At 70.7% G+C, this 115088-nt stretch carries 108 protein-coding genes and 1 riboswitch (2 of these 109 running past the window's edge); of the genes, 49 read left to right on the forward strand and 59 right to left on the reverse strand.

What is annotated here, in order from left to right; genetic code table 11:
• Positions 1-289, reverse strand: the beginning of a protein-coding gene (gene hypF, locus HKK74_RS19425) for a carbamoyltransferase HypF (protein ID WP_312881615.1). 2069 nt of this gene lie to the left of the window's left edge; only the first 289 of its 2358 coding nucleotides appear in the window; it begins with the start codon at positions 287-289; the stop codon falls past the left edge of the window.
• A 167-nt stretch (positions 290-456) separates the two neighbouring features.
• Positions 457-1986 carry an MFS transporter gene (locus HKK74_RS19430; RefSeq protein WP_187244666.1) on the reverse strand — a complete coding sequence of 510 codons (1530 nt, stop codon included), beginning with the start codon at positions 1984-1986 and terminating at the stop codon, positions 457-459.
• A gap of 84 nt (positions 1987-2070) precedes the next feature.
• Here HKK74_RS19430 and HKK74_RS19435 point away from each other — a divergent pair, with 84 nt between their 5' ends.
• A complete protein-coding gene (locus HKK74_RS19435) occupies positions 2071-2466 on the forward strand; it encodes a MarR family winged helix-turn-helix transcriptional regulator (protein ID WP_187244667.1) in 396 nt (131 codons plus the stop codon).
• Positions 2467-2585: 119 nt separating this feature from the next.
• Here HKK74_RS19435 and HKK74_RS19440 read toward each other — a convergent pair whose 3' ends face one another.
• From HKK74_RS19440 to HKK74_RS19450, 3 genes are all read right to left on the reverse strand, one after another.
• A complete protein-coding gene (locus HKK74_RS19440) occupies positions 2586-3440 on the reverse strand; it encodes a hypothetical protein (RefSeq protein ID WP_187244668.1) in 855 nt (284 codons plus the stop codon).
• 148 nt (positions 3441-3588) lie between these two features.
• Positions 3589-4113, reverse strand: a complete 525-nt coding sequence (locus HKK74_RS19445; RefSeq protein WP_187244669.1) for a GNAT family N-acetyltransferase — start codon at positions 4111-4113, stop codon at positions 3589-3591.
• Positions 4114-4125: 12 nt separating this feature from the next.
• A complete protein-coding gene (locus HKK74_RS19450) occupies positions 4126-5376 on the reverse strand; it encodes a helix-turn-helix domain-containing protein (protein ID WP_187244670.1) in 1251 nt (416 codons plus the stop codon).
• A gap of 256 nt (positions 5377-5632) precedes the next feature.
• Here HKK74_RS19450 and HKK74_RS19455 point away from each other — a divergent pair, with 256 nt between their 5' ends.
• Genes HKK74_RS19455 through HKK74_RS19465 form a run of 3 tightly spaced genes read left to right on the forward strand, consistent with a single transcriptional unit; the run spans position 5633 to position 7780 of the window.
• On the forward strand, positions 5633-6067 hold the full coding sequence (locus HKK74_RS19455; protein WP_187244671.1) for a hypothetical protein: 435 nt from the start codon (positions 5633-5635) through the stop codon (positions 6065-6067).
• Complete coding sequence (locus tag HKK74_RS19460) at positions 6064-7149, forward strand: D-alanine--D-alanine ligase family protein (RefSeq protein ID WP_222722479.1); 1086 nt, start codon at positions 6064-6066, stop codon at positions 7147-7149. The genes HKK74_RS19455 and HKK74_RS19460 overlap by 4 nt, the downstream gene beginning before the upstream one ends.
• A 16-nt stretch (positions 7150-7165) precedes the next feature.
• A complete protein-coding gene (locus tag HKK74_RS19465) occupies positions 7166-7780 on the forward strand; it encodes a cysteine peptidase family C39 domain-containing protein (RefSeq protein ID WP_222722480.1) in 615 nt (204 codons plus the stop codon).
• A gap of 126 nt (positions 7781-7906) precedes the next feature.
• On the opposite strand, the gene HKK74_RS19470 is transcribed toward HKK74_RS19465, so the two are convergent.
• Positions 7907-9100 carry an RtcB family protein gene (locus HKK74_RS19470; RefSeq protein ID WP_187244672.1) on the reverse strand — a complete coding sequence of 398 codons (1194 nt, stop codon included), beginning with the start codon at positions 9098-9100 and terminating at the stop codon, positions 7907-7909.
• A 201-nt stretch (positions 9101-9301) separates the two neighbouring features.
• Between HKK74_RS19470 and HKK74_RS19475 the strand changes: the two genes are divergently transcribed.
• On the forward strand, positions 9302-10777 hold the full coding sequence (locus HKK74_RS19475) for an MFS transporter (RefSeq protein ID WP_187244673.1): 1476 nt from the start codon (positions 9302-9304) through the stop codon (positions 10775-10777).
• Between the two features lie 77 nt (positions 10778-10854).
• Positions 10855-12753 (forward strand): propionyl-CoA synthetase, encoded by a 1899-nt coding sequence (locus HKK74_RS19480; protein WP_187244674.1) that lies wholly within the window; start codon positions 10855-10857, stop codon positions 12751-12753.
• 24 nt (positions 12754-12777) lie between these two features.
• Here the strand turns inward: HKK74_RS19480 and HKK74_RS19485 are convergent, their stop codons facing one another.
• Together HKK74_RS19485 and yczE are read right to left on the reverse strand one after the other, a co-directional pair.
• Positions 12778-14283, reverse strand: coding sequence for a peptide MFS transporter (locus tag HKK74_RS19485; protein WP_312881616.1), 1506 nt, complete (start codon positions 14281-14283; stop codon positions 12778-12780).
• A gap of 158 nt (positions 14284-14441) precedes the next feature.
• Positions 14442-15146: a membrane protein YczE gene (yczE, locus tag HKK74_RS19490; RefSeq protein ID WP_312881617.1), complete on the reverse strand. Its 705-nt coding sequence runs from the start codon at positions 15144-15146 to the stop codon at positions 14442-14444.
• Between the two features lie 158 nt (positions 15147-15304).
• Between yczE and yczR the strand changes: the two genes are divergently transcribed.
• Positions 15305-16813: a MocR-like transcription factor YczR gene (gene yczR / locus HKK74_RS19495; RefSeq protein ID WP_187244675.1), complete on the forward strand. Its 1509-nt coding sequence runs from the start codon at positions 15305-15307 to the stop codon at positions 16811-16813.
• Here yczR and HKK74_RS19500 read toward each other — a convergent pair.
• From HKK74_RS19500 to HKK74_RS19510, 3 genes are all read right to left on the reverse strand, one after another.
• Positions 16804-17241 carry a CBS domain-containing protein gene (locus tag HKK74_RS19500; RefSeq protein ID WP_187244676.1) on the reverse strand — a complete coding sequence of 146 codons (438 nt, stop codon included), beginning with the start codon at positions 17239-17241 and terminating at the stop codon, positions 16804-16806. The two genes, yczR and HKK74_RS19500, sit on opposite strands and share 10 nt — an antisense overlap.
• A gap of 177 nt (positions 17242-17418) precedes the next feature.
• Positions 17419-18285, reverse strand: a complete 867-nt coding sequence (locus tag HKK74_RS19505) for a DUF1444 domain-containing protein (RefSeq protein WP_187244677.1) — start codon at positions 18283-18285, stop codon at positions 17419-17421.
• Positions 18282-19172, reverse strand: a complete 891-nt coding sequence (locus HKK74_RS19510) for a S66 peptidase family protein (RefSeq protein ID WP_312881618.1) — start codon at positions 19170-19172, stop codon at positions 18282-18284. Before HKK74_RS19510 ends, HKK74_RS19505 begins: the two co-directional genes overlap by 4 nt.
• A 559-nt stretch (positions 19173-19731) precedes the next feature.
• Between HKK74_RS19510 and HKK74_RS19515 the strand changes: the two genes are divergently transcribed.
• Positions 19732-20664, forward strand: a complete 933-nt coding sequence (locus HKK74_RS19515; protein ID WP_187244679.1) for a sulfotransferase family protein — start codon at positions 19732-19734, stop codon at positions 20662-20664.
• Here the strand turns inward: HKK74_RS19515 and HKK74_RS19520 are convergent.
• The 6 genes from HKK74_RS19520 to HKK74_RS19545 all read right to left on the reverse strand — a co-directional run bounded on the left by HKK74_RS19520 (position 20652) and on the right by HKK74_RS19545 (position 26658).
• Complete coding sequence (locus tag HKK74_RS19520) at positions 20652-20876, reverse strand: hypothetical protein (RefSeq protein WP_187244680.1); 225 nt, start codon at positions 20874-20876, stop codon at positions 20652-20654. The genes HKK74_RS19515 and HKK74_RS19520 overlap by 13 nt on opposite strands.
• A 142-nt stretch (positions 20877-21018) precedes the next feature.
• Positions 21019-21525, reverse strand: coding sequence for a hypothetical protein (locus HKK74_RS19525; protein ID WP_187244681.1), 507 nt, complete (start codon positions 21523-21525; stop codon positions 21019-21021).
• Positions 21526-21615: 90 nt separating this feature from the next.
• On the reverse strand, positions 21616-23544 hold the full coding sequence (locus tag HKK74_RS19530) for an ABC transporter ATP-binding protein (protein WP_376771542.1): 1929 nt from the start codon (positions 23542-23544) through the stop codon (positions 21616-21618).
• A gap of 162 nt (positions 23545-23706) precedes the next feature.
• Positions 23707-24522 carry an enoyl-CoA hydratase/isomerase family protein gene (locus HKK74_RS19535; RefSeq protein WP_187244682.1) on the reverse strand — a complete coding sequence of 272 codons (816 nt, stop codon included), beginning with the start codon at positions 24520-24522 and terminating at the stop codon, positions 23707-23709.
• 209 nt (positions 24523-24731) lie between these two features.
• A complete protein-coding gene (locus HKK74_RS40070) occupies positions 24732-24944 on the reverse strand; it encodes a helix-turn-helix domain-containing protein (protein ID WP_012852589.1) in 213 nt (70 codons plus the stop codon).
• Positions 24945-25059: 115 nt separating this feature from the next.
• Positions 25060-26658 carry an ABC-F family ATP-binding cassette domain-containing protein gene (locus tag HKK74_RS19545; protein WP_187244683.1) on the reverse strand — a complete coding sequence of 533 codons (1599 nt, stop codon included), beginning with the start codon at positions 26656-26658 and terminating at the stop codon, positions 25060-25062.
• Between the two features lie 164 nt (positions 26659-26822).
• Between HKK74_RS19545 and HKK74_RS19550 the strand changes: the two genes are divergently transcribed.
• Entirely contained in the window at positions 26823-27902 is a 1080-nt protein-coding gene (locus HKK74_RS19550) for a DUF2330 domain-containing protein (protein WP_187244684.1), read from the forward strand.
• A gap of 112 nt (positions 27903-28014) precedes the next feature.
• Here the strand turns inward: HKK74_RS19550 and HKK74_RS19555 are convergent, their stop codons facing one another.
• Genes HKK74_RS19555 through HKK74_RS19565 form a run of 3 tightly spaced genes read right to left on the reverse strand, consistent with a single transcriptional unit; the run spans position 28015 to position 30059 of the window.
• Entirely contained in the window at positions 28015-28767 is a 753-nt protein-coding gene (locus tag HKK74_RS19555; protein ID WP_187244685.1) for an AIM24 family protein, read from the reverse strand.
• Positions 28768-28770: 3 nt separating this feature from the next.
• The gene (locus HKK74_RS19560) at positions 28771-29421 is read right to left on the reverse strand and encodes an AIM24 family protein (RefSeq protein ID WP_187244686.1); all 651 of its coding nucleotides are present in this window, start codon (positions 29419-29421) and stop codon (positions 28771-28773) included.
• On the reverse strand, positions 29421-30059 hold the full coding sequence (locus tag HKK74_RS19565) for an AIM24 family protein (protein ID WP_187244687.1): 639 nt from the start codon (positions 30057-30059) through the stop codon (positions 29421-29423). The genes HKK74_RS19560 and HKK74_RS19565 overlap by 1 nt, the downstream gene beginning before the upstream one ends.
• Positions 30060-30398: 339 nt before the next feature.
• Here HKK74_RS19565 and HKK74_RS19570 point away from each other — a divergent pair, with 339 nt between their 5' ends.
• Entirely contained in the window at positions 30399-30767 is a 369-nt protein-coding gene (locus HKK74_RS19570; protein ID WP_246491761.1) for an ABC transporter permease, read from the forward strand.
• Between the two features lie 226 nt (positions 30768-30993).
• Positions 30994-32094, forward strand: coding sequence for an EAL domain-containing protein (locus tag HKK74_RS19575; RefSeq protein ID WP_312881619.1), 1101 nt, complete (start codon positions 30994-30996; stop codon positions 32092-32094).
• Between the two features lie 93 nt (positions 32095-32187).
• On the opposite strand, the gene HKK74_RS19580 is transcribed toward HKK74_RS19575, so the two are convergent.
• Positions 32188-33684 carry a carboxyl transferase domain-containing protein gene (locus tag HKK74_RS19580; protein WP_187244689.1) on the reverse strand — a complete coding sequence of 499 codons (1497 nt, stop codon included), beginning with the start codon at positions 33682-33684 and terminating at the stop codon, positions 32188-32190.
• Between the two features lie 112 nt (positions 33685-33796).
• On the opposite strand from HKK74_RS19580, the gene HKK74_RS19585 reads away from it, so the two are divergent.
• Positions 33797-34507: a FadR/GntR family transcriptional regulator gene (locus HKK74_RS19585; protein ID WP_187244690.1), complete on the forward strand. Its 711-nt coding sequence runs from the start codon at positions 33797-33799 to the stop codon at positions 34505-34507.
• A gap of 77 nt (positions 34508-34584) precedes the next feature.
• Here the strand turns inward: HKK74_RS19585 and HKK74_RS19590 are convergent, their stop codons facing one another.
• A complete protein-coding gene (locus HKK74_RS19590; protein ID WP_187244691.1) occupies positions 34585-35748 on the reverse strand; it encodes a CaiB/BaiF CoA transferase family protein in 1164 nt (387 codons plus the stop codon).
• 221 nt (positions 35749-35969) lie between these two features.
• Here HKK74_RS19590 and HKK74_RS19595 point away from each other — a divergent pair, with 221 nt between their 5' ends.
• On the forward strand, positions 35970-37130 hold the full coding sequence (locus HKK74_RS19595) for a methyltransferase (RefSeq protein WP_187244692.1): 1161 nt from the start codon (positions 35970-35972) through the stop codon (positions 37128-37130).
• Positions 37131-37337: 207 nt separating this feature from the next.
• Positions 37338-37913, forward strand: a complete 576-nt coding sequence (locus HKK74_RS19600; RefSeq protein ID WP_187244693.1) for a hypothetical protein — start codon at positions 37338-37340, stop codon at positions 37911-37913.
• Between the two features lie 78 nt (positions 37914-37991).
• Here HKK74_RS19600 and HKK74_RS19605 read toward each other — a convergent pair whose 3' ends face one another.
• Genes HKK74_RS19605 through HKK74_RS19640 form a run of 8 tightly spaced genes read right to left on the reverse strand, consistent with a single transcriptional unit; the run spans position 37992 to position 44745 of the window.
• Complete coding sequence (locus tag HKK74_RS19605) at positions 37992-38363, reverse strand: metal-sulfur cluster assembly factor (protein WP_187244694.1); 372 nt, start codon at positions 38361-38363, stop codon at positions 37992-37994.
• Positions 38364-38407: 44 nt separating this feature from the next.
• Complete coding sequence (gene sufU / locus HKK74_RS19610; RefSeq protein WP_187244695.1) at positions 38408-38872, reverse strand: Fe-S cluster assembly sulfur transfer protein SufU; 465 nt, start codon at positions 38870-38872, stop codon at positions 38408-38410.
• Positions 38873-38919: 47 nt separating this feature from the next.
• Complete coding sequence (locus HKK74_RS19615; RefSeq protein WP_187244696.1) at positions 38920-40239, reverse strand: cysteine desulfurase; 1320 nt, start codon at positions 40237-40239, stop codon at positions 38920-38922.
• 46 nt (positions 40240-40285) lie between these two features.
• A complete protein-coding gene (gene sufC, locus HKK74_RS19620) occupies positions 40286-41053 on the reverse strand; it encodes a Fe-S cluster assembly ATPase SufC (protein WP_187244697.1) in 768 nt (255 codons plus the stop codon).
• Between the two features lie 20 nt (positions 41054-41073).
• The gene (locus HKK74_RS19625; RefSeq protein WP_187244698.1) at positions 41074-41415 is read right to left on the reverse strand and encodes a non-heme iron oxygenase ferredoxin subunit; all 342 of its coding nucleotides are present in this window, start codon (positions 41413-41415) and stop codon (positions 41074-41076) included.
• A complete protein-coding gene (sufD, locus tag HKK74_RS19630) occupies positions 41412-42536 on the reverse strand; it encodes a Fe-S cluster assembly protein SufD (RefSeq protein ID WP_187244699.1) in 1125 nt (374 codons plus the stop codon). Before sufD ends, HKK74_RS19625 begins: the two co-directional genes overlap by 4 nt.
• Positions 42536-43948 (reverse strand): Fe-S cluster assembly protein SufB, encoded by a 1413-nt coding sequence (sufB, locus tag HKK74_RS19635; RefSeq protein ID WP_187244700.1) that lies wholly within the window; start codon positions 43946-43948, stop codon positions 42536-42538. The genes sufD and sufB overlap by 1 nt, the downstream gene beginning before the upstream one ends.
• Entirely contained in the window at positions 43945-44745 is an 801-nt protein-coding gene (locus HKK74_RS19640; RefSeq protein WP_376771539.1) for a helix-turn-helix transcriptional regulator, read from the reverse strand. Before HKK74_RS19640 ends, sufB begins: the two co-directional genes overlap by 4 nt.
• Before the next feature lie 343 nt (positions 44746-45088).
• Between HKK74_RS19640 and HKK74_RS19645 the strand changes: the two genes are divergently transcribed.
• The 5 genes from HKK74_RS19645 to HKK74_RS19665 all read left to right on the forward strand — a co-directional run bounded on the left by HKK74_RS19645 (position 45089) and on the right by HKK74_RS19665 (position 50845).
• Positions 45089-46000 (forward strand): ABC transporter ATP-binding protein, encoded by a 912-nt coding sequence (locus tag HKK74_RS19645; RefSeq protein WP_187244701.1) that lies wholly within the window; start codon positions 45089-45091, stop codon positions 45998-46000.
• Positions 45997-46758, forward strand: coding sequence for an ABC transporter permease (locus tag HKK74_RS19650; protein ID WP_187244702.1), 762 nt, complete (start codon positions 45997-45999; stop codon positions 46756-46758). Before HKK74_RS19645 ends, HKK74_RS19650 begins: the two co-directional genes overlap by 4 nt.
• A 5-nt stretch (positions 46759-46763) precedes the next feature.
• Positions 46764-47699 carry an EamA family transporter gene (locus HKK74_RS19655; protein WP_187244703.1) on the forward strand — a complete coding sequence of 312 codons (936 nt, stop codon included), beginning with the start codon at positions 46764-46766 and terminating at the stop codon, positions 47697-47699.
• Between the two features lie 130 nt (positions 47700-47829).
• Positions 47830-48663, forward strand: a complete 834-nt coding sequence (gene prcB / locus HKK74_RS19660) for a proteasome subunit beta (protein WP_187244704.1) — start codon at positions 47830-47832, stop codon at positions 48661-48663.
• 265 nt (positions 48664-48928) lie between these two features.
• Entirely contained in the window at positions 48929-50845 is a 1917-nt protein-coding gene (locus tag HKK74_RS19665) for an HNH endonuclease signature motif containing protein (RefSeq protein WP_187244705.1), read from the forward strand.
• Positions 50846-50929: 84 nt separating this feature from the next.
• Here the strand turns inward: HKK74_RS19665 and HKK74_RS19670 are convergent, their stop codons facing one another.
• The 3 genes from HKK74_RS19670 to HKK74_RS19680 all read right to left on the reverse strand — a co-directional run bounded on the left by HKK74_RS19670 (position 50930) and on the right by HKK74_RS19680 (position 54789).
• Entirely contained in the window at positions 50930-51667 is a 738-nt protein-coding gene (locus HKK74_RS19670) for a rhomboid family intramembrane serine protease (RefSeq protein WP_187244706.1), read from the reverse strand.
• A 121-nt stretch (positions 51668-51788) separates the two neighbouring features.
• Positions 51789-53666 carry a hypothetical protein gene (locus tag HKK74_RS19675; RefSeq protein ID WP_187244707.1) on the reverse strand — a complete coding sequence of 626 codons (1878 nt, stop codon included), beginning with the start codon at positions 53664-53666 and terminating at the stop codon, positions 51789-51791.
• 76 nt (positions 53667-53742) lie between these two features.
• Entirely contained in the window at positions 53743-54789 is a 1047-nt protein-coding gene (locus HKK74_RS19680) for a hypothetical protein (RefSeq protein WP_187244708.1), read from the reverse strand.
• 245 nt (positions 54790-55034) lie between these two features.
• Here HKK74_RS19680 and polX point away from each other — a divergent pair, with 245 nt between their 5' ends.
• Positions 55035-56756 carry a DNA polymerase/3'-5' exonuclease PolX gene (gene polX, locus HKK74_RS19685; RefSeq protein WP_187244709.1) on the forward strand — a complete coding sequence of 574 codons (1722 nt, stop codon included), beginning with the start codon at positions 55035-55037 and terminating at the stop codon, positions 56754-56756.
• 59 nt (positions 56757-56815) lie between these two features.
• Here the strand turns inward: polX and HKK74_RS19690 are convergent, their stop codons facing one another.
• The 3 genes from HKK74_RS19690 to HKK74_RS19700 form a co-directional block, all read right to left on the reverse strand.
• A complete protein-coding gene (locus tag HKK74_RS19690; RefSeq protein ID WP_312881620.1) occupies positions 56816-57859 on the reverse strand; it encodes a COX15/CtaA family protein in 1044 nt (347 codons plus the stop codon).
• 122 nt (positions 57860-57981) lie between these two features.
• Positions 57982-59175, reverse strand: a complete 1194-nt coding sequence (locus HKK74_RS19695; protein ID WP_187244711.1) for a PrsW family intramembrane metalloprotease — start codon at positions 59173-59175, stop codon at positions 57982-57984.
• A gap of 240 nt (positions 59176-59415) precedes the next feature.
• Positions 59416-60411 (reverse strand): heme o synthase, encoded by a 996-nt coding sequence (locus HKK74_RS19700; RefSeq protein ID WP_312881621.1) that lies wholly within the window; start codon positions 60409-60411, stop codon positions 59416-59418.
• Positions 60412-61008: 597 nt separating this feature from the next.
• On the opposite strand from HKK74_RS19700, the gene tkt reads away from it, so the two are divergent.
• The 8 genes from tkt (at position 61009) to pgl (ending at position 72964) form a co-directional block, all read left to right on the forward strand.
• The gene (gene tkt, locus HKK74_RS19705; protein WP_246491774.1) at positions 61009-63051 is read left to right on the forward strand and encodes a transketolase; all 2043 of its coding nucleotides are present in this window, start codon (positions 61009-61011) and stop codon (positions 63049-63051) included.
• Between the two features lie 118 nt (positions 63052-63169).
• Positions 63170-64279 carry a transaldolase gene (tal, locus tag HKK74_RS19710; RefSeq protein ID WP_187244712.1) on the forward strand — a complete coding sequence of 370 codons (1110 nt, stop codon included), beginning with the start codon at positions 63170-63172 and terminating at the stop codon, positions 64277-64279.
• Between the two features lie 70 nt (positions 64280-64349).
• On the forward strand, positions 64350-66014 hold the full coding sequence (locus tag HKK74_RS19715) for a phosphoglucose isomerase-related protein (protein WP_187244713.1): 1665 nt from the start codon (positions 64350-64352) through the stop codon (positions 66012-66014).
• 156 nt (positions 66015-66170) lie between these two features.
• Positions 66171-67802 (forward strand): phosphoheptose isomerase, encoded by a 1632-nt coding sequence (locus HKK74_RS19720; protein WP_187244714.1) that lies wholly within the window; start codon positions 66171-66173, stop codon positions 67800-67802.
• Positions 67799-69631, forward strand: coding sequence for a hypothetical protein (locus HKK74_RS19725; RefSeq protein WP_187244715.1), 1833 nt, complete (start codon positions 67799-67801; stop codon positions 69629-69631). Before HKK74_RS19720 ends, HKK74_RS19725 begins: the two co-directional genes overlap by 4 nt.
• A complete protein-coding gene (gene zwf / locus HKK74_RS19730; RefSeq protein WP_187244716.1) occupies positions 69628-71184 on the forward strand; it encodes a glucose-6-phosphate dehydrogenase in 1557 nt (518 codons plus the stop codon). Before HKK74_RS19725 ends, zwf begins: the two co-directional genes overlap by 4 nt.
• 2 nt (positions 71185-71186) lie before the next feature.
• Entirely contained in the window at positions 71187-72188 is a 1002-nt protein-coding gene (locus HKK74_RS19735; protein ID WP_187244717.1) for a glucose-6-phosphate dehydrogenase assembly protein OpcA, read from the forward strand.
• A complete protein-coding gene (gene pgl, locus HKK74_RS19740; protein ID WP_187244718.1) occupies positions 72185-72964 on the forward strand; it encodes a 6-phosphogluconolactonase in 780 nt (259 codons plus the stop codon). The genes HKK74_RS19735 and pgl overlap by 4 nt, the downstream gene beginning before the upstream one ends.
• 34 nt (positions 72965-72998) lie before the next feature.
• On the opposite strand, the gene HKK74_RS19745 is transcribed toward pgl, so the two are convergent.
• On the reverse strand, positions 72999-73652 hold the full coding sequence (locus HKK74_RS19745) for a carboxymuconolactone decarboxylase family protein (RefSeq protein ID WP_187244719.1): 654 nt from the start codon (positions 73650-73652) through the stop codon (positions 72999-73001).
• A gap of 274 nt (positions 73653-73926) precedes the next feature.
• On the opposite strand from HKK74_RS19745, the gene HKK74_RS19750 reads away from it, so the two are divergent.
• Both HKK74_RS19750 and HKK74_RS19755 read left to right on the forward strand, forming a co-directional pair.
• The gene (locus HKK74_RS19750) at positions 73927-75069 is read left to right on the forward strand and encodes a GNAT family N-acetyltransferase (RefSeq protein ID WP_187244720.1); all 1143 of its coding nucleotides are present in this window, start codon (positions 73927-73929) and stop codon (positions 75067-75069) included.
• 28 nt (positions 75070-75097) lie between these two features.
• Positions 75098-75886 carry a class I SAM-dependent methyltransferase gene (locus tag HKK74_RS19755; protein WP_187244721.1) on the forward strand — a complete coding sequence of 263 codons (789 nt, stop codon included), beginning with the start codon at positions 75098-75100 and terminating at the stop codon, positions 75884-75886.
• A gap of 121 nt (positions 75887-76007) precedes the next feature.
• Here the strand turns inward: HKK74_RS19755 and glyA are convergent, their stop codons facing one another.
• Positions 76008-77288: a serine hydroxymethyltransferase gene (gene glyA / locus HKK74_RS19760; protein WP_187244722.1), complete on the reverse strand. Its 1281-nt coding sequence runs from the start codon at positions 77286-77288 to the stop codon at positions 76008-76010.
• A 22-nt stretch (positions 77289-77310) separates the two neighbouring features.
• Positions 77311-77397, reverse strand: a riboswitch (ZMP/ZTP riboswitch).
• Positions 77398-77495: 98 nt separating this feature from the next.
• Here glyA and HKK74_RS19765 point away from each other — a divergent pair.
• Both HKK74_RS19765 and HKK74_RS19770 read left to right on the forward strand, forming a co-directional pair.
• The gene (locus tag HKK74_RS19765; RefSeq protein ID WP_187244723.1) at positions 77496-78020 is read left to right on the forward strand and encodes an ArsR/SmtB family transcription factor; all 525 of its coding nucleotides are present in this window, start codon (positions 77496-77498) and stop codon (positions 78018-78020) included.
• Between the two features lie 66 nt (positions 78021-78086).
• A complete protein-coding gene (locus HKK74_RS19770; protein WP_187244724.1) occupies positions 78087-78929 on the forward strand; it encodes a M23 family metallopeptidase in 843 nt (280 codons plus the stop codon).
• Between the two features lie 127 nt (positions 78930-79056).
• On the opposite strand, the gene HKK74_RS19775 is transcribed toward HKK74_RS19770, so the two are convergent.
• The 12 genes from HKK74_RS19775 to uvrC all read right to left on the reverse strand — a co-directional run bounded on the left by HKK74_RS19775 (position 79057) and on the right by uvrC (position 91587).
• Entirely contained in the window at positions 79057-79677 is a 621-nt protein-coding gene (locus HKK74_RS19775; RefSeq protein ID WP_187244725.1) for a class I SAM-dependent methyltransferase, read from the reverse strand.
• Between the two features lie 174 nt (positions 79678-79851).
• Positions 79852-80226 (reverse strand): RNA polymerase-binding protein RbpA, encoded by a 375-nt coding sequence (locus tag HKK74_RS19780; protein ID WP_187244726.1) that lies wholly within the window; start codon positions 80224-80226, stop codon positions 79852-79854.
• An 82-nt stretch (positions 80227-80308) separates the two neighbouring features.
• Positions 80309-80536, reverse strand: coding sequence for a preprotein translocase subunit SecG (secG, locus tag HKK74_RS19785; protein ID WP_222722481.1), 228 nt, complete (start codon positions 80534-80536; stop codon positions 80309-80311).
• A gap of 151 nt (positions 80537-80687) precedes the next feature.
• On the reverse strand, positions 80688-81506 hold the full coding sequence (gene tpiA / locus HKK74_RS19790; RefSeq protein WP_187244728.1) for a triose-phosphate isomerase: 819 nt from the start codon (positions 81504-81506) through the stop codon (positions 80688-80690).
• A 2-nt stretch (positions 81507-81508) separates the two neighbouring features.
• Positions 81509-82696: a phosphoglycerate kinase gene (locus tag HKK74_RS19795; protein ID WP_187244729.1), complete on the reverse strand. Its 1188-nt coding sequence runs from the start codon at positions 82694-82696 to the stop codon at positions 81509-81511.
• An 80-nt stretch (positions 82697-82776) separates the two neighbouring features.
• Positions 82777-83781, reverse strand: coding sequence for a type I glyceraldehyde-3-phosphate dehydrogenase (gene gap, locus HKK74_RS19800; RefSeq protein ID WP_187244730.1), 1005 nt, complete (start codon positions 83779-83781; stop codon positions 82777-82779).
• 310 nt (positions 83782-84091) lie between these two features.
• Positions 84092-85912 (reverse strand): asparagine synthase-related protein, encoded by a 1821-nt coding sequence (locus tag HKK74_RS19805; protein ID WP_187244731.1) that lies wholly within the window; start codon positions 85910-85912, stop codon positions 84092-84094.
• Between the two features lie 239 nt (positions 85913-86151).
• Positions 86152-86463: a hypothetical protein gene (locus HKK74_RS19810; RefSeq protein WP_187244732.1), complete on the reverse strand. Its 312-nt coding sequence runs from the start codon at positions 86461-86463 to the stop codon at positions 86152-86154.
• 93 nt (positions 86464-86556) lie between these two features.
• Positions 86557-87537 (reverse strand): DNA-binding protein WhiA, encoded by a 981-nt coding sequence (gene whiA / locus HKK74_RS19815; RefSeq protein ID WP_187244733.1) that lies wholly within the window; start codon positions 87535-87537, stop codon positions 86557-86559.
• Positions 87538-87570: 33 nt separating this feature from the next.
• On the reverse strand, positions 87571-88623 hold the full coding sequence (locus HKK74_RS19820) for a gluconeogenesis factor YvcK family protein (protein ID WP_187244807.1): 1053 nt from the start codon (positions 88621-88623) through the stop codon (positions 87571-87573).
• Positions 88624-88636: 13 nt separating this feature from the next.
• Positions 88637-89515, reverse strand: a complete 879-nt coding sequence (gene rapZ / locus HKK74_RS19825; RefSeq protein ID WP_187244734.1) for an RNase adapter RapZ — start codon at positions 89513-89515, stop codon at positions 88637-88639.
• Complete coding sequence (gene uvrC / locus HKK74_RS19830; RefSeq protein ID WP_187244735.1) at positions 89512-91587, reverse strand: excinuclease ABC subunit UvrC; 2076 nt, start codon at positions 91585-91587, stop codon at positions 89512-89514. Before uvrC ends, rapZ begins: the two co-directional genes overlap by 4 nt.
• 162 nt (positions 91588-91749) lie before the next feature.
• On the opposite strand from uvrC, the gene HKK74_RS19835 reads away from it, so the two are divergent.
• Positions 91750-92793, forward strand: a complete 1044-nt coding sequence (locus HKK74_RS19835; RefSeq protein WP_187244736.1) for a mechanosensitive ion channel family protein — start codon at positions 91750-91752, stop codon at positions 92791-92793.
• A gap of 103 nt (positions 92794-92896) precedes the next feature.
• Here HKK74_RS19835 and HKK74_RS19840 read toward each other — a convergent pair whose 3' ends face one another.
• Positions 92897-93436 carry a Rieske (2Fe-2S) protein gene (locus tag HKK74_RS19840; protein WP_222722482.1) on the reverse strand — a complete coding sequence of 180 codons (540 nt, stop codon included), beginning with the start codon at positions 93434-93436 and terminating at the stop codon, positions 92897-92899.
• Positions 93437-93729: 293 nt separating this feature from the next.
• Entirely contained in the window at positions 93730-96570 is a 2841-nt protein-coding gene (gene uvrA, locus HKK74_RS19845) for an excinuclease ABC subunit UvrA (RefSeq protein WP_187244737.1), read from the reverse strand.
• A gap of 258 nt (positions 96571-96828) precedes the next feature.
• Here uvrA and HKK74_RS19850 point away from each other — a divergent pair, with 258 nt between their 5' ends.
• The 3 genes from HKK74_RS19850 (at position 96829) to HKK74_RS19860 (ending at position 98722) form a co-directional block, all read left to right on the forward strand.
• Positions 96829-96966, forward strand: a complete 138-nt coding sequence (locus tag HKK74_RS19850; protein ID WP_187244738.1) for a hypothetical protein — start codon at positions 96829-96831, stop codon at positions 96964-96966.
• Positions 96963-97628, forward strand: a complete 666-nt coding sequence (locus HKK74_RS19855) for an MBL fold metallo-hydrolase (protein WP_187244739.1) — start codon at positions 96963-96965, stop codon at positions 97626-97628. Before HKK74_RS19850 ends, HKK74_RS19855 begins: the two co-directional genes overlap by 4 nt.
• A 404-nt stretch (positions 97629-98032) precedes the next feature.
• On the forward strand, positions 98033-98722 hold the full coding sequence (locus HKK74_RS19860; protein WP_187244740.1) for a slipin family protein: 690 nt from the start codon (positions 98033-98035) through the stop codon (positions 98720-98722).
• 32 nt (positions 98723-98754) lie between these two features.
• Here the strand turns inward: HKK74_RS19860 and HKK74_RS19865 are convergent, their stop codons facing one another.
• Complete coding sequence (locus HKK74_RS19865) at positions 98755-99636, reverse strand: UbiA family prenyltransferase (RefSeq protein ID WP_187244741.1); 882 nt, start codon at positions 99634-99636, stop codon at positions 98755-98757.
• Positions 99637-99792: 156 nt separating this feature from the next.
• Here HKK74_RS19865 and HKK74_RS19870 point away from each other — a divergent pair, with 156 nt between their 5' ends.
• Genes HKK74_RS19870 through HKK74_RS19880 form a run of 3 tightly spaced genes read left to right on the forward strand, consistent with a single transcriptional unit; the run spans position 99793 to position 102471 of the window.
• Complete coding sequence (locus tag HKK74_RS19870; protein WP_187244742.1) at positions 99793-100875, forward strand: type III polyketide synthase; 1083 nt, start codon at positions 99793-99795, stop codon at positions 100873-100875.
• A gap of 7 nt (positions 100876-100882) precedes the next feature.
• Positions 100883-101461 (forward strand): isoprenylcysteine carboxyl methyltransferase family protein, encoded by a 579-nt coding sequence (locus tag HKK74_RS19875; RefSeq protein WP_187244743.1) that lies wholly within the window; start codon positions 100883-100885, stop codon positions 101459-101461.
• Positions 101458-102471, forward strand: coding sequence for an NAD(P)/FAD-dependent oxidoreductase (locus tag HKK74_RS19880; RefSeq protein WP_187244744.1), 1014 nt, complete (start codon positions 101458-101460; stop codon positions 102469-102471). The genes HKK74_RS19875 and HKK74_RS19880 overlap by 4 nt, the downstream gene beginning before the upstream one ends.
• A 30-nt stretch (positions 102472-102501) precedes the next feature.
• Here HKK74_RS19880 and HKK74_RS40075 read toward each other — a convergent pair whose 3' ends face one another.
• Positions 102502-102867, reverse strand: coding sequence for a rhodanese-like domain-containing protein (locus tag HKK74_RS40075; RefSeq protein ID WP_312881623.1), 366 nt, complete (start codon positions 102865-102867; stop codon positions 102502-102504).
• Between HKK74_RS40075 and HKK74_RS41490 the strand changes: the two genes are divergently transcribed.
• From HKK74_RS41490 to HKK74_RS19895, 3 genes are all read left to right on the forward strand, one after another.
• Complete coding sequence (locus HKK74_RS41490; RefSeq protein WP_312881624.1) at positions 102862-103452, forward strand: helix-turn-helix domain-containing protein; 591 nt, start codon at positions 102862-102864, stop codon at positions 103450-103452. The genes HKK74_RS40075 and HKK74_RS41490 overlap by 6 nt on opposite strands.
• Before the next feature lie 188 nt (positions 103453-103640).
• Positions 103641-104522: a helix-turn-helix domain-containing protein gene (locus tag HKK74_RS19890; protein ID WP_187244746.1), complete on the forward strand. Its 882-nt coding sequence runs from the start codon at positions 103641-103643 to the stop codon at positions 104520-104522.
• Positions 104519-104728 (forward strand): DUF397 domain-containing protein, encoded by a 210-nt coding sequence (locus HKK74_RS19895; protein WP_312881625.1) that lies wholly within the window; start codon positions 104519-104521, stop codon positions 104726-104728. The genes HKK74_RS19890 and HKK74_RS19895 overlap by 4 nt, the downstream gene beginning before the upstream one ends.
• Before the next feature lie 75 nt (positions 104729-104803).
• Here the strand turns inward: HKK74_RS19895 and HKK74_RS19900 are convergent, their stop codons facing one another.
• A complete protein-coding gene (locus HKK74_RS19900) occupies positions 104804-105388 on the reverse strand; it encodes a YceI family protein (protein ID WP_187244747.1) in 585 nt (194 codons plus the stop codon).
• A 140-nt stretch (positions 105389-105528) separates the two neighbouring features.
• On the opposite strand from HKK74_RS19900, the gene HKK74_RS19905 reads away from it, so the two are divergent.
• Positions 105529-105918, forward strand: coding sequence for a winged helix-turn-helix transcriptional regulator (locus HKK74_RS19905; RefSeq protein WP_187244748.1), 390 nt, complete (start codon positions 105529-105531; stop codon positions 105916-105918).
• Positions 105919-106245: 327 nt separating this feature from the next.
• Positions 106246-106530, forward strand: a complete 285-nt coding sequence (locus HKK74_RS19910) for a hypothetical protein (RefSeq protein ID WP_187244749.1) — start codon at positions 106246-106248, stop codon at positions 106528-106530.
• A 41-nt stretch (positions 106531-106571) separates the two neighbouring features.
• Here HKK74_RS19910 and HKK74_RS19915 read toward each other — a convergent pair whose 3' ends face one another.
• The gene (locus HKK74_RS19915; protein WP_246491762.1) at positions 106572-107114 is read right to left on the reverse strand and encodes a TetR/AcrR family transcriptional regulator; all 543 of its coding nucleotides are present in this window, start codon (positions 107112-107114) and stop codon (positions 106572-106574) included.
• A 165-nt stretch (positions 107115-107279) separates the two neighbouring features.
• Between HKK74_RS19915 and HKK74_RS19920 the strand changes: the two genes are divergently transcribed.
• Positions 107280-108698 (forward strand): MFS transporter, encoded by a 1419-nt coding sequence (locus HKK74_RS19920; RefSeq protein ID WP_187244751.1) that lies wholly within the window; start codon positions 107280-107282, stop codon positions 108696-108698.
• A 269-nt stretch (positions 108699-108967) separates the two neighbouring features.
• Here HKK74_RS19920 and HKK74_RS19925 read toward each other — a convergent pair whose 3' ends face one another.
• The gene (locus HKK74_RS19925) at positions 108968-109618 is read right to left on the reverse strand and encodes a TetR/AcrR family transcriptional regulator (protein WP_187244752.1); all 651 of its coding nucleotides are present in this window, start codon (positions 109616-109618) and stop codon (positions 108968-108970) included.
• Positions 109619-109720: 102 nt separating this feature from the next.
• Here HKK74_RS19925 and HKK74_RS19930 point away from each other — a divergent pair, with 102 nt between their 5' ends.
• On the forward strand, positions 109721-110446 hold the full coding sequence (locus HKK74_RS19930) for a DUF5701 family protein (protein WP_222722483.1): 726 nt from the start codon (positions 109721-109723) through the stop codon (positions 110444-110446).
• A 293-nt stretch (positions 110447-110739) separates the two neighbouring features.
• Here HKK74_RS19930 and HKK74_RS19935 read toward each other — a convergent pair whose 3' ends face one another.
• A complete protein-coding gene (locus tag HKK74_RS19935; RefSeq protein ID WP_187244753.1) occupies positions 110740-111561 on the reverse strand; it encodes a class I SAM-dependent methyltransferase in 822 nt (273 codons plus the stop codon).
• Positions 111562-111719: 158 nt separating this feature from the next.
• Between HKK74_RS19935 and ligD the strand changes: the two genes are divergently transcribed.
• The 3 genes from ligD (at position 111720) to HKK74_RS19950 (ending at position 114433) form a co-directional block, all read left to right on the forward strand.
• Positions 111720-112691: a non-homologous end-joining DNA ligase gene (gene ligD, locus HKK74_RS19940; protein ID WP_187244754.1), complete on the forward strand. Its 972-nt coding sequence runs from the start codon at positions 111720-111722 to the stop codon at positions 112689-112691.
• Positions 112688-113650: a HEAT repeat domain-containing protein gene (locus HKK74_RS19945; RefSeq protein WP_187244755.1), complete on the forward strand. Its 963-nt coding sequence runs from the start codon at positions 112688-112690 to the stop codon at positions 113648-113650. The genes ligD and HKK74_RS19945 overlap by 4 nt, the downstream gene beginning before the upstream one ends.
• 525 nt (positions 113651-114175) lie before the next feature.
• The gene (locus tag HKK74_RS19950) at positions 114176-114433 is read left to right on the forward strand and encodes a hypothetical protein (protein ID WP_187244756.1); all 258 of its coding nucleotides are present in this window, start codon (positions 114176-114178) and stop codon (positions 114431-114433) included.
• 117 nt (positions 114434-114550) lie between these two features.
• Here HKK74_RS19950 and HKK74_RS19955 read toward each other — a convergent pair whose 3' ends face one another.
• A protein-coding gene (locus tag HKK74_RS19955) for an SUKH-4 family immunity protein (protein WP_187244757.1) crosses the window boundary here: on the reverse strand, positions 114551-115088 show its 3' portion. 80 nt of this gene lie beyond the right edge of the window; the window shows 538 of its 618 coding nt (coding positions 81-618); the start codon falls outside the window, past its right edge — the gene reads right to left on this strand; it ends in the stop codon at positions 114551-114553.

A 115088-nucleotide genomic window follows, 5' to 3' on the forward strand; every position in this document is an offset into this window, starting at 1 on the left:
GGAAGCCGTCGGCGCCGTCGGCCGGGGCGATCGGGTCGGCCCGTACGCCGGTGATGCCCGCGAGCGGGGGCGCGTCGGTCCGCAGCCGGCGCAAGAACGCCTCGACGGTCGCCGCCGGGCCCTGGACCTCGATGAAGACCGACCCGGAGTCGTTGCCGACGAACCCGGCCACGCCGAGCTCGGTGGCGAGCCGGTGCACGAACGGCCGGAACCCGACACCCTGCACGACGCCCTCGACCGTCACCCTGCGTCGCCGCGCCGCGCCCGGGTCATCGACCGCCCGCGTCACCAGAACGCTCCCCCTCCGGCCGTTCCGCTGGTTCCGCCAGTGTGCCGGATCCGGGTGCCGCGGACGCGGCTCACGCGCCGGGAGTTCGCGGGTGCCCGAGGGCGGCCGGGAGGGCACGGCGAACGGCCGTGCCCTCCCGCGCCGGAGTACCGGAGGACCGCCCCCGGTCAGCCCGCCTCGCCCTTCACCTCGTCCGCGGCGGCGGCCCGCACCGGCCCGGCCGGGCGAGCACCGGCGGGGCGAGCACCGGCCCGGTGGGCTCCGGCCCGGCGGCGCAGCAGCGGCGCGAGCGTCATGCCCAGCCCGGCGAGTGCCACGAACGTGACGAAGATCAGACCGGGGCGGTACTCGGCCAGCATGTCGGCCTGGGAGCCGCCGGCCGCCGGGCCGTCACCGGAGATGATCCCGGTGGTGACGGCCAGGACCATGGCGGCACCGACCTGACCGGCCGTCTGCACGATCCCGGCGGCCAGTCCCTGCTCGTCGTCGTCGACCCCGGCGGTGGCCTGCACGTTGATCGATGGGAAGCCGAGGGCGAAGCCGACGCCGAGCAGGATCACGCTCGGCAGGATCGCGGTGACGTAGACGGGGTCGGTGCCGATGGGCAGGAACAGCACGTAACCGACCGTCAGCGCGGCCATCCCGGCGACGATGAACCGCGGCGTGCCGAAGCGGTCGATCATCGTCCCGGCGTACGGGGCGCTCAACGCGACGAGCAGTCCCGTCGGCAACAGCGCCAGAGCCATCGTCAGCGGCTCCCAGCCCAGCACGTCCTGCAGATAGAGCGTGACGATGAACTGGAAGGACAGGTACGAGCCGAACAGCGCGACGATCGCGAGGTTGGCGCGGACGAGAGTGCCCTTGCGCAGGATGCCCAGCCGGATCAGCGGGTGCGCCACCCGCCGTTCGACCGCGACGAACGCGGCGAGCAGGGCGATCGCGAGGACGAAGAGGCCCAGCGTCGCCGGGGTGGCCCATCCCCGGTCGGGGGCGGTCACGAGGCCGTAGACCAGTAGCAGCATCGCGCCGGTCGAGGTGAGCGCGCCGAGGATGTCGTGGCCGCCCTCGGCGGCCGGGTGGTTGCGCGGGAGCAGGAAGTACCCGGCGACGAGGGCGAGGATCGCGATCGGCACCGGCATCAGGAAGGTCCACCGCCAGCCGATCCCGGTCGTCAGCCCGCCGAAGATCAGGCCGGACGAGTAGCCGCTGGCACCGAAGACCGTGTAGATCGACAGGGCCTTGTTCCGCGCCTTTCCCTCGGCGAAGGTCGTGGTGATGATCGACAGCCCGGTGGGGGCGGTGAAGGCGGCGCTGACGCCCTTGATGAAACGGGTGGCGATCAGCAGCGGGCCGGAGTCGACCAGGCCGCCGAGCAGCGAGGCGACGGCGAACACCGCCAGCGCGATCAGGAAGACCCGGCGGCGGCCGAGCAGGTCGGCGGTGCGACCGCCGAGCAGCAGCAGTCCGCCGTAGCCGAGGACGTAGCCACTGACGATCCACTGGAGGCTCGAGGTGGTCAGCCCCAGTTCGGAGCCGATCGACGGGAGCGCGACACCGACCATCGAGACGTCGAGCCCATCGAGGAACAGCACGAGCGAGAGCACGGCGAGGATGCCCCACAGCCGCGCCGACCAGCCCTGCGGCTCCTGGGAGCTCCGGTCGGCGTGGACGGATTCGGGGGTTGCAGTCAAAGTCACTGAAGCAAGTTACATGCGCCTGCATCAAATGTCTAAGCATTAAATGCGTTTGCATCAAATGTGGAGGGGTGCTATGGTCCGCGCATGAGCGAGACGGGCGAAGATCAACTCGTGCGGCGCTGGCGCGCCCTGCTCGCCTGCCACAGCACCGTGTCCTGCGCCTTGGACCGGGCGCTTCAGGACGCCCACGGCATCGGCATGAGCGAGTTCGAGGCTCTCGACCGGCTCGTCGACGCGACGTGCGAGAAGCGGCGGATGAACGAGTTGTCCGGCGACATGTACCTCAGCCAGAGCGCGCTCTCACGCACGGTGGCCCGGCTGGAGCGCGAGGGACTCGTCGTCCGCAGCATGTGCCCCGACGATCGGCGGGCGATCTTCGTGACGCTCACGGACGCCGGACGCGAGCGCCACGCGCGGGCGCGGGCGACCCAGCGCGCCGTGCTGGGCGAGCATTTCACGCCCGAGCACGCGAACGCCTGACCGCGCAGACGGCGTCAATGGCGGGCGGCCTCCGCTGAACCGCACTCAGTGGCGGGGGACGCACCACCGTCCGGCCCGGACGTCGTGCGTCCGCCGACACCGAACGCGGTTCGCCGCCCTCAGCGGCCGGCCTCGACGCGGCGCTTGCGGGCCCGCCGCTCCGCGGCCGCGATGTCGCCGCCGCGGTCCCAGATCCGCATCCGGAGCAGCTCAGGATCGGCCCGGTCAGCCGCCTCGGCGGGGTCACGGGGTCGCGCGAGCACCTCGGCCCGGGCGCGCCGGGCGACGCCCACGTTCGACCGGAAGTGCCGGAAGATCTGGACCTCGCCGGGATAGCCGCCGTCCCAGCGCCCGAGGTACTGGTAGTCCATGTCGTAGCGGCCGATGTCCAGTACCCCCACCGCGACCGCCCATGAGCGGAGCTCGGCCGGCGAGCCGGGCCGCAGCACCACCATGCCGCCGGTGCGCGTCACCGTTCCCCGCTCCTGATCCAGGACCCGCAGCGGCTCCTCGCGCTCACGCCAAGCGCGCACGTCGGCGAGCGCCCTGTCGAGGCCGTGCGTGCGCCACCGGACGGTGCCGTCCGGCGGCCGGGTGAGCGGGAGCGTCGCCCTGAGCGCCCGCGCCGCGCTCGCCTTGAAGGGCGTCCGGAGGGGCGGCAGCAAGGCGATGGGATCGGCGGGGTCGGCGTCGAACGGGGTGGGCGTGAGGAACGGCCGGTCGATCAGCACCATGGTGCCGGGCCTGGCCTGGTAGGCCAGTCCCCACAGCAGCCGTGCCAGCAACCGCGCACCCCGCTGGTCGGACAGCACGTGCCAGGTGTCGTGGAAGCGGTTGGTGCTGAACCGGGCCCGGGCGCCCGGCCGCAGCCCGATCACGGTGTGGTCCCGTCCGTCGAGCCGCACCACGCGGCGGTGCAGCTTCATGCCGTCGACAGCGACCCGCGCCGTGGCCGGCCGCTGCCTCTTGGTCATTTCGTTCAGCCCTTCACGCAGATTTACTAACACCCCGTCTCCGAGCTGACCGTATAGGAATGATCCCTCATAAGACCACCGGTTTTACCCCCGGCCGCCCCCGACGAAGACCGGCCGCAATGTGCCCTCGATGTGCCCTGAAGGAATGTCATTGCGACAGGGCAAGGACCAAGGCCTCTGCGTATGGCGGTTCGCTGGCGATCCGGCCGGCCGGCTGCCACCCCCAGCGCAGGTAATGGCTGTATGCGGAGGCCTCGGGCACGGCGGCGAGCGTGGCGTAAGGCTCGTCGCGGTCGCGGAGTAGCTCGTCGTAGAGGGTGCGTCCGATCCCATGGCCTCGGTAGGGGGCCAGTACGAGCAGCTCGATCACCGCGAACTTGGCCGCGTTCGAGATGCTGGGAGAGGGGACGGGCGCACACGCCCACCAGCCGCCCGGAGGCATGGTGAAGCCGAAGGCATAGCCGACGAGCGTCCGGCCGTCCCGAGCGGTGACCAATGTGAAGCCGGGTGATTTGGCCTGCTCGGTGGTGCGCAGTATGAATTGGTGGCGTCCATACTTGGGCGCGTTGTTATAGGGCGCTTCCGCGTACACCTGTTGGTGAATCTCAGTCAGTTCGTCGAGCTGCGCCAATGCGCCGTCACCATCTCTGCGAGCGAAGGCGATGTCCGACATGGCTACCTCCAACTAGGCGCTGCCGGGCGCGGACAAGGATAGAAGCTCGCGATACTCCACCACTGCCGGCCGCTCGGTCTCGGACTCCGGAACCAGAGCGAGGACATCGCGTGCGTTCTGCTCGACTCCCATGGTCCGGTGCCCAGCAGGGAGGGCTTCGACCACCCGGCCGGCGTGCTCGACACCGTCACCGATGTGGCCACCTCGGATGAGGGAGACAGCGCGGAGCAGGTTGATCTGCGCGGCTTGCCGGCACATCTGCGGCGGGTACAGCGCGAGCGCTGCTTCTTGAGCGTCGTCCGCAGCCGGGCTGCCGGTGTGCGCGTACACCCAGCTCTGGGTGTGCCGTAGCGCGGTCTCGGGCCAGATGCGAGCCGACAATCGATCGTGGGGAGAGCCACTCGGCTGCTTCTCCCAAACGGTCTCCATCGATCGCATGGTGGCCTCGGCCTCACGCGGCTGACCAAGCGCCGCCAATGCTTGGGCGCGAGCAGCCATCGCCTCCAGGACCGCCGGGCACCGCGAGTCCCCGGCGATCGAGATCGCTTCCTCCGCGCGGCTGATGACCACTTGGAGAGGGCGGCGTTCGTACAGACTGGACATCGCCTCATACCCGCGGACCCAGACCCTGAGGGTGAGGTCCTCAGACGCGTCAGCGGCGTGCCGGGCGATCTGCCACCAGTGCCTGGCCTCCCGCTTTTCGCGAAGGCAACCAAGTGTGAGCGCCATCAGCGCCGCCAGTTGCCCCGCCGGCCGGTACAACTCGCCGCTCGCGCGTTCATCGGAATTCCGGATCACCTGCTGGAGGGCAACGGCGTCCGCGGCGATGTCAGAAAGCAGCTCCGCCGCAGGGGTCGTGAGGAACGCGTGCCCGTGGTCGGCTGTGATCTCCTCCCAGTCCGCGATGACGTACCGGCGGTCGTCGGGCAGAACGGAGACGAAGGCGTGCCGGATCTGTTCGAGAGCGGTAGCCGAGGCTGAAGACGCCCCGAGAGCAGCGAGGCTCTGCAAGATCCGGCGGCGACTTTGATCCATCTGCACCTCATAGGAGCCGTCGGTCGACTGTTCTCCACGGAACTGACGGGCGCGCAGGTCGTCCAGCTCCGTCACGGCCGCGTATAGGGCGACCAGGTGACTGCCGGCCTCAAGGGCATCGTCGAGTCGGCTGATCGCATCGGCAGGGACCGACCGGACGCCGCGCTCCCATTTGGCCAATTGTGAGAAGTCCACGAACGCCTGAGCGGCGAGCTCACGTAGATCCATTCCCCGCACATCGCAGCGCCAATGCCGTAGGGCAGCGCCCAGTAAGTGCCGCGGAGACTCGTGCGGATCAACTGGCTGCGGAGCTCTTGGCATGCCACCTCCAGATTGTGGACGTTGTGGGCGTCTCAACTGCCCACGTCAAATCACTGTTCAGCGAGTTGTCCTCTTGGCTCAATGAAAGCGCCATACGCGCCCGTCGTACAAGCAAACGGCGTGACGAACAGAAGCCGAGATTCGACAAGGAGACCTGGTAACGGTGTACGCACAACGACGACCTTGGGAACCACCACGGCTCTACTCCTGGTCGATCGTCGGAGGAGCCGGAGTCGGCGCCTGCGGCGTGACCGATGACTACGAGGTCGCCCTGAACGAGGTCGTGGACGCGCTCGCGCGCATTCCGGCCGGACCGCGTGGTCTCGTGCACCGGGTCGCCCTGAGCTTCATCCGCACCGCGTACGTCTACGAGAGGCTGATCGCGCGCTGCCGGATCGACCCAGTGGGCGACCTCGCGTGGGATGACCTGCCCGCACCGTCTGCGTGGACCAGGCTGCGCCCGATGTTCACCGATCCCGGTCAGGTCCTCGGCGACGCCATCCCACCCGAGGCCATCACCACCGGGCTTCTCGACATTCAGGCCCACAAAGAGCGACTCGAGCGGTCCATCGCCTCCAGCACCAGGGACCGGCGGTGACCCGTCGGCATCTCGTGGGTCTTCAGACGTGGACGTGCCTGCGCGCGGCCGGACGTCCGCCCTACCGCCGGCACGAGCTGCCTGACACCGGACCCGAACTCGACAACCCCCTGAGGGAGGTATCCCGGATGAACAACCTTGGCTCTTGCCGGATCGGCGTCCTACACGGGGGCGACTCCCCCGAGCGGTCGGGGTCGCTGATCTCCGGTCGCGCAGCAGCGGACGCACTCACGTCACACGGCTACAGCGTGGAGCTGGTCGACACCTCTGTGGTCACGGTCGCGGAACTGGTCGGGCGGATCGACGTCGCGTTGATCGCGCTGCATGGTCCTGGCGGTGAGGATGGCAAGATGCAGGGCGCGCTGGACACAATCGGAATCCCTTACGCCGGGTCAGGGGTGCTGGCCAGCGCGACGGCCATGTACAAGCCCCGCTTCAAGAAGCTCGTCGAGATGGCGCGGCTCGACACTGCGGCGTACACCGCCGTGTGCGACTGCGCGACCCTTCGTGAGGCCGACCGCATCGTTGAGCGGCTCGGACTGCCCGTCGTGCTCAAGCCGACGTCCGGCGGCGGCAGCCTGGAGACGACGGTGATCCGCACGTGCGAGGACCTGTGCCACTGGCTCGAGGACCGCCCCGTCGAACTGTACGGCGAGTTCATGGCCGAGGAGTTCCTGCCCGGGGCCTCCATCACGGTCGGGCTCCTGGAGGTCGGCGGCGAGCTGAGGACGCTGCCGCCGCTGGAGACCGAGACCGACCGGGACTTCTACGACTACGTGGCCAAGCACGACCCTGCGCAGCGGCGCTACCACTGCCCGGCGCGGTTGCCGGCCAACGAACTGCTCCGGGCCCAGCAGCTCGCGATGCGCGTGCACCGCCTGGTCGGCGCGCACGGCGTGTCGCGGGTCGACTTCATCGCTACCCCGAACGGCAGGCTCAGCGTCCTGGAGATCAACACGCTGCCCGGCCTGTCACCGCAGGGGAACCTCGCCACGATGGCCGCGGCCGACGGAATCGAGTACGGGAAACTGATCGATCTCGTGACCGCCACCGCGTTCACCAAGCCCGCCTACCTGCCCTGATATAACCTGCCCCTTCGTGCAGACCACCCGTCACGCCGTGCCGTACTACAGCCAGTGGGAGTCCGCCGATCTCGTGGAGCAGATCGTGACGGGCTCCCTTCCGGCGTCCCAGGACCCGCGCTGGGCCGACTCCGGTGCGGCCACCGCGGCCGAGTACGAGTTCTGGTCATGGCGGATCTGCGGCATGGCATGCCTGCGGATGATCCTCGCTCACCGGGGCGACCCGGTGCCGCCGAGCGTCCCGCTCGCCGAGGAGTGCACGCTCGCCGGCGGATACATCCGGCACCCCGACCGCGTCGACGGGCTGATCTACGCACCGTTCGCAAGCTGGATCACCGACCGGTGTGGCATCAAGGCCACCGTTCGCGGGCAATTGCCGCACGCCGACATCGCCGAGACGGTCCACGCCGGAGGCCTCGCGATCATCTCGGTGCACCCGTGGATCCGCTGGCCCGAACGAACACCGCCCAAGCGCGGCGGGCACCTCGTACTCGTCACCGGCACCGGCCCGCAGCACCTCCTGGTACACAACCCGTCCGGCCTGCCCGGCCGAAGCCAGGAGCACGCGCGCGTAGACCTGGGCACGTTCGACCGGTTCTACGCCGGCCGCGGCGTACTGATCCACCTGTAGGCGCCGAGCAGCGGACACGACGAGCGGCCCCGCCCCCCGAGGGGAGCGAGGCCGTCTCTTCATCGCCGCCCCGCACGTGCCCTCACAGGAGTGAAGACGCACAGCACCGGAGGTCGGCGCGGGCGTTCAGCCCTTCACGCAGATCAGCTGGCGCAGGTGCGCGACGACCTCGACCAGATCCGACTGCGCCTCCATCACCGACTCGAGGTCCTTGTAGGCCCCCGGGATCTCGTCGATGACGCCCGCGTCCTTGCGGCACTCGACGCCCCGCGTCTGTGCCACGAGGTCGTCCACGGTGAAGGTGCGCTTGGCCTGGTTGCGGCTCATCCGCCGGCCGGCCCCGTGCGATGCCGAGTTGTAGGCGTCAGTGTTGCCGAGCCCCCGGACGATGTAGGTACCGGTGGCCATCGAGCCCGGGATGATGCCGAGGTCGCCCTCGCCCGCCCGGATCGCGCCCTTGCGGGTGACCAGCAGCTCGACGTCGTCGTACACCTCTTCGGCCACGTAGTTGTGATGGCACGAGATCAGCTCGTCCCACTTCACGCGGCGGCCGGTGAAGTAGCGCGTCACGACGTTCTGGACGAGCGCGAGCATGACCGCGCGGTTGCGGCGCGCGTACTCCTGCGCCCAGAACAGATCGCGGCGGTACGCCGCCATCTTGGGCGTCCCGGCGACGAAGACGGCGAGGTCCCGGTCCGGCAGGTCCTGGTTGTGCGGCAGCCGCTGCGCGATCTCGACGTGGTGCTCGGCCAGCTCCTTGCCGATGTTGCGCGAGCCGGAGTGCAGCACGATCCACACCGCGCCGTCGACGTCCGCGCAGACCTCGAGGAAGTGGTTGCCCGAACCGAGCGAGCCCATCTGCGAGCGCGCCCGGCCGAGGCGCCCGCGCACGGCAGGGGTCAGTTCCTCGAAGCCCTGCCAGAAGTCGTACCAGCCGCGCTCCTTGAGTCCGTGCACCGCCGACGGGTCGACGGGGTCCTTGTGCGAGCCACGGCCGACCGGCACCGCCTTCTCGATCTTGGCGCGCAGGCGGCCGAGGTCGTCCGGCATGTCCTCGACGGTCAGGCTCGACTTCACCGCGGTCATCCCGCAGCCGATGTCGACGCCGACCGCGGCGGGCGACACGGCGTCGCGCATGGCGATCACAGAGCCGACCGTCGCGCCCTTGCCGTAGTGCACGTCGGGCATCACCGCGAGGCCCTGCACCCAGGGCAGGCCCGAGACGTTGCGCAGCTGGTTCAGCGCGCCCGCCTCTACCGTCGCCGGGTCGGCCCACATGCGGATCGGGGCCCGCGCGCCCTCCAGCGTCTGGTACGGCATCACCTGCTCCTCTCCATCGGTGTGAGCTCCAAACCGTGATCTATGACGCCAGACAGACCTCTTTTGTTTCAACTGATTTATCAGGACCAATAACCAGTTGATTGCCTAAGACAACTAACTTGTATGCTCGCCCAGGCGCACCATCGGCCCAGCACAGCGCAGCACAGCACCGGCATCAGAGAACGACGAGAGGCCCCCTTCATGCCAGAGAGCGCCGTCAATACTGTTCCCGACGAGGTGGGGGAACCGGCGCCGTCGATCCGGCCGTCCCACATCAGGCTCACGTTGCTGGCCCTCGCGGTGGCCGGGATGGTGGTCTCGGTGCAGCAGACGCTCGTGATCCCGCTCCTGCCCCGCCTCATGGCCTCCTTCGACGTATCGGTCACCTCGGTGACCTGGGTGTTCACGGCCTCACTGCTCGCCGGCGCGGTGGCGACGCCACTGCTGTCGCGCTTCGGTGACATGTACGGCAAGAAGCGGATGATCCTCACCGCGATGGGACTGCTGCTCGCCGGATCGATCATCTGCGCCGTCGCCGACTCGCTCAGCGTGCTGATCGCCGGCCGCGCCCTTCAGGGCACCTCGTCGGCGATGATCCCGCTCGCCATCGGCATGATCCGCGACACCTTCCCCCGTGAGAAGGTCACGACCGCCATCGGAGTGGTGAGCGCCACCATGGGCGTCGGCGGCACGCTCGGCATGATCGTCACCGGGCTCATCGCGGACCGCACGCAGAGCCACCACCCCGTGTTCTGGATCGCCGCCTCGCTCGCCGCCATCGGGCTGGTCCTGGTCGGCAAGACCGCCCGCGACGTCGGCGGACGCTCGGGCGGGCGCCCCGACCTGCTCGGCGCGCTGGCGCTCGCCGGCTGGCTGGTCTGCCTGCTCCTCGCCATCAGCGAGGGCAACGGCTGGGGATGGACGTCCGGCGCCACTCTCGGGCTGTTCGCGGCCGCCGCGATCCTGTGCGCGGCGTGGGTGGTCATCGAGCTGAACGTGCGGTACCCGCTCGTGCGGCTGGAACTGCTCGTCGGCGCGAAGTCGCTGTCGGCGAACGTCATCTCGATGCTGCTGGGCTTCTCCATGTTCGCCGCGTTCACGCTGATCTCGACCTTCGTCCAGACGCCTCCGGAGGTCGGCTACGGCCTCGGCGGCTCCGTTCTCGACGTCGGCCTGTACACGCTCCCGAGTACTGTCACGATGCTCGCCTGCTCGTTCTTCGCCGGCCGGATCGCCGCCGCCATCGGCGCCGCCTTCACGCTCGCGATCGGCTCACTGTTCGCCGGGATCAGTTACCTGTGGCTCGCGGTGTCCAACGAGCACGTGTTCGATGTCCTGGCCTTCGGCGCGATCCAGGGCGTCGGTTTCGGCATCGCCTACGCCGCGCTCGGCACGCTCGCCGTACAGCACGTCCCCATGGACCAGAGCGGCATCGCGAGCGGCATCAACTCGCTCGTCCGCACGACCGGCGGAAGCGTCGCCGGGGCGGTCACCGCCGCCGTGCTGACCGGCAGCACGATCGCCCACACCTCGACCCCCTCGCTGCACGCCTACGTCGTCTGCTTCGTCGTGGTGTCCCTCGGCGCCCTGGTGGCCGCGGTGGTCGCCGCGGTACACGGCGTCCGGCACCGCGACCGGCCGCTGACGCGGCCGGGCGACGCGCGGGCGACCGCCTGACGGTCCTTGACGAATCGGCCGAAAGATCGCCCCATAGGAGGGCGACCTGTTTCCGGGGTCGCCATCGAGGAGGGCAGATGGGCGCGTACACGGCCGCGTACGAACGGAGCATCAGCGATCCCACCCGGTTCTGGGGGGTGGCAGCCCGTGACATCCGCTGGCGCACGCCCCCGGACCGGGTGCTCGACGACGGAGCACCGCCCTTCTACCGCTGGTTCACCGGCGGTGAGCTGAACACCTGCGAGAACGCCCTGGACCGCCACGTCGAGGACGGTCACGGCGGCCGGCTCGCGTTGATCTACGACAGCCCGGTGACCGGCACGCGGCGCTCCTACACCTACCGCGAGCTCACCGGCGAGGTGGCGCTGTTCGCGGGCGCGCTGCGCGCCCTCGGCGTCGACCGCGGCGACCGGGTGGTCCTCTACCTGCCGATGGTGCCGCAGGCGGTCATCGCCATGCTGGCGTGCGCGCGGCTCGGTGCCGTGCACTCGACCGTGTTCGGCGGCTTCGCGCCGAAGGAGCTGGCGGTACGGATCGACGACGCGCGCCCGAAGGTCGTCGTCTCGGCGTCCTGCGGCATCGAGGGATCGCGGGTCGTCCCGTACAAGCCGATGCTCGACGCGGCGCTGGAGCTGTCCGCGCACCAGGTCAACCACTGCGTGATCCTCCAGCGGCCCGAGGCGCCCGCGCCGGGCGGCCACGCGGAGCTGACCCGCCCGCGCGACCTCGACTGGGACGAGGCGGTCACGGGCGCCGCGCCGGCGGAATGCGTTCCGGTGGCGGCCACCGATCCGCTGTACATCCTCTACACGTCCGGCACCACCGGCCGTCCGAAGGGCGTCGTCCGCGACAACGGCGGCCACGCGGTCGCCCTGCGCTGGTCCATGGAGAACGTCTACGGTGTCGGGCCCGGCGACGTCTTCTGGGCCGCGTCCGATGTCGGCTGGGTCGTCGGGCACTCCTACATCGTGTACGCGCCGCTGCTCACCGGCTGCACGACCGTGTTGTACGAGGGCAAGCCGGTCGGCACGCCGGACGCCGGCGCCTTCTGGCGGGTCGCCTCCGAGCACGGGGTCAAGGCGATGTTCACCGCGCCCACCGCCATCCGGGCCGTCAAGAAGGAGGACCCGCAGGCCGAGCTCCTCGGGGCCTACGACCTCTCGGCGCTGGAGACGCTGTTCCTCGCCGGGGAGCGGCTCGATCCCGACACCTACCAGTGGGCGTCGCGGGCACTCGACCGGCCGGTCATCGACCATTGGTGGCAGACCGAGACGGGCTGGCCGATCGTCGCGAACCCGCGCGGGCTCGAGCCCATGGCGGTGAAGCCGGGTTCCCCGAGCGTGCCGGTGCCCGGTTACGACGTACGGGTGCTCGCGCCGGACGGGCGCGAGGCCGAGCCCGGCGCGGACGGCGACATCGTGATCCGCCTGCCCCTTCCACCGGGCACGCTGCCCACGCTGTGGCAGGACGACGAGCGGTTCGTCCAGTCGTACCTGACCCGGTATCCCGGCCACTACCTCACCGGAGACGGCGGGCGGATCGACGAGGACGGCTACGTGTGGGTCATGGGCCGCACCGACGATGTGATCAACGTGGCCGGGCACCGGCTCTCCACCGGGGTGATGGAGGAGGTGATCGCCGCTCACCCCGCGGTCGCCGAGTGCGCCGTCATCGGCGTGGGCGACGAGCTGAAGGGCCAGGTGCCGCGAGGGTTCGTCGTGCTCAAGAGCGACGCCGCGATCGATGCGGCACAGCTGCGCTCGGAGCTCGTCGGCGCGGTGCGGCGCCAGGTCGGCCCGGTCGCGTCGTTCAAGGAGGTCGCGATCGTACCGGCGCTGCCGAAGACGCGCTCGGGCAAGATCCTGCGTGGCACCATGCGCGGCCTGGCCGACGGCCGGGAGGTCCCGGTGCCCTCGACCATCGAGGACGCCTCGGTGCTGGACGCGCTGCGGCCGATCCTGCGGCCGACGACGTGACCGTCCACCGGCCGTGCCGGTCGGTCACCCGGAGGCGGCCATCACCGGTTCCGGCCGCTCGGACATCAGCCGCCGCAGCGGCCTGGTGAACATCGCGAGCACCATCGCGGCGGCGATCGCGAGCAGGCCGAGGCACATGAAGTACAGGGGCTGCGAGAGCACGGTGCCGGAGAGCCGGGTCACCTGGCCGCCGACCGCGTCGCCGACCGCGGTCGCCAGGAACCACAGGCCCATCATCTGGCCGGCGAAGGCGGCCGGCGCCAGCTTGACCGTCACCGACAGGCCGACCGGGTACAGGGACAGCTCGCCGACCGTCTGGATGACGTAGGTGCCGAGCAGCCACAGGGCCGACACCCGGGTGCCGTCCGACGCGGCGGTGGCCGCGGCCGCCATGAGCAGGAAGGACGCGCCGGCGAGCGCCAGGCCGATCGCGAACTTCACGGCGGTGCTCACCCGGTCGCCGAGCCGTATCCACAGCCCGGCGAGGACCGGGGCCAGGAGCAGGACCATGATCGGGTTGGCCGACTGCAGCCAGCTCGACGGCATGTTCCAACCGCCGAAGGACAGGTCGGTCTTGTCGTGGGCGAACGCCGTCAGCTCCGTCGCGGCCTGGTCATAGATCATCTGGAAGATCGCGGCGGCGACGAACAGCCAGGCGTAGGCCTTGAGCCGGACCCGCTCCTCTGGAGTGATCCCGTGGCTCCCGTAGAACATGAACGCGAAGTATCCGGCCGCGACGAGGATAGTGATGACGGTGAGCGCCCAGGTCACGCCGTCGAGCGTGAACGCCCCGGTGACGGCGGCGAGGGCGACCACGACCACCACCACCGCGACGCCCCGCACGGCGTACCGTGTGAAGCGCCGGCGCTCCTCGGGGGTCAGCCGGTGCGGCGGCGCATCGTCGCCGGGCGGCCGCCGGCCGAACGCGTACTGTGCCAGGCCGAACGCCATGCCCACGGCCGCGGCGCCGAAGCCCACATGCCAGCCGACCTTCTGGCCGAGCGTGCCGGCGATCGCCGGGCCGAGCAGCGCGCCGATGTTGACGCCCATGTAGAACAGCGAGAACCCGGCGTCACGGCGCGCGTCCTCGTCGCCCTTGTAGAGATGCCCGACGATCGCGGTGACGTTGGGCTTGAGCAGGCCGGTGCCCACGACGATCAGGGCGAGGCCGGCGAAGGCGAAGCCGGCACCGGCCGGGACGGCCAGCGAGATGTGCCCCAGCATGATGATGACCCCGCCGAGCAGGACGCACCGGCGGGTGCCGAGGATGCGGTCGGAGATCCACCCGCCCGGGAGCGCGACGAGATAGACCGACGCCATGTAGACGCCGACGAGGGCCTTCGCCGTCCCCCCGTTCAGCCCGAGGCCGCCCTCCAGGACCGAGGCGGACAGGAAGAGCACGAGGATCGCACGCATGCCGTAGTAGCTGAACCGCTCCCACATCTCCGTCATGAAGAGCGTGGCGAGCGCGCGCGGGTGGCCGAAGAACGTGCGGTCCGGCGGCCGCCCGGCGACGGAGCTCGTGGTCACGGACGAGTCCTCTCACAAGCGGGCAAGGGGGCGCGAGCGCCTGGATCCCACCGGACTCGCCGGATCGTCCGCACTCGCCGACCGGTTCCGGATGGCCCGGAACCCTAAAGTACGGTTGACCATATCCGGCAGCTATTCAACAGTGTGTAATGAACCGGTCAACGTTCGGTAATGAGCACCGGATCATGCGGTGCCAGATCATGCGGTGCCAGATCATGCGGTGCCGGATCATGCGAGGACGGCTCCGCCCGCGGGCCCTCGGGCCGCTCCCCGGCCGCCGGCCGGGGCTTGATCGCCAACGCCGGGACGAACACGTGCGCGAGAGGACCGATGGCCACCGCGTACACAAGGGTACCGAGGCCCACGGTGCCGCCCAGCAGCCAGCCTGCCGCGAGCACGGTCAGCTCGATGCCGGTGCGCACCTTGCGGATGGAATGCCCGCGCCGGGCGAGACCGGTCATGAGGCCGTCACGCGGCCCAGGTCCCAAGCCGGCACCGATGTAGCAGCCGGTGGCGAATCCGCCGATGAGAACGGCCGCGACGAGATAGGCCCACCGTGGCGCGAGGCCGTCCGGACGCGGCAGCACGTGCAGGAAGAGATCGGCGAACACGCCCACGAGAAGCGCGTTGCTCACGGTGCCGATCCCCGGCCGCTGCCGGAGCGGGATCCAGAGCAGCAGCACCAGCAGGCCCACGATGTTGATCCAGGCGCCTATCGACAGGCCCAGGCGCAGCGACAGCCCTTGGTGGAGGACGTCCCACGGGTCGTTGCCGAGGGTCGAGGCCACCTGAAGCGCGATGCCCAGCCCGTACAGGGCCAGTCCCACGTAAAGCTGCACCAGACGACGTATCAACAAGGCCACTATCTTGATCCACTTCCCTGAAAGAGCACAATTGGCACTAGTAAGCCATACAGTGGCGTGGTACTAAATAGCCAATCAACGAAAGTGGACTGGACAATCGACGCGATCTGGACGATCTACGCGATCCACGTGATCCGAGCACGAGAGGAGCGGGCCACATGACCCGTCGGTATGCGGAGCGGGCGGCGGGCCCGTCCGGCCCGGCCACGACCGCACGGCACGTGAGCGGCGCGCAGCTCGCCCGGCTGCTGACCGACGTCCCGGCGGAACGTCCCTACTACGCCGCGCTCGCCCGAGCGGTCCGCGGCCTCGTGCTGGACGGCCGGCTGTCCCCGCGGGTCCGCCTGCCCGCCGAGCGGGACCTCGCCACCGCGCTCGGCGTCAGCAGGACCACGGTCACCGCGGCCTACGACGCCCTGCGCGCGGAGGGCTTCCTGGAGAGCCGGCAGGGCGCCGGGAGCTGGACCGTGCTGCCCGCGGGCGGTCTGCCGCCGCCCGGTACGCCGCTCATCGGTTCCTTCGGCGCCGCACACGCCTGGCCCCAGCCGGACGCCATCGACCTCGGGTGCGCGGCCCCCGGGGCGCCCGCCGTCTTCGGCGCGGCGGTCACCGCGGCGGTCGCCGAGCTCCCGCGCTACGTCGCCGGGCCCGGATACGAGGTGGCCGGGCTGATGCCCCTCCGGGAGACGATCGCCGAGTACTACGCCGACCGGGGCCTGCCGACCCGGCCGGACCAGATCGTGGTCACCTCGGGAGCACAGCAGGGCCTCGCGCTGCTGCTCCAGACGCTCGTCGAGGCCGGCGACGCCGTGCTCGTCGAGCGGCCCACCTATCCGCATGCGCTCGACGCGATCCGCCGCCGCGGGGCCCGGCTCGTCCCCGTCGGCGTCAACGAGGGCTGGGACGTCGAGCTGATCGCCAGCAGTCTCCGCCAGGCCGCCGTGCGGCTGGCCTACACCATCCCGGACTTCCAGAACCCGACCGGCCGGCTCATGGGCGACGCCGAGCGCACGGCCCTGGTCGCCGCCGCCCGGCGGGCCGACACCTTCCTCGTCACCGACGAGACCTTCAGCGAAGTCGCTCTCGACGGCCGTCCGCACACTCAGGGCATCCTGCCGCTCGCCGCCTATGACAGCGGCGGCCGGGTGATCAGCATCGGCTCGGCGGCCAAGCTGATGTGGGGCGGTCTGCGCATCGGGTGGGTCAGGACGACCGTGCCTCTGGCGCGCAAGCTCGTACTGGCCCGGGCCTCGGTCGACATCGCGAGCCCGGTGCTCGACCAGCTGATCGTCCGGGAGCTGCTCCTGCACGCCGACGAGGTGCGCGCCGAACGAGCCCGCGACCTCGGTGAGCGCAGGGACGCCCTCGCGGGCGCGCTGGCCGAGCTCATGCCCGACTGGGAGTTCACCCTCCCGGCGGGCGGGATGTCGCTGTGGGTACGGCTTCCCGCGCCGATCGCCACGTCACTCGCCGAGGCGGCGGCGCGGCAGGGCGTGCGCATCGTTCCCGGCCCGGCCTTCGGCGTCGACGGCGTGCTCGAGGACTACGTGCGGCTACCGTACGTCCTGCCGCCGGCCGTGCTACGCGAAGCCGTCGAGCGGCTCGCGGTGGCCTACCGCGCGGTCGAGGCCGCGCCGCCGCCGCGCCCGCTGCCGGCCTACGTCTGAGCGGTCTGGATGTAACCGACCAGATGCTGGCGCTCGGTCTCGAGCTCCTCGATGGCGCTCTTGACCACGTCGCCGATGCTGACGATGCCGCTCAGCACGCCGTCCTCGACCACGGGCAGGTGCCGGATGCGGTGCTCGGTCATGATGGCACGCAGCCCGTCGACCTTGTCGTCGGGCCCGCAGGTGCGGACGTCGCCGGTCATGATCTCTGAGACCGGCACGTCCAGCAGGGCCGCGCCCCGCACCGACATGCGCCGCACGACATCGCGCTCGGAGACGATCCCGATGATTGTCCGGCCGTCCGTCGAGACCACGACCGCGCCGATATTGTGCTCGGCGAGCATTGCCAGCAGTTCCCGCACCGTGGCGTCCGGCCGGACGGTCGCCACCGCGGTTCCCTTGTTCCGCAGAATGTCGCGTATTCGCATGGACCACGCTCCAGGGGGCCTAGGCACTGGCTTCCTCTCGCAAAGCTCGCACGCCCGGACGCTCCGCGGAAGGGGGACGGTCAAGGCTTTGCCATCCGTGCGGTGGGGAGGTCCACCACCAGGAAGGCTCCCGGCACGGCGCGGACCGGCGCCCGGCCGAGGCGCACCGGCTACGGATCAGGGTTCGGCGGTCAGCGTGGACAGCACGGAGAGGAACTCCGCGGGAAGGACCAGCGACTCGCCGTCATAGCGGGTCTCCAGGAGTGTGAGCGTGCCCGCTCGCCGCCAGAACAGGTGCGGGCTGAGCGACCCCGGCCCCTCCTCGTAGGCCTGGTATGCCTGAGCCTGCAGCTCGGTCGCGGCGGTCACCACCGAGCCGTAGCCACGGCCGGCGCCCACATGGATCGGATGGGCGACGATCAGGCTCCGGTTCGGCGCGACCACGAGCGCGCCGTACGGGCCGATGTCGACGTACTCCTCCAGCCAGGCCAGGTGCGTCGCGGCATAGAAGGTCCAGCCCTGCAGGACCGTCACCCGTGCGGCGCCGAGCTCCTGCTCCTCGACCTGCAGCGATCCGTCCGCCCGGACGTTGGACCGGCCGAGCATGAACAGCGCATCGCCCGACACCGGCCAGCCGTCCATCTCGTCGATGGTCACCGTGCGCACCGTGGTCGGGGTGTCGACCACCACGGCCTCGATGAGCCCCGGGGCGAACGCCCTGGCGGCCAGGATGCCGTTGTCGGCCTCGGCCGGATAGATCCGGGTCCGCAGCAGATGCTGGGCCAGCTCGAAGTCGCTGAGGTCCAGCGGCTCCTCGATGGCGGTCACGATCGTGGAGACGTGATCGGCCACCAGCGCGGGCCAGTCGTCACGGGGCACCAGCCGCGCGAGCTGACGCAGGTTGCGCATGCTGACATGCAGCCGGTTGGCGCCCTCGAGCAGCATGACGTCGCCGGGCACCCGGCGGCAGTTGTACCCGAGGTTCTCGGCCACGAGCACCACGAAGGAGTCGAGCGCGGTGTCGTCGTACTCGCGGCGGATCATCGGTCACCGCCGGGGGTGAGGACGCCGCCGTCGGCGTCGAGGTCGACCATGCCGCCGAGCTCGACGGTCAGCTGAGTGGGACCGTGCCCGACGGGGAGCCCCGCGAGCACCGGTACGCCGATCCGGCCGAGCCGGGACGCGAGGACGCCGTCGAGTTCGGCCGGGTCGCCGCAGCCGGTCCAGGTGCCGAGCGCGATCCCGGCGACGTCGTCGAACCATCCCGCCTGCAGCAGCTGGGTGAGCATCCGGTCGACACGGTACGGCGCCTCGGCCACGTCCTCGAGGAACGCGATGGCCCCGGCCGCGGGGGGCGGCGCGTGCGGCGTGCCGAGCAGCGCAGTGAGCAGGGACAGATTTCCACCGGTGAGGACGCCCCGCGCCCGCCCCCGGGCGATCGCGTGCGTGCCGCGCACGGGTGCGCCGCCTCCCGACAGCGCGGCTTTCAGATGGACCATCGAACGCGTCTCTCCCCCGGCGACCAGGCCGGCCACCATGGGGCCGAACGAGGTCGTGATGCCGAGCCGCCGGCCGAAGGCCACGTGCAGGGCGGTGATGTCGCTGGAGCCGTGCAGGATCTTCGGATCGGCGGCGGCGAGCGCCGTCCAGTCGAGCCGCCCGAGGATCCGGGTCGCGCCGTAGCCGCCGCGGGCGCACAGCACCGCGCGCACGTCGGGGTCGCACCACGCGTCGCACAGGTCGGCGGCCCGGTCCGCGTCCGATCCCGCCAGCCGTTGCCATGCGGGCGGGCCGTCGGCCGAGCCGGCAAGGGTCACGCGGTCGAGGGAGCGCTTGCCGACGGCGACCTCGAAACCGAGCCCGCGTAGCCGGTCGCAGCCGGCCTCGAGGCGCAACTGGTCGACCGGTCCGCTGGGGGCCACGATCGCCACCCGGTCACCTGGCCGCAGCCGCCGCGGACGCACCCGGGGACATCCGGATTCCTCCCCAGCGCCATCCCGAGCGCCGCCGCTCATCGACTCCTCCTTGCTCCGCGACGGATAGAGCCTCTCAGGAGAAGCCTCTGTACGGAAGACCCCGCCCTCCGACCACGGCGCCGAGGGGTTCCCGGCTCCGGTGATCCCCATCGTAGAGGGTCGCCGCGCTTCGCTGATCACCAGCCGGGGTCCCGTCGTCACCGGGCGGCCCGCCGCCGCGGCCCCTCGCCGCCCGGCCTCCCCGCGGCCGCCATCGGGCGGAGCCCGGCGGGGCGATCGGCCACGGCCCGCATCGGCTCCGTGACCGGCGGCGTCTGCGCGCCACGGTGATCGATCACATCGACCGCGAGAACGGCTCAGGAGCCCGCTGAGCGGCGCCGGAGCCCGGTCTGGAAACACGCCTCGGGTACGGCCGTCAGCGTTCCTGCGGCCGACCCGAGGGCCGTACGATCCAGTAGATGAACGCGGCGGACGCGGGTGCGGAGCTCATGGGGGTGCGAGACTGGTGGCGGCTATGAGCTCAGCACCGCACATTCTGGTGATCAACGGCACCAAGGTCAGGCAGCCGGTGTTCATCCTCGGCTCACCGCACTCCGGTACCGATCTGCTCGCGCGGGCGATCAAACGGTCCACCGGCTTCCACCTGACCGTGGGCCGGCCGAGTCTGCTCCGGGTGACCTACGCCTTCGCCCGGCGGCCCTCCATCGCGTCCGCGAGCGAGCGCGGCGCCGCGCGCGTGCTGCGGGACGCCTATGCCGAGGCCTGGCGGATCAGCCCGCAGGGCTGTGCCGAGTGCGCGCCCGAGTGCCGGGCGCTCGGCGGCGCGGCCGCGGCCTTCACCGAGGCGGCCGGCGAAGCCGCTCCATGCGTGACGCCGCGCGGGGTCGACCGCTTCGCCGACGCCGCCCCCGAACTGATCTACAGCGCCGACGTGCTGCTCGACGCCTTCCCCGACGCCCAGTTGCTGCAGGTGATCAGAGACGGCCGCGACGTGGTGGCGGACATGCTCGAAGACGAGAGCTGCCTCACCTGGTTCCAGCCGGGGTTCGCCAACCTCGACGAGGTGTTCCCCAACCCTTTCTTCGGGGTCGAGGACGAGGTCGAGCGGGCGCGCTGGCCCAAGGCCGGCCCGGCCGTGAAGTGCGCGCTCCGCTGGCGCGGCTCGGTGCGGCTGAGCGCCAGGCTGCGCGCGCAGACGCCGGACGACCAGCTCCTCACCGTGCGCTACGAGGACCTGGTCGACCGGCCCCGCAAGATCGCCGGTGATCTGTCCGCCTATCTCGGCAGCCCGATCTCCAAGAGCGTCCTGTCCGGGCTGGCGCGCACCGGCGACCGCCGCGGGCCCGCGCCCGTGGGCGGATGGCGCGATCGCCTCACGCCGAAGCAGGTGACCCAGGTCGTGCGGATCGCCGGCCGCGAGCTGGGCCGTCTCGGCTACGACCTCTGACGGGGTCCCGTCTCCTGGATCGACCAGGAGCTCGGCCGGACCCGACCCCGCAGGCGGCGAACGTCCAGCGAGACGGAACGGGCCCGCCGGAGCACGGGCGCGGGCAGATCGTGGCAGAGCCAGCCGATGGCCACCCCGGCCGCACCGAGCCCGACGATGAGAACGCTGTAGCGCGCCACTCCGCGCTTGACGGCCCGACGCACCATGCTCACCTCTCCGCGATGGCCACTTCTGCCAACTTCACGACCTTGAACGGGGGGAGACCGACCATGGATGAGACGCCGGATGAAGGGGAGCGGTCCGGATGGTGACCCCGGGACCGGCGCGGGGCGGGGGCGGGATCGGCCCGGCGGATCAGGGACTGAAGATGTGCTGCATCCGGATCAGCCGGCCCTGCGCGTCCAGGGTCACGTGGAACATGCGGGCCCGGTTGGGCAGCGGGCCGTACCTCGCCTCGGCGCGGCGCACCATCGACGCGAACTGCTCCGGCGACACGAGCGCACCGCTGATCCAGTCGCTCAGATCGCCCTCGTAGTACGGCGCGGTGATCCTGATCATGACGCCCGGGGCGAGGCGCACGGGTTTGTAGGGCTGGATCTTGACGGGGACGAGGGTCTCGGGCCCGCCCGGCTGGCGCTCGGTGGCGCGCGCGACGAGGACCTCGCCGGGCGTCGCGCCCGGCCGGACCAGCGCGAAGATCTGGGACGCCGGCGCCGTGACGCGCACCGCGACCTCGCTCACGGGCACCGTGGACGTCGACTGCCGGCCACAGGCGGCGGGCAGTACGACGGCGGCCGCGATCAGCAGCGTCAGCGAGCACACCCGCAACCAGAAACGTATGAGAACACCTCGAACGGACACACCCATCACCCCCGGTGATGCGTTCCTACCCACATTCGCGGATCATGCCTCACCCGGCGTGACGGGTTGTCCCCGGAGCGCGCTCGGCGATCAGCCGAGGGCCTTGGAGAAGTCCTCGGCGATCTCTTCCCCGTCGCTCCCCTGCCTGGCGAACTGCGTCCGGTAGAGCTCGGCGTACAGGCCGCCCTCGACGAGGAGCTCCTCATGTGTGCCGCGCTCCACGACCCGGCCGTCGTCCACCACCAGGATCAGGTCGGCCTCCCGGATGGTGGAGAGCCGGTGCGCGATGACCAGCGACGTACGACCGTCGAGCGCGGTGCGCAGTGCGCGCTGCACGGCCGCCTCGGATTCGGAGTCCAGATGGGCGGTGGCCTCGTCGAGGACGACGATCGACGGTTCCTTGAGCAGCAACCGCGCGATGGCGAGCCGCTGCTTCTCCCCTCCGGACAGCCGGTAACCGCGGTCTCCGACGATCGTGTCGAGCCCGTCGGGCATCGCCTCGACGAGCTCGGAGATCTGCGCGGATCGGAGTGCCTCGAAGATCTGGTCGTCCGTGGCCTCCGGGCGGGCGTAGCGCAGGTTGTCGCGGATCGAGTCGTGGAAGAGGTGCGCGTCCTGCGTCACGACGCCGATGGCCGTCCGCAGGGACGACAACCCGGTCTCGCGGACGTCCTGGCCGGCGATGCGCACAGTGCCGCCGGTCACGTCGTAGAGCCGCGAGACGAGATGCGTGATCGTGCTCTTGCCGGCTCCGGACGGCCCGACGAGCGCGACCATCCGCCCCGGCTCGGCGGTGAACGAGACCCCGTGCAACACCTCGTGCCCGGGGGCGGTGTCCGTGCGAGCGATCGACTCGAGCGACGCGAGCGACACCTCGTCGGCCGCCGGATAGCGGAACGTCACGTGGTCGAACTCGATCCTCGGCGCCGTCCCGTCCGCCGGGGCCGGCAGCGGCCGCGCGCCCGGCTTCTCGTCGACCATCGGCTCGAGGTCGAGGACCTCGAAGACGCGGTCGAAGCTGACCAGTGCCGTCATCACGTCGACCTGCACGTTAGACAGCGCGGTCAGCGGGCCGTACAGCCGGCTGAGCAGGGCGGCGAGCGCGACCAGCGTGCCGAGCTGGAAGTGCCCGTTGACGACGAGCGCGCCGCCGACGCCGTAGACCATCGCGGTGGCGAGTGCCGCGACCAGGGTGAGCGCGGTGAAGAAGACCCGTCCGTACATCGAGGCGACGATCCCGATGTCGCGCACCCGCGCGGCACGGCGGGAGAACATCGCAGACTCGTCCTCCGGCCGGCCGTACAGCTTGGCCAGCATCGCGCCGGCCACGTTGAAGCGCTCGGTCATGAGCGAGCTCATCTCGGCGTCCAGCTGCATCTGTTCCCGCGTGACCTGCTGGAGCCGGCGGCCCACCAGCTTGGCCGGGATGATGAAGATCGGCAGCAGTACGAGGGCGATGAGCGTGACCTGCCAGGACAGCCACAGCATCGCGACCGTCACCAGCACCAGGCTGATCACGTTGGAGACGACCGAGGACAGCGTGGTCGTGAGCGCCCGCTGCGCGCCGATGACGTCGGTGTTGAGCCGGCTGACCAGCGATCCGGTCTGCGCCCGCATGAAGAACGCCACCGGCATCCGCTGCACGTGGTCGAAGACCTGGGTGCGCAGATCGAAGATGAGGCCCTCTCCGATGCGGGCCGAGAACCACCGCTGGGCCAGTGAGAGCACCGCCTCGAGCAGCGCGAGCGCGGCGACCCCGGCCGCCAGCCAGGTGACGACGCTCACGTCACCGGGGACGATGCCCCGGTCGATGATCGCCTTGAACAGCAGCGGGCCGGTGACGACCGTGGCGGCGGCGATGGCGTTGAGCATCAGGAACAGGGTCAGCTCACGGCGGTACGGCCGGGCATAGCCGATGATCCGCTTGACCGTGCCGGGCTTCAGCTTCTGCCGCGTGACCGAACTGTCGCGGCGGAACGACGCCATCACCGAAAAGCCATTCCCCGGCATTCCGGGCATCGCCACAACGGCCTCCAGGTGTCGATCAGAAGATGTCAACAACCTGTAATCATGTAAGCGGCCGAAATATTCCGGAGTCGGCGCTCACCGCGGTTCGGGTTCAGGTTCCGAGGTTCGGGGTCGGGTTCCGCGGTTCAGGTTCCGCGATTCAGGTTCCGCGATTCAGGCGGCTCCGCCGGAGCCGAAGAGCTCCTTGAGCCGGCCGACCTGCTCACGCCGCTCGGCCGCCGCCTGCTGTTCCAGGGTGTTGTGCGGAGCCTGCCGCAGCAGCCGCTTGGTGGCGACCGCGGCTCCGGGGTGGACGGCGAGCAGCGCCGCCGCGAGATCGCGCACGGCGCCGTCCAGCTCGGCCGCGGGGACCACGAGCTCGGCGAGCCCCAGGCGCGCGGCCTCGTCGGCGTGAACGGTGCGCGCGGTCAGGCACAGCTCGATGGCGCGCGGGAGCCCGACGATGTCGACGAGCGGCTTGGTACCGGTCAGGTCGGGGACCAGCCCGAGCGCGGCCTCCTTCATGCAGAACCTGGCGTCGTCGGCTATCACGCGCAGGTCGCACGCGAGCGCGAGCTGGAAGCCACCGCCGATGGCGTGACCTTGCACGGCCGCGATCGACACGATCTCAGGACGCCGCAGCCAGGTGTAGCCGGCCTGCAGCTCGGCGATGCGCCGCTCGGCGTCCGCGGGGTCGTCGCCCGCCGCGCCGGCGAACGAGTCCCCGCCCTCCGCTCCGCCGCGCTCGAACATGCTCAGGTCGATGCCGGCTGAGAAGGACGGCCCGGCGCCCCGCACGACGACCACGCGCACCGGCTCGGGCAGCGACTCCCCGATCCGGGCCAGCCCGCGCCACATCGCGAACGTCATGGCGTTGCGCCGTTCGGGACGGTTCAGCGTGACCGTCGCGACCGGACCGTCGACGTCCAGCCGCAGGCCGGCGTCGGCGAGTTCGCCGGCCTCCGGCCGGCTAGCTGTCGGGTCCGCCATGGGTGGGGCTCCTTCCACAACGCCGTGGCGAGCCCCCGACGCGGTCTCGCCACGGCGGCGGGCACCCGCCCACCGCCGCGCCCGACCCTACCGGGCACGGTGACGGCGACTCCGGACCGGCCCGACCGGCCCGACCTCCCCGCCACCGCGGCCGTACGGGCCGGCCACGGTGGCGGATCGGGTGTTGTGCGTTCGTGCGGGGGTGAGTGTCAGGACTTCTTACCGCGTGTAGCTCCACCGCGCCCACGCAGATTCACGCCGGACTCCGTGAGGATGCGGTGAATGAATCCGTACGAGCGGCCGGTGGCGGCAGCCAGAGCGCGAATGCTCTCGCCGGAGTCGTACCTCTTTTTGAGTTCCGCCGCCAGCTTGTCGCGCTCGGCACCGGTCACGCGGGTGCCCTTCTTAAGGGTCTCGGCCACGAGTACCTCCCGTAGTGATGTGGTGACCGCTGCGTTATCCCCCGCCATGATCAGTCATTCCGGCCGGATCGGCTACCCACTACGCCAGAAAAGATCGAAGGAGATCCCGCGCAGGTCAGGCGAGTGCCACCAGATCACCAAAATCGTCACTCCAGATGTCCTCAACACCATCTGGTAGCAAAATCACTCTTTCCGGTTGCAGCGCCGCGACTGCGCCTTCATCGTGGGTCACCAAAACGATCGCTCCGGCGAAGGTCCGGAGGGCGGAGAGGATCTCTTCACGGCTTGCCGGATCGAGGTTGTTGGTGGGCTCGTCGAGCAGCAGCACGTTGGCGCTCGACACCACCAGCGTGGCCAGTGCCAGGCGGGTCTTCTCCCCGCCGGACAGCACTCCAGCGGGCTTCTCCACGTCGTCGCCGGTGAACAGGAAAGACCCGAGGATCTTGCGTACCTCGACTTCGGGCAGGTCAGGGGCGGCCGACCGCATGTTCTCCAGGACAGACCGGGACAGATCGAGGGTCTCGTGCTCCTGGGCGTAGTACCCGAGACGCAGGCCGTGCCCCGCGATCACCTTGCCCATGTCGGGGTCGTCGATTCCCGCGAGAAGCCTGAGCAGCGTGGTCTTTCCGGCGCCGTTGAGACCGAGGATCACCACCCGGCTGCCCCGGTCCACCGCGAGATCGACGTCGGTGAAAATCTCCAAAGATCCGTACGATTTCGACAAACCCTCAGCGGTGAGCGGAGTTCGGCCACATGCGGCCGGATCCGGAAAGCGGATTTTGGCAACTTTGTCCGCGCGGCGTTCGTCTTCGACGCCGGAAAGCAGGCGCTGGGCCCGGCGCTCCATTTGCTGTGCCGCCTTGGCCTTGGTGGCCTTGGCCCGCATGCGATCCGCCTGCGTTTGCAGAGTGGCCGCCTGCCGCTGGGCATTCGCACGTTCGCGCTTGCGCCGCCGTTCGTCCGTCTCGCGCTGTTCCAGGTAGGTCTTCCAGCCGACGTTGTAGATGTCGATGACGCAGCGGTTGGCGTCGAGATGGAACACCCTGTTCACGACGGTGTCGAGCAGCCCGACATCGTGGCTGATGACCACCAGCCCGCCCTGATGAGAGCGCAGGAAGTCGCGCAGCCATGTGATCGAGTCGGCGTCGAGGTGGTTGGTCGGCTCGTCGAGCAGCAGCGTGTCGGCGCCGGAGAACAGGATCCTGGACAGCTCGACCCGCCGTCGCTGCCCACCGGACAGCGTCCGCAGCGGCTGCGTCAGGATCCGGTCGGGCAGCCCCAGGCTCGAGGCGATGGAGGCGGCCTCCGCCTCGGCCGCGTAACCGCCGAGCACGTGCAGGCGATCCTCCAGCCGCCCGTAGCGCCGCACCGCTCGGTCCCGCTCGTGGCCGGTTGTGGTCGCCATGAGCTCCTCGGCCGCCCGAAGGTCTCGGATGACCTCGTCGAGCCCCCGCGCGGACAGGATCCGGTCGCGGGCCAGCACCTCGAGATCGCCGGTGCGCGGGTCCTGCGGGAGATACCCGACCGTGCCCGAATGGCTCACGGCGCCGCCCGCCGGCATCCCCTCGCCCGCGAGCACCCGGGTGAGGGTCGTCTTGCCGGCCCCGTTACGGCCCACGAAGCCCACCCGGTCACCCGGGTTGACGCGGAAGGTGGCGCCTTCGATGAGCAGCCGGGACCCGGCGCGCAACTCGACATCGGTCGCGATGATCACAGTGGTGACGCTCCGCTTTGAGGGGAATAGGGTTGGCAGGCCGACGGCACAACAGAGCGCGTCCGGGTCATGTCACCGCGACGCGCTCAAGACCTGTCAGTCCGGGAGCATCTGATCAGTGTACGTGACGCCGAGTGCACCACATCCACGCACGGGAGTGATCAATGCGGATTCTGGGACGCCTCGCCGCGGTCGCCGGACTGCTGTCGGCCTGGACCGGGGCGGCGCTCGTACAGCCCTCCTGGGCGTGCGGCTGCGGCGCGTTCGTCGGCCCCGCGGGCAGATCCGGAGTCGACGTCGCCGACGAGACCTCGATCGTGCGGTTCGACGAGAAGGCGGGCACCCAGCAGATCGTGATGCGGCTCTCCGTCGAGTCCCGCACCCGGCACGCCGGATGGCTGTTCCCGACCCCGTCCCCGGCACAGGTCCGGCTCGGCGACCGCGTATGGTTCCGCGAACTGGACAAGCTGACCGACCCGCGGGTGGTGCGGCGGCGTTCCTGGTTCGGGTCGTTCGGCTTCGGCGGCGCCGACAGCGCCGGGGCGCCGGCGAGCCCCGGCGGCGGGGTCTCCGTGCTGGGCGAGAAGCGCCTCGGGCCCTTCACGGTCGCGACGCTCGCCGCGAACGACCCGGCGGCGCTCTCGGGCTGGCTGAAGGACAACGGCTACCGCCTCAGCCCCGGCCTGGACGAGGCGCTCGCTCCCTATGTCGCGATGGGCTGGAAGTACGTCGCGGTGAAACTCGATCCCGGCCCCGGCCAGACCCTCTCGGGAGAGCTGGACCCGCTGCAGATCTCCTTCCGCACCCGTGAGCTCGTCTACCCGATGCGGCTGTCCCAGCGGGCCACGTCGGCGCAGTCGGTGCACCTCTACGTCCTGGCGCCGCACCGGGTCGAGCGCGTGGCGTCGCGGGCCCCGCGGGACGAGATCGCCTTCGCGGGCTGGATCGACCCCGCCCAGGTGGCCTCACCCGAACTCAAGCGCTTCCTCGGTGGCCGGGTGTTCCTGACGGAGGCGCTCAACCGGCATCTGCCGCCGCGGCTCATCACCGACGACTTCCACTACCGCTACACGGCGGCCGACACGCCCTACCGCGAGACCGTCTACGAGACCGAGGTCGTGCGCCTGCTCGGTGTCCCGGCCGGGCTGGTCCTGCTGCCCGCCGGGGCGGTCGTCGTGGTGGGCGCGCTCGCCACCTCGATCGCGGTGTTCGCACGGGTGCGCCGGCGGCGCCCGGCGCGGTGATCGCGAGGTCGGTGCCCGCTCGGCCAGGTCAGTGTCGCCGGTCGGTTCGCCGCTGTGTCGGTCGCCGCTGTGTCGCTGCCCGGTCGCCGGCCGGTCGCCGCTCAGTGGGGGGTCAGTGCTGCTGCTCGGCGGCGAGCCGCTGGGCGATGGTCCCGTGCAGCTGCCGCAGCCCCGGAACGCCGAGCATGCCGATCTGCCCCTCCAGCTCGCGCAGCATCGCGTCGGAGCTCGTGACGTGCTCTGAGGACTGTATGAGCACCGTGCCCTCGCCGGTGAAGTCGAACTGGTGCTCCTCGCCCGAGGTACCGCCGACGCCGAACATCATCCGGGCCGCGCCGAGCACACCGCGCACATAACCGTGGTCGTAGTGATGGCAGGGCGACGGGCAGTCGGCCCAGCCCAGCAGCGCCTGCGGGTCGACGCGGATGGGCGGCTCGACGAAGTGCACGGGTCCGTTGGAAGCGGCCACGAACCGGCCGGTGCCGATCAGGGTGAGGAAGCCCGGGATGATCGACTGCTTGAGCTCCAGCCCCGGCTCGAAGGCCAGCAGGTTGGCGGCCCGGATCGTCAGGTTGCCCTTGTCCAGGTCGTAGGAGTTGATGTCGAAGCCCCGGTCGGCGAGCAGCAGCTTGCCCTGCCCCTCGGCGACGATCCAGTCATGGGCGTAGAGCGGTGAGTGGAAGCTCTCGGCGACGAGCATGTCGAGCGGGCCGGCCGACAGCGCCTGGAACCGGATCTGCCCGTAGTAGGCGATCATCTTGCCCTTCTGGGTGAACCACTGGCCGTTCAGGTCCACCGAGAAGGCGTACGGGTTGACGTTGTCGTTGGCGGGCAGCGTCGCCGCGTTGAACGTGGTGCTGGTCAAGGCTCAGACCTTCCTCTCGCTGGCCTGGACATAGACGGTGCCGGTGCCGGTCAGCCGGAGCTGGAAGCCCTCGCCAGAGCCACGGCCGATCATGTCCCGAAGCCCCATGGCCGTGGTGAGCGTGTTGTCCACCTGGCCCCGGTGGGCGACGTAGGCCTGCGGGTCGACGTGGATGGGGCGCTGCGGGGTGATGGGCAGCTCGATGACACCGCCGTGCGAGATCACCGCGCACGAGCCCCGGCCGACCAGGGTCGTGGTGAACAGGCCCTGACCGCTGACCGCGCCCCTGATGACCCCGCGCGCGCCGCCCTGCTCGCCCAGGAACATCGTCCCCTTCTGCAGGGTGGCGTCGTACAGGAGCAGCCGGTCGGCCTCGATGTAGAGCGTGTCGCCGGTCAGCTCGATGACGTGCACGTACAGCCCGGCGTGGCCGAACATCGCGGTGCCCTGGCCGGTCACGTGCATCATCGGCACGGATTCGCCGGCCATGCGGCGGCCGATCGCGCCGCCGATCCCCTGGCCGTCGGTCACGGTGGGGGCGAAGTCGACGTTGCCCACGTAGGCGAGCATCGACCCGCGCCTGCTGTAGACGTCCTGACCATGGCCGATGGGCACCTGCACCATCTTCGCGTTGATCGAGGTGTATCCCGGCATCAGATCTCCAAAATCCCGCCGCGCTCGGCCGGCTGAACGTAGACCAGCCCGTGCCCCTGGTACCGGAACTGCACGCTCTCACCGGAGCCCTGCCCGAGCACCGTGCGCCAGTTGACGTCGGTCACGACGTCCTGTTGCAGCTGCCCTCGGTGTGCCACGTAGGCGTGCGGATCGACGCACAGCGGCGTCCCCGGGGCGACCTCGAGCGCGATCGCGGGGCCGTCGGACAGGATCGCCACGGTCCCCTGGCCTTCCACCTTGGTGGTCGCGAGTCCCTGCCCGGTGCCCATCCCCCGCAGCCCGATGAACTGCACACCCGTCTGCAGCCGGCCGTCGAGGGCGAGAAGGCTGTCGGATTCGACCAGCAGGGTGTCGCCCGCGAGTTCGACCAGGGTGACCTCCGTCGCCTCGCTGGCGAAGTACACCGTGCCCTGGCCGGTGACCTCCATCAAGGTCATGCTCTCGCCCGCGACCCTGCGGCGCAGCGCCCCGCGCAGCCCTTCGCCGCCGGTCATCCCCTGGCGTTTGAAGGTCATTTCCCCGTCGTAGGCGACCATCGAGCCGTTCATGGCCCGGACCGTCTCCCCCGCCATGTCGACGGCGAGCATCTTCGAGCCGTGCAACCGAAATCTAGCCACGAGGCCACAACATACAGACAGCGTGGGCTGGGAGTCGATCAAACGACGGCGAATCGGCCGGATCCGGCATGGCGTGCCGGTCAGGGCGGCCGGCGGGGATCGGTGACGTGCGGACGCCCCTGACGCAAGCCACCTCGACCCGGGGGGCGCCGGCGGCGCGTCACGCCCGGCGCACGCCCGCGACGCGACCTCGTCACCGCACCCGTCACGACCCCGGCGTTCCGGGCGAAACGGCCCGATGAATGCAACGTTTCCCGCCACGCCGCACGGCGATCTCCCCAGGTCGGACGCTGATTGGGCAAGATGGCCACCATGTGGATTGCCCCTGAAGGTCGGCGCATGAAGCGCTGGTTAGTGCCCGGGCTCACCGCCGGCGTCGGCCTCGGCGTGGCGACCGCCCTGCTTCTCGACGGCCGTTCCCGCAGCGCGTGGACCGCCCTCGCCGTACTGCTGGGCTACGCGCTCCTCCTCGCCATCCGGCGGCACGAACCGGCGTTGTCGCTCAGCGAGGCGTTCGGATCGGGCCACCGCGCTCGCAGCCACCTGAGAGCGGCCGCGATGACGGGGGACGTCCTCACCATGGGCGTCGTCGCCGGCCTCGTCGTGCAGGCGCTCCGCGATGGCACGGTCGGGCCGTACGCGTGGCTGGCGGCACTCGCGGGCGCGACCTACGCGTTCTCGCTTCTCGTCGCCGGTCGCGCCCAGTGAGCCCCGATAGGCCGGGGTCCACCGGGGTCCACCGGGGTCCACCGGAATCCGCCCTGGTCGGCCCTGGTCCGCCCTGGTCGACCTGCCCTGGTCCGCCACGCCGTGCCCACCTGGGCGAATTCTGGATGAACACCACCTCACGCCTGCAGAGAAATCCGTTTTCGGGTGGCACGATTCATAGGTGTCTGTCCGAAATGTCATAAACTCGCCGCTCCCGGCGAGTGTGGTGTTTCAACCGATCGTCGACCTCGACACGGGCACGGTCATCGCCGTCGAGACGCATCCGACGCCGACCGCCGACAACGCGCCGACCCGTTTCGACCCGGCGGACGAGGACGTGCGCCGTGCGGTACTCGGTGCCCGTCTGGCCGCCGAGGCGGGAACGCGGCTGCCTCTGCAGATCACCGTCAAGATGGAGACCCTGGCCAGGGGACGCGATGCGCTCGTGGGCCTGCACCGGGGACTGCTCGACACCGGCCGGCGGCCGAACGAGATCCTGATCTGCGTGACCGGGGGGTTCGCTCCCGCACAGCGCGCACAGGTCTCCACCTCGCTGCGCGACCTGCGCAAAGCCGGTTACCTGATCGGGCTCACCGGCCTCGGCGCCGCGCACACGCCCCTCGACCTGCTCGTCGACGACACGCCGTACCTCGTGAAGCTCGATCCGGACCTGGCCCGCCGGGCATCGTCGGAGGACCGGCGCTCCGCCCTCGCCGAGGCCCTCGTCAGGCTGTCGCGCCGGATGGGGACGCATGTGCTCGCGCCCGGCATGGCCACCGAGAAACAGCTGATCCATCTGCGCGGGCTCGGCGTGCGGCTGGTGCAGGGGCCTCTGCTCGCCCCTCCTGACTGGCATCCGGGCATGGGCGTGACAGTGCCGGTCCTGCCCAGCGAGTCCGACTCCGCGCCCGAACCGCACAACGACACCGGCCTCGGCGCGCGGGTCTCGGAGTTCACCCTGCCGGCCGTCACGATGGCCGACACCGCGACCGCGGACGACGTGCTCACCGCGCTCAACGCCGAGCGGGGCACGACCAGCGTGGTGCTCGTCGACGCCCACCAGCGGCCCCGGTACACCGTCGACCGCACCAGATTCCTCCTCTCGATCTCCGGACCGTACGGCCACGCGCTGCACGCGCAGCGGCCCGCCGCCCGGCTGGCCGATCCGCCGCGGCTGGTGCCACGGACGGTCCCGGCCATCGCCGCGCTCCGCGCGGCGGGCAAGGAGAACGACCGCGTCTACGACGACCTCGTCGTCATCGACGAGGTGGGACGCTGCCTCGGAATCGTCCGGGTCGGCGACCTCATCCGCAGCCTCGCGCCCTGATCGGGCCCCGACCGGCCTGACACCCGGCACTGGGGCGGCCCGACCTCCGCCGCACGCCGCCCGGCGCCTCCCGCCGGCCGGGCCCGGCTCCGCTCAGCCGGCTCCGAGCCTGCGATAGCGGCGGCGGCGCTCGGCCATCCGCGCGTCGGCGTCACGCTGGAGCAGTTCCGCCAGTTCGGCCTCGAGCACCGCGCCCACCCGGGCGAGGAACGGCTCGGGTTCGTCGGCGGCGTCCGGTCGTTCGGCGACGATCCGGTCGACGATCCCGTTGGCGAGCAGGTCGGCGGACCGCACGCCCTGGCGCTGAGCGATCTCGGCCGCCCGCTCGGTGGTGCGGTAGAGGATCGCGGACGCCCCCTCGGGCGGAAGCGGCGAAAGCCACGCGTGCTGGGCCGCGATGACACGATCCGCCGGCAGCATCGCCAGGGCCCCACCGCCGGCGCCCTCCCCCAGCAGCAGGCAGACGGTCGGCGCCGGCAGCGTGACCAGCTCGGCCAGGCAACGTGCGATCTCCCCGGCGAGCCCGCCCTCCTCGGCCTCACGGGACAGCTCCGCGCCCCCCGTGTCGATCACGGACACCAGCGGCAGGCCCAGGTCCGCGGCCAGCCGCATGCCGCGCCTGGCCTCCCGCAGGCCTGCCGGGCCGAGTGGCTGGTGCTTGCGCTGCGCCTGGCGATCCTGCCCGAGCAGCACGCACGGGGCCGCGCCGAAGCGGGCGAGGGCGAGCAGGAGACCGGGGTCGCGTTCACCGGCCGCCGTACCGCTCAGTGGCGTCACGTCCTGGGCCGCCCTTTCGAGTAGCGCCTGTACCCCCGGGCGGTCGGATCGCCGCGACCGGCGGATCGACTCGGCCGCGGGCACGTCGTCGAGAGGTTCGTCCGGCGGCGCCGCAGCGCGGACGATCGTCCGTGGCGCGCACAGGACGTCGAGGACCCGCGCCGCGACCCTCGCGATGTCCTCGGGCGCGAGCACCGCGTCGACCAGGCCACGGGCACGGAGGTTCTCGGCGACCTGGACACCCTCGGGGAACGGCTCCCCGTACAACGCCTCGTGCACGCGCGGGCCGAGGAAGCCGATGAGCGCGCCGGGCTCGGCCGCGGACACGTGGCCGAGCGATCCCCAAGAGGCGAGCACGCCTCCGGTCGTGGGATCGCGCAGGTAGACGAGGTAGGGCAGCCCGGCCGCGCGGTGATCGGCGATCGCCGCCGCGACCTTGACCATCTGGAGGAACGCGATCGTTCCCTCCTGCATCCGGGTACCGCCGGAGGCGGGCGAGGCCAGCAAAGGCAGCTGCTCCCTGGTGGCGCGCTCGACCGCGAGCACGAGCCGTTCGCCCGCGTCGACCCCGATGGACCCGGCGAGGAATCCGAACTCGCACGCGATGATCGCCACTCGCCGTCCGTGGAGGCGGCCCGCACCGGTGATGACGGCCTCGTCCAGACCCGTACGCTCGCGGGCGCGCGCCAGGTCGGCCCGGTAGTGCGGGTCGGCGGGAACCGAAGTGATCGGTTCGTCCCAGCTCCGCCAGGACCCCTCGTCCACCACCGCCTCGATCAGGGCCAGAGCACGCGGCCCTTCCCTGAGCGCCATCACGACCACCCCGTCACGACGAGCACGACCAGACATCAAGTGGCACAGTGATCAGGTGACCTAGCCTCCTGCACAGTTATCGTGACTGTCAATCTCTGCCCCCGGAGGCCCCATGCCAACGCGCCCGTCGTCTCCGCCCGCGAGGTCGTTGCGCCGCATCGAGCGCCCGCGTCTCTATGAGCAGCTCGCCCGCACCCTGTGCGAGTACATCAGCGACACGGGCCTGCAGCCGGGCGACCGGCTGCCGCCCGAGCGCGAGCTCGCCTCCCGGCTCGGCGTGAGCCGGGTGTCCATCAGCCAGGCGCTCGTCGCCCTCGAGGTGCAGGGGATCGTCGATGTCCGGCATGGCGAGGGTGCCGTCCTGGTGGACTCCCACGCGGGGCTCGTCAGCGCGGTCCAGGCGCGGCGTCGCCGGCTGGCCGAGGTGCTGGAGGCCCGCGAGGCACTGGAGGTCAAGCTCGCCGAGCTGGCCGCTCGGCGCCGCACCGAGGCCGATCTGCTCCTCATCGACGAGGCCCTCGCCCAGATGGAACGCGAACTGCGCGAGGGAGGGCTGGGGGAGGGCGGCGACGAGCGGTTCCACGCGGCCGTGACCGCCACGGCCCGCTCCAACCTTCTCGCCGACCTGATGGGCGAGATCGCCATCGCCGTACGGGAGTCGAGGATCGAATCACTGTCGCAGCCGGGCCGTCCGGAGCACTCGCTGCGCAGCCACCGCCGTATCGCCGACGCGATCCGCGCCGGTGATCCGGTACGGGCCGCCGAGGCGATGCGCGAGCACATCCGGCTGGTGTCCGACGTCGCGCTGCTACGCGATCAGTGATCCACTCGCGCCGTACTCACCCAAGCCGAACTCACCCAAGCCGTACTCACCGAAGCCGTACTCGCTCAAGCCGAAACTCACTCGTCGAGCCAGGCCAGGATCTCCTCGGTGTGCTGCCCCAGGGTCGGCGGCGCCGTGTGCTTCTCGCGGCCACCCGCGTACGGGGCGTCGTCGAGCCGCAGCGGAGGCCCGGGCAGAGTGACACGGCCCAGGGTCGCGTGATCGACGTCCAGCAGCAGCCCCTGCGATCGGGTCTGTTCCCACTCGTAGACGTCGTCGAGCGTACGCACCTTGCCGGCGGGGACTCCCGCCTGGGCCAGCCGCTCCAGCCAGACCTCGGCCGGCTCGGTGCCGAAGACCTCCTCGATCAGGCCGACCAGTTCCTGGCGGCGGGCGACGCGGTCACCGTTGCCGGCGAACCGTGGATCATCGGGGTCGAGTCCCACGATCGGCGCGAAGGCGCGCCAGAGCCCCTCACTGCCGACCGCCACCTGGACGGGGGCGTCCGCGGTCCGGAACAAGCCGTACGGGCAGATGGACGGATGATGGTTGCCGCCGGCCTGCGGCACCTCGCCGGCCACGGTCCAGCGCGTTCCCTGGAAGGCGTGCACCCCGACGATCGCGGCGAGGAGGCTGGTCCGCACCACCCGGCCCCGCCCCGTCCGTGCGCGCTCGTGCAGCGCCGTGACCACGCCGTACGCGCCGTACATGCCGGCGAGCAGATCGCCGATCGGAACGCCGACGCGGGTCGGATCCTGCGGTGACGGTCCGGTCAGCGACATCAGCCCCGCCTCGCCCTGGGCGATCTGGTCGTACCCGGCACGCTGCCCCTCGGGCCCGTCGTGCCCGAAGCCGCTGATGGACAGGACGACCAGACCGGGATTGAGCTCGTGCAGCCGCTCGACCGAGAACCCCAGCCGGTCCAGCACGCCGGGCCGGAAGTTCTCCACCAGCACGTCGGACCGGCCCACGAGCCGGCCGAGCACTTCACGGCCCTCGTCGGACTTGAGGTCGAGCGTGATCGACTCCTTGTTGCGGTTGCACGACAGGAAGTAGGTCGACTCCCGCCGCTCCTCGGGCCCGGCGAACGGCGGTCCCCACCCTCGCGCGTCGTCTCCCCCGGCCGGATGCTCCACCTTGATGACGCGCGCCCCCATGTCCCCGAGCATCATCGCCGCGTGAGGACCGGCGAGGGCCCGGGACAGATCGAGGACGATGACATCGGACAGCGGGCCGGTCATGGACACCTCCACAGAAGTCAGGCGACAGAGACTAGTCCACTAGGCCGCCGCGCGGCGTCCGCCGTAATGCGACGGTGGGCGGACCGGCCGGACCCGTCGACGACGGCGGATCCGCCACACCGGACCCGGGACACCGGGTCCGCGTGAGCGCGATGCCCCCGCTCTGCGGCCGGGATCGATCGCGCGAGGTTGGGCGATCGGCGAGGTGAGACGATGGGCGGATGAGACTTCTCGTCCGGTGCGTGCGCGGGCTGGAGTGGGTGGCCGCCGACGAGATCGCGTCCACGGTCGGCCCCGCTCAGCTGCGGATGCGGCGACGCGAGATCCGTTTCGCCCTGCCGGAGCCGGATCCCGCCCTCTTCGCCCTGCGGACCGCCGACGACGTGTTCGCCGAGCTGGGCCGCCTCGACGATGTGGGACACACCAAGGACGTCCCTCCCAAGCTCGCCGAGCGGGTCGCCGGCCTCGACTGGCGGCAGGCCGTCGACCACGTGCGCACACTGCGCCCCCTGCCCGCGACACCCCGTTTCGACGTGGTCGTCAGCCTCGAGGGCCGCCGCAACTTCAACCGGTTCACCCTCGAGGACGCGGTCGGCGCGGTGCTGGCGACCCGGCTGGGCGGCCGGTTCGTCTCTCGTACCGCGGACGGTGGCCGGGCGGCCGGGACCGACCTGACGGTCCGGCTCCTGCTGCGGGGCGACGGCGCCACGGTGGCCCTCCGGCTGGCCTCCCATCCCCTGCACCGCCGGTCGTACAAGCTGGACGCGGGACCGGGATCGCTCCATCCGCCACTGGCCGCCGCGCTGGCCAGGATCGCCGCGCCCGATGCCCACCCGGGCGCGGAAGGGCCCGGTACGGTCGCCGACCCCTTCTGCGGCGACGGCACGATCCCGATCGAGACTCTGCTCGCCTACCCCGGGACGAGGGCGCTGGCCTCTGATCTCGATCCGGGACGGCTAGCCAACGCCCACGCGAACGCCCACCGGGCGAAGGTCGACATCGGCTTCGCCCGCGCGGACGCCGGCCGGCTGCCCTGGAAGGAGGGCGGGATCGATCTGGTCATCACCAACCCGCCGTGGAACGTGGCCGTGGACGCGGGCGGCCGGCTGACGGGCTCGCTCGAGCGCTTCTGGGCCGATCTGGCGGCCCTGACCGGCCGGAACGCCTGCGTGATCGCCGATTCCGGGCTGGAGGCGCCGGAGCGGTTGCGCGCGGCGGGCTTCTCCCTGCTCCCGCACGTCCAGCGGATCCGCATCGCCGGCCGGATCTCCGACATCGTGCTCGCCGCGCAGGGGCCGACGCCGCCGTCCCTGCCGCCCGGCCTGGCCGGCTGGCTCGACCGTGCCCTCGGAACCGGTGTCATCGGCGAGGACTCGTTCTGACCGGCCGCCCCGGCTGCTCGGACTCCGGCCGAACCACCCGGATCCGCGACCGCATCGATCCGCCGGCCCGATTCCGCCTTGACGACGACCTCCCCGTACTTCCACAGGAGGACAACGGTTCATCACCGCCGACGAGGCTTCGCCGGTCCCGGCCGCCGATCATTTGGGAAGTAGTGTCGCCGCCCGGGTGACATGGCAGGGAGAACCATGCTCTTCGGCATCATCGCGGCCTGTGAGATCGGGTTCTGGGTCGTGCTGCTCGCCGGCCTGACCGCGCGTTACGCGTTGCGGATGCGCAGGCTGAGCACCGTCCTGCTGGTGTGCGTCCCACTGGTGGACGTGGTGCTGCTGGTGGCGACCGTGATAGACCTCCGCGGCGGAGCCGTCGCCGGGATCACCCACGGTCTGGCGGCGGCCTACATCGGATTCTCGGTCGCCTTCGGTCACAGCACGATCCGCTGGGCGGACCAGCGCTTCGCCCACCGCTTCGCCGGCGGCCCCGAGCCGTGGAGGCCCCCGAAGCACGGCATGGCCCGCGCACGGCACGAGTGGAAGGAGTTCGGAAAGGCGGTCATCGCCTGGGCCATCGCCTGCGTCCTGCTCCTGGCCGCCATCGCGATGGTCGGTGACAGTGACCGTACCGCCGCCCTCACCGGCTGGATCGCCCGGCTCACGGGCGTGCTGGCCATCTGGTCGCTGTGGCCGATCACCTACACGATCTGGCCCGCGAAACCCAAGCAGACAGAGGCCGACCCGGTCGGTGAGGGCACGCCGCAGCGCTGATCCATCACGAAAACGGCCGGACCCGGCAGCACAGGGCCCGGTCCGGCCGTCATCGGGACGTGTGGTGCGGCGAGCGGCTCAGACGTTGAAGCCGAGCGCGCGAAGCTGTTCACGCCCCTCATCGGTGATCTTGTCCGGGCCCCACGGCGGCAGCCAGACCCAGTTGATCTTGACGTCGGAGACGAGCCCGTCCAGGGCGCTGTGCGCCTGATCCTCGATCACGTCGGTGAGCGGACAGGCGGCGCTGGTCAGCGTCATGTCGAGCGTCGCCACGTTGTCGCCGGACAGGTTGATCCCGTAGATCAGGCCGAGGTCGACCACGTTGATGCCGAGCTCGGGATCGACGACGTCCTTCAGCGCCTCGAGGATCTCCTCCTCGGGAACCGTGCCCACACCGGCCTCGGACGTCGCGGTGTCGGAGGCGGGGCTCTCTGGCGCGGTCTCACTCATGATGATGTCTCTCCTGTTCGCTCAGGGCCCACCCTGAGCCCCGGTCACGGGTTCAGAGCTCGGGCGGTCGCGTCCTTCCACGCCATCCAGGCGAGAAGGGCGCACTTAATGCGGGCCGGGTACTTCGACACACCGGCGAAGGCGACGGCGTCCTCGAGGACGTCTTCGTTGAGCGAACCCTCCTCCGGCGACGCGGCGCCGCGCGACTGCATGAGGGCGAGGAACTCGTCACCGACGGTCATGGCGTCCTTGACCGTCTTGCCGATGATCAGATCACTCATCACCGAGGCGCTGGCCTGGCTGATGGAACAGCCCATCGCGTCGTAGGACACGTCGGCCACCCGCGCCTCACCGTTGGCGCCCTCCAGGTGCACCCGAAGCGTCACCTCGTCGCCACACGTCGGGTTGACATGGTGCACCTCGGCGTCGTAGGGCTCCCGCAGACCCTTGTGATGCGGGTTGCGGTAGTGATCCAGGATGATCTCCTGGTACATCGACTCGAGCTGCATGAGGTCCTTCCTCGCGTACCGGACGCCTTGTGTAACTGTGAGCCCGCTCAGGCTGTTCCGAAGAACTTCTGTGCCTGCCGTACCCCGTCGGCGAGCGCGTCCACGTCGGCGAGGTCGTTGTAGACGTAGAAGGAGGCCCTGGTGGTGGCCGGGATGCCGAAGCGGCGGACGATCGGCCACGCGCAGTGGTGGCCGACGCGGACCGCGACACCGAGCTCGTCGAGCACCTGGCCGACGTCGTGCGGGTGAATGTCCTCGACGACGAACGAGACGGTGCCGCCCCGCGCCTCAGTGGTCGCCGGCCCGATGATCTGCACGCCCTCGATCTCGCCGAGCCGCTCCAGCGCGTAGGCGGTGAGCGCCTCCTCGTGCGCGTGGACCCGGTCCATGCCGATCTCGGACAGGTAGTCGCACGCGCGGCCGAGCCCCACCGCCTGCGCGGCCATCGGCACGCCGGCCTCGAACCGCTGGGGCGGCGGCATGAAGGTCGATCCCTCCATCCGCACCACCTCGATCATCGATCCGCCGGTGATGAACGGCGGCATCGCGGCGAGTAGCTCGCGGCGTCCCCAGAGCACGCCGATGCCGGATGGGCCCAGCATCTTGTGCCCGGAGAAGGCGATGAAGTCCACGCCGAGCTCCTCGACGTCGACCGGCTGGTGCGGCACCGACTGCGCCGCGTCGAGCAGGACGAGGGCGCCGACCTCGCGGGCCCGCCGGACGACCTCGGCCACCGGCGGCACCGTGCCCAGCACGTTCGACTGGTGCGTCAACGCGACGATCTTCGTACGCTCGTTGAGCAGGGTGTCGATCTCGGACAGGTCGAGCCGGCCCTCGTCGGTGATCCCGAACCAGCGGAGCGTCGCCCCCGTACGCGCGCACAGCTGCTGCCAGGGCACCAAATTGGCGTGGTGCTCCATCTCGGTGACGAGCACCTCGTCGCCCGGTCCCACGGCGAACCGCGCCGCCTCGGGACCCGAGGTGGCGGCGTTGCTCATCGCATAGGCGACGAGGTTGATCGCCTCGGTGGCGTTCTTGGTGAATACGACCTCGCCCGGCACCCCGCCGATGAACCGCGCGATGATGGCGCGCGCGCCCTCGTAGGCGTCGGTGGCCTCTTCGGCGAGCAGGTGCGCGCCACGGTGCACGGCCGCGTTGTGCCGCTCGTAGAACTCCCGTTCCGCGTCGAGCACCTGCCGGGGCTTCTGCGACGTCGCCCCGGAGTCGAGGTAGACCAGGGGGCGTCCGCCGCGGACCGTGCGCGACAGGATCGGGAAGTCCCGCCTCAGCCGCTCGGTGTCGAGCAGTGCCGAGAACGGCCTCTCCGCGCTCGCGCCGATCCCCGGACTGACCTCCGCGGTGCTCATGGTCGGACTCCCCTCTCCATCGGTGCCGTCACCGTCGTGCCCACCGTCATGCTGACGCGCCGGCCTTCACGAACTTCTCGTATCCCTCGGCCTCGAGCAGCTCGGCCAGCTCGGGGCCGCCCTCCTCGACGATCCTGCCGCCGGCGAAGACGTGCACGAAGTCCGGCTTCACGTACCGCAGGATCCGGGTGTAGTGCGTGATGAGCAGTACGCCGGTCTCGCCGCCGCCGCGGAACCGGTTGACACCCTCGGACACGACCTTGAGCGCGTCGATGTCCAGGCCGGAGTCGGTCTCATCGAGCACGGCGACCTTGGGCTTGAGCAGCTCCATCTGGAGGATCTCGTGGCGCTTCTTCTCGCCACCGGAGAAGCCCTCGTTGAGGTTGCGCTGTGCGAACGCCGGGTCGATCTGCAGGTTCTCCATGGCGTCGCGCATCTCCTTGGCGAACTCGCGCAGCTTGGGCGCCTCACCCCGGACGGCGGTGATGGCGGTGCGCAGGAAGTTGGAGACGGAGACGCCGGGGACCTCGACGGGGTACTGCATGGCGAGGAACACTCCGGCCCTGCTGCGCTCGTCGACGGTCATGTCGAGGACGTCCTCGCCGTCGAGCGTCACGGTTCCGGAGGTCACGGCGTATTTGGGGTGTCCCGCGATGGCGTAGGCGAGGGTGGACTTGCCGGAGCCGTTCGGCCCCATGATCGCGTGAGTCTCACCCGCCTTGACGGTCAGGTTGACGCCCCGGAGGATCTCCTTGGGCTCGGGCGAGCCGTCATCGACGGAGACGTGCAGATCGCGAATCTCAAGCGTGGCCATGGCTATGTCTGGGCTCTCTATCAGTCGTCGGCGCCGAGCGAGACGAAGACGTCACCGTCCTCGACCTTCACTCGGTAAGTGGGAACCGGCTGCGTGGCCGGCGGGTTCGTGGACTTGCCGGTCCGCAGGTCGAAGCAGGAACCGTGCAACCAGCATTCGATGGTGTGGTCGAAGACCTCACCCTCCGAGAGCGCGACCTCGGCGTGCGAGCACACGTCGCGGAGCGCGAAGACCTCCGGGCTGTCGTCGGGGCCGACCCGGATGATCGCCACGGGGGTGTCGTCGATCTCCACCCCCAGGGCGCCCTCGGCCGGCACGTCGTCGAGTGCGCAGACCTTGACGAAATTCGCCGAATCGCTCATCGGTCCAGCTCCACTTCGATCGCCGCTTCGACGCGCTCACGTATCTCGGGCACCGCGATGCGCTCGACCAGTTCGCCGAGGTAGCCGCGGACCACCATGCGCCGTGCGGTGTCGTAGGGGATGCCCCGCGCCTGCAGGTAGAACAGGTGCTGGTCGTCGAGGCGCCCGCTCGCGCTGGCGTGCCCCGCGCCCTCGACCTCTCCGGTGAGGATCTCGAGGTTCGGCACCGAGTCGACCCGGGTCCCGTCCGTGAGGACGAGGTTGCGGTTCAGCTCGTAGGTATCGGTGCCCTCGGCCTCGGCCCGGATGATCACATCGCCGATCCAGACGGCGTGCGCCTCGTCGCCCTGCAGCGCTCCGCGGTAGTCGACCCGGCTGCGGCAGTTCGGCACCGTGTGGTCGACGAGCAGGCGGTGCTCCAGGTGCTGGCCGGGGTCGACGAAGTACACCCCGTACATCGTGGCGTCACCGCCCGCGGCGTCGTAGGCCACCGTGGGCGAGATGCGCACGAGGTCGCCGCCAAGGCTGATCACGAAGCCGGTGAAGCGGGCGTCCTTGGCCAGCCGCGCGTGCTGGTGCGACACGTGCACGGTGTCGTCGGCCCAGTCCTGCAGGCTGATCACCGAGAGCGAGGCGCCCTCGCCGACGACGAACTCCACGTTGTCGGCGTAGGTGGCCGAGCCCTCGTGGTGGAGCACGACCGTGGCCTCCGCGAGCGGCTCGACGACGACGACCGTGTGGCCGTACGCCGCCCCCTCGGCGCCGAGGCCCTTGACCTCGACGGAGATGTGCCGGCTCGGCACGGCCTCCTTGGGCACCGTGATCACCACGGCCTCCTGGAAGGAGCCGTACGCCTGCGCGCTCACCCGGTCGGCCGGCACGTAGACGCCACCGACCCGCGGGTCGTCGCGGCCGACGCGCTCGACCGAGACGCCCTCGGGCGCCTCGACCCGCGTGTCGACCTTCCCGTCGGCCGCCGCGGGACCCTTGTGCAAGCCGCGCAGGCGGCGCAGCGGGGTGAACCGCCACTCCTCCTCGCGCCCGCTCGGCACCGCGAAATCGGCGACCTCATAGGAAGCCTTCTCATGAAGTGTCGAGAGAGGCTTGGTGTCGAGGCCCATCAGCCGACGGCTCCTTCCATCTGCAGCTCGATGAGCCGGTTCAGCTCGAGGGCGTACTCCATCGGCAGCTCGCGCGCGATCGGCTCAACGAACCCGCGCACGATCATGGCCATCGCCTCGTCCTCGGTGAGGCCGCGGCTCATCAGGTAGAACAGCTGGCTCTCGGACACCTTGGAGACGGTCGCCTCGTGGCCCATCTCGACGTCGTCCTCACGCACGTCGACGTACGGGTAGGTGTCGGACCGGCTGATCTGGTCGACCAGCAGTGCGTCGCACTTGACCGTGGACTTGGAGTGCTCGGCGCCCTCCTGGATCTGCACGAGACCCCGGTAGGAGGTACGACCGCCGCCGCGTGCCACCGACTTGGAGATGATGGTGCTGGAGGTGTTGGGCGCCGCGTGGACCATCTTGGCCCCGGCGTCCTGGTGCTGCCCCTCACCGGCGAAGGCGATCGACAGCGTCTCTCCCTTGGCGTGCTCGCCCAGCAGGTAGACGGCGGGGTACTTCATCGTGACCTTGGACCCGATGTTGCCGTCGACCCACTCCATGGTGGCGCCCTCGTACGCGACGGCGCGCTTGGTGACCAGGTTGTAGACGTTGTTCGACCAGTTCTGGATGGTCGTGTAGCGGCAGCGGGCGTCCTTCTTCACGATGATCTCGACGACCGCCGAGTGCAGGGAGTCCGACTTGTAGATCGGCGCCGTACAACCCTCGACGTAGTGGACGTAGGCGCCCTCGTCGACGATGATCAGCGTCCGCTCGAACTGGCCCATGTTCTCGGTGTTGATCCGGAAGTAGGCCTGCAGCGGGATCTCGACGCGCACGCCCGGCGGAACGTAGATGAACGAGCCGCCCGACCAGACCGCCGAGTTCAGCGAGGCGAACTTGTTGTCGCCGACCGGGATCACCGAGCCGAAGTACTCCTGGAACAGCTCCGGGTGCTCCCTGAGGCCGGTGTCGGTGTCGAGGAAGATGACGCCCTTCTCCTCAAGGTCCTCACGGATCTTGTGGTAGACCACCTCGGACTCGTACTGGGCCGCCACCCCGGCGACGAGGCGCTGCTTCTCGGCCTCGGGGATGCCCAGCTTGTCGTAGGTGTTCTTGATGTCCTCGGGCAGGTCCTCCCAGGACTCGGCCTGCTTCTCGGTCGAGCGGACGAAGTACTTGATGTTGTCGAAGTCGATGCCCGAGAGGTCCGAGCCCCACGAGGGCATGGGCTTCTTGTCGAAGAGCCGCAGCCCCTTGAGGCGCAGGTCGAGCATCCAGTCCGGCTCGCCCTTCTTGGCCGAGATGTCACGGACCACCTCCGGGTTCAGGCCGCGGCGCGCTGAGGCACCGGCCGTGTCGGAGTCGGCCCAGCCGAACTTGTAATTGCCAAGCCCTTCCAGCTCGGGGTGGGCTGCCGTAGTCATAGGGACGTCCTCCCGGACTCCTCGTTATCGGTCGTCTGATCGTCTATCTGATCGTCCGTCGCGTCCTGGGTCAGGGCGCGCGGGCCGGCATGGGGGCTGACGTGGGTGGTGCAGACGCCGTCGCCGTGCGCGATCGTGGCGAGCCGTTGCACCGGCGTGCCCAGCAGCCGGCCGAACGCCTCGGTCTCGGCCTCGCACAGCTGCGGGAACTCGGCCGCGACGTGCGCGACCGGGCAGTGGTGCTGGCAGAGCTGCTCTCCGCCACCGGCCTGGGGGGCCTTGCTGGCGGAGGCGGCGTAGCCGTCGCCCGACAGCGCATCGGCGAGCGCCCGTACCCGCTCGTACGGCGGGGCCGCGCGCACCACGGGCCGAAGTCGCTGCTCGAGCTCGGCGAGCTGCCGGCGGGCGAACTGCGCCACGGCCTGCTCCCCCGCCGTCTCGGAGAGGAACCGGAGAGCGCTCGTCGCCAGGTCATCGTACGCGTGGACGAACGCGCTGCGCCCCGCGTCGGTGATCGCGAAAAGCTTCGCCGGACGGCCCCGGCCGCGCTGAGCCTGAGGCCGCGCCCGCCGGATCTCGATCATGCCCTCGGCCAGCAGGGCGTCGAGGTGGCGGCGGATCGCCGCCGGGGTGAGCCCCACCAGCTGCCCGATACCGGACGCCGTGATCGGCCCACGTTCGAGAACCAGCCGCGCCACACGCGCGCGGGTGTCCCGCTCGCTGTGGCTGACGGCAGGCGACCGCCCGCCCGCTGACCGCGGGCTCGGCTGCGTCGTCGGCTGGCTCACGTTTTTCACAACATCAGTGTGGCCTAATTACTTCCCCGGGCACAAACGAATCCCGGTGTCGTACCTCACCCAGGTAAGACTTACCTAAGCCGCCGCAACATCATTTCGCGGCTCGACGCGCAAGTGCCGTGACAATCGCGACGGATGTTTCCCTTGTGACGCGGTGCCACAGAGTGGCGGCGCGGCGAACTAAAGGCTATATGTCGTATTCACTGGTCCACTTCACTGGTCCACGCCTCCGGCCGGTGGCCGAGGAATCCGGCTTCCGCCCCATGGGCAGGTCGGCCCCGTGGCGACGATCGGTCGCACCTAGACTCTGGGGCATGAGTCCCCCCGCCCCGCGAGCCGAGTCGTGACCGCGGTCCACTTGGCGGCGTTGGTGAAGCGCTACGGCGCGACCACCGCGCTGAACGGGCTCTCACTCACCGCGCGGCGCAGCGAGGTGACCGCGATACTCGGCCCGAACGGCGCGGGCAAGACCACCGCGGTGGAGATCTGCGCCGGATTCCGCCGGGCCGACGGCGGCACGGTTCGGGTGCTCGACCTCGATCCGGTGGCCGACGCCCGTGCGCTCAAGCCGCGTGTGGGCGTCATGCCGCAATCCGGCGGTGTGCCGGTCTCCGCCCGGGCCGGGGAGTTCCTGCGGCTGATCGCGTCCTTCTACGCCCATCCGGTCTCCCCGGCCGCGCTCCTGGAGCGTCTCGGGCTGGCCGATCACGCGCGCACCTCCTACCGCCGGCTGTCCGGCGGGCAGCAGCAGCGGCTGTCGCTGGCCGCCGCCATCGTCGGCCGACCCGAACTGGTCTTCCTCGACGAGCCGACGGCCGGCCTGGACCCGCAGGCTCGTCACGCGACGTGGGAACTGATCGAAGAGCTGCGAGAGGCGGGCGTCGCCGTGGTGCTCACGACGCATCACATGGACGAGGCCGAGCGCCTCGCCGACCGGGTCTTCATCGTCGACCATGGCCGCGTGGTGGCGCACGGCTCCCCCGGCGAGCTGACCGGAGCCGAACGGCAACTGCGCTTCCGGGCCCGTGCCGGCCTCGGCCTGGACGAGCTGCTCGCCGCGCTGCCCGCGGGAAGTGCCGCCAAAGAGTCCCCCGCCGGGCACTATCTGATCGAGGGCGAAGTGCGGCCCGAGCTCCTTGCCACCGTCACCACCTGGTGCGCCTCGCACGGGGTGCTGGCCGAGGACCTTCGGATCGAGCGCCGCACCCTCGAGGACGTCTTCCTGGAACTGACCGGACGAGAGCTGCGCGGATGAGCACTTTCATGCCCGCGCCCGGCGCCGCGCCGACGGGCCGCCTGATCGCCGCGCAGACCACGTACGAGATCCGTACGTTGCTGCGCAACGGAGAACAGCTGCTGCTGACCATGATCATCCCGGTCGTGCTGCTGGTCCTGTTCGGCGCGACCGACCTTCTGGACCTCGGCCCCGGGCAGCGGGTGGACTTCCTCGCGCCGGGCGTCCTGGCTCTGGCCGTGATGTCGACGGCGTTCACGGGGCAGGCGATCGGCACGGGCTTCGAACGCCGCTACGGAGTGCTGAAGCGGCTCGGCGCGACCCCGCTGTCGCGGTCCGGGTTGATCACGGCCAAAACGCTCACCGTGATCGCCGTCGAGCTCCTACAGGCCGCCCTCATCACGGCCGTCGCGCTCTCACTCGGCTGGCACCCGCACGGCGATCCGCTCACGGCGCTGCTGCTGGTGCTGGTGGGCACCGCCGCGTTCAGCGGGTTCGGGCTGCTCATGGCCGGCACGCTGCGGGCCGAGGCCACCCTCGCGGCGGCCAACCTCGTGTACGTGCTGTTGCTCGTGCTGGGCGGAGTGCTCTTCCCGCTGGACGAGTTCCCCTCGGGCGTACGGACCGCGCTGGAACTGCTGCCGATCTCGGCGCTCGCCGAGGGGCTCCGCCAGGTGCTCCAGCACGGCGCCGGGCTGCCCGCCCGTGAACTGCTGATCCTCACCGCTTGGGCCGTGACCGGCCTGCTGCTCGCCTCCCGATTCTTCCGCTGGGAGTAGAAATCATGGCTCTCGCCGACACGCCCGACTCGTACGGGCGGCGCGGATGGTTCGCGCGCCGGGCACCGCTCTTCACGCTCGGCGCGGTGCCGCCGCCGGCACTGATCCTGCTGGGCATCGTCTCAGTACAGGTCGGCGCGGGGCTGGCCAAGAACCTGTTCGACCGGCTGCCGCCGAACGGCGTCGTGCTCCTGCGGCTCCTCACCTCCGCGATCGTGCTCGGCTTCCTGGCCCGCCGCGTGCTCCGCACGGTGCTGCGCGACCACTCGCGGGGCGATCTCGCGGTGGTCGCCGGATTCGGGCTGACCCTCGCCCTGATGAACTTCTCCATCTACCAGGCGATGGCCCGCATCCCGCTCGGGGTAGCGGTGACGATCGAGTTCCTCGGTCCCCTGGCCGTCGCCATCGTGGCGTCGCGGCGCCGGGTCGACCTGGTGTGGGCCGCGCTCGCCCTGCTCGGCGTACTGCTGCTCGCCCGCGCGGGCGGCGACGTCACGTACATCGGGATCGGCTTCGCCCTCCTGGCCGGTCTGTGCTGGGCGGGTTACATCATGTTCAGCGTCGCGACCGGGCAGCGCTTCGCCGGATCGACCGGGCTGGCCATCGCGAGCATCATCGGTACCGCCGCGATGCTCCCCGCGGGGGTCGCCTCCGGCGGGACGGCACTGCTCACCCCGGAGCTCCTGCTGATCGGGGTCGGGGTGGGCCTGCTCTCGTCCGTGATCCCCTACTCGCTCGAGCTGGAGGCGCTCCGCCGCGTGCCCGCCCGGGTCTTCGGGATCCTGATGAGCCTGGAGCCGGCTGTGGCGGCGCTGGTCGGCCTCGTCATCCTGGGCGAGGTGCTGTCCGCGCGCGAGTGGGCGGCGATCGGCTGCGTGATCATCGCCTGTGTCGGATCGACCCGAGGCGAGAAGGACCGGCCGACGGCTCCGGAGGGCTGACGCCTCCGCGCTCGCGCGGAACCCCGGTGGCGGCGGTGATCCCGGCCATGCGAGGATCATTTCGACCACGCGGTGACGGCCGCGATCCGTGCGCTCTGCGGGGGGTGAGCGGACCACAGAAGGAGTACGTGTGCCCGCTTCCCAGCGACGTGACCTTCCCGCGGCCCGCTTCCTCGGTTTCGACTCGTCTTCCTTCACGGACTTCCTGCGCTTCAGGGCACCCGAACTGCTGCCCGTGAACCGCCTCCCGGCCACCGAGCTCCGCCTGCCGCACGGCACCACCGTGCTGGCGCTCACCTTCGACGGCGGCGTCATGATGGCCGGTGACCGGCGCGCCACCATGGGCAACCAGATCTCCAAGCGCGACCTGGAGAAGGTCCAACCCGCCGACGAGCACTCGGTCGTGGCCTTCGCCGGCACCGTGGGATTCGCGATCGAGATGGTCCGGCTGTTCCAGGTCGAGCTCGAGCACTACGAGAAGACCCAGACCACGCTGCTGTCCATGGCGGGCAAGGCGCGTCGGCTCGGCGCTCTCGTACAGGCCAATCTCGGGCCGGCGATGCAGGGACTGGCCGTGGTCCCCCTGCTGGCGGGATACGACCTCGACGCGGGCACCGGCCGGATCTTCTCCTACGACATCACCGGGGCACCGAGCGAGGAGACCGGCTTCTGCGCCGAGGGGTCCGGTTCGGTCTTCGCGCGGGGCGCCCTGAAGAAGCTCCATCGTCCCGACCTCACCGAGCGGGACGCCGCCACCGTGTGCGTGGAGGCGCTCTACGACGCCGCCGACGACGACTCGGCGACCGGTGGCCCGGATCTGATCCGCGACATCCACCCGGTGATCATGTCCGTCACCGAGGCCGGGCACCGCCGCCTTCCGGGCGACGAGGTCGGCGCCATCTCCCGCGCGGTCATCGAGGGCCGCCACGAGCGCCCGAACGGCCCGGTCGCACCGCTGCGCTGACCCACCGGCGGTTCATGACCCCACCGCTTCGCCGCCGCTGAGGGCCCCGCCCGAAGCTGACCGGAGTTGCCCTGTCACCTGCTTTCGGGCGCGGCGATGCGCGAGTGCCGACCCCATCGATGCCCGCTCCGGAAGGCCTCGCCCGGAACCTCGGCCGGATCTCCCACATCCCTTGTCATTCGAACGTCAGTTCGATAAATTATGACTGTTCGAAGTCATCAGCTCACTCAGAGCACGTAAGGCCCTCGCCCCCAAGGAGCCCTCCGTGGTGCCTGGTCCGTTCGCCGTGGCCCCGCCGTCCTGCGCGGCGGAGGCGTTGGCGATGGTCGAGGCGGCGTACGACTTCCTGAACAGCGACGATCTGCCCTCTCTGCCGGTGACGGCGCAGGCCGAATGCCTGCGGATGTGGTCCCGTGCCGACGCCAAGGGCGCCGCAGCCCGCGCGAGTCTGCTCGGGGCGTTCAACGCCTGCGACGGCCCGCGCGCCGATGGCCAGCGATCAACCGGCGCGTGGCTGACCAGGTTCACCCGTGCCACGCCCGCCGCCGCGCGCCGGCAGGCGAGCGCGACGCGGCGGCTGCGCAGCCGTCCTCATGTCCACGCGGCGCTCATCGATGGGGCGATCTCGGTCTCGTACGGCGAGTGGATCGGCGACGCGGTCGCCGCCTTCTACCCCGAGGACCAGGATGCCGTCGAGCAGATCCTGGTGGAGGCCGCCGTCTCGGGCGCTTCGGTGGAAGACCTGGCCAACATCGCGACGGTCGCACTGCGCAAGCTGCGCCCCGGCGGCACCGAGCGGGACGAGGCCCAGCGGTTCACCGATCGGGGCCTGACGCTGTCGAAGACCCTCGGTGGGGTGGGCAGGCTCAACGCGGACCTCACCGCCGAGGCCACCTCCCTGACCGAGACGGTCATCGAGGCGCTGGCGGTGAAGAAGGGCCCCGAGGACACCCGGACGAAACGGCAGCGCCGCCACGACGCGTTAGCCGAAGCGATGCGCCGCCTCGTCGACTCGGACCTGATGCCGGAACGGGGTGGGGCCAAGCCGCACCTGAGGCTCGACATGGACCTTGCCACCTTGCGCAGCCTGCCGGGGGCCGAGCACCTCGAAGACGAATGGGTCGAGCAGCAGGTCACCGCATTGGCGCGCAGACGCCTGCGGGGCCGGCAGACCGTCCGCGAGCTCCTGATCGACCAACCGGAGCAGGAGTTGCCACCGGGTCTGGCCCCGCCCGATGACCAGGCGTGCGCCCCTGGGTCGCCCGGTGCGACGAGCTCGGCCCAAGGAGCCTTCCTGGCCGGTGTCGGGCCGATCAGCGACAGGCTGGCCGCGGCACTCAGCTGCGACTCCATCATCACGCCCACCGTGCTCGGCGCCGTCGACCACGACGCGCTCAATGCGATGACGGCGGAATGGCTGGCCGCCATGGGTCTGCTGAACTGCGATCCCCTCGATGCCCTCAAGGCCCCCGACGACCGCGACGGCATCGGTCGCGACGGCACAGGTCGTCGCGACGGCACGGGTCATGACGGCCGCAACACTCAAGGCGAGGGCATCGCTCATTCCGACAGCGGTCCTCGTGCTGACCGTCGGCATGGCGGCGGCATCGCTGACGGACATCCCGGCTCGCCATGTGGTCGTCCTCCTGATGAGGACCTCGGAGTCCATGGCGACGGTGACCACGGGATCCGCGGCGTTCATGGCGATGGTGACCACGGTACCCCTGCCGAGACCCTGGTCCGATTGCGGCGGAGCATGCTCCGGTGGGCGATCCGGGTGCTCTCGGGCCCGAACGGCCTTGCCTCGTACCTGCGTACCGGGCTGCTCGAGGCTCCGCTGAGCGGTCCCGCCATCGTGCTCGACGCGGGCACCGACGGCAGGACCGTTCCCGCACCCCTGGAACGCCTGGTGCGCCGCAGAGACCGGCGCTGCCGGTTCCCCGGCTGCGATCACCCCGCTGAGTTGTCCCAGGTGCACCACATCGTGCCCAGGTCACGGGGCGGACCCACCGAGCTGTGGAACCTGCTCACGCTGTGCGCGATGCACCATCTCATCGCCGTGCACACGTGGGGCTGGGAGGTGCGGCTCGACCCGGGCGGCACCACCTGCGCCACAGGACCTGACGGACGCGTCCTCTACGAACACGACCGGCCTGGAGAACCACCCCTCCACGCCGCCTGATCGGTGTCCTGACGGATCGGTGTCCTGACCGATCGGGACGGCAAAGCCGGGACGGCGACCGGTGCCGTCGCTGCGATCAGGCGGTCAATGACCGAAATCGTCCAGTTCCTTGAGCAGTGCGGCGGTGGAGCCGGACGGTGTTTCCGGGAGGGCCCGGGTCGCCTTGTCGGATCGGCGGCCCCCCTTGCCCTCTCGGAAGACCCAGCCACCGACGACACCGCCGATGAAGCCGAAGAGGTGGGCCTGCCAGCCGATCCCCTCCTTCGGCACGATCACCGAGAACTGGTACGCGAACGACAGCGCCATGACCAGGCCGATGACGATGTCGATCCGGTGCCGGTCGAAGAAACCGCGCACGATGACGTAGCCGAAGTAGCCGAAGACCACACCGCTGGCCCCGGCACCGACCGTGTTGGGGCCCGAGACGATCCAGGCGCCCAGGCCGGCGAAGGCGACGATGAGAGCGGTCACGGCGAGGAACTTCCGGACCCCGCGGTAGGCCGCGAGGAAGCCGAAGACGAACAGCGGCCCGGAGTTGCCCTCAATGTGCGACCAGCTGAAGTGCAGGAACGGGGCACTGACGATGTCCGGCAGCGAGGCGACGTCGCGGCTCCTGATGCCGAACTCGAGGCTGAGGCGGTAACCGACCGCCCAGTTGACGAGCTGCACGCCCCAGATGACGGCGAGGAAGCCGACCATCACCCAGAGCGCCTTTCGCGCCTCGGCGATCATCGCATCGGCGTCGCGCGCCACGGCATCGCCGTCGCCACGGCCCGCGGCGCCCTCCGGCCCGTCCGATCCCTTTCGTGCGAACGAACGCATGTGCCCTCCTCGTGCCCTGTCCCGCGGTCAGATCCTACGAATGCGCGGACCCCGAGCCCGGGCGGCGGGAATCCGCCGTCACACCAGGCTACGGAGCGGACGCCACGGTCGGACGACGGGCTCACGTGGATCGCGGGATCGCCATGCCGATGCGCAGGTGGGTGGGGCAGAGCGATGCTCCGGGGGTCAGCCGCGTGATCGTCACCGTCTGGCCGGGATCGGCCACCGGAAAGTAGATCGCGTGCAGTCCCTGGTCGAGGTTGAGGGTGACGGGAGGACCCGAGCCGAACCTCACCTCGGCCTGATCTCCCGACATCGCCACATAGTCGAACCGGGCCACGTATTCACCTGCGGGCACCGGCCGGGAGATCGTCGCGGTCACAGTGGCACCGGTCATCTTCCAGCAGCCGGTGCCGCGATGGCCGACTGGGGCGGCGACCGCGAGGTCCGCGACGTCCATCGGCACCAGTCTCCCCTGATCATCGAAGGTCAAGGGCTCTGCGGCCGGCTGCGGATCGCGCATCGTCCAGCGGATGTGCTCGCTCGCCAGCGGGGCCAGCAGCCGAGAGGACTTGGCGTACTCCCCCGTCCACCCCGACTGCACCCACTCCGGAACATGCCGTTCGTAGATCTGGGCCGTCGCGGGCACCTGCTCCAGTGACCTCCGAGCGTTCTCGATGTAGGCGCGGACCCGATCCGCGTCCACGGCCCGGGTGTAGCCCTGCCCCGACCACACCGCGTGCATCGCGAACGCCGCGAGGCACATACCGGCGATCAACGGGGTGCCCTGCCACGATGCGGGCAGCGCGCGGCGATACGGATCTTTCTCCCCCACCAGCGGCAGGAAGGCGAGCCCCAGGCAGATCGCCAGGAGCGGCGCGGCCTCGGCGACGTAGCGCGACTCGAGGCCGAGAAGGTCCGCATAGCTCTCGTTCACCCGGCCGAGCGCGACCGGTACGACGTCGGTCACGACGACGTAGCCGATCAGGATCGCCCATGCGCGAATCGCGCGGCGGCGCAGCCACACGCTCAGCCCGACGATCGCCGCAATGAGGATCCAGGAACTGATCACGAGAAAGCGCGAAGGAGCGGCCAGCGCGTAGTCGAAGGTCCCGACGGACATCCAGGTCTGCGGACCGCCGACGGCGGTGACCGGCAACGTCTGACCGAGCAGCCGGCCGGCGAACGTACCGATGGCCTCGGCGGACGCCGCCTGCGGCTCCACCGTCGTCGTGTGCATCCGCGCCAGGTAGATCCCCGCGTAGACGAGCAGGGCGCTCCCGTACAGCAGCCATGCGCCGGCGTACCGGCGCAGCCCGGCCCACCACGGCGCCCCGGCCAGGTGTGCGCATGTCAGCGCGAAGAGCAGCAAGGGGATGGTGCCGGCCTTGAGGTAGAACGCCAACCCGAAGACCGTCCAGCCGATCGCGTAGACCGCGTGCCTGAATCCGTCTCCCCGGACGTACCGGATGTGGGCGTGCAGCGCCATCGGGAGGGCGATCTGCAGGGGCAGGGCGTTCAGCGCCGCCGCCCACCACACCGTGATGCCGAGCGTCATCGGCGTCAGGGCGTACACGAGCATCGGGGCGAGGATCGCGGGCCGGGTACCGAACATCCGCCGGAGCAGGCGCAGCAGGGCGAGGGATGCGGCCACCTGCATGAGGAGCGTCGTGGCGGAGGTCAGCCCCCAGCCGTAGGCGTCGACCCTGACCAGCAACCAGACCAGACCGAAGCCGCCCGGCATGAACTGCCCCGCGTGCATCCGCAGGAGGTAGTCCCAGACGCCGGTGTGCTCGACGGCGCGGGCGACGTACTCGAAGTCGTCCTGCCGGAAGTAGCCATGGCGCAGATGGTTCGCCTTCAGCACCACCTGAACGACGATGAGCAGCAGGGCGCAGACGATCACCCAGCGCGCGGACAGCGACGCCAGTGGCCCTGCGGGCGGTTTCCCGTCGTCGGTGCCGCCGGGGCGGTCCTGGGCTTCCACCGGCGGCTTCAATGACGTTCCTCACGGTCGGCCGGGCGTGGGCCGGAGCGGTACGGCGACCGATCAGAGGTCGCGACGCGGGGCGTCGTCACGTGTGGGTGACCGCCTGACAGTCATCCGCCGCCTCTTGCTGCCGCGTCAGATCGTAGGGATCCACGGGCGCACCGCTCGGCTCCGGACCGCCCTGCGAACCGTCGTCATACATGGGACGGAGAAAACCGTCCTCGCTGTCACAACGGACCGGGGCGGCACTCGTGCCCGACGAGGACAGCCAGAGCCTGACCGCGGCACCCTCCCGGTAGACGAGGATTTCGCTGGTACGGCGGACCACCACACGAATGAGAGTGCCGGGTTTCCCGGGCCGGTGCACCGGATAGACGAAGTTGTGATCCAGCTTCACCATCACGCCGCGTGTCCCGTTCTCACTCGCCTTCCGCACCTTCGTCGTCCCGTGCACCTTGACGACGTCGCCGGTGCGCTCGGCAGTCTTGGGAGCGAAGCTGGTGAGCCAGAACCTGGAGTTCTCGTCCGGGTCCCGGCTGTTCAGTTTCGCGAGCATGTCCTTCCGCTGCTCGGGAACCAGGAGCCGGGCCAGTGCGTCGGGCCGCCCCTTGTACACGGTGTCCGGATCGAGGTTGGCGGCCACCACCATCTTCTTCACGTGGAGGTAGGCGAGAGCCATGTCGTCGGCGGACAGCCCGTTCATCGCCTTGGCCCGGGGAAATTCGATCCCCGCTTCTCCGACGGCGTAGTCCTCTGCGGGCGAACCCCCGAAGGGGTCGTCCGCGCTGATCTGCGGGATCCCGGCGCCGACGGCCGGAGCGGCCCTCTGCCATGGCGCGTCACCACGCGCGTCCCACACCGCCGCAGTGATCACTGCCACGCTCAGGGCACCGGTGAGCGCGCTCACCATCGTCTTGGACCGGCCCTTGACGTGGTGATGCGGGTCGCGCCACTGCTCGACCATCGCACGCCGCCGGCGTTTCTCGGCCCGGCGCTCCGACCTGCGATCACGTGCCCGCCTCAGCGGCCCGGGCTTTCGCGACCGCTCACGAGCCGACGGCTCGATGAATGCCGCACCCTTGACGAAATCCTCACCGAAGCCGTCAGCCGGCTCCGAGGGCTCCACAGCCATCAGCTATCCAGTTCTCAATCTTCAGAGTCTTGTGACCTCAGGAACGGCCCGCATCGGACACGCGGGCAGCGGGTGCTCCGGCCTGGCCACAGCTTGGGCGAGATGCGAGATTTACCCCGTACGTCGGATTGACCAGGCGAAGAGTAGTTCGAAGATCAGCGCCGTCGCAAGGGGCGGATCGGGCCCGATCCGGACGTCGGAGGAGGTGATCTTCGCTGTCGGAGGTGAACCCTAGACTCGGTGGCATGGGACGCGCGAACGACGAAGTGGCGGATCTTCTGCAGGAGCTGGCGGACCTTCTATCGATCACCGGCGGTGAGGGCTACAAGGTCCGGGCGTACGAGAAGGCCGTGCGGGCCGTCAGCGGCCATCCCGAGGACGTGTCCACCCTCGACCTCAAGGGCCTGAAGCAGATCCCGAACGTCGGTGAGGCGATCGCCAAGAAGATCCTGGACTACCAGCAGACCGGCACCATCAGGCAGGTCGAGGCCCTGCGCGCCCAGATCCCCGCCGGGGTACGAGCGCTCACCGCGATCCCGACGCTCGGCCCGAAGAAGGCCATGGTGCTGTACGAGAGCCTGCAGGTGACCTCGGTCGCCGAGCTGGCCACGGCCATCGACGAGGGCCGGGTACGCGATCTCAAGGGCTTCGGTGAGAAGACCGAGGAGAACATCCTGCACGGGATCGCCCTGCTGGAGCAGTCCGGCGGCCGGGTGCTCGTCGACCTGGCGACCGAGCTCGCCGAGGAGGTCGTCTCAGCCCTTGGGGACGTCGCCGGCTGCGTGCGGTGCGCCCACGCCGGATCACTGCGCCGGATGCGGGAGACGATCGGCGACATCGACGTGCTGGCCGCCTCGGACGATCCGGCTCCGCTGATGGAGACCTTCGTCTCGCTCCCCATCGTCTCCGAGGTGATCGCCCGTGGCGACAAGAAGACCTCGGTCCGCACCATCAAGGGGCTTCAGGTCGACCTGCGCGTGGTGCCCCTGGCCTCGTGGGGCGCGGCCCTGCAGTACTTCACCGGCTCCAAGCAGCACAACGTGCACATCCGAGAGATCGCCGTCCGGGCCGGGCTGAAGCTCTCGGAGTACGGGCTGTTCGAGGCCGAGTCGGGCGACCTGATCGTTTCGTCCACTGAGGAGGACGTGTACGAGCGGCTCGGCCTGCCGTGGATCCCGCCGACCCTCCGCGAGGACGGCGGTGAGATCGAGGCGGCCCTGGCCGGCGAGCTGCCGCGCCTGGTCCAGGCCGATGACCTCCGTGGCGACCTGCACAGCCACACCGACCTCACCGACGGCCTCGCGACGCTCGAGGAGATGGTGGCCACGGCCGCCGAGCGCGGGCTCGAGTACTACGCGATCACCGATCACGCGCCGAACCTCTACATGCAGCGCATGACCGACGAGAAGATGCTCGCGCAGCGCGACGCCGTACGCGCGCTTCAGGAGCGTTACCCGGACATGGTCCTGCTGCACGGCACCGAGCTCAACATCGACCCGGACGGCGGCGTCGACTGGCCCGCGGAGTTCCTGGAGGGCTTCGACGTGTGTGTCGCCTCGGTGCACTCGCACTTCACCCAGGACAGCGCGGAGATGACCCGCCGCTTCGTCACCGCCTGCGAGAACCCGTACGTCAACGTCATCGGCCATCCGACCGCCCGGCTGATCGGGCGGCGGCCGCCGGTCGAGGCCGACTGGGACGAGGTGTTCAGAGCCTGTGCCCGTACGGGGACGGCGCTCGAGATCGACTGCTTTCCCGATCGCCTCGATCTGCCGGCCGAGCTGATCCGGCGGGCGAAACGGCACGGCGTGCGGTTCGCCATCGACAGTGACGCGCACGCCGTGGTGCACCATCGCAACATCCGGTACGGCATGGGGATCGCCCAGCGCGGCTGGCTCACGCCCGACGACGTGATCAACACCTGGCCGCTCGAGCGCCTCCGGGAGTTCCTGCGCAAGGGCCGCTGACCGCCGTCAGCGCAGCGGGCCGACGCGAGATCGCCGCTCGGCGGGGAAGCCGGTTCTGCTCAGGCCGGGACGGTGGTGCCCGAGCGGTCCGCCACGCCCGGGTCCGGGGGTTCCGGTGGCCCGGTGTCCCGGACCCGCCGGCCGCCCGCGTCGCCGGCGGGCCGGTCGGCGCGAGGGCCGCGATCGCGGAGGGCGAAGATCACCTGGAGGGTGGCGATCCACATCAGCGCCGAGCCGAGCATGTGCAGGCCCACCAGCACGGCGGGCACCCCCATGAGGTACTGCACGTAGCCGATGACGCCCTGTGCCAGCTCGACCGCGAACAGCACTGCGGCCCGCCGCTGGATCGCGCCCGGGGCGGCCGCCCGGCGCAGCCCGATCATCAGGGCGATGGTCAGCGCGACGGTGGCCCACGCCAGCGCACCGTGCGCCCGGGCGACCTGCTCGATCTCGAACCCGAACCGGGGGGCCTCGTCGTCACCCGCGTGCGGCCCGGACCCGGTGACGATCGTTCCCGCCGCCAGCAGCGCGACCACGACGACTCCCAGCGTGAACGCCAGCCGCCGCAGCCCGGGGCGAACGAGCGGCCGAGGCGTCTCGTCGCCCTCTCCCGCCCGGGTGTGCAGCGCCACGGCGGCCAGCACCAGTGCCGCCGACAGCATGTAGTGCGCCGCGACCGTGGCCGGGTGCAGGCCGGTGAGCACGGTGATCCCGCCCAGACCGGCCTGCGAAACGACCCCGAGCGGCTGGAGCGCGGCGAGCGGCAGGAGAGCGGGGCGTCGAGAGCGCAGCCGGTACGCGGCGACGAACACGGCCACGGCCACGGCCAGCACGAGGAAGGTGAGCGTGCGGTTGCCGAACTCGATCGCCATGTTCACCGGTGAATGGTGCGGCGTCGAGGTCGGCACGAGGCTGTCTCCCGTGCACTTGGGCCAGGTGGGGCAGCCCAGGCCCGACGCGGTCAGCCGGACCACTCCCCCGCTGACGATGATGCCGGCGTTCGTGATCACCCCGAGCAGGGCGAGCAGCCGCATCGAGGCGGGGGTCGGATGCCAGACGGCGTCCCGGAGTTTGATGAGGAGGTTCTCGGACTGCGCTGCCACGGTGAACATCGTATGAGCACCCGCGGGCCCTTCCACTCCGCCCCCTGCCCGGCGCCCCGCTCGGCGGCCCTCAGCCGCCCCTCGGCCGCCCGCCGGTATCCCGCCGGTATCCCCGCGAAAGGTCAGATGCGCGGGGGGTGGAACCCTGAGGGCTCATGTCCCGCCCAGGGTGGAACGGCGGGCCGGACCGGCGTGCGCAGGAAGGCCTGCCGGGCCAGCGCCATGAGACTGATCAACGCCTCGTGCCGCTGCTCGTACTTGGCCGGGTCGATCGTGCCGCGCTCGGCCCGCCGGTGCAGGAGTACGAGTTCGGTCGCGGCGAGCTGGTAGTCGGCCATCGCTCTGGTGGCGGGGCGGCCGCCGACGGAGCGGGCCCACTGGCGGGCCGCGCGCCGGGCCGGGATCCGGGCCAGCATCCACACGTCCTGCGAGGTGACGAGCCCGGTGTCGTAGTACGCGGGGAGATAGCGGTTGATCAGCTGGACCGTGCGCCGCCGCTCGACCAGCACCACGACGGCCAGTGCGACCAGGATGCAGAAGCCCAGCAGGTAGACGATGGCCAGCCCGCTCAGCCCGAGGACCGTCGAGGCGTTCCACAGTCCGTGCAGGGTCATGGCGGCGAGCAGCCCGGCGACCGGGGCGATGATCCGGCCCCCACCCCGGTGGGTGGCCGCATAGGCCACTCCGAGGCCCGTCATCGAGGTGAAGAGAGGGTGGCCGAGCGGGGAGAAGATCCCCCGAAGGATGAAGACGCCCTGCAACTGCGCGGCCCCGCCCTCCTCGTAGGCCCGCATGTAGTAGGTGAGGTTCTCCATCATGGCGAAGCCGATGGCGACCAGCGCCGCGTAGACGATGCCGTCGACGAAGCCGTCGATCTCGTCGCGGCGGAACCACAGCAGACCGAAGAGCACCGCGCCCTTGAGCGATTCCTCGATCACCGGAGCACCCAGCGCGGCGCTGACGAAATGTCCCTTGGTCTCACCGAAGATCGGCACAGTGACATAGATCATTCCGAGCGTGTTGAGCACGAGCGCGCCGAGAACGGCAACGCCGGCTCCCCACAGGAAGGCGAGCGCGAGGTCGCGCGGCGGCTCGGGTTCCAGCCGGTCCAGCCAAAGGATCAGTGAGACCAGGAGGGGCACCGGAAGGATGGCGAGCAGCAGGCCGAGCTCGAAGCCGGGGCCACCGAACACCGCGGTGAGGCCCAGCACCAGGAGCGCGCACAGGGACGAGATGATCAGACCCAGAATGAGGCCGATAGGAGGCCTGCCGGGGATTCGCCCCTCGAGGACGGCTTTGGGATCAACACTCGCCATATGCCGAGCGTAGTCCAGCTTGATCTCAGATGCCTGAGCGGCGCGATCCGGGGCCACTGTCGGCACGGCCGGGAGCGGCCTGTCGGCACGGCCGGGAGCGGCCGGTCGGCACGGCCGGGAGCGGCCGGTCGGCCCTGACGGGAGCGGCCGGTCGGCCCTGACGGGAGGCCCTGGTCGGCGCGGCGATGACAGGCCGGTCGGCGCGGCGGGAGGGCGCCGGCGGCACGCCGGCCGGAGGTTCTAGCGCAGCCAGCCGGCGACGAACGGATCGACCGCGACGGCCGAGAACAGCAGCGCCATGTAGACGTTGGAGAGATGGAAGAAACGCATGGGGCGCAGCGCCACACCGGTGGCACCCGCCCTGGCCCGGTTCAGCAGGCGGTGCACTTCGGCCAGGATCACCCCGCCGAGCACGACGGCGACCGCCCCGTAGAAGACGCTCATGCCCGCCACCGGCCACAGGGCCAGCGAGCAGAGGACGGTCGCCCAGGTGTAGGCGAGGCTCTCCATGATCACTCGGCGCTCGCCGGCGACGACCGGCAGCATCGGCACCCCCGCCGCCGCGTAGTCCTCGCGGTAGCGCATGGCGAGTGTCCAGGTGTGCGGCGGGGTCCACAGGAACACGACGCCGAACAGCAGGAACGGGGTGAGCGCGAGCGATCCCGTGACCGCCACCCAGCCGATGAGGACCGGCATGCATCCCGCGATCCCGCCCCAGACGACGTTCTGGGACGTGCGCCGCTTGAGCAGCAGGGAGTAGACGAAGACGTAGTAGAGGATGGCGGTCGCCGACAGGGCGGCGGCGAGCGCATTGACCATCACCACGAAGCCGGCGGTCGACAGCACCGCCAGGGTGACGCCGAAGACCAGCGCCGCGGCCGGGCTCACCTCGGCGCGGGCCAGCGGCCTGCGCCGGGTACGGCGCATCTTCGCGTCGATGTCCCGGTCGATGTAGCAGTTGATCGCGTTGGCGGCGCCCGCCGAGAGCGTGCCGAAGAGAAGCGTGGCGAGCGCTGTGCCGACGGGCGGCAGGCCCTTGGCGGCCAGGAACATCACCGGTAGCGTCGTGATCAGCAGCAGCTCGATGACGCGTGGCTTGGTGAGCGCCACGTAGGCCCGCAGCGACGCGCCGAACCGCCGGCCGCGTGCCGCCGGTTCGATCACCGCCCCGGCCGGAGCCGCCGGCGGCATCTCTTGGGCATGCTCGATCCCGAGCTTGTTGCTGAGCACCGTCACAATGGGTCCAGGTCCACCTACGCGCCATGCGATGCCCCGCCACACGCTGGGCCATGCGCTCTGTCGATTGTGCCGCAGCCGTTCCCGTCGACCGCGCACTCACTGTAGTGCCGACCTGCCAGAGGTCGCGCAGGGGGTCGCCGGACTCGCCGATCCGCAGGCCATCGGGTGGCGGCGAGCCCCCCTCGCACCTCCTGTCCGGGTGGTTAGTCACGGGGGCGATCGGGCAAGGGTCGGATTGCAACGTTTGCGGGGCGGTACCGCGGTCCGACCGCCGGGTCGGCGACTTGGATAGGCTCGGTCGCGGAGGCGATCGCCGTCGACAGGGCCGTCGACTACCGCCCGGCCATCGCTCTCGGCCGGTCACGGCGGCCGGCGAAGCAACATCCCGGCGGCCCCGATCTTTTAAATGAACAGCGAGCCTATGCCTCACGATGGGTGCATGTCGCTCGAGAGGAGCCTGAACGTTCGGTGAGTAAGGACAGCAGCACCAAGGACACCGGCCCCAAGGACCGCACTGACGACCGTGCCGAGAACGGCGCGATCGAGTGGTCCGACCTGGACCGGCGCGCAGTGGACGTGGTCCGCGCGCTCGCCATGGACGCGGTGGAGGAGGCCGGCTCGGGCCACCCCGGCACGGCGATGAGCCTCGCGCCCGCCGCCCACCTGCTCTTCCAGCGCTTCCTGCGGCACGACCCGACCGATCCCAACTGGCCGGGCCGGGACCGGTTCGTGCTCTCCATGGGGCACTCGAGCCTGACCCTCTACATCCAGCTCTACCTGTCGGGTCACCCCCTCACGCTCGACGACCTGAAGGCCCTGCGCAAATGGGGCAGCCTCACGCCGGGACACCCCGAGCACGGGCACACCCTCGGCGTGGAGACCACCACCGGCCCGCTCGGGCAGGGGGTCGGCAACGCGGTCGGCATGGCGATGGCCGCCCGCCGCGAGCGGGGGCTGTTCGACCCGGACGCCGAGCCCGCGAAGAGCACCTTCGATCACCACATCTGGGTGTTCGCCTCGGACGGGGACATGGAGGAGGGCGTCAGCCACGAGGCGGCCGCGCTGGCGGCACACCAGCGGCTCGGCAACCTGATCATGCTGTGGGACGACAACCACATCTCCATCGAGGACGACACCAACATCGCGTTCTCCGAGGACGTGGCCAAGCGCTACGAGGCCTACGGATGGCACGTCCAGACGGTCGACTGGACCGAGGGCGGCGACTACCACGAGAACGTGCAGGCCCTCGCCGAGGCCTACGCCGCCGCGCGGGCCGAGACCGAACGGCCCTCGTTCATCGTGCTGCGGACCATCATCGGGTGGCCCGCGCCGAACAAGCGGAACACCGGAAAGGCCCACGGCTCGGCGCTCGGCGCGGACGAGGTCGCGGCCACCAAGGAGATCCTCGGCCTCGACCCCGGCAAGACGTTCGACGTCCCCGAGGATGTGCTCGCCCACACCCATGGGGCGGTCGAACGCGGCCAGGCGCTGCACGCGGAGTGGAACAAGCTGTACGAGGCGTGGCGCGCGAGCAATCCCGAGCGCGCAGCGGAGTACGACCGCATCGCGGCGCGGCGGCTGCCCGACGGCTGGTACAAGAAGCTGCCGGAGTTCGAGGCGGGCAAGGATCTCGCCACCCGCGCGGCCTCGGGCGAGGTGCTCACCGCGATCGCCCCGGTGCTCCCGGAGCTGTGGGGCGGGTCCGCCGACCTGGCGGAGAGCAACAACACCACGATGAAGGGCGAGCCCTCCTTCATCCCCGACGAGCTCCAGACCAAGGCCTTCCCCGGCAACCCCTATGGCCGCACCCTGCACTTCGGCGTGCGCGAGCACGGCATGGGCGCGGTCCTGAACGGCATCGCGGTGCACGACGGCCTCCGCCCGTACGGCGGTACGTTCCTGGTCTTCAGCGACTACATGCGCCCGGCCGTGCGGCTCGCGGCCCTGATGGGCCTGCCGGTCACCTATGTCTGGACGCACGACTCGATCGGGCTCGGCGAGGACGGCCCCACCCACCAGCCGGTGGAGCACCTGTGGGCGCTCCGCGCGATCCCCGGCCTCGACGTCGTACGGCCGGCCGACGCCAACGAGACGGCGGTCGCCTGGCGGACCATCCTCGAGCACACCGACCGGCCCGCGGGCCTCTGCCTGACCAGGCAGAAGGTGCCGACCTTCGACCGGTCACAGGTGGCCTCGGCGGCGGGCGTCGCCAAGGGCGGCTATGTCCTGGCGGACGCCGGCAGCGGGACGCCCGACATCATCCTCATCGCCACGGGCAGCGAGGTGCAGCTCGCGCTGGCCGCCCGCGAGACCCTCGAGGCCGAGGGCACCCCCACCCGGGTCGTGTCGATGCCGTGCGTCGAGTGGTTCCAGGCCCAGGACGACGCCTACCGGCAGTCGGTGCTGCCGCCGTCCGTACGGGCGCGGGTATCGGTCGAGGCCGGGGTGGCGCTCGGCTGGCGCGAGTTCGTCGGCGACGCAGGTGAGTCGATCTCGCTGGAGCACTTCGGCGCCTCGGCCGACTACAAGACGCTGTTCGACCAGTTCGGCATCACTCCCGAGCGGATCGTCACGGCCGCCAGGGCGAGCCTCGTCAAGGCGGGGGCGGCCGGAAAGGGTCACACGACCGGGACCTGATCCGGAAGAGAGCGCAGAGAGCGATGGGAGTTGAGTCGGCAGTGCGCGCTCCGGCTCGACCACCGCGGGTCTCTCCAGGTGGGAGGAGCGCGCACACACCGAGGAGCGAGGCGAGGAAATGAGCAACGAGAACCTACGGCGGCTCGTCGAAGAGGGCGTGTCCATCTGGCTCGACGACATCAGCCGGGAGCGACTCCGGACGGGCAACCTGGAGCAGCTGATCAAGGAGAAGGACGTCGTCGGGGTGACGTCGAACCCGACGATCTTCGCGAAGGCGCTGAGCAAGGGCGCGGCCTACGACGACCAGGTCCGTGACCTCGCGGTACGCGGCGTGAGCGTCGAGGAGGCCGTGCGCGCGATCACCACCTACGACATCCGGTGGGCGTGCGACGTCCTGCGGCCCGTCTACGAGCGCACTGACGGCCTCGACGGCCGGGTGTCGATCGAGGTCGACCCCCGGCTGGCCCGCGACACCGAGAAGACGATCGCCGAGGCGCGCGCGCTGTGGTGGATGGTCGACCGGCCGAACCTGTTCATCAAGATCCCGGCCACGCTCGAGGGACTTCCGGCGATCACGCAGGCGCTGTCCGAGGGGATCTCCGTCAACGTCACGCTGATCTTCTCGCTGGAGCGGTACGGGCAGGTCATCGACGCCTTCTACGAGGGTCTCGAGAAGGCCAGGGAGGCCGGCCGCGACCTGTCGAAGATCGCTTCCGTGGCGTCGTTCTTCGTCAGCCGGGTCGACACCGAGATCGACAAGCGGCTCGACAAGATCGGTTCCGCGGAGGCGAAGGCGCTGAAGGGCAAGGCCGGCGTGGCCAACGCCCGGCTCGCCTACGCGCTGTTCGAGGAGAAGACCGGGACCGACCGGTGGAAGGCGCTCCAGGCGGCGGGGGCGCGCCCACAGCGGCCGCTGTGGGCGTCGACCGGCGTGAAGGACCCGTCCCTGCCCGACACGATGTACGTCGTGGAGCTCGTCGCCCCGGGCGTGGTCAACACGATGCCCGAGGCCACGCTCAACGCCGTCGCCGACCACGGCGAGGTCCGCGGCGACACGATCAGGCCCTACTACGACGAGGCCCGCCAGACCATGGCGGCACTCAAGGAGCTCTCGATCGACTACGACGACGTGGTGCGGGTGCTCGAGGACGAGGGCGTCGAGAAGTTCGAGACGTCCTGGAACGAACTCCTCGGCACCGTCCAGAAGGAGCTGGAGGACAAGGCGTGACACAGGGCCGCCCGGCCGGGCCGGCCGCTAGGCCGCCCGGCGGGCGCCCATCACGCCGCAGGGCGAGCGCGTGACGTCCGTGGTGGCCGCGGGCGGGGTGTCGGTCACCCTCCGCGAGGTCACCGACCACGCCCAGACGGTCCTCGACCGGCTCCTGAGCGACGGCGTCCCCGGGGCGCTGGCGACCAGGAACGCCCAGCTGTGGGGTCCCGAGGCGGCACCTGACGCGGCCCGGCGGCTGGGCTGGCTCGACCTTCCCTCAACGTGCCGCTCGCTGCTCCCCCGGCTCGACGAGGTGGACTCGGCCGGGCTCGACCGCGTCGTGCTGGCGGGAATGGGCGGCGCGTCACTCGCCGCCGAGGCCATCACCCGCACCGCCGGGGTGGAGCTCACCGTCCTGGACACCACCGACCCCCACCAGGTCGCCGCCGCCGCCCGGGACCGGCTGGAGCGGACCGTCGTGGTGGTCTCGAGCCAGAGCGGCACCACCATCGAGACCGACAGCCTCCGCCGCGTCTTCGAGCGGGCCTTCGAGGACTCGGGGATCACCGGCGCGGAGCTGAGGCGCCGCTTCGTGGTGATCACCGACCCGGGCTCGCCACTGGAGGCGCTGGGCCGCCGGGCGGGCCACCACATCGTTCTCGGCGACGCGGACGTGGGGGGCCGCTTCGCCGCCCTCTCGGCGTTCGGGCTGCTGCCGAGCGCGCTCGCGGGGGTGGACGTCGTTTCGCTGCTGGACGAGGCCGAGGCCCTGTCCCCCAGCCTCCGCCAGCCCTACGACAACCCCGGCCTGGCCCTCGGCTCGGCCCTGGGCGCGGCGGCGCTCGGCGGCCGGGACAGACTCGTGCTCGCCGACCACGGTTCCGGCATCCTCGGGCTGGGCGACTGGGCCGAACAGTTGATCGCCGGGTCGACCGGCAAGGACGGCAAGGGCATCGCGCCGGTCGTGGTCGAAGGCGTCGACGCGCCCGGCTTCGAAGCGGCCGACGACGCGCTGCTGCTCGTGCTCGGCGGGCGTCCCCACGCGGCCGGCCTGGCCGGCCCGGCCGAGGAGGCCGGCGTCAGCGTGTGCGGGCCACTCGGCGGGCAGTTCCTGCTGTGGCAGTACGCCACGGCGGTGGCGGGCCGGGTCATCGGCGTCAACCCGTTCGACCAGCCCAATGTCCAAGAGTCCAAGGACAACACGGCGGCGCTCCTGCGCGGCGCCACCGACGGTACCGCCCCTATGATCATCAACGCTGAGCCGGCCCTGGTCGCCGGCTCGGTGGAGATCCACGCCCCCACGGAGCTTCTCAACGGTGCCAGGGACCTCAGATCGGTGTTCGACGCGCTGCTGACGGCGGTGCCCGACCGGGGCTATGTCGCGGTCATGGCCTACCTCGACCGGATCGGCGACGCCGTCGCCACCGAACTGCGCCCGCTGCTGGCGGCGCGCTCGGCACAGGCCCGCAAGACCGCCGTCCCGGTCACCTTCGGCTGGGGGCCTCGGTTCCTGCACTCGACCGGGCAGTATCACAAGGGCGGACCCCAGACCGGCCTGTTCCTGCAGATCACCGGTGCCGTCCACGACGACGTCGCGGTGCCGGGCCGGCCCTACACGCTCAAGGCACTGCAACTCGCCCAGGCCTTCGGCGATCTGCGCGCGTTGCGGTCCCGCGACCGCCCGGCGGTCCGCCTCCACCTGCGCGACCGGGCCGAGGGTTTGGATCAGCTGCTCGACGCGCTGAAGAGCTGAGCCGAGCGTGCCGTCGCGCGATGCGCCAACGTGAGCGTGCGTCCACCGACCCGTGTGATCGCAGCGTAAGGTGGGTCACCCGACATCACGTGAGATCGGCGAGTGGGTCGCGAGTGCCCGTTCTCTCCTGAAACGATTGGGACTGAGGAGGGAACGTTGTCTGGGTTCGATGTACTCACCCGCGGTGAGGTGCTCGATACAGCGCTCAAGGCGCGCGACTACCTGATCACCTGCGGAGTTCCCGCGGCCCTCGCGGCCAAGGATCCCCGGCTCTGGGGCCGCCGGGCGGTCGACCACAGCCGGCTGGGCTGGCTCGACCTTCCGGAGAGTTCACAAGCACTCCTCGCACAGCTCGACGACCTCGTCGCCGAGGTGCGCTACTCCGGTCTCGACCACCTCGTGCTCGTCGGTCTGGGCGCGGAGGGCCTCGCGGCACAGGCGATCATCGACGCCGGGGGCGGCGCGGATCCGCGCGGGGACGTCACCGTTCTCGACGGCGCGGACACGGCCGCCCTCGACACCGTGCTCAAACGGCTCGACCGCACACTGGTGATCCTCTCCAGCAAGGCGGGCGTGTCCATCGAGGGCGACGCCTATCGCCGCGTGCTCGTGCAGGCGTTCCGCGACCATGGCCTGTCCGAGCAGGAGATCGCCGGCCGGTTCGTGGTCATCACCGACCACGGCAGCCCCCTCAGCGAGTTCGCCGGCCAGTGCGGTTACCGCGTCGGGCTGACCGACCCGTACCTGCCCGGTCATTTCGGCGCGCTGTCGGCGTACGGCCTGGTGCCGGCGATCCTGGCCGGCACCGACGTGGCGCCGCTGCTCGACCAGGCCGCCGCCGCGTCGTCCTCACTCGCGCGCGAGGACGACAATCCGGGACTGCTCCTCGGCGCCGTGCTCGGCGGATGCGCCCAGCCACCCCCGGGCGGCGTCGTCCGGGACAAGATGGTCCTGCGTGAGCCCGGCGGTGGCTCGGCCCTGACCGGCTGGATCTCGCAGCTGCTCGCCACCGGCACCGGCAAGCGGGGTCGCGGCATCCTGCCGCTCGATCCGGCCGGTCTGCCCGGTACCGACACCTGCCCCGACCTGCACGGCATCGCCGTCAACCCGCAGAGCCCCGCCGCGACCGACGCCGACACCTCGCTGTGGGCCCCGCTCGGCGCCCAGTTCCTGTTGTGGGAGTACGCCACCGCGGTGGCCGGCTGGCTCATGGGCGTCAACCCGTTCGAGTCCGCCCACGACGTGATCCAGGAGACCGAAGACGACGCCGCGACCATACTGCAGAACGCCGGCCACGGACCGCTGCCGACCGGTCAGCCGTCGTTCGTCGACGGCGGGATCGAGGTCTACACCGAGCCGTCCGGATTCGACTCCTACAGCCTGGCCGGCGGGGTCGAGGCCCTGTTGCGCCGCGTCCCTGCCACCGGCTACCTGTCGATCCTCACCTATCTGTCCGGTGACTTCTCCGGCCGCTACCTCGCACCGTCGCTGGCGCGCCGCATCCGCCGCCCTGTTGCGTACGGGTCCGGGCCGGGCTATCTGCACGGCACCGGGTCGTTCCACAAGGACGGGCCGCGCAACGGCGCGTTCCTTGTGGTGACCGGCGCCGACCTGGCCGACCACGCGGTGCCGGGCCGGCCGTACACTCTCGGGAAGTTGCAACTGGCGCGTGCACTCGCCGACGTGCGGGCACTGCGCCGCCGCGGGATCCCGGTCCTGCGGCTGCATCTGCGCGACCCCATCGAGGGGGCCGGAAGACTGATCGACATCGCGAGGGATGCCCGATGAGGGGTTTCACCGCGGTCAGCGCGGAGGACGTGCGGATCACGGCACGGGGGCCGGTGCGCGAGGCGGCCGAGCGAGTGCTGGGCCGCCTGTGGATCGACGAGGTCCCGGTCCGCCTCGCCTCCGAGGATCCGACGCTGTGGCCGTCCGGAGCGACCTATCCCGAGAGTGAACCCGGCGCGCGGGAACCGGCGTCGCACGTGTGTTGGCCCGCCCAGCCGGGGCCCGCCCGCGCGCTGCTCGCGGAGATCGGCGCGCTGGTGGAACGCGGCCGCGCCGCGGGACTGACCGATGTCGTCCTGGTGGGCTCGGGTCCCCAGGCGAGGGCGGCCGAGCTGCTCGCGCGCAGCGGACTCCGAGACCCCGCCACGGCGGCCCCCCGGGCCCGGCGGACGCCGCTCACCGTTCTCGACGGCCGCGATCCGGCACCCCTGCTGCGCGTGAGCCTCGATGAGGGTCTGCTCCACCGCATGCTCGTGGTGATCACCGGCGAGAGCGCCGGCACCGACGCGCTGCACCGGATCCTCGCCCAGGCGCTGCGGGACAAGGGTCTGTCACGGGCCGAGGTCGCCGAGCGATTCGTCTTCCTGGCCGAGCCGGGCAGCCCGGGTGCCGCACGCGCCGAGAAGGAGGGCCACACCGTCGTCGACGGCGTCGCGGGGCAGGTCTTCGGAGCCCTCTCCCCGGCCTCGCTCGTGCCCGCCGCTCTCGCCGGGGTCGACGTGGCGGAACTGCTCGACGTGGCGACCTCGGTGCTGCCGTCACTGACCCGGCCGGAGAACAACCCCGGGCTCGTCCTCGGCGCGATCCTGGGCGGGTGCGCTCGGGCCGGCCGTGACAAGGTGGTCCTCGGTGACTTCCCCGCGCGGTCGGCCGGGCTCGGCCCGTGGATCGCGTCGCTGCTGAGCGGCGCAACGCACGGCGGGCTGACACCGGTGGTGCAGCAGGGCGGGCTTCCGCTGGCGCCCGCCGACGATCTGTTCCAGATCGCTCTCGACGGGCGGCCGCACCAGGACGAGGCGACCGTGTCGGGGCCGCTCGGCGCCCAGCTCGTGGTGTGGGAGTACGCCGCCGCCGTCGCCGCCTACCTGCTGGCGGCCGACCCTTTCGCGACCCGGATCCGTACGGGGCCCGGCCCACGACAGACCCGCACCGCGACGGACCCACGGGCGAACACCGCGACGGACACACCGGCGGACACACCGGCGGACACGGCCACGGACGCGGAGACGGACCCGGAAGAGGCCGACGCCGAAGAGGCCCGCACCGGAGAGACCGGCCCCGGAGACACCGGCACGGCGCGGGCCGGTGACTGGCCGGCGGGCTCACCGGTCGGGGCTCCCGCGTTCACCGTGGGCCCGGCCACCGATGTCATCGAGGTCCACGCCGACGAGAAGCTCCTCCCCAGTGTGAGAGACCTCAAGGGCGTGCTCGACGGGCTGATCGGCGCCATGCCGCCGGATGGGTACGTCACGGTCATGGCGTATCTCGATCGGGATCGGGCACAAGGGCAGGGCAACGGGGTTCGCCGGTTGGCGGCACTGCTCGCGTCGCGCTGCGGCAGGCCGGTCACGGTCGAGTGGGGACCGTTTTACCCGGTATTCCCTGATAGAGGTATAGAGAAGGGCGTATTTCTGATACTGACCGGGAACGTCATGCATGACGCTGCTGTTCCAGATAAGCGATACCGGCTGAGCGGTCTGCAACTCGCGGACGCGCTCGGAGATGTCCGGGGGCTCAGCGAGCGGGGGCGGCCGGTCGTCCGCCTGCACCTGCACAATCGCTGGACCGGGATCGCACACTTGCTCGAAGCAGCCCGAGGAGGGGCATGAGTTCGCCCGCCCAGAGACCAACACAGCAGACCGGTGAGATGGCCAACCCGTTGCGGGACCCACGAGACAAACGGCTCCCACGTGTCGCCCCCCCGTGCATGCTGATCCTTTTCGGCGTGACCGGTGACCTCGCCCGCAAGAAGCTGCTGCCCGCGATCTATGATCTGGCCAACCGTGGCCTGCTTCCCCCGGGGTTCTCCCTCGTCGGCTTCGCCCGGCGCGAGTGGGAGAACCAGGACTTCCGGGCGGTCGCGTTCGAGGCCGTCAAGGAGCACGCGCGCACGCCGTTCCGTGAGGACGTATGGAAGCACTTGTCCGACGGCATGCACTTCGTGCCGGGTGAGCTGGACGACCCGGAGGCCTTCGACCGGCTCGCGCAGACCGTCAAGGAGCTCGACCGCGACCGCGGAGCCGGCGGCAACTACGCCTTCTACCTGTCCATCCCGCCGAAGCTCTTCCCGGTCGCCACCGAGCAGCTGCAGCGCAGCGGGCTCGCCCAGGGCGACGACGGCTGGCGCCGGGTGGTCATCGAGAAGCCGTTCGGTCATGACCTGGCCAGCGCGATGGAGCTGAACAAACTCCTCCATCAGGTCTTCCCCGAGGAGTCGATCTTCCGGATCGACCATTACCTCGGCAAGGAGACGGTGCAGAACATCCTGGCCCTGCGCTTCGCCAACGCGCTCTTCGAACCGGTCTGGAACCGCTCGTACGTCGACCACGTGCAGATCACCATGGCCGAGGACATCGGCATCGGCGGCCGGGCCGGCTACTACGACGGCATCGGCGCGGCACGCGACGTGATTCAGAACCACCTGCTGCAGCTGATGGCGCTGACCGCGATGGAGGAGCCCACCTCCTTCAACGCGGAGGCGGTGCGGATGGAGAAGGCGAAGGTCCTGTCGGCGGTGCGGGTGCCGGACGACCTCGGCCTGTACACCGCCCGAGGGCAGTACGCCGGGGGCTGGCAGGGCGGGGTGAAGGTCGGCGGCTACCTGGACGAGGAGGGGATTTCGCCTGACTCGACCACCGAGACCTACGCGGCGATCAAGCTCGGCATCGACTCGCGGCGCTGGGCGGGCGTGCCGTTCTACCTGCGCACCGGAAAGCGGCTCAGCCGCCGGGTGACCGAGGTGGCCGTGATGTTCCAGCGCGCGCCGCACCTGCCGTTCTCGGAGACCGACACCGAGGAGCTCGGGCAAAACGCGCTCGTCATCCGGGTCCAGCCGGACGAGGGCGTCACACTCCGGTTCGGCTCCAAGGTGCCCGGCACGTCGATGGAGGTCCGCGACGTCAACATGGACTTCGCCTATGGCGAGTCCTTCACCGAGGCGTCGCCCGAGGCCTACGAGCGCCTGCTGCTGGACGTGCTGATCGGCGATCCGCCGCTGTTCCCACGGCAGGAGGAGGTAGAGCTCTCCTGGATGATCCTGGATCCGATCGAGGCGCACTGGGCCCGGCAGGGTAAGCCGGAGCAGTATCCCGCCGGCGGGTACGGCCCGGAGTCCGCGGACCGGCTCATGGCCCGGGACGGCCGCCAGTGGAGGAGGCTCTGAGCATGCACATCGACCTCACGCACACCACTACGCGCCGCATCCAGGAGTCGCTGCTGCAGGCCCGCCATCTGATGGGTGGCCCCGCGGTCGGCATGGTGCTCACGCTGGTCATTGTCGCGGACGAGTCGGCGCAGTACGACGCCGTGCGCGCCTCGACCGAGGCCGCGCGGGAGCACCCGTGCCGGATCCTCACGGTGATCTCCCGCGACCCGCGCGGAAGCTCGTCGCGGCTCGACGCCGAGATCCGCATGGGCGAGACGGGGCCGGGCGAGACCGTCCTGCTGCGGATGTACGGTCCGCTCGCCGAGCACGCCGACTCGGTGGTGATGCCGCTGCTCGTGCCCGACACGCCGGTGGTGACCTGGTGGCCCGGTAACGCGGCGAACGTGCCGGGCGAAGACCCGCTGGGAGCCCTCGCGCAGCGCCGGGTGACCGACGCCTACGCGGCCCCCGACCGGCTCGCGACGCTGGCCCGGCTGGCCGACGTCTACAAGCCCGGCGACACCGACTTCGCGTGGACCCGGCTGACCCCCTGGCGCACGCTGCTCGCCGCCGCGCTGGACCAGCGCCATGGCGACATCATGTCCGGCGAGGTCGAGGCCGAGCGGGACAGCCCCAGCGCGGAGCTCCTGGCCTCGTGGCTGGCGATGCGCCTCGCGGTGCCGCTGCGACGCACCATCTCCGACGGCCCCGGCATCACGGCCGTGCGGCTGGCCACCTCGGACGGCGAGATCGCCGTGACGCGCCCGGACGGGCGGGTCGCCACGCTGTTGTGGCCGGGGCAGCCGGAACGTCAGGTCGCCCTGCACCGGCGGCCGATCGCGGAGCTTCTGGCCGAGGAGCTGCGGCGGCTCGATCCCGATGAGGTCTATCAGGAGACGGCCGCCTGGTTCGCCAAGAACCTCGCCGCGACGGCGTCGACGGACGGCACCGGGAGCGAGGCCGGGAGCAAGGCCGGGAGCGAGGCCGGGAGCGAGGCCGACGACGTGGCGACCGGCCAGTGAGCCCCCCGACCGTCCTGGTCCATCGCGACCCGACCGTGCTGGCGAAGGCCGTGGCCGCCCGTCTCGTGACCCGGCTGGTGGACGTCCAGTCCGCTCGTGGCACGGGATCGGTGGTCCTCACAGGGGGTGGGGTCGGCACCGCCGTGCTGCGCGAACTGGCCGCCTCCGGCGCACGCGAGGCGATCGACTGGCGAAATCTCGACGTCTGGTGGGGGGACGAGCGCTTCCTTCCGGCCGGGCATCCGGAGCGCAACGAGACGGGGGCCCGTGCCGCCCTGCTCGACCATGTGGACGTCGACCCGGCACGGGTGCACCCGATGCCGGCGAGTGACGGGCCGGCCGGCAACGAACCCGAGGCGGCCGCGGAGCAGTACGCCGCGGAGCTGCGGGCCGCCGCCCGGCCCGAGGACCACGGGCCGGTGCCGTCGTTCGACGTGCTCATGCTCGGGGTCGGCCCGGACGGGCATGTGGCGTCGCTCTTCCCGGGGATGCCCGCGCTGCACGACGAGCGCCCGGTCGTGGCGGTACGCGGCGCGCCGAAGCCGCCGCCCGTCCGGATCACCCTGACGTTGCCGTCGATTCAGGCCGCCAAGGAGGTCTGGATGATCGCGGCCGGCGAGGAGAAGGCCAGGGCCGTCCGCCTCGCCCTCTCGGACGCCGGCCCGGTGCAGGTGCCGGCGGCGGGCGCTCGCGGGCGGCGGCGGACCCTCGTCCTGCTCGACCGGGCGGCCGCGAGCCAGCTGCCGCCGGGCATCGAGCGCATCGCCTCGCCGTGACCACCCCGGCCGCTGAGGCCGCCCAGGTTCCGGATCAACCGGCGGACGGGCGGCCCGGCGGCCACTCGGGGGCCGGCTCGCCCTCGGGCACGACGACCCGGAACAGCCGCATCTGCAGCGCGAGGGCCGCGTAGTAGCCGACGAGGGTGACGAGTTCCACCATGCCCGCCCGGCCCAGCACGGCCGCCGCCTCGACGTACAGCGGATCGCCGAGGTCCCCGTCGGCGATCAGCTGCCGGGTGGCCTCGTGCACGACGCGCTCGCGGGCGTCCGCGAAGACCGGGTCATCCCCGCATCGCAGCGCGGTGAGCTCCCCCTCGCTCAGCCCGGCGGCACGGCCGAGCCGCTCGTGGGCGTACCACTCGAAGTCCGAGCGCTCGTGGGCGGCCACCACCAGCGTCGCGATCTCACGCTCGCGGCTCGTGAAGCCCGTGCGGAAGCGCAGGGCGGCACCGAGCTCCTGCAGGGGCAGGCCGACGGCGGGGCTGTAGAGCATGGCGTTGAAGGGCCCGCGCAGCCGGCCGTCCGCGTCGATGTTGCTCGGCGCGGCGGACCGGTCGGCCCGGGGGCCGCCGGTGATGGCGCCGTACACCTCCCCCTGCGCCTCGTCGAGCAGATGCGGATCAAGCGGCGGCAGCCGGCCGGAGGGCCGGTCGTGCGCGCTCTCGGCGCCCTGAGGGTCGATCATCTACCGCACGTTATGCCAAGAACGCGCCAAGCACATCGCGCACGGGACCGGTCGCCTTGGCCGACCCGGCCCGTACCAGGTCACCCGGTCAACGCCGGTGCGGCAGACCACGGGGACCGATCCCCCGAAACCGATCCCACGATGAGGAGGCAGGACGTGACAGGACCAGAAACGGCCTGCTCATCCCCCTGTAGTCAGTCTGTAACAAATGTCGGCGAATGTCGGTAATGATGATTTTCTTAGCGATCTCAGCCACGACGCCGGGGAGGAACCCATGCCGCTGATGCGGATCCGCACCGAGATCGACGATCGGCCCGGCCGGCTCGCGGTCCTCACCGCCGCACTCGCCGCCGAGCGGGCGAACATCCTCGACCTGTCCGTACAGGTCGGCACCGACGGCGTGGTGGACGAATTCGTCGTCGACGTGCCGCCGGACACCGACCGGGGCGCCCTCACCGCCGTGCTCGAGGCGGCGGGTGGCAGCCGTACGGCGGTGGTCCCCGCCGATCCCCGCGAGCTCGTGGACGAGCCGACCCGCGTGCTCACCCTCGTCGCCCGGCTGCGCGCCGACCCTCGGGCACTGCCTGAGGTCCTCGCCGACCTGCTCCGCGCGGACGAGGCCCGCAGTGTGGTCCACAGCGTGGACGGGCCGCTCGCGGCCGATGACGAGCCGGCCGACACGCTCACGGTGCCGATCGACCGTCGGCGGGCCGTTCGGCTGCGGCGGGCGGGGCTGCCCTTCACCGCGACCGAGGCGGCGCGTGCCGACGCGCTCGTACGGGCGGCGCTCCCCGGCGTGGTGTCCGGTCCGACCCGGCGGCGGGTGTCACTCAGAGACGGCACCGAGATCGTCGTACGGCCTCTCGAAGAGCGTGACGGGGCGGCCGTCCGCGCCATGCACGAGCGCTGCTCGGCCGAGAGCCGCCGGCTGCGCTACTTCAGCGCCGAGCCGGCCATCGCACAGCGCCTGCTCGACACCTTCTCCCGGCGTTCGCACGGCCTGACCCTGGTGGCCGAAGGACCGGACGGTTCCGTCCTGGCCCTCGCCCACCTGATGCACGTGCTCGATCCCGGCGTCGCCGAGACGGCGTTCCTGATCGAAGATCAGTGGCAGGGGCGAGGGCTCGGCCGGGCGCTCACCGAGCTGCTGGTGACGATGGCGCGGGAGCAGGGGCTGGTGGAGCTGCGCGCGGCCGTGCTCGACGAGAACGCCCGCATGCGCGAGCTCCTCGTGTCCTTCGGCGGCCGGGTCCGCGCGTCCGGCCGGCCCGGCGTAGTGGAGATCAGGCTTCGGCTCGACCACCGGGCCGGTCGACCCGGCGGAGCCGGCGCGGAACCGGCGGCGGGCGACCGCCGCGGCCGGTCGTTGGCGCGGTCGGTGGCGCGGTCGGGGCGCGGAACCGCCCGAGGCCGTTGACCCATGCCGGTGCTGGGACGATGTCCTGGTGACCGGCATCTATGACAACCCGTGGGCGTACGAGCTGGCCTGCTCCTTTCGTGACGTCGCCGCTGAGGTCGACGCCGTGCTCGGCTGGTGCGCGGAGCACCGGCCGCCGGTGCGCACCGTACTCGAGCTGGCGGCGGGGCCCGCGGAACACGCCCGCGAGTTCGCCCGGCGGGGAGTGGCCGCCACCGCGCTCGACCTCAATCCGGCGATGTGCGAGTACGCCGCGGAGCAGGCCGGGCTCACCGGGGTACGGCTCGCCGTCGTGCGGGCGGACATGGCAGCCTTCGAGCTCGGCCGCCGGTTCGACCTCATCGTCACGATGCTCGACTCCACCGCGCACCTGTCGACGCTGGACGATCTCGTCGCCCACCTGGACCGCACCGCGGCGCACCTCGAGCCGGACGGGCTCTACGTCCTGGAAATGAGCCACCCCGCCGACCGGCTGACCGACGAACCGAGGGTCAGCACCGGCTGGCAGGTCGAACGCGCGGGCGCGCACGCCACCGTCCGCTGGGGCGAGCCGGGCGACCGGCTCGATCCCCTCACACAGATGGTCGACGACCACGTCACCGTGACCGTCACGACGGGCGGCGAGACCCTGGTGATCCGGGACGTCGTCCCCTACCGGTTCTGGACGGCGACCGAGCTCACCGCGGCCATCCGGCTGTCCGGGATGCTGGAGGTGGTTGAGCAGCACGGCGACTTCACCGCCGGTGTGCCACTCGACTCCCCCGAGGCCTGGCGCATGATCACCATCATGCGCCGGTCCGCCCGGCCGGGGCGCTGAGCCCGCCCGGCCGAGAGCTGAGCCCGCCCGGCCGGGGCGCTGAGCCCGCCCGTCCGGGAGCTGAGCCCGCTCGTCCGGGAGCTGAGCCGACCGGCCCGGCCGGCTCAGCTCCCGGTGCCGCTCACGGTGTCTGAGCCCACCCCGGCATGGGGTAGGCCGCGAGCAGCTCCCGCACCTGCGCGGCGATGCCGTCGAGGGCGGCGTCGTCCTCCTTGGCGGCGGCCTGGACCGCCTGGTCGATCCAGTCGGCGATCCGCGGCATCAGCTCCGGGGTGAGGCCGCGGGTGGTGATCGCGGCGGTGCCGAGACGAACCCCCGACGGGTCGAACGGCTTGCGCGGATCGAACGGCACGGTGTTGTAGTTGAGCTCGATCCCAGCCCGGTCGAGTGCCCGCGCCGCCGGCTTCCCGGCGACCCCCTTGCCGGTCAGATCGACCAGGATCAGGTGGTTGTCCGTGCCTCCCGACACCAGGTCGAAACCGCGCTCCAGCAGCGCCTCGGCGAGCGCCTTGGCGTTCGCCACGATCTGGTGGGCGTACGCGGAGAACTCCGATGTGGAGGCCTCCCTGAGGGCCACGGCGATCGCCGCCGTGGTGTGGTCGTGCGGGCCGCCCTGCAGGCCGGGGAAGACGGCCTTGTCGATCGCCGTCGCGTGCTCGGCCGTCGACATCAGCATCGCCCCGCGCGGTCCGCGCAAGGTCTTGTGGGTGGTGGTCGAGATGACGTCGGCGTACCCGACGGGCGAGGGGTGGGCTCCACCGGCGATCAGCCCCGCGATGTGCGCGACATCGGCGACCAGTACCGCGCCGGACTCGCGGGCGATCTCGGCGAAGGCGGGGAAGTCGATGGTCCGCGGGATCGCCGTGCCGCCACAGAAGATCAGTTTGGGTCGCTCCTTCAGCGCGAGCTCGCGTACCTCGTCAAGATCGGCCCGGCCGGCGTCGGGGCCGTCCGCGCGGACCGAGTAGCGGACGGCGTTGAACCACTTGCCGCTGGCCGAGACCGACCAGCCGTGCGTGAGGTGACCACCCATCGGCAGCGCCATCCCCATGATCGTGTCACCGGGCTGGGCGAACGCCAGATAAACCGCGAGGTTGGCGGGCGCGCCGGAGTACGGCTGCACGTTGGCGTGCTCGACGCCGAACAGTGCCTTGGCACGGTCGACGGCGAGCAACTCGACCGGGTCGACGTTCTGCTGGCCCTCGTAGTAGCGCCGCCCCGGATAGCCCTCTGAGTATTTGTTGGTCAGCACCGTGCCGGTGGCCTCGAGGACGGCGGGCGAGACGTAGTTCTCGGACGCGATGAGCCGGACCTTCTCGAACTGTCGCCGGGCCTCCGCCTCGACCAGTCCGGCGATGTCGGGGTCGGCGAGGGCGAGATGAGGGATGGCGGGCTGGTGCATGACAACCTCCGCGATGGTCGATGCCCTTCACCCAGGCGCGCGGTGTACGGGCGGCCTTCGCTCCCCGGTGGTGGTCTCCACCTTGTCTGCGCCAGTCGCGACCCGCCCAGCGTACCGGTCGCCGGTCCGCGCCGAGGGGCACCCGGCGGCGCGGGCCGCAGCGGATCTCAGTTTGACGGAATTACGTAGTTGCGTAATCCTTAGGTCGTGACCGAGGGCACTGAGCGAAGTTCCGGCCTCGCCGACCGGCTGGCGCGCCTGGAGGCGCGGGTCGACGAGCTCGAGGCCGTGGCCAAGACACCGGCGAACCGCACCGGCGAACTCGATCCCGAGGTCTTCTGGGCCCTCAGAGGTCTCAGGGAACGGGTCACGGACCCGGGGGCGGTGCTGTTCACCGGCACCGCCACCCTCCCCACCGGGGAGGAGTACGAATGGCAGCAGGGTCAAGGGGTCAATGAGCTCTTGGCCGACGACTGGTCCGAGGCCGGGGCGGCACTCACCGCCCTGGCTCATCCGGTGAGGTTGCTGCTGCTCCGCGAGATCCTGCACGGCTCGCGCACCACGGCCGAGCTCAGCGAGCACGAGCGGCTCGGCACGACCGGACAGCTCTACCACCACCTGCGCCAGCTGGTGTCCGCCGGCTGGCTGCGCACGACGGCCCGCGGCCAGTACGCAGTGCCCGGCGAACGCGTGGTCCCCCTCCTCACCGTGCTGGCGGCCACCCGCCGGTGAGATCCCTCGGATCGTCAACGAACTTCTTCAACGAACTTCTTCAACGAACACTGTCGGGAGCAGAAGATGCGCCGCAAATTCCCCATCTACCTCGCCCGGATCCGGATGCCGCTCACGGTCGCGGGCATCCTTCTGTGCGTGATCCCCGGGTGGTACCAGCTCGGCTGGCTCGTACTGGCCGGAATCGTGATGATCGTGATCGGCGTGGGCACGTCCTTCCTTCCCCTCGGATATGTGCGCCGCGATCCCATCCAGGTGAGCCCGCCGGTCCAGGGTGACTGGATTCCGGTGAACAGCCCCGCCGACAAGGTCCCCAGCCACGGCACCCACGGCTACGGTCAGGCCTACGCCGTCGACCTCGTGCACACGCCCACGGACGGCACTCCCTGGAAGGGCGTGCACCGCTGGCCACCGGCTCGCCGGCCGGAGGAGTTCCCGAGCTTCGGCCGGCCCGTGCTGGCACCCGCCGACGGCGTGGTCGTACGGGTGCACCAGCGCGAGCGCGACCACTGGAGCCGCAATTCCTGGCCGGGCCTGGTGTACGTCCTAGTCGAGGGAATGCTGCGCGAGCTGACCGGGCCGAGCCGCATTCTCGGCAACCACGTCATCCTCGACCTCGGCGACGGCGTGTACGCGGCCATGGCCCATCTGCGACGGAAATCCGTACGCGTGCGCAAGGGCCAGCGGGTCACGGCCGGTGAGCAACTCGCCGAGTGCGGCAACTCGGGCAACTCCTCCGAGCCGCACCTGCACTTCCAGCTGATGGACCACCCGAGCGTGCTGGTGGCCGCCGGGCTGCCCTTCGCATTCGATCGTTACGAGATCGGCGGCGCGACGGTGGAGGGCGACGTGCCCGGCGGGCAGCAAACGTTCACGATGACTCCGCCGGTGCCGGCCGAGACCGGCTGACCGGCTCGCCAGGCGGTCTCTCGGCGCGCGGCCAGGCCGTCGAGCACTCCTACGGGACCGTCGTCGTGATGTTCGTCGAACGGCCGGACACCGTCAACGCGGCACTGCGAGCGCTGTGGGCCCGGCATCAGACGCGGGCTGCGCCGATGATGCGCGGCGAGACCACCGACAGCCGCGCGGACGGCGGAAAGATGAAGCCGCGGCAGTAGACGATGTGGAAGCCCGCGTCCTTGATCGCGGTGTAGGTGTCACGGTTCGGGCGGCAACCACCCATGATCCGCGGCCACACCGCGTCCATCGCGTCCTGGTACGCGGCGAAGGCGGAGGCACGGCTGCGCACGTGCTCGTAGAAGCGGAGTTCTCCCCCGGGCCGGAGCACCCTGCGGAACTCGGCGAGCGCCGCCGCCTGATCCGGCACCGAGCAGAGCAGACCCGACAGCGCGACCGCGTCGACCGAGGCGTCGTCGGCCGGGATCCGTTCGGCCGTGCCGTCGACGACCCGTACCGTCACGGGCGCCGCCGCGGCCGCCTCGCCGGCCCGCTCGCGCAGATAGACCTCGGGCTCGACGGCCAGCAGCTCGGCCACGGTGTCCGGGTAGTGCGGGAAGTTCAGGCCGGTGCCCGGCCCGACCTCCACCACCCGCCCGGACAACCCGGCCAGCATCTCCCGGCGCAGGTCGGCGTTGCCGCGTTGCTCGTTGCGAGCCCCGCAGCGGGTGAGCAGCCGGGCGAAGAAGGGATTGCGCATCTGAGCATGCTGCCCTAACGGAAAGCGACTGTCAGCGATTGGCCTGAGAAGGCGCCCAGGTCATCGCGCACCGGCCCGGCCGGGAGATCAGGAGACCCGGAGATGCGGAAAACCGGGAAATGCAGAACGGCCCGACCTTCCCTAGCGGGTGATCGGGCCGTACGGGAGGAGGCGTCAGCCCTTGGCCGCGGCCTCCATCGCGGCGCGCACCGCCGCACGCTTGCGGCGGAGCTTCGCGAGGGCCTCTTCGAGGATGGCCTCGCCGTCGGCGTCACTGCGCCGCTCCTTCACATAGGCGAGGTGCGTCTTGTAGGGCTCGGTCTTCGGCGGCGCGGGAGGGTTGTGCGGATCCTTCCCGGCCGGGAAGCCGCAGCGAGGGCAGTCCCACTGGTCCGGAACCGCAACATCATTGGCGAAACTGGGGCGGGTCTCGTGCCGGTTGGCACAGTAGAACGAGATCCACACCCGGGGAGCAGACTCCCCGCGCTCGGCTTCTCCCATCGGGCCGGCGCCGACACGGCTGCCCCGAATGGCGTTGCCACTACCCACGGACTACTCCTTGTTCTGCCGTGACCACCAGACCCCGGTGGCACGGCGCTCACATGACTCGGACCCGGCTCAGGAACGCGGCTCAGGAACCCTGGGACTTCAGTAGCAGCCCCAGAGCCACGATCGCGGCGAACCAGATCACACCAGTGCCGATCGTCAGCCGGTCGAGGTTGCGCTCGACGACGGACGAGCCGCCCAGCGATGAGGTGACGCCGCCACCGAACAGGTCGGACAGGCCTCCGCCCTTGCCCTTGTGGAGCAGGACGAGCAGCACCATCAGCAGACTCGTGACGATGAGCACGATGGACATTGCGATGATCACAGTTGTTCAGCGCCTTCTCTGGGCCACCCCGCCTACGCGGAGAGCGTTCTCGACTTTGGACGGCGGCCGGGTCGAGCGGTTTTACCCGTCCGCTATGAGGGTACGTCGTTCGGTCATTTCATTCAGCAGAACCCGCATCTCAGACCAGCAGGCCACGATACCTGCAGATCTTCACGAACTCAGCCGGGTCGAGGCTCGCGCCACCGACCAGAGCGCCATCGACGTCCGGCTGGACCATGATGCCGGCGACATTGTCGCTCTTGACCGACCCTCCGTACAGGATACGTACCTGATCGGCCAGATCGCCGTCATATAGCTCGGCGAGCCGGGTTCGGACCGCCGCGCACACCTCCTGGGCGTCCTGCGGGGTCGCCACCTCGCCCGTGCCGATGGCCCAGACCGGCTCATAGGCGATCACGATGCGGCGTGCCTGGTCGGCCGGGATCTTGTTCAGCCCGCCTTCGACCTGGGCGAGGGTGTGGGCGACGTGCTCGCCCGCCTTGCGCACCTCGAGACCTTCGCCGACGCACATGATCGGCACGAGGTCGTGCTTGAACGCCGCCTTCACCTTGGCGTTCACCAGCGCGTCGTCCTCGTGGTGGTACTGCCGGCGCTCGGAGTGCCCCGCCAGCGTGTACGAACAGCCCAGCTTGGCCAGCATCAGCGCCGAGATCTCGCCGGTGTAGGCGCCCTTCTCGTGCGCCGACACGTCCTGCGCGCCGTACCGGATCTGGAGCCGGTCGGCGTCGACCAGCGTCTGGACGCTGCGGATCGCGGTGAAAGGAGGCAGGACGCAGGCCTCCACCGCCTCGTAGTCGGCCTCCTTGAGGGCGAACGCCATCTTCTGCACGATGCCGATCGCCTCGAGGTGCGTGGTGTTCATCTTCCAGTTGCCGGCCATGAGCGGCTTGCGCCCCGTGGTCCCGGGCACGGCGCCCTTCGGCGTGGCCTTGGCCATGGTCAGTCCTCCAGAACCGAGAGACCGGGCAGCGTCTTGCCCTCGAGGTACTCGAGGCTCGCTCCGCCGCCGGTCGAGATGTGCGAGAAACCGTCCTCGGGCAGGCCGAGCGACCGCACCGCCGCGGCGGAATCGCCACCGCCCACGACAGTGAAGGCGTCCGAGGCGATGAGCGCCTCCGCGACGGCCCGGGTACCGCCCGCAAAGGCCTCGAACTCGAACACGCCCATCGGGCCGTTCCAGAACACGGTCGCCGCGTCGGCGAGCCGGCCGGCGAACAGCTCCCGGCTGCGCGGCCCGATGTCGAGCCCCTCGCGGTCGGCCGGGATCGCGGTCGCGTCGACGACGTCGTACGAGGCGTCGGGCGCGAAGCCGGTGGCCGCGAGCACATCGACCGGCAGCACGAGCTCGACGCCCCGCCGGTCGGCGTCCTCGATGAATCCGCGCACCTGGTCGAGTTGGTCCTCCTGCAGAAGCGACCTGCCGACCTCGTGCCCCTGGGCCTTGAGGAACGTGTAGGCCATGCCACCGCCGACGATCAGCCGGTCGACCTTGGTGAGCAGGCTGGCGATCACGCCGAGCTTATCGGAGACCTTCGCCCCGCCGAGCACCACGACGTAGGGCCTGGCCGGGTCGCCGGTGAGCCTGCGGAGCACCTCGACCTCGGCGACGACCAGACCGCCGGCCGCGTGCGGCAGACGCTGCGGAACGTCGTAGACGCTGGCGTGCTTGCGGTGGACCGCCCCGAAGCCGTCGCCGACGTAGAGCTCGGCGAGCCCCGCCAGCCGCTCGGCGAAGGCGCCGCGCTCGTCGTCGTCCTTGCTGGTCTCACCCGGCTCGAATCGCAGGTTCTCGAGCAGCGCCACTTCACCGTCGGCGAGGGACTTCGCGATCTCGGCCGCCGATTCGCCCACGACGTCGGCCGCGAACCGCACGTCGGCGCCCAGCAGCTCACCGAGGCGGTCGGCCACGGGCCGCAGCGACAGCTCCGGCCTGACCTCTCCCTTGGGCCGGCCGAGGTGCGCGCACACGATCACGCGTGCGCCGCGGCCGGCGAGCTCTTGGATGGTAGGCACGCTGGCCCGGATCCGGCCGTCATCTGTGATCTTCCCGCCGTCCAGCGGGACGTTCAGGTCCGGCCGGACCAGAACCCGCCTGCCCCGCACGTCGAGGTCGTTGATCGTCCGCATCGGACTCCTTCCAACCGTGAACCGCCGCGATCGCGCGTTCGCCCGGGGCGAGCGCGGATCGCGGCGGTGAGGGACGGTGACTAGATGCCGGAACCGACGAGCTTGACGAGGTCGACGAGGCGGTTTGAGTAGCCCCACTCGTTGTCGTACCAGCCGACGACCTTCGCCTGGTTGCCGATGACCTTGGTGAGCCCGGCGTCGAAGATGCAGGACGCCGGGTCGGTGACGATGTCGGCCGACACGATCGGGTCCTCGGTGTAGGTCAGGATCCCCTTGAGGGGGCCGTCGGCGGCCGCCTTGATCGCCGCGTTGACCTCTTCGGCGGTGGTCTCGCGGCCGAGCGTGGCGGTGAGGTCGGTGGCCGAGCCGGTCGGCACCGGGACCCGCAGCGCGTAGCCGTCGAGCTTGCCCTTGAGCTCGGGCAGCACCAGTCCGATCGCCTTGGCGGCGCCGGTCGAGGTCGGGACGATGTTCAGCGCGGCGGCGCGGGCCCGGCGCAGGTCCTTGTGCGGGGCGTCCTGCAGGTTCTGGTCCTGGGTGTACGCGTGGATCGTGGTCATCAGACCGCGCTCGATGCCGAACGTGTCATGTAGGACCTTGGCCATCGGTCCGAGGCAGTTGGTCGTGCAGGACGCGTTCGAGATGATCGTGTGCGCCGCCGCGTCGTACTGGTCGTCGTTGACGCCCATGACGATGGTGACGTCCTCGTTCTTGGCCGGCGCCGAGATGATGACCTTCTTGGCGCCGTTCTCCGCGTGCACCTTGGCCTTCTCGGCGTCGGTGAAGAACCCGGTGGACTCGATCACGATGTCGACGCCCAGCTCGCCCCACTTGAGGTTGGCGGGGTCGCGCTCGGCGAACGCCTTGATCGTCTTGTCGCCCACGACGATCTCGTTGTCGGTCGCCTTCACGTCCTGGCCGAGGCGGCCGAGAATGCTGTCGTACTTCAGCAGGTGGGCGAGGGTCGCGTTGTCCGTCAGGTCGTTGACAGCGACGACCTCGACGTCGGCACCGCTCGCCTGCAGGGCGCGGAAGAAGTTTCGGCCGATCCGGCCGAAACCGTTGATGCCTACCCGGATGGTCACGGAACTGCTCTCCTCGTACGTCGTATCGCCCGGTTTCTGCCCGGGCCGCCGGCAACGTGACACCAGGGGTGCCCCATCGAGACCCTATCGGACCACCGAAGCCGTCCCGCTGGCGGGTGAGGGCACGGTGCGTCCGAGCTGGAAGAACCGGGACGGAACCCCTGGAAAGGCCCGCCGCCCTCCCCGGAGCCTCACCCGATCATCACCGGGCGGCGGACCACGGGACAGTCTATTGGTCTAGACCAGGTTGGTCTAGACCAATGGACCGGGCGAAGGTGGGGAGCCCGCGCGGCCCGGTGGGTGCGTCGCGCTACCGGGGGATCGGGATCGACACTCTGGGAAGGTCGGGAGCGGGCTCCCGCCAGATGTTCGACAGCAGGACGCTGAGGGTGAGCAGGTGCCAGCTCTGGCTGGCCTTCTTCGGCGGTATCTGATCGAGAAGAGGCTCGATCTTCTTGCGGTCGGCGATGTCCCAGAGCTCGGCCGGCGAGCTCAGGATCTGCTCCCGCATGACCGTCGCGAGCTCGGGGCCGTACTTCCGGCGCCAGTTGAAACCCGACGTCCCCCCGGCCGGCAGCATCGGCGCTCTCCCTTCCCACTCCCGCCGCTTCCAAGGCAGCCGCGGGCGGGAGCGGTCAAAGCGCCACCGTTTGCCGTCGAAGGGAATGTGACCGAGCTGCGGAGCCAGCCGCTCCAGCAGGAGGTAGACCGGTTCCTCGCTGTAGCGCCATTCCGCCGGGAGCGCGAGGGCCTCCCGTACCACCCTCGCGTCGAGGAAGGGGTGGTAATAACACCAGTTCATCAAGGTGGCCGTGTGCGATCCGGCCAGCCAGCGGCCGGTCCGGTAGAACATGTGGAGTTTGTCGAGCACGTCGATGCCGTCGGCGCGAGCTCGTTCACGCCAGTGGTCGAGCCGCACCTCGGCTCGGGCGTTGGCCTCGGGGGTGAGCAACTGGTGCTGCGCCGCGAAGATGACCTTCAGCCGCCGGTCCACGCCGTCCGGCGTGATGTCGTCCTGATCGGTGAGGAACCCGCCGCGCAGCCGCTCCCCTCCGGATCCCGACGAGCGGGGCTGCGCGTCAAAGCTCCTCCAGCCGTTGACCCGCTCGTAGGCGGAGTTCATGCCCTCGCACATGCGCACGATGTCGTGGGCCCGCAGCACCGGGTGCCGCACCTCGACGGTGTCGTCATCGCGCCGCTCGGTGAAATCGCACATCCACTCGGCCCCGAGGGCGTCCGCCACTCGTTTGGACAGCACGACGTCGGGGTGGTCGGCGAAGCCGTGCGTGGCGCCCACGAAGGGGATGTCCTGGGCGGAGAGCGCTGCGGCGATCAGCCTGCTGTCGCGCCCGCCGGACAGCGCGAGCTGCACCGGCCGGTCGTGCTGCCGGAACGGGACGCAGGCCGCGAGCAGAGCCTCGGCCAGCGGCTCGATGCGGGCGCGGGCCTCCGATCGGCTCCGCGGCACCGGCCCCTGCTCGGGCAGTTCCCGCTCGACGACCTTCAGGGCCGTCCCATGGCGGGCTATGAGCGTCCCCGAGTTCGGCAGCGCGGAGACACCCTGGAAGGGCGTCTCTTCCGAGGCGAAGAAGCCGTGCCGCACCATGGTGTGCAGGCCCAGCACGTCATAGGCCGGCCCGGGACGGGACAGGCCCGTCTCAGCGGCGCGCGCGGCCAGGTGGACCAGGATGGCGCGACTGCCGGCGAACCGGACGCCGCCGGCCTCCGCGTAGTAGATCGGGCACGCCCGGCTGATCGAGGTGGCCGCCTCGAAGCCGCCGGCGTCGGCTCGGAAGAGGGAGAACACGCCACCCAGGGTGTCGGCGGCGGCACCGAGGTCATCGGCCCCGACGAGCAGGTCCTCGTCCGGCTTGCGGTCACCGAGGTAGCCGCAGTAACCGAGCACCCGGTCCGCTCCGCCGGTCAACTGCTCCGGCAGACCGGCGTCCTCGGGCTCGTTCGACCAGGAGAGCACCACCACCCCATCGCCCGGGGCACGCCACTCGGCGGTGCGCCAGCGGTCGACCGGCACCGGAACCGCCTCACCGATCGCCCGCCGGGCGGCTTCGAGAACGTGGTGCCGGATGGGAACGCCCGCTTCGCGGGCGGCGAGCGCGAGGTAAGTGCGCACAGCTCTCCTCCGTCGAATTGTCTTTGGCCAAAAGACACCCGGGAGGTACGGAGGGTTGACTCGATTGCGGCGACGTTCATCTGACGTTCATAAAAAACCGCCCATATGCGGTGAACCTCTGCCGTTCGCATTCGCCTCTGACCCGTGACCGAAGCCATGGACATTGATTCGACGCGAGTGCCCAGGGCCGTTTCGACCAGGCCTACAGATAGAGGCCTACAGAAAACAACCGGGAATCGTCAGGACGGGGCGGGGACGGTGACCTCCGGCAGGTCCGGCACCGGTTCCCGCCAGGCGCCGGACAGTAGGACGCTGAGCGTGTAGACGTTCCAACTCTGGCTGGGGCGCTTGGGCGGCACTTCGGCGAGGTGGGCCTTGACCTGGGTCTCGTCGACGATGTCGAACAGCTCGCGCGGCGCGCTCAGGACCTGGTCCCGGAAGATCTCGGCCATGCCCTCGCCGAAGGACCGCCGCCAGTTGAAGCCGCCGGCCACGGTGACGGCCGGCGTGGCACGGCGCCGCCAGCCCGGCCGCTCCCGGAGGCTGAACACAGCCGGCCGATCATCCGGGCCGTCGCACGGCCGCGGCATGACCGTCACGTCGCCCCCGCAACGGCGGGGCGACGCGACGGTCTCCACCCGTGGCTAGGGCGAGAGCATGTCCGCCGTCAGGTTCGCCTCGGTACCCGGCAAGCCCTGGTCCCCCGCCCGCTTGTCGGCCAGCGCCAGCAGCCGGCGGATGCGCCCCGCGATCGCGTCCTTGGTGAGCGGCGGGTCGGCCAGTTGGCCGAGCTCCTCGAGGGACGCCTGCTTGTGCTCCAGCCTCAGCCGGCCGGCCGCCACGAGATGCTCGGGCGCCTCGCCCTCCAGGATCTCGAGTGCGCGGGCCACCCGGGCTCCGGCCGCCACCGCCGCCCGTGCGGACCTGCGCAGGTTGGCGTCATCGAAGTTCGCGAGGCGGTTGGCGGTGGCCCGGACCTCGCGCCGCATCCGCCGCTCTTCCCAGGCCAGCACGGAGTCGTGGGCGCCGAGCCGGGTGAGCAATGCCGAGATCGCGTCACCGTCGCGCACCACGACCCGGTCGACGCCGCGGACCTCCCGCGCCTTCGCGTGGATCTTGAGCCGCCGGGCGGCGCCGACCAGCGCGAGCGCCGCCTCCTGACCGGGACAGGTCACCTCCATCGACATCGACCGCCCCGGCTCGGTGAGCGAGCCGTGCGCGAGGAACGCTCCGCGCCACGCGGACTCGGCGTCACAGGCGCCTCCCGCGACCACGTGCCGCGGCAGCCCCCGCACCGGGCGCCCGTGATTGTCGATCAGCCCCGTCTGCCGGGCCAGCGACTCGCCGTCCCGGAACACCCGCACCACGTACCTGTTGCCCTTGCGCAGACCGCTCGCCGCGAGCACGACCACGTCCGAAGTGTGCCCGAACACCTCGGAGAGGTCCTTGCGCAGACGCCGTGCGGCGGATCCGGTGTCGAGCTCGGCTTCGATCACGATGCGCCCGCTGACCAGGTGCAGCCCCCCGGCGAATCGCAGCAGCGTCGACACCTCGGCCTTGCGACAGCACGGCTTCATGATGGACAGCCTGCTCAGCTCGTCCTTCACCACGCCGGTCATCGCCATAGATGTAACCCCTCCCCCATAGTGAATCACCCGCTACAGGCAGTCTCGACCATCCCATCTCGCCCGTTCGTCAGTCCCGAAGATCTGTACGAAGGCATGGGCGAGCCTGGCCGGATCGTGCCTGGGCGAGCCATCGTCCGCAGCGACGTCGGCGAGCACGAGAGTCCCGCCGAGCGCCTGTACGGCTTTGTCCAGCGCCTCTGGATCATCGACGACGGCGCGGTCGGCGAGGACCACGTCGACGCGGAGATCGGGCGCATGTGCCTGCAGCACCTCCAGATGGGTGTGCGGTGAGAAACCATCGGTCTCCCCCGGCTGTGGCATCAGATTGAGCGCGACGATCCGCCGCGCCCGGGTGGTCGTCAACGCTCGCGCCAGCTCGGGCACCTGGAGGTGCGGGAGCACGCTCGTGAACCACGACCCGGGCCCGAACACGACCCAGTCGGCGTTCTCGATGGCGGCGAGCGCCTCGGCGCAGGCCGGCGGATCCGGCGGGACCAGCGAGACGCTGCGCACCTTACCCGGGGTCCGCGCGCAGGCCACCTGGCCGCGCACGCGGGTGACGTCGTGCGGCCGGGCCGGATCGGCCCCCTGGACCTCGGCGACGATGTCGAGCGGCGTCACCGTCATCGGCAGCACCCGGCCCTGGGCGCCGAGCAGCCGGCCGACCCACTCCAGCGCCGCGACCGGGTCGTCGAGCAGTTCCCACAGCGCGACGATCAGCAGGTTGCCGACGGCGTGCCCGTGCAGGTGCCCCTCGGAGCGGAACCGGTGCTGGACCACCCGGCTCCAGGTCTGCCCCCAGTCGTCGTCACCGCACAGGGCGGCGAGGGCCATGCGCAGATCGCCGGGCGGCAGCACCCCCAGCTCCTCGCGGAGCCGCCCGCTGGAGCCGCCGTCGTCAGCCACCGTGACCACGGCGGTGAGCCGTTCGGTGACCCGGCGGAGCGCCGACAGCGACGCGTAGAGGCCGTGACCGCCGCCGAGCGCGACGACCCTGGGCCCCGCGTCCGGAGTCGCACGCCCCGTCGTGGCCGGGCCGGTGTCGTAAGCGGCGTCCCGCGCGGCCGGGGGCTCGCCGCCCATGTCGTGCCCAGACCTACTCACGGCCGAGGTCACGGTGGGAGACCTGGACTTCGAGGTTCTCGTCGCGGAGCCTCGCGGCGAGCTGCTCGGCCATGGCCACGCTGCGATGCTTGCCGCCCGTGCAGCCGACGGCCAGTGTCACGTAGTGCTTGCCCTCGCGCTCGTAGCCCTCGGTGAGCAGCCGCAGGACCTCGGTGTAGGCGTCGAGGAACTCCTTGGCCCCACGCTGGCCGAGCACGTAGTCGCGCACGGCGTGGTCGAGACCGGTCCTCGGCCGCAGATCCGGCACCCAGTGCGGGTTCGGCAGGAACCGGCAGTCGACGACGAGGTCGGCGTCGACCGGCAGGCCGTACTTGTAGCCGAACGACACGACCGTGGCCCGCAGGCTCGACTCGCCGGTGTCGTCACCAAAGAAGCCGACGATCTTGGCGCGCAGCTCGTGCACGTTCAGGCGCGAGGTGTCGAGCACCAGATCGGCCTCACCGCGGACCTCGCGCAGCACCTCGCGCTCGCGCGCGATGCCGTCGACCAGCCGACCGTCCCCCTGCAGCGGATGCGGGCGGCGCACGCTCTCGAACCGCCGGACCAGCTCGTCGTCACCGGCCTCCAGGAACACGACGCGCGGCCGCACGCCGCGCGCCTCGAGCTCCTCGATCGAGGAGCGCAGATCGGTCGTGAAGGCACGGCTGCGCACGTCGACCACCACCGCGATGCGCGGCACGGCCCCCTGCAGCCGGCCGCCGAGATCGGCCATGGTCGCCAGCAGCCCGGGCGGCAGGTTGTCGACCACGAACCAGTCGAGGTCCTCCAGCGACTTCGCGGCCGTGCTGCGGCCGGCTCCGGACATCCCCGTGATGATGACGATGTCCGGTAGTTGCGCGTTGCCCGTCACCTCGGCCTCCCTCCATCTCCACGCTGCCCGTGCAGCGCCGCCGCGATCGTCTCGGCCGTCCGGCGCCCGATGCCCGGAACCTCCGCGATCTGGTCCGGCGTCGCCTGCTTAAGACGCTGCACGGAGCCGAAATGTTTCAGCAGCGTCGTACGGCGTGTCGGCCCCAGACCCGGAACGTTATCGAGTTCGCTCGCCGTCATGGCCTTGGAGCGGCTGGCGCGATGGAAAGTGATCGCAAACCGATGGGCTTCATCGCGCATCCGCTGCAGCAGATAAAGACCTTCGCTACCCCGTGGAAGGATCACCGGATCGTCCTCGCCGGGCAGCCAGACCTCCTCCAGCCGCTTGGCCAGCCCGCAGACGGCGATGTCGTCGACACCGAGCTCGTCCAGCGCCCGCTGGGCCGCCGCGACCTGCGGAGCGCCGCCGTCGACGACCACGAGGTTGGGCGGATAGGCGAACTTACGCGGCCTGCCGGTCTCGGGGTCGATGGGCTGGTACGCGCCCTGGCCCTCCTCGCCGCCATCGGCGGAGTCAAGGCCGCCGGCCGAACCGGTGCCGCCCACCGGACCGGTGCCGCCGGCAAGGCCGGTCCCGTCAGCGGGGCCGGCGGGCTCGTCGCCGGCGAATCCGTACGAAGCGAGGACGCCGTCGGCGGAGTCGGCGGGCGGCGCCTGCTCGCGCTCGGCGAGGTAGCGCTTGAACCGCCGGGTGATGACCTCGTGGATCGAGCGGACGTCGTCCTGGCCCTCGACCGCCCGGACCTTGAACCGGCGGTACTCGCTCTTTCGCTCCATGCCGTCCTCGAAGACCACCATGGACGCGACGATGTTGGTGCTCTGCAGGTTGGAGACGTCGTAGCACTCCATCCGCAGGGGCGCCTGGTCGAGGTCGAGCGCCTCCTGGATCTCCTGGAGCGCCTTGCTGCGCGTGGTCAGGTCGCTCGCCCTGCGGGTCTTGTGCTGCTTCAGCGCCTCGTGCGCGTTGCGGGCGACGGTCTCCATGAGCGCCTTCTTGTCGCCGCGCTGCGGCACCCGCAGCCGTACCGGACCGCCCCGCTGCTCGCCGAGCAGCTCGGTCATCGCCTCGGCGTCGGGTGGATCGGCGGGCACCAGGACCTCGCGCGGCACCGCATCGCTCTCGCTGTAGACCTGGATCAGGAAGTGCTCGACGAGGTCGCCCGTGCCGACCTGCTCGACCTTGTCGACCACCCAGCCGCGCTGCCCGCGGATCCGGCCACCGCGCACGTAGAAGACCTGGACCGCGGCCTCGAGCTGGTCTTCGGCCAGGGCGATGACGTCGCAGTCGGTGTTGTCGCCGAGCACGACCGCCTGCTTCTCCAGCGCCCGCGCGAGCGCCTGGATGTCGTCGCGCAGCCGCGCGGCGCGCTCGTACTCCTCAACGGCCGCGGCCTCGCGCATCTCGCGTTCGAGCCGCTTGATGAAGTGGGAGCTGTTGCCCGCCATGAAGTCGCAGAACTCCTCGGCGATCAGCCGGTGCTCGGCCGGTGAGACCCGGCCGACGCAGGGCGCCGAGCACTTGTCGATATAGCCGAGCAGGCAGGGCCGCGCGGTCTGCTGGGCCCGCTTGAGCACACCCGGCTTGCAGGTACGCAGCGGGAACACCCGGAGCAGCAGATCGACCGTCTCCCTGATCGCCCAGGCGTGGGAGTAGGGCCCGAAGTAACGGACCCCCTTGCGCTTGGCCCCCCGCATCACCATGACCCGCGGGAACTCCTCGTCGAGCGTGACGGCGAGGTAGGGGTAGGACTTGTCATCGCGGTAGCGGACGTTGAACCGGGGATCGAACTCCTTGATCCAGGAGTATTCGAGCTGAAGCGCCTCGACCTCGGTGCCGACCATGGTCCACGTCACGTTCGCAGCCGTCTGCAACATCGTCTGCGTGCGCGGATGCAACCCGGCGAAGTCGGCGAAGTACGAATTGAGCCGTGAGCGCAGGTTCTTGGCCTTGCCCACATAGATGACGCGACCTTGTTCGTCGCGGAATCGATAGACCCCCGGCGATTCGGGAATGGAGCCGGGGGACGGCCGGTAGGTCGCCGGATCTGCCATCATTCCAGCCTAGTGGGATCCACCGACGGTTCCACCGCGCCGGAGCCCGGGCCCGCCGGTCGGTCGGCTGTAACCCGGATCTCGTTCCGACTCCGCTGGAACGGACATGGATCCCTGACATAGATCATCTGACCGAGCCGTCTCGCGGGAGGGTCGCGTTCCTTGTCCCCGTTCCACCAATGGGCCGTTCTGGCCGCAACAGTCACCGCCGCGGTGGTCGCGGTCGAGGTGGTGCGCCGCCTGCTCGCGGGACCGCTCTCCCGCCGTCGTCCGGGGATGCGCGCCGCGGCGCGGCGCTGCGCCTACCCGGGCTTCGCCACGGCCGTCGTGGTGAGCGTCCACGCCGCACTCCCGACCAGCTCGCTCGGCGTGGACACGGAGCGGATCGCGCGGCACGCGCTGTGGATCGGAGTCATCGGCACGACCACCTGGCTGGTCCTGCGGATCGCCTACGCCCTGACCGACCCCGCCCTGACCCGGCTCGGCCGGGTCGAGGGCGAGCGGAACCGGCGGGCCAGGCGGGCCCAGACGCAGATGCTCCTCCTGCGGCGCATCGCGTCGGCCATCGTGGTGGTGCTCGCCGTGGGCACCGCGCTCTTCACGTTCCCGGCCGTACGGGCCCTGGGCGCCGGAGTGCTCGCCTCCGCGGGGGTGGCGGGGCTGGTCGTGGGAATCGCCGCCCGCCCAATGCTCGGCAACCTCTTCGCCGGGATCCAGCTCGCCTTCAGCGACGCGCTGCGGCTGGACGACGTCGTCGTGGTCGAGGGCGAGTGGGGCCGGATAGAGGAGCTCACCCTGTCGAACGTCGTGGTCCGGACCTGGGACGAGCGGCGCTTGATCCTGCCGGTGTCGTACTTCGCCGAGAACCCGTTCGAGAACTGGACTCGGCACGAGAGCCGGGTCATCGGCTCGGTACTGATCCACGTCGACTGGGCGGTACCGGTCGACGACCTGCGCAAGAAGTTGCACGAGTTCCTCTCCGACCACCCGCTCTGGGATCGGCGGGAGTGGGTGCTCCAGGTCACCGAGGTCCTGCCCAACGGGCTCATCCAGTTGCGCGCGCTCATGAGCGCAGCCGACTCGGCGAGCGCGTGGGACCTGCGCTGTGACGTCCGAGAGCGGCTGGTCTCCTACATCCGGGACGAGCACCCGGACGCGCTCCCGCGGTTCCGCGCCGACATGCCCGAGCCCGACCCGACGCCGTAACGCCCCGAACGGCTGCGGCATCACGATCATCACCATGATCTCGCGGCGTGATCTCGTAGCCGTTCGCGCGGAAGGCGGGAAGCTCGCCCAGGGGGTGTGTCGGTCAGGCGAGCTTGATCTCGCCGCTCTCGACGGTGATCTGCTTGGCCTCGAGCGGCTCGGACGCCGGCCCCGCGGCGACGGAGGCATCATCGATCTTGAACTTGCTGCCGTGGCACGCGCAGTTGATCGTTCCGCCCGACACGGACCCGACGGGGCAGCCCCGGTGCGTGCAGGTCGTGCTGAACGCCTTGATGGTGCCCTGCTGCGGCTGGGTCACCACGACCTTCTGATCGGGGAAGATCTTGCCCCCGCCCACCGGGATGTCGCTCACCTTGGCGAGCGCGGCACCGCCGCCTCCGGAGCCGCCGCCGCCTCCGGAGCCGCCGTCGCCCCCGGAACCGCCGGAGCCGCCGGAACCGCCGGAACCGCCGCCGTCATCCGAGCTGCCACATGCCGCGACGACGCCGGCGACCCCGACGATCCCAACGCCCATCAGCAGTCCGCGTCTGGTGTTCCCCGCCGGCTCGCCGGGTGGTGGCGTGACAGGGGGGACGGAGCTCTGCACGTCGTTCTCCACGTCCGCTGTGGACTTGCGCTGCATAGGTGATCCTCCGTGAATGCCTCATCGCGGTTCGTCGATGACACCCCTCAACACGAGAGAACCGTGCGAGCGGTTCAATCGCCGTCCGAAGTCGCCGGCGGGTGGGCGCGGGCGACGTCGCCCGCACGGTGATTCCGCTGATCAGGGTCGTGATCAGGGGTCGCGGTGACCGGGCGGAGCGGCCGGCCCAGCCTAGCCGACGCGGCCGGCCAGCCACCGCGGTCCGGGCAACCCGGCTCCTCCGGTGGCCCCGGAGTTCCACGATCGCCGGGCCCCCGTCGCCGAACCCGCGGTCAACCGTCGAGCATCTTGGCGAGGAACTGCCCCGTGTAACTCTCCTGCACCTCGGCGACGTCCTCGGGGGTGCCCGCGGTGACGAGCGTGCCGCCCCGCGAGCCGCCCTCCGGGCCCATGTCGATGACCCAGTCGGCGGTCTTGATCACGTCGAGGTTGTGCTCGATGACGATCACTGTGTTGCCGCCGTCGACGAGCCGGCCGAGCACGCCGAGCAGCTTGCGGATGTCCTCGAAGTGCAGGCCCGTCGTGGGCTCGTCGAGCACGTACGCGGTGCGGCCGGTGGAGCGGCGCTGCAGTTCGGAGGCCAGCTTGACCCGCTGTGCCTCGCCCCCGGACAGCGTCGGAGCGGGCTGCCCGAGCCGCACGTAGCCGAGCCCGACGTCCTGCAGGGTGCGCAGATGGCGGTGGATCGCCGGGATCGACTCGAAGAAACCGGTCGCCTCCTCGATCGGCATGTCGAGGACCTCGGAGATCGTCTTGCCCTTGTAGTGCACCTCGAGCGTCTCGCGGTTGTAGCGGGCGCCGTGGCACACCTCGCACGGCACGTAGACGTCCGGCAGGAAGTTCATCTCGATCTTGATGGTGCCGTCACCGGAGCAGTTCTCGCACCGGCCGCCCTTGACGTTGAAGGAGAACCGGCCCGGCTGGTAGCCCCGCACCTTCGCCTCGGTGGTCTGGGCGAACAACTTACGCACGTGATCGAACACGCCGGTGTAGGTCGCCGGGTTGGAGCGCGGCGTGCGCCCGATCGGCGACTGGTCGACATGGACCACTTTGTCGAGGTGCTCGACACCGGTGATCCGGCGGTGCTTGCCGGGGACGGTGCGGGCGCCGTGCAGTTGCTTGGCGAGTGAGTTGTAGAGGATGTCGTTGACCAGCGTGGACTTGCCGGACCCCGACACCCCCGTCACCGCTGTGAACACCCCCAGCGGGAACGCGACGTCGACGCCCCGCAGGTTGTGCTCGCGGGCGCCCTTCACCACCAGCTCGCGGCCCTTCTCGGGCCTGCGGCGGAGCTCGGGGACGGCGATCTGCCGGCGCCCCGAAAGGTAGGCCCCGGTCATCGAGTCCGCCGACTCGAGCAGGTCGGTGACCGTGCCGGAGACGACGATCTCGCCGCCGTGCTCGCCGGCACCCGGGCCGATGTCGACGACCCAGTCGGCGGCGTGGATGGTGTCCTCGTCGTGCTCGACGACGATCAGGGTGTTGCCGATGTCGCGCAGCCGTACCAGGGTCTCGAGCAGGCGGTGGTTGTCGCGCTGGTGCAGCCCGATGGAGGGCTCGTCGAGGACGTAGAGCACACCCACGAGTCCCGAGCCGATCTGGGTGGCCAGCCGGATCCGCTGCGCCTCGCCGCCCGCCAGGGTGGCCGACGCCCGGTCGAGGGTCAGGTAGTCCAGACCCACGTCCAGCAGGAACCCGAGGCGCGCGTTGACCTCCTTGAGGACCCGCTCGGCGATGTGCCGCTCCCGATCGTTCAGCTCCAGGGCGAGCAGGAACTTGGCGCACTCGCCGATCGGCATGGCCGCGACGTCGGCGATCGACCGGTCGCCGACCGTCACCGCGAGCACCACGGGCTTGAGCCGGGCGCCCTCGCAGGTCGGGCAGGGGATCTCCCGCATGTAGCCCTCGAAGCGCTCCCGCGTGGTGTCGCTCTCGGACTCGGCGTGCCGTCGCTGCACCCAGGGGATGACGCCCTCGTAGCTGGTGTAGTAGGAGCGCCTGCGGCCGTAGCGGTTGCTGTAGCTGATGTGCACCTGGGTGTCGTAGCCGTTCAGCACGGCCTTGCGGACCTTGGCCGGCAGCCGCTCCCAGGGCGTGTCGAGGTCGAAGCCGAGCGCGTCGGCGAGACCGCCGATCAGCCGCAGGAAGTAGTCGCTGACATGGCCGTTGGACCACGGCTGGATGGCGCCCTCGTTGAGGGTCTTCTCCGGGTCGGGAACGACGAGGTCGGGATCGACCTCCATGCGGGTGCCGAGCCCGGTGCAGTCGGGGCAGGCGCCGTACGGCGAGTTGAACGAGAACGACCGCGGCTCGAGCTCGTCGAAGGACAGGTCGTCATAGGGGCAGTAGAGATGCTCGGAGAACATCCGCTCGCGGCCCTCGTCGGTCTCGGGCAGGTCGACGAAGTCGAGCACGATGGTGCCGCCGGCCAGGCCGAGCGCGGTCTCGACCGAGTCGGCGAGCCGCCGCCGCGCCGAGGCTTTGACGGCGAGCCGGTCGACGACCACGGCGATGTCGTGCTTCTCGTACTTCTTCAGCTTGGGCGGCTCGTCGAGCCGGATGATCACGCCGTCGACGCGGGCGCGGGAGAAGCCCTTGGACTGCAGCTCCCGGAAGAGCTCGGCGTACTCGCCCTTGCGCCCGCGCACCACCGGCGCGAGCACCTGAAAGCGGGTGCCCTCGGCGAACTCGAGCATCCTGTCGACGATCTGCTGCGGGGTCTGCCTGCTGATCGTGCGGCCGCACTCGGGGCAGTGCGGGTGGCCGATCCGGGCGTAGAGCAGCCGCAGGTAGTCGTAGACCTCGGTGATCGTGCCGACCGTGGAGCGCGGGTTCTTGCTCGTCGACTTCTGGTCGATCGAGACCGCCGGCGACAGGCCCTCGATGAAGTCGACGTCGGGCTTGTCCATCTGGCCGAGGAACTGGCGGGCGTAGGCCGAGAGCGACTCGACGTAGCGCCGCTGCCCCTCGGCGAAGATCGTGTCGAAGGCGAGGCTCGACTTCCCGGACCCGGACAGGCCGGTGAAAACGATCAACGCGTCCCTCGGCAGGTCGAGGGAGACGTCTTTCAGATTGTGCTCGCGAGCGCCACGAACGATCAAACGGTCATGCACGATGCGTACCGGTTTCCCCTAGGCCCTGGTGACAGACGGGTCACTCCCAGGCTAGCGAGGGGGTAGGACAGGATTGTCCCGAACGAAGCCTCCCCCGCTCGCCACACTCCCGAGACCGTACACGTGTTCGAAGTATGGCCGCGACCGGAACCACCGGAGTGGTTCGGTCCTCGCCGCGGGGAGCCCGTACGGCCCGGCACGCGATCTCACCGGCGGCATGAGGGAAGATGAGAGGGCCGTCGACGAGAGGATCACCGCATGGACGACCGGCGGACGGCATTCGCCGAGCTCGAGACGGCGAACCGGTCGAACCGGCGGCGGCGACCTCGTCACGCCCCGCTGCCCGAGCCGCCCACCTGGCCGCAGGCGTTCGTCAACGACTGGAGGAGCACATGACCTACACCGGAGATGTCCAGGTCGGCGGCGCGCCCGACGTCCGCGAACTGCCGGGCCTCACCGTGACCAAGGTCGCCGTCGGACCGTACGACAACAACGCTTACATCCTGCGCTGCGCCGCCACGGGCGAGCAGTTGCTCATCGACGCCGCCAACGAGGGCACCCGGCTGCTCGAACTGATCGGCGACGGCCCGCTCGGCCGGATCGTCACCACCCACCGGCACCAGGACCACTGGCAGGCGCTCGGCCAGGTCGCCGAGGCGACGCACGCCCCCCTCGTCGCGCACCCGCACGACGCGGAGGTGTTCCCGATACCGGTCGGCGAGTACGTGGAGAACGGCGACACCGTACGTGTGGGCCGGTCCAGCCTGGAGGTCATCCATCTGCGCGGCCACACGCCGGGATCCATCGCGCTGCTGTACGACGCCGGCGGCGAGCTGACCGAATCCCCGCACCTGTTCACCGGCGACAGCCTGTTCCCCGGCGGCGTCGGCAACACGTGGGGAGACCGTTCGCTGTTCAACCAGCTGCTCACCGACGTGACCGAGCGGGTCTTCGACCGGTTGCCGGACACGACCTGGGTCTATCCCGGTCACGGCAAGGACACCACGCTGGGGAAGGAACGGCCCGCCATCCCCGAGTGGCGCAACCGCGGCTGGTAGAGCGAATTCCCCGTCTTTGCCCGGGCCCGGGGCCCGGACGGCCCGGACAGTCCGCGACCACCTGGGGCCAGCTGGGACTATCTGGATCAATCGCGCGGAAAACCACTCGCGCTCGCGGTCGTCCGGTCCTACCTTGATCTTCGGATGCTGTTCTGAGCAGCGCCCCGGCATCGCCGGTCGGCGTTCTGCGCATCGTGGCGTCCCAACCGTGGCCGGGTTCCGACCCTGAGGTTCGACTCCTCACGCGGGCGGCGCTCTTCGCCTCGCCACCTCGGTGGCATCGGGTCGCACGGCTCTGCGGGCTCCCGGCTTCGCCGGGGACGCCCCCGCCCTGCCCCCGCGGGCGAGGGGTGCCGCCCGTCCCGGATCAGATCCGGTCACCCGAGTCATCACGGAGGTGGGCCATGGCACATGTGACGGTGATGGAGTGGCAGCGGGTCCTGCTGTTCGTCGACGGCCGCCTGGATCGGGTGCTGGAGCCCGGGCGGCACCGCTACCGGGCGAAGCGCTCGGAACTCGTGACCGTGGAGATGCGGCCGCGCCTGCTCAACGTCAACGGCCAGGAGGTCATCACCCAGGACGGCATCACGGTCCGGGTCAGCGTGGTCGTGAGCTGGGTGGTCGCCGACCCGGTGGTCTTCACGACGGGCGCCGAGTCCACGCAGCTCGTTCTGTACGCCGCCGTCCAGGAGGCGATGCGGGACTCGGTGTCCACCGCGACGCTGGAGGACCTGCTCACCGAGCGCGTCCGGCTGTCCTCGGGGCTCGTCGAGGTCCTGGCCGAGCGCGCGGCCCCTCTCGGCATCTCCGTGACGGAGGCTCGCGCACGCGATCTGATGCTGCCGGGCGAGCTGCGCCGCGCCGCGCAGGAGACCCTGCTCGCCCGCGAGCACGGACGTGCGGAACTGGAGCGGGCACGCGGTGAGGCGGCGGCTCTGCGATCGCTGGCCAACACCGCCCGGTTGCTCGAGGAGCACCCGGCGCTGCTGCACCTGCGCACCCTCCAGGTCGCCGGCGGACCGGGCACCCGCGTCGTCCTGGACTCCCGTTCCCTCTCCACGCCGGACCGGCCCACCCGGCCGGACACGGAATAGGTTCACGTCCGCGACCCTTCGTCCATGAAGGGTCAGCGGGCCGTGATCTCGGTTCCGCGGGCGAGCAGGAGTACGACGTCGACCGCGGCGACGGCGATCGTCGCCGCGAAGGGCAATCGCGGAGAGCGGCCGCCCAGCGCGAGCCCGGCGGCGGTGAGCGCGCCCGCCACCGCCAGCGCGACCCAGCTCGCGACGCCGGGAGATCCCGACGGGCCGAGGACGAGCAGCCCGGACGCTGCCAGCAGCGGCACGGGAACCAGCAGTCGCACTCCGGCCGCGCCGAGCCGCTGCGGCCAGCCGCGTACGCCGGTGGCCAGGTCGGCGGGGATGTCCGGCAGCACGTTGGCCAGATGCGCCCCGCAGCCGAGGGACGCCGCCGCGAGGACGGCCCACCAGGCCGGCCACGGCCGTCCCGGCAGCCCGAGCGTCACGAACGGCGGCAGGATGCCGAACCCGATCGCGTACGGCAGCCATGACAGCACGGTGGCCTTCAGCCCGAGGTCATAGGCCCACGCCGCGGCGACGCCGGTCAGGTGCACCGCGCCCGCCAGGGGCCCGGAGGCCAGGGACAGCGGTACGCACAGCACGAGGGCGACGACGGCGGCGGTGCGCACCGTGCGCGCGCTCACCATCCCGCCGACGATGGGCTTGCCGGTCCGCCCGGCCCGCGTGTCCCGGTCCGCGTCCACCGCGTCGTTGCACCAGCCGATCGACAGCTGACCAGTGAGGATCGCCACCGCGACCAGCACGCATCCGCTCGCGCCGCGGCCGCTCGCCACGGCGAGGGCCGTGACGAGAACGGTCACCGCCACGGTCGGCTCGGGGTGGCAGGCGCGCAGCAGCCCGACGGCCGCCGCCGTACCCTGCCCGGCCCGCGAGCCGAGTTCCCGCCCAGGTGACCCGCCGACCGTCATGGCGTCGATCGTAGGCGCGAACGGCGATCGTAGGCGTGACCGGCGACCGTGGGCGTGACCGGCGACCGCGGTCCGCCCGCTCGACCGCGTGAGGCTTGCCGGTCCGCGAACGGGGGCAGTAAGGGGAGTGTCCGCTCCTGCGACCCCAGGGGACACATGAGCCGAATCGCCGCCGTCCACGGCGCCCTTCCCTCCCATCGCTACACCCAGGCCGAGATCACGGATGCCTTCGCACGCATCTGCCTGCCGGAAGGCGCCGACCGGCGGCTGCTCGACCGGCTGCACGCCGGAGCACGGGTCGGCCACCGCAACCTCGTCCTGCCGATCGACGAGTACGCGAAGCTCGACGGCTTCGGCGCGGCGAACGACATCTTCATCGAGGCCGCGGTCGAGCTGGGCGCCGAGGCGATAGGCGGCGCACTCGACGCGGCCGGCCTCGTACCGGCCGACGTCGACATGATCATGTGCACCTCGGTGACCGGCATCGCGGCGCCTTCGATCGACGCGAGGCTGGTCGGCCGGCTCGGCCTGCGCCGGGACATCAAGCGGGTCCCGGTGTTCGGCCTCGGCTGTGTCGCGGGCGCGGCCGGGATCGCCCGGCTGCACGACTACCTGCGCGGCCACCCCGGCGAGGTCGCCCTGCTGCTCTCGGTCGAGCTCTGCTCCCTCACCCTGCAGCCCGACGACGCCTCCATTCCCAACCTGGTCGCCGGCGCGCTCTTCGGCGACGGCGCGGCCGCCGTCGTGGCCTGCGGGCACGAGCGGCCGTCCAAGACAGCCGGCCCGTCCGCCGGCCCGTCCGCCGGCCCGTCCGTCATGGCGAGCCGCAGTCATCTCTATCCCGACTCCGAGCGGATCATGGGCTGGGACGTCGGTGACCGCGGCTTCCGGGTGGTGCTCGACGCGGGCGTTCCCGATGTCGTGCGCGCCCACCTGGCCGACGACGTGCACCGGTTCCTCGGCGACCACGGCCTCACCATCGACGACGTGACGGCCTGGGTCTGCCATCCCGGCGGCCCGAAGGTCCTGGAGGCCGTCGCCGAGAGCCTGCGGTTGCCCGCGGGCGCGCTCGACCTGACATGGAGCTCCCTGACCGAGACCGGCAACCTGTCCTCCTCGTCGGTGCTCCACGTCCTGCGGGACACTCTCACCATGCGTCCACCGCCCGCGGGCTCCTGGGGGCTGCTCCTCGCGATGGGCCCCGGATTCTGTTCCGAACTCGTCCTTCTGCGCTGGTAGGAGCCTGATGTCCTGGCAGCTTTCGTCGTGGTGTCTCCTGCTCGTGCTCCTCATCGGCGCCGAGCGTCTCGCCGAGCTGGTCGTCGCCCGCCGCAACGAGCGGTGGAGCCTGTCGCGCGGAGGGCTGGTGACCGGCCAGGGACACTATCCGTGGATGGTCGTCCTGCACAGCGGTCTGCTCCTGGGCTGCCTCCTCGAGGCCGGCCTGGCCGGGCGTACGTTCGCCCCGGCGCTCGGGTGGCCGATGCTCGTGCTCGTCGTCGCCGCGCAGGGGCTCCGCTGGTGGTGCATCGGTGCGCTCGGGCGGCGGTGGAACACCAAGGTCATCGTGGTGCCCGGCCTGCCGCCGGTGACGAGCGGGCCGTACCGGTTCCGGCGGCTGCGCCACCCCAACTACGTGGCGGTGGCCGTCGAGGGCGCGGCCCTGCCTCTGGTGTACGGAGGGTGGGTGACGGCCGCGGCGTTCACCGTGCTCAACGCCGTGTTGATGGTGGTGCGGATCCGCTGTGAGAACGCGGCCCTGTCCTCGCTGCCCCCGGCCGCCGATCCGGTACGGGCGCGGAGCGCGGGCCCGGCGCGGGCGTGATCGACGTCCTCGTCGCCGGCGGCGGGCCGGCCGGCCTGGGCACCGCGATCCACGCCGCGCTGGCCGGGATGGAGGCGGTCGTCGTCGAGCCGCGTGCCGTACCCATCGACAAGGCGTGCGGCGAGGGGCTGATGCCCAGCGGCGTAGCGGCTCTTCGATCGCTCGGCGTGGACGTCGGCGGGGCGCGGCTGCGCGGGATTCGCTATCTCGACGAACGCCGTCAGGTGGAGGCGACGTTCGGCGACGGCCACGGGCTCGGCGTGCGCCGCACCGACCTGCACGCCGCGCTGCACCGGCGGGCGGAGGACCTCGGGGTGAAAGTCCTGCCCGGTCACGTGGACGGTGTGCGGCAGAGTCGGGACGAGATCGAGGCCGCAGGACTGCGGGCCCGCTGGCTGGTCGCCGCGGACGGGCTGCACTCCCCGCTGCGCCGCCGGCTCGGGCTGGAGCTTCCCGACCGGCGGCCACGGCGGTACGGGCTCCGGAGGCACTACCGGATCGCACCCTGGACCGAGTTCGTGGAGGTCCACTGGGCTGCGGGGGGCGAGGCGTACGTGACTCCGGTGGGCGAGAACCTCGTGGGTGTCGCCGTGCTGAGCTCACGACGGCGCGGTTACGCGGAGCATCTCGCTGAGTTCCCCGCTCTCCTCGCGCGGCTGGACGGGCCGGGCGGGTCACGGACGCGCGGTGCCGGGCCCCTGCGCCAGCGGGTGCGCACGCGGGTGGCCGGACGCGTGCTGCTGGTCGGCGACGCCGCCGGTTACACGGACGCGCTCACCGGCGAGGGCGTGTCGCTGGCACTGCACTCGGCCGAGGCGCTGGTGCGCTGCCTTCGGGCGAACGCCCCGCAGGACTACGAGAACGCCTGGCGGCGCCTGTCCCGGCGGCACCGGCTGCTCACCGGCGCGCTGCTCGCGGCACGTCACCGTCCCGCGTCCGCGCGACTGATCGTGCCGGCTGCGCGACGCCTGCCCGTCGTGTTCACGGCGGCGGTCCGGGCGCTCGGCTGACGAGCCCGCCGAACCGCCGCGTGCGGGCGATCAGCAACCGCAGTACGCGGAGGTGGGCACGGTGAGCTCGTCGACCGGGGATCGCACGAGTCCTCCGCCCGCCGTCCGGACCGGAAATCCCTCGCGGACCCAGTACTCGAAGCCGCCGATCATCTCCTTGACGCGGTAACCGAGCCGGGCGAACTCGAGCGCGGCCCTGGTCGCGCCGTTGCACCCCGGGCCCCGGCAGTAGGTCACGATGACGGCGCCCGCCGGCACCAGATCGCCCGCCAGGCCGGCGATCTCGGCGGTGGGCAGGTGCAGCGCGTGCGGCAGATGGCCCTGTGCCCACGACTCGGCGCTGCGGGAGTCCACGGCCACGGTGCCCGTCGCACCGGATTCGAGATCGGCGTGCACGTCGCTGACATCGGTCTCGAAGGACAGGCGGGCGGCGAAGTGAGCCGCGGCGGCCGAGGCGGGGGCGGCATCGGTTGCGAGATGCTCACCGGGGCCGGAAGCGCGGCGGGCCTGGACCTTTGCGTCCACGTCGTCCGCAGGGACTACGGCGCGGCCGTCGCCAACGCCGTGGCCCGGCGCCTGGTCATCCAGCCGCACCGCGACGGCGGCCAGGCACAGTTCATCGAGGCGCCCGTCACCGGCGACCCGACCGACGACCGGATCGCCAGCAGCATGCAGTGGGCGCTGGAGCACCTCGACGAGCCGCTCACCGTCGACCGGCTGGCCCGGCAGGCGCGCATGTCGCAGCGCACCTACCTGCGGCACTTCACCCGCTGCACAGGTACGAGCCCCATGCGCTGGGTGCTGGCCCAGCGGATCCAGGCCAGCCTGCCGCTCCTGGAGAGCACCGACGCCTCCATCGAGCGCATCGCCAAGACGGTGGGCTTCGACACCGCCGTCACCTACCGCCATCACTTCGGCCGGTCCATGCGCACGTCGCCGACCGCCTACCGCCGCGCGTTCCACACTCGCGAGGCGAGATGAACCGGGCGTCAGGTCCCCATCGCCGCGGCGTGCGTCCGAAGCGGTAGCGGCGACCTCCTGTCCAAACTCGGCCATTCACTTGATTCGCACGCGCGGCTACGGAACGTTCTCTTCCCATACCTGCTGTAGTTCTCCGCATCCGCTCCGCACATGCGGACGCCGCACGTTCATCCCCCGCGAGGTCACCTATGACCAGTCCCTTCGTCCGGCGCCGACGACTCGCCACTGAGCTGCGCACGCTCCGCGAGGAAAAGGGCATGACAGCCGGCCGGCTCTCCCAGCTCCTGCACCAGTCGCGCATGAAGGTCAGCCGGCTGGAGAACGCCCATATCCGCCCGGACCTCGCCGAGATCATGAAGATCCTGGATCTTCTCGGCGTCACCGGCGACAAGTGGAACGAGGTCGTGCGGGTCGCCCGCGACGCGGCCGAGCGCGGCTGGTGGGATTCCTTCGGCGAGGCAATGGGCCCCCGCCAGCGCCTGTACGCCGACCTGGAGTCCGGCGCGTCCGCCATCCAGGAGTACAACCAGGCCGCGATCCCCGGGGTCCTGCAGACGCCCGACTTCACCTGGGGGTTAGTCGAACTGGACAGAGCCGAGGGCCCGCTCCGTTACGTTCCCGAACGGATGGCGCAGGCCCGGCTCCAGCGGCAGCGCGCCGTGCTCCGCCAGGACGGTCCGACGTACGACATCGTCCTCGACGAGGTCGTCGTTCGCCGGCTGACCGTTCCGGCGGCGGTCCTGCGCGCGCAGCTCCACCACCTGATCGAGGTGGTGTCCGCCGAGCCGGGCGTCACCGTACAGGTGCTGCCGCTCGACGCCCGCGTCGAGGGTGGCCTGCTGCCCAAGTCGACCTTCGCGCTCTACACGTTCCCCGACCCGGAGGATCCTCGGCTGGCCGTGGTCGACACGGCCGTCACCGACCTCGTGCACACCGACCCGTGCGAGTTGGCGCGATACACGGGACATTACGAGCGTCTGCGGAAAAGCTCGCTGTCCCCCGCCGACAGCCTCGCCCTCCTCGGCAAGATCGCCGAGGAGCTGACCGATCAGGCAGGACCGCAGTCATGACCATGACGCGTCACCGCTGGCGCAAGTCCCGCCGTAGCGACCCCGACGGGTCCTGCGTCGAAGTGGCGCCCGGACCCCGCGGCGGCGTCCGCGTCCGCGACACCAAGGCGCAAGGCGACGGGCCCGTGCTGCAGTTCAGCCGCGCCGAATGGGCCGCCTTCGTCCAGGCGGTCGATGACGGCACACTCGGCACGCATCAGGCGTGAGCTCCCCACCGATGTGATCGCGTCGGGTGGCGGCGGCCACTGGTCGTCCTTCAGGTCACCCGGTCGCCGTTCAGGTCACGAGGGGCGAGGGGTCTGAAGGACCGCCTGGATCTCGAGGACGATCTGGATCTTGTTGGACAGGGCCACTCCGCCACCGGGAATGGGGCCGTTGTAGCTGACGTCGAACTCCATGCGGTCGATCTCGCCGGTGGCGGTGAATCCGGCACGACCGCCCGCGAACGGGTCTTCGGCGAACGGGTCAGGACCGAACCCGTTGATCTCGAGCTTCAGCGGGACCGGGCGGGTCCGCTCCTTCAGCGTCAGTTCGCCGTCGAGAACGAAGTCGTCGCCGTCCCGGCGGATCCCGCTGGAGCGATACGTCATGGTCGGGTACTTGTCGACCTCGAAGAAGTCCGCGGAGCGGATGTGGTCGTCGCGCTGCTCGTTGCTGGTGTCGATCGAGCTCAGGTCGATGGTCGCGGTCACGCTCGACTGCAGCGGGTCTTCCGTGGTGACGATCCGACCCTCGAACGATGTGAAATGCCCCCGGACCTTACTGATCATGAGGTGCCGGACGATGAATCCCACGTCGGAGTGGATCGGGTCGATGGTCCATGTGCCCGCGACATAGCCCGGGATCTCGACAACGTCGGTCGCCATGGTGTCTCCTTGAGTTACGAGTAGTAAGACGGTTCCCTCAAGTGATGTGGTTCTGGAAGGGAACTGGCTCTATCCTCGGGATAGTCGCGAGAACAGCGCAAGAAGGCACTTTTTACTGCCTCGGTCACCTGGAGGGAACCATGGGCGCCCCGAGCTTCCACGCGCCGAATGCCGACGCCTGCCGAGCGCGCGGAATCCTCGATCGCATCGGGGACAAGTGGTCGCTGTTCGTCATCGCCCAACTCGGCGACGGAACCAAACGCTTCACCGAGCTCAAGAGGGACATCGACGGCATCAGCCAGCGCATGCTGACCGTCACGCTCCGCGGGCTGGAGCGGGACGGGATCGTCACCCGGACCATGTACCCGGTCATGCCTCCCCGGGTCGACTACGCGCTCACCGACATGGGCCGTACGTTGCTCGACACCGTCGGCACACTGGTCTGGTGGGCCGAGGCCCACCTGGCGGAGATCGATGCGGCCCGCGCCTCCTACGACGCCCGCGCCGCGCAGACCGACGCCGTCGGGTGACGTCCTGTGGGCGTCACGGCACAGCCGGTACGCGGGGGAAAACGTGGCGGAGGGTTTCGCCACGCGGAAATGCTGATCTTGGGCACCGCGCTCCTTGCCGCCGCCACCGCATGCTCATCAGGACCGTCACAGCACGCTCCACAAGCAGCGCCCTCCGCACGTTCAACGTCGATACCTGCCCCAACCACCGTTGGTCCAACACGAAGCGCACTGCCGCCCGAACAGCACTGCCCGGTCACCAAGGCCAGTGACCGACCAGCCGAACCTCCCGCAGAGGCAGCCCAATGGGCAGGAGCGGGCAGCCTGTTCGGCGGCGATGGCCTATGGGTGCTGCTCCCCTCTCCAGACGCGCGCGCTGAACGCTGGCCCGACGGCCGCTACCACCTCAAGATCGGTTGGTGGCGTGGCATCGACGGCGAGCTCGAACTGAGCGCCAGCTCACTACGGACCGATGACACGGTGACCCACGACGTCTCCGGCGGCTACGGCACCAAGGGGTTTCAGCCGACCACTCCCGGGTTCACCACCACCGGCTGCTGGCTTCTCACCGGAACCCTCGGAGAAACAAAAGTCAGCATCATCATCGACGTCAGGCAGCGTGAGGAACCATAACCACATCGGCCACCCGAGGAAGCGCCCTCCGAGCGTGGTGCTCAGGACTGGGACCGGAGGCCGTCGAGCAGGAACGACAGCAGGCGTCCGGTGTCCTGTGGCGCGTGCTCGGTCGCGACGGACAGTGCGTGGTTCAGCCTGAGCACATCCGAGACCGTCACGTCGGGGCGTACGGTACCGGCCTCCTGCGCACGGGCGAGCACGAGGCCGACCGCCTCGCGGATCTCGTCATGGCAGCGGGCGAACACCTCGGAGTGCTTGTCGATGACGGCCTTGAGCGTCTGCATGAGCCCGCGTCTGGCGGCCGCCGACTCGACGAAGGACCGCATCCATGCGGCCAGTGCCTCTCCGGGCGGGAGTGCCTCGTCCAGTTCGTACGCCTTCGCAACCAGAGAATCGACCTGATCGCGGTAGACCGCCTCCTGTAGCGCCAGCCGGGTGGGGAAGTGGCGGTAGAGCGTCCCGATGCCCACGCCGGCGCGCCGGGCGACGTCCTCGAGCGGCACGTCGACGCCGTGTTCGAGGAACGCACCTTTGGCCTCGGCCAGCAGTCGCTCGTAGTTGCGGCGCGCGTCGGCACGCATCGGACGCTCCCCGGCCGATGTCGGCATGGCGCCCTCCCTCACCCGGTTGCGAAACGGAGGATACCTCCGTATCTTTTTCGGAGGCACCCTCCGCTTAGCATGGGCGACCCCGAAAGCCACTTCGGGGGACGCCCGGAACCTTCCTGCAGAAGGAGTCTACGACTCATGTCCCAGCAGACCGCCCCTTCGGGGGACACGCTGCTCGTCGACCCGCCGCGGCGACGATCTGGTCATCATTCGGGCATCTCGCTCGCCGTCATCCTCGCTTGCCAGCTGATGGTCGTGCTCGACGCGACCGTCGTCTTCGTCTCGCTCCCCGACATCCAGCAAAGCCTGCACTTCTCCGCGACCGGCCTGTCATGGGTCACCAACGCCTATTCGCTCGCCTTCGGCGGCCTGCTGTTGCTGGGCGGCCGGGCCGGCGACGTCCTCGGCCGTCGCAGCGTATTCCTCGCCGGGATCGCGCTGTTCACCCTCGCGTCGCTGCTCGGCGGATTCGCCGGCTCCGCGGCCTGGCTGCTGGCGGCACGCGCCGCCCAGGGGGTCGGAGCCGCCCTCGCCGCGCCCAGCGCGCTGGCCCTGATCGCCACCAACTTCGCCGAGGGAGTCGAGCGGAACCGGGCGCTCAGCATCTTCTCGGCCGTCTCGTCGGCGGGCGCCTCCATCGGACTCATCCTCGGCGGCATGCTCACCGAGTGGGCGTCCTGGCGCTGGGTGCTGTTCATCAACGTCCCGGTCGGAATCGTCGTCCTGCTGGTCGCGCCGAAGATCCTTCAGGAGACCGAACGGCAGCGAGGACGCCTCGACGTCGCCGGTGCGCTGACGTCGGTCACCGGGATGGTGGCGCTGGTGTACGGCTTCATCCGGACTGCGGACGAGGGGTGGAGCGACGGCCTGACCATGGCGTCGTTCGCGGCCGGCGCCGTGCTGCTCGCGGCCTTTGTGGCCGTCGAGACCCGCGCCGAGCAGCCCGTCGTACCGCTGCGGTTGTTCGCGGACCGGGCTCGAGCCGGTGCGTACCTCACCATGCTGCTCCTGGCCGCGGCGATGTTCGGGATGTTCTTCTTCCTCGTCCAGTTCATGCAGAACACCCTCGGCTTCAGCCCGCTCAAGGCCGGTCTGGCGTTCCTGCCGATGACCGGCCTGCTGTTCACCGCGGCGCGTCTCGCACCTCGCCTGGTCCCGCGGTTCGGGGCGCGAGCGCTCATGCTGACCGGTCTGCCCCTCATCGTGGCCGGGATGCTGTGGCTGACCAGGCTGTCGGGCGACAGCGGGTACGTCTCCGGGGCCCTCGGGGCGATGCTGCTGTTCGGCCTCGGCGCGGGGCTGGTCTTCCTGCCGCTCACCCTCACCATCCTGTCCGGAGTACGGCGTGAGGAGTCCGGCGCCGCCTCGGGGATGCTGCAGATGACGCAGCAGGTCGGCGGCGCACTCGGAATGGCCGTTCTCGTCTCCGTCTATGGCACCGCGAGCCGGGACGGCGACATGAACCATGCCGTGAGCACCGCCTTCACCGCGGGAACGGTCTTCGTGGTGGTGGCCTTCCTGGTGAGCGTGGCGACCATGCGGCGGCGCGCGAAGTAGCGCACCGCGTCGGCGGGTCTGGGTCCCACCCTGAAGGCTCGGACCTGCCGAAAGAGCGATGTCGTGGTCGTTGCCGATGACGTGGGCGCCGAGCCGGCCGGGGCAAGGGCGCCGGTCTGCCCCGGCGTCCCCCGGACCTCTTAGCGCTTAATCGCACCGCTCGTCAGCGGCCTCTCCCGTCCGGGTGGGACGAGCGACCACCACGCGCCGTGACGTCGTTCAACTCGCGGCCGCTCGGCTGGGATCCGCCCCTCCCACGAGCCGGTGCGTCAGGCGGGCGCCGCAGCGCGTACGGCGTAGTCGCCGAGAGCCGGTTCGAGCAGGTCGAAGGCCGTACCGACCGCGGCCGTGAGGGCGGCGGCGATCTCTTGGTCGCGCTCGCCGCGCAGCGTCCGGCGCAGCGTCTCATTGAACAGCACCCGATGAGCGCCGCCGAGTTGAGCCGCCGCCGTACGGGCGCGAACATCGTGCGTGTCGGTACCGCTCTCCTCGGCGAGCACGAGCGCCAGCGCCTCCTCGCGCTGCTCGTGGAACTCCCGCAGCCGGGCCAGCAGGGCCTGGCTGGACGTCACCATGCGGGCGAAGTCGGCACCGGAGAAGCCGATGACCGGGTCATGGCGCGCGACGGCGGCCAGGTACGCACGCCGGAGCGCGGCCAGGGCGGACTCCCCCGGCTCCCGCTCGGCCACCGTGCGCGCGAGGCCCTCGACGAACTGGTCGTGCAGGTCCAGGGCGAGGTCCTCCTTGCGCGGGAAGTAGTTGGTGACGGTCATCTTCGCGACCTGGGCGGCCGCCGCGACCTCCGCGATCGTCACGTCGTCGAACCCGCGCTCGAGGAACAACCGGGTCGCGTGGTCCGAGATCGCCTGCCGGGTCTGCTGCTTCTTCAACTCGCGCAGACCCATCGTCGCCTGGCTCATGAGCCCATCATCCCATTACCCGCGGATAGATTTGTAGTTGACCTATTCTTAGGTCTGATCTAACTTTAGGTCCTCGCCAGGATCTCAGGGAGCTGAATCACCATGCACGTCCATGCTCCGGCACCCGCCGACGCCGATCTCCTCGAGGACCGCCTCACGCCGACCGGCCGCACGCCGTGGGCGTTCGATGCCGGCGCCGAGTTCGACCGGCAAGTGCGCAACCTGCTGGACAAGGGGTATCCGAAGATCACCGGCCGCACCCCGGCGTCCTTCACCGAACTCGTCACACCGCTGCGCGCCACCGCCGTCGCCCTAGGCGGAGGCATGCGAGCACCCGAGAACGGCCGCGTGCCGTTCCTGCTCGTCGTCACCAGGACGCTGGCACCCATCGAGCAGTCCCTTCCTCTCACGACCTTGCACGGCAGGACCAAACCCGGCTTCGTCGACGACCGCTCCTACGAACCGGGCGTCATCGAGCGGTTCGTCGCCACCCCTGAGGTGGAGCTGCCCGATGAGCGTGCGTACCTGCTGTTCGACGTCGATCGAGGCGAGGAGTTCTGCGGCGCCGTCCCGAATCACGCGATGGCCGCCATCGCCGAGCGGCGGCGAACTCCGCTCACCATCGAGGAGGGCATCGCACTTGTGACGCACCACCCTGCGGCGCTCGCCAAGAACAAGTGCTTCTCCCTCGGCGGCTCCCGATGCGACGACCGCCGCGTTCCCGCGATCTGGATCAGCAAAAACGCCCCGAAGCTCGGCTGGTGCTGGGAAGGCAATCCGCACACCTGGCTCGGCATGGCATCCGCCGGAGGCCGCGCGGCGGTGTGACGGCCACGCCCCGCTTCAGTGGCCGATGTCCGTACCGCCGCATGCCTCGATGAGCCAAGCCGTTCATCGAGATCCGCGGCCGGATCGGCGACCCGTTCGGGTGCGCACCGTTCGACGAACCACGACGGCAGCAGATCCGGCCACTCGTCGTCCGACGGCCAGGCATCGACTCGCCCGATCACCCGGGCCAGGACCTCGCCGGCCCGGGCTGTCACGCCCGCGGGATCGTCCGCCGTGAAGTGGACCTGCACGAGGAACGGAAGCAAGCCGATCTCCTCATCCGTTCGGGACGTCTAGTACCGGTACCGAAGGAGCCGGCCGATGTCACGGAAGCCGGGGATGCGCGCCATCACCCACATCCCCATCCGCCCCGAGGCCGGTAGTTTGTCCAGGCCCGGCACGTCCACGCTGCGCAGCGCGTCGAGACAGGTCAACCCCTGGTGCCAACCCTCGATCTCGTACGGGTCGTCAATGCCCCAGTGCAAGGTCGCACCGGCGTTGCGCACCGCAGGCACCAGCTTCTGCAGCCGGATGCCCAGTGACCCGTAGCCGTCGAAGAGAAGTTGGCCGCTGGCGAACCGCCCGGTGATCCGCTCGATGAGGCGCCTGCCCTCCTCCTTGCGCAGGTACATCGACAGGCCCTCGAAGACGGCCACCGTCGAACGGTCGTCGGGCACATCCTCGAGCCATCCGTCCTCGGTGACCGAGGCGCCGATCATCCGGTAGTCGCCCGCACGCTCCGGCAGCAGCCGTCGCCGCAGCTCGAGGACCTCCGGGTAGTCGACGTCGAGCCAGCGCACCGACGCCGTCGGGTCGAGCCGGTGGACCCGGGTGTCCAGGCCACAGGCGAGGTGCAGCACGGTGGCCTCCGGGTGACCGGCCAGGAACTCGGCGGTCCAGTCGTCGAGGACCTTTGCGCGGAGGGCCACACCCGCTGCCGTCGTGCCCCTGATCCCCGTTCTCTTGCGGAAGTCGTAGTCGATCCGCCGCACGGCCAGGTCCGCCTCGCGGTCGCACAGGATCGGATTCGCCGAGCGGCTGTCCAGTGCCCTACCGTACAGCGTGGCGAGCATCGTCTCGGGGGCGCCGGTGAGAGTGATCTTCTCTTGATCCATGGCTCCTCGGATCTGCGCGTGGTGACCGACCGTACCCGTGAGTCCTGAGGTCATTCAGCGCCCCGGTTGATCCTGTCCAGCAGTACGTCCCTTTCCGTACGAGTCGTTACTTCTACTCTGGGTCTGCGACCAGTGCGCCTAGCGGGCAGGAGCCTGAGATGAGCGGCGAGGGCAAGGACAAGGACAACGTGCGGGACGGGGTGTCGCTGACGAACCTCGACCAGCCGCTGTTCAAGGGGGCGAACGCCACCAAGCGAGATCTGGTGGATTATCTCGACGCCGTCCGTGACCGGATCATCCCGGTCCTGCGGGACAGGCCGCTCTCGGTGGTCCGGGTGCTTCGAGGGCAGGAGCCGTTCATGCAGAAGAACGTCCCCAAGTACGCCCCGGCCTGGGTGGAAAAGGTGCCCATGTGGGCCGAGACCTCCAAGCGCGAGGTGTCGTACGCGCTGTGCAACGACCGCCGCACGCTGCTGTGGTTCGCCAACCAGCGCGCGATCGAGTACCACCCGACGCTGAGCCGGGCGGATCGTCTGCACCAACCCACCGACCTCATCATCGACATCGACCCGCCCTCCGCCGACGCGTTCCCACTCGTCGTCAGTGCCGCGCACCTGGTCCGCCGGGCACTGACAGATGCCGGCCTGGCGGGTGCGGTCAAGACCAGCGGGGCGAAGGGCGTGCACATCTTCGTCCCGATCACGACGGACGTGCCCATCGTCGACGTGGCGGCGGCGACCCGCGCGATCGCGGCGCGTGCCGAGCGTCTTGATCCTGAGCTCGCGACCACGGCGTTCATCCGAGAGGACCGCGGCGGCAAGGTGTTCCTCGACTCGACCCGGGCCGGTGGTGCGACGGTCGTGGCCGCGTACAGCCCACGGGTCCGCCCCGGCCTTCCGGTGTCCTTCCCCGTGGCCTGGGAGGAGCTGGACAGCATCACCCCGGCCGATTTCACCGTGCACACGGCGGCCCGGCTGCTCGCCGACGACGACCCGTGGGCCGCTGGGCTGCCCGAGCCGCAGCGGCTGAACGCCGACCTGATCGAGGAGGGCCATACGATTCCGGTCGCCCGCGTACAGGCCATGCACGAGGGCAAGCGGCGCGCCCGCGCTCGCCGCGAAGCCAAGTGACAGCCCATACCGGCGACCTGCCTGCCCTGGGGAGCTCCGCCAGGCAGCAGGTGAACCCCCTCGCGGACCTCGACACGGTCGAGTGGCCGGAGCTCCATCACGCGTACGGGAGCGCCAAGGACGTACCCGGTCAGCTCCGTGCTCTGCGGTCACCGATCACCGAGGAACGGCGGCGGGCACAGGGGGAGCTCAGCGGGAACGTCTACCACCAGGGCACGCGTTGGCAGGCCAGCGCGGCGGTCGTCCCCTTCCTGGTGGGCTTGGTGGAGGCGCCGGGCACTCCAGAGCGACCCGTCGTCCTGGATCTGTTGCGCGCTGTCGCGATCGGAGATCTCGACGACGGTTCCCTCCGCTTCAAGCCCGAGGAGCGGTTCGCAGCAGCGGATTCGATGACCGGCGAGCATGTCGCCGCAGTGCTGAGGTGGCTGTACAGAGAAGACGAATCCGAGGAGTCCGAGGAGGAGGACTGGCCGGATTTCGTCGACGTCGCCGATGTGCTGTGGGCCCGGGACGCCTATCTTGCCGCGGCCGGATCCGCCGACCGGTTCGTCGCCTGGGTCGGCGATGACGATCCCGCAGTCGCGGTTCAGGCCGCCGAGCTGCTGGCCTGGTACCCCGAAACCGACGGGGCCGTGCCTGCACTGCTCGAGGTCCCCGCCAACGGCGATCGTGCCGCCGTACGCGTCAGTGCCAACCTGACCCTCGCCCACCTGCGTGACGGTGATCCACGAGTCGATCGGCGACTGCGGGACCTGCTGGACGCCGAGGACTATGCGGTACGGCTCACGGCCGCCGTCGCCCTGGCCTACCGGATCGGCGAGGGGATGCCCGAACCCGCCCTCGACATCCTGCTCCAGGCACGCGACAGGGCGACGGAGCTGATCTCGATCGAGATCCCCTGGTCCCGGTCACTGGTCGGGTTCGCGTCCGCGGCCCTGTACCGGATCGGGCTGGGCTGAGCGGGGCTCTGGGGGGTGCATGACGAATGAGGAGCTCCGTGGGCTTCGCCGCCGTGGGCGTCGCAGGCGCGATGCTGGCGGTTTCGGCGTGCTCGATCACGTGGGGCGGGAGCGCGGTCGATACCCGCAAGAAGGCCGAGACCATCGGCCTGGTGATCAACCGGTCCCGCGAGACCCACACCGCTGAGGATTTCGCCCGGCGGGCCGTCTCGCTGAGCGGCACGGGTTTGGAGGTCAAGGCCCTGGAGGCGAAGGGCGACAAACGAAAGGGCGGAGCGGTCATCGTCATCAGCCTGACGGTGACGCGGTCGTCCGGCATGTACGGAGAGCCGGAGACCGTGACGCAGTGCTACCGCTACACCATTCGCGACGGCATGCACGACCACGAACCTCAGCGCGTCGACTGCCCCAACCGTGATCCGCTGGCTCTCCCGACTCCTTCTCCCACCCCGGTCTGGCGCCTTCCACAGGGGGCTGAACAGCGGTTGCGTACGGCACTTCGCGGAATGCCCACGCGGGATCGCCATGACCCCGGCGGTGCGGGCCGTGGTGAAGCGCGCCGTGCGGGGCCCGGGTGTGACCCACGATGTCATCGCGTCAGCGGGCGCGGTGGGGATCGCGGTGTCGGCGGACCGGTACGACTGCGTCATGGCGAGGATCCTCGACGGGAGGAGCGGCCAGGTGGAGGTGTGGCGCCCGGCACGCGTCTACCTTCAGCCCGGTGAACTGGGCTGCGGCGCTGACGCCGCCGCAGCGGGCGGCGGGCAACGCTCGCCCCACTGAGACCACCCCGCCGCCGGACCGTCCGGAGATAAGTACGAGGTGAACCCGCAAGCGTGATCTCTCCCGCCTCATTCCTCGGCCTCTCGTCAGTGCGGTCGTGCGCCGTCCCGGGGAGGCTCAGGCCGGGGTGGAGCCGGGGTCCAGGCCGAGGTGCAGACCCAGCTTGTACCGGCGGTACTGCTCGGCCAGCACATTCTCGGGCAGTACCGGCCACAGGGTGAGTCCGCCCGTCCGCCGGTCGACGACGACCACCCGCTCGTGCTCGCCCTGGCCGTACGGGATCGGGCGCGCGATGTAGCCCTCGGCGAACTCCTCCACCACCACGGCCACGCGAAGCGCGCCACCGCGCGTGAGCCACGTCTCGGCACGCCGCCACGCCTCCGCCCTGTCGATTCCGTACGGCTGAGCGCCCAAATAGGCGGTCAGCGCCTCCGCCGTCCGCCGCAGCGTCCGGCATGGCTCGGCCGTCCCGCAGCTCAAGCACCTCTGCGTTCCGTCGGCGTCGGCCCTGTACCTGTGCGTCCCGACCGCCGCGCTCAGCGCGGCCGCGCCGGCCAGGGTCAGCCGGCGAGCCCTTCTGAGGAACGCCGCCGTGTGGCCGTCCACCAGGCCGCGAGCCGCGAGATCCTCCAGCGCGGCGCCGATCCCGGTGGGG

It is taken from the genome of Actinomadura alba (genome assembly GCF_014323705.1).
Classification (GTDB): domain Bacteria; phylum Actinomycetota; class Actinomycetes; order Streptosporangiales; family Streptosporangiaceae; genus Actinomadura_C; species Actinomadura_C alba.

Coding starts and splice junctions, on each gene's coding strand:
- HKK74_RS19435 (WP_187244667.1), top strand. CDS start 2,071: ATGAGCGAGACGGGCGAAGATCAACTCGTGCGGCGCTGGCGCGCCCTG.
- HKK74_RS19440 (WP_187244668.1), bottom strand. CDS start 3,440: ATGACCAAGAGGCAGCGGCCGGCCACGGCGCGGGTCGCTGTCGACGGC.
- HKK74_RS19445 (WP_187244669.1), bottom strand. CDS start 4,113: ATGTCGGACATCGCCTTCGCTCGCAGAGATGGTGACGGCGCATTGGCG.
- HKK74_RS19450 (WP_187244670.1), bottom strand. CDS start 5,376: ATGGATCTACGTGAGCTCGCCGCTCAGGCGTTCGTGGACTTCTCACAA.
- HKK74_RS19470 (WP_187244672.1), bottom strand. CDS start 9,100: ATGCCGTACCAGACGCTGGAGGGCGCGCGGGCCCCGATCCGCATGTGG.
- HKK74_RS19475 (WP_187244673.1), top strand. CDS start 9,302: ATGCCAGAGAGCGCCGTCAATACTGTTCCCGACGAGGTGGGGGAACCG.
- HKK74_RS19480 (WP_187244674.1), top strand. CDS start 10,855: ATGGGCGCGTACACGGCCGCGTACGAACGGAGCATCAGCGATCCCACC.
- yczR (WP_187244675.1), top strand. CDS start 15,305: ATGACCCGTCGGTATGCGGAGCGGGCGGCGGGCCCGTCCGGCCCGGCC.
- HKK74_RS19500 (WP_187244676.1), bottom strand. CDS start 17,241: ATGCGAATACGCGACATTCTGCGGAACAAGGGAACCGCGGTGGCGACC.
- HKK74_RS19505 (WP_187244677.1), bottom strand. CDS start 18,285: ATGATCCGCCGCGAGTACGACGACACCGCGCTCGACTCCTTCGTGGTG.
- HKK74_RS19515 (WP_187244679.1), top strand. CDS start 19,732: ATGAGCTCAGCACCGCACATTCTGGTGATCAACGGCACCAAGGTCAGG.
- HKK74_RS19530 (WP_376771542.1), bottom strand. CDS start 23,544: ATGCCCGGAATGCCGGGGAATGGCTTTTCGGTGATGGCGTCGTTCCGC.
- HKK74_RS19535 (WP_187244682.1), bottom strand. CDS start 24,522: ATGGCGGACCCGACAGCTAGCCGGCCGGAGGCCGGCGAACTCGCCGAC.
- HKK74_RS19550 (WP_187244684.1), top strand. CDS start 26,823: ATGCGGATTCTGGGACGCCTCGCCGCGGTCGCCGGACTGCTGTCGGCC.
- HKK74_RS19560 (WP_187244686.1), bottom strand. CDS start 29,421: ATGCCGGGATACACCTCGATCAACGCGAAGATGGTGCAGGTGCCCATC.
- HKK74_RS19570 (WP_246491761.1), top strand. CDS start 30,399: ATGAAGCGCTGGTTAGTGCCCGGGCTCACCGCCGGCGTCGGCCTCGGC.
- HKK74_RS19580 (WP_187244689.1), bottom strand. CDS start 33,684: ATGGCGCTCAGGGAAGGGCCGCGTGCTCTGGCCCTGATCGAGGCGGTG.
- HKK74_RS19585 (WP_187244690.1), top strand. CDS start 33,797: ATGCCAACGCGCCCGTCGTCTCCGCCCGCGAGGTCGTTGCGCCGCATC.
- HKK74_RS19590 (WP_187244691.1), bottom strand. CDS start 35,748: ATGACCGGCCCGCTGTCCGATGTCATCGTCCTCGATCTGTCCCGGGCC.
- HKK74_RS19595 (WP_187244692.1), top strand. CDS start 35,970: ATGAGACTTCTCGTCCGGTGCGTGCGCGGGCTGGAGTGGGTGGCCGCC.
- HKK74_RS19600 (WP_187244693.1), top strand. CDS start 37,338: ATGCTCTTCGGCATCATCGCGGCCTGTGAGATCGGGTTCTGGGTCGTG.
- HKK74_RS19605 (WP_187244694.1), bottom strand. CDS start 38,363: ATGAGTGAGACCGCGCCAGAGAGCCCCGCCTCCGACACCGCGACGTCC.
- sufU (WP_187244695.1), bottom strand. CDS start 38,872: ATGCAGCTCGAGTCGATGTACCAGGAGATCATCCTGGATCACTACCGC.
- HKK74_RS19615 (WP_187244696.1), bottom strand. CDS start 40,239: ATGAGCACCGCGGAGGTCAGTCCGGGGATCGGCGCGAGCGCGGAGAGG.
- sufC (WP_187244697.1), bottom strand. CDS start 41,053: ATGGCCACGCTTGAGATTCGCGATCTGCACGTCTCCGTCGATGACGGC.
- HKK74_RS19625 (WP_187244698.1), bottom strand. CDS start 41,415: ATGAGCGATTCGGCGAATTTCGTCAAGGTCTGCGCACTCGACGACGTG.
- sufD (WP_187244699.1), bottom strand. CDS start 42,536: ATGGGCCTCGACACCAAGCCTCTCTCGACACTTCATGAGAAGGCTTCC.
- sufB (WP_187244700.1), bottom strand. CDS start 43,948: ATGACTACGGCAGCCCACCCCGAGCTGGAAGGGCTTGGCAATTACAAG.
- HKK74_RS19650 (WP_187244702.1), top strand. CDS start 45,997: ATGAGCACTTTCATGCCCGCGCCCGGCGCCGCGCCGACGGGCCGCCTG.
- HKK74_RS19655 (WP_187244703.1), top strand. CDS start 46,764: ATGGCTCTCGCCGACACGCCCGACTCGTACGGGCGGCGCGGATGGTTC.
- HKK74_RS19670 (WP_187244706.1), bottom strand. CDS start 51,667: ATGCGTTCGTTCGCACGAAAGGGATCGGACGGGCCGGAGGGCGCCGCG.
- HKK74_RS19680 (WP_187244708.1), bottom strand. CDS start 54,789: ATGGCTGTGGAGCCCTCGGAGCCGGCTGACGGCTTCGGTGAGGATTTC.
- polX (WP_187244709.1), top strand. CDS start 55,035: ATGGGACGCGCGAACGACGAAGTGGCGGATCTTCTGCAGGAGCTGGCG.
- HKK74_RS19695 (WP_187244711.1), bottom strand. CDS start 59,175: ATGGCGAGTGTTGATCCCAAAGCCGTCCTCGAGGGGCGAATCCCCGGC.
- tkt (WP_246491774.1), top strand. CDS start 61,009: ATGGACGCGGTGGAGGAGGCCGGCTCGGGCCACCCCGGCACGGCGATG.
- tal (WP_187244712.1), top strand. CDS start 63,170: ATGAGCAACGAGAACCTACGGCGGCTCGTCGAAGAGGGCGTGTCCATC.
- HKK74_RS19725 (WP_187244715.1), top strand. CDS start 67,799: ATGAGGGGTTTCACCGCGGTCAGCGCGGAGGACGTGCGGATCACGGCA.
- zwf (WP_187244716.1), top strand. CDS start 69,628: ATGAGTTCGCCCGCCCAGAGACCAACACAGCAGACCGGTGAGATGGCC.
- HKK74_RS19735 (WP_187244717.1), top strand. CDS start 71,187: ATGCACATCGACCTCACGCACACCACTACGCGCCGCATCCAGGAGTCG.
- HKK74_RS19745 (WP_187244719.1), bottom strand. CDS start 73,652: ATGATCGACCCTCAGGGCGCCGAGAGCGCGCACGACCGGCCCTCCGGC.
- HKK74_RS19750 (WP_187244720.1), top strand. CDS start 73,927: ATGCCGCTGATGCGGATCCGCACCGAGATCGACGATCGGCCCGGCCGG.
- glyA (WP_187244722.1), bottom strand. CDS start 77,288: ATGCACCAGCCCGCCATCCCTCATCTCGCCCTCGCCGACCCCGACATC.
- HKK74_RS19770 (WP_187244724.1), top strand. CDS start 78,087: ATGCGCCGCAAATTCCCCATCTACCTCGCCCGGATCCGGATGCCGCTC.
- HKK74_RS19775 (WP_187244725.1), bottom strand. CDS start 79,677: ATGCGCAATCCCTTCTTCGCCCGGCTGCTCACCCGCTGCGGGGCTCGC.
- secG (WP_222722481.1), bottom strand. CDS start 80,536: ATGTCCATCGTGCTCATCGTCACGAGTCTGCTGATGGTGCTGCTCGTC.
- tpiA (WP_187244728.1), bottom strand. CDS start 81,506: ATGGCCAAGGCCACGCCGAAGGGCGCCGTGCCCGGGACCACGGGGCGC.
- HKK74_RS19795 (WP_187244729.1), bottom strand. CDS start 82,696: ATGCGGACGATCAACGACCTCGACGTGCGGGGCAGGCGGGTTCTGGTC.
- whiA (WP_187244733.1), bottom strand. CDS start 87,537: ATGGCGATGACCGGCGTGGTGAAGGACGAGCTGAGCAGGCTGTCCATC.
- HKK74_RS19820 (WP_187244807.1), bottom strand. CDS start 88,623: ATGGGCGGCGAGCCCCCGGCCGCGCGGGACGCCGCTTACGACACCGGC.
- uvrC (WP_187244735.1), bottom strand. CDS start 91,587: ATGGCAGATCCGGCGACCTACCGGCCGTCCCCCGGCTCCATTCCCGAA.
- HKK74_RS19840 (WP_222722482.1), bottom strand. CDS start 93,436: ATGCAGCGCAAGTCCACAGCGGACGTGGAGAACGACGTGCAGAGCTCC.
- HKK74_RS19850 (WP_187244738.1), top strand. CDS start 96,829: ATGGACGACCGGCGGACGGCATTCGCCGAGCTCGAGACGGCGAACCGG.
- HKK74_RS19855 (WP_187244739.1), top strand. CDS start 96,963: ATGACCTACACCGGAGATGTCCAGGTCGGCGGCGCGCCCGACGTCCGC.
- HKK74_RS19860 (WP_187244740.1), top strand. CDS start 98,033: ATGGCACATGTGACGGTGATGGAGTGGCAGCGGGTCCTGCTGTTCGTC.
- HKK74_RS19865 (WP_187244741.1), bottom strand. CDS start 99,636: ATGACGGTCGGCGGGTCACCTGGGCGGGAACTCGGCTCGCGGGCCGGG.
- HKK74_RS19870 (WP_187244742.1), top strand. CDS start 99,793: ATGAGCCGAATCGCCGCCGTCCACGGCGCCCTTCCCTCCCATCGCTAC.
- HKK74_RS19875 (WP_187244743.1), top strand. CDS start 100,883: ATGTCCTGGCAGCTTTCGTCGTGGTGTCTCCTGCTCGTGCTCCTCATC.
- HKK74_RS19890 (WP_187244746.1), top strand. CDS start 103,641: ATGACCAGTCCCTTCGTCCGGCGCCGACGACTCGCCACTGAGCTGCGC.
- HKK74_RS19895 (WP_312881625.1), top strand. CDS start 104,519: ATGACCATGACGCGTCACCGCTGGCGCAAGTCCCGCCGTAGCGACCCC.
- HKK74_RS19900 (WP_187244747.1), bottom strand. CDS start 105,388: ATGGCGACCGACGTTGTCGAGATCCCGGGCTATGTCGCGGGCACATGG.
- HKK74_RS19905 (WP_187244748.1), top strand. CDS start 105,529: ATGGGCGCCCCGAGCTTCCACGCGCCGAATGCCGACGCCTGCCGAGCG.
- HKK74_RS19915 (WP_246491762.1), bottom strand. CDS start 107,114: ATGCGTGCCGACGCGCGCCGCAACTACGAGCGACTGCTGGCCGAGGCC.
- HKK74_RS19920 (WP_187244751.1), top strand. CDS start 107,280: ATGTCCCAGCAGACCGCCCCTTCGGGGGACACGCTGCTCGTCGACCCG.
- HKK74_RS19925 (WP_187244752.1), bottom strand. CDS start 109,618: ATGAGCCAGGCGACGATGGGTCTGCGCGAGTTGAAGAAGCAGCAGACC.
- HKK74_RS19930 (WP_222722483.1), top strand. CDS start 109,721: ATGCACGTCCATGCTCCGGCACCCGCCGACGCCGATCTCCTCGAGGAC.
- HKK74_RS19935 (WP_187244753.1), bottom strand. CDS start 111,561: ATGGATCAAGAGAAGATCACTCTCACCGGCGCCCCCGAGACGATGCTC.
- ligD (WP_187244754.1), top strand. CDS start 111,720: ATGAGCGGCGAGGGCAAGGACAAGGACAACGTGCGGGACGGGGTGTCG.
- HKK74_RS19950 (WP_187244756.1), top strand. CDS start 114,176: ATGACCCCGGCGGTGCGGGCCGTGGTGAAGCGCGCCGTGCGGGGCCCG.